Here is a 113,820-nt window from a genome sequence, read left to right as displayed (position 1 = left end):
TCACCATCGAGCCCGCTCCCGACGGGTGTTCGAGGCGCTCGAGGCTCGAAAACAGGCGACGCCGTGGGACATCGCTTGCGATCTGTTCGGCGACCTCGAGGGGATCCACGTCAAGTTCGGCGCTGGCGAAGCAGCAGCACACCTGCAGGCACTCGAGCGCGAAGGGAGAGTCGAGCGGGCTACAAACGATCCGGTTCGGTACGGACTCACCGTCACGCGCTCGTAAACCGTGAGACTGCACCGGAACTATAAGGTCTGATTACCTCCGAAAACGGATTTTGACGGACTATCAGATCGCGTGATTCTCTTGGTAATCGAATAATAACGAATTGTGATATTCGCAACTGAACGGCTATGAGGGGTCAGGAGAGAAAAACCGATACCGCGCGAACGACGATACTGAACGCGCTCGAGACGGTGTTTTGTCGCCGCAGCGACGGAACGGTCATCGAAGAGTGTCGACGGTGTGGGATGACACTCGAGTCGACGCAGTCGGCGTGTCCTGCATGTGGCGCACGTGACATCGCGAAATATCGTATCAAGTAAACGCCCCGTCAGTCAGCAAAGCGGTGACGAGAACGACAATTCACTCGCGGTAACCCAATGGGATTTATCCTCGACGATTCGGTTGGGATTTACTCGCGACTCGATCGGGGTTTGTTCACGAGTCGGTGGGATTCGCTCACGACTCGATCGGGATTCCATCGGTCACGATCCCGTCTCGTCGTCCGTCTAGTATCGAAAAGTGATCCATCCGCCGCGTTTCGAGCCAGTAGAGGAGTCGTTCAGCCCACTCGAGCTTGCGAGCCTTCGTCCGGTCTACCGTGGGGTCGTCGAAATCCCAGCCGACGAAAACGAGTTCGGCGGCGCCGAAGTGGTCCGCGAGAAACGCCGCTCGATCACCGTCGGTGAAGCCGCCAAAGTTTCGGACGATCCCGCGAGGTTCGGTCTGAGTCGTCGGCAGAACGTACTCGTGACGGCAGTTCGGGACGACGTTCCGAATCGCGTCGAGGTTGTCACCATGGCCGTGGACCGCGACCGGAACGCCCGCGTCGGTGAGTCGTTCGACGGTTTCCGGGTTCTTGTCGAGGTCCGTCACCATGCACTCGACGTCGATATCCTCGGATACGAGGACGTCCACGGCGGTCGACGCCGCGAGGACGACGTCGGCATCGCGTACACGGTCGAGGTTTCGGTCCGTCTCGAGCGACGGACCGGCTCCCGCTACGGCGACGGTTGCATCTCGAAGAATCGCCAGTTCGGCGGGATCGTAGGTTTCCTCGAGAAGCGATTCGAGACGCTCCCGTCCTCGTTCGTCGCCGGTTCGATCGTAGCCGAAATCGTCGAGAATTGCCTCGTAGACGGGTTCCCACTCGTCGAACTCCATGTGTATTGTCGATTATCGTCGCGCTATCGGTTTGTGTGTTCGGTGTCACGCGGTGGCACACCCAATCGGTTCCGATCACGACGACGAGGCTCGGTAGTCGTCACTGATCGACAGAGGTCCGCAATAATTCCGTGTTGTGGGCCGGGGGTCGCCTCCAAAGTACCCCTACCCGGGAGGCCGCCCGGCGTCCACTCCCTCTTTTCTAAGCATCCGGTATAAGCTTTCTCTTAACGCAGTACTTCTGATAGCTTCGCACCGAGCTTACCGAGAGTCCCCCTCTCAGCGGCGAACCGACCTGCGATATCGGAAACGGCTTTCGTCGAACCCACGAGTAAGAGCCGGTCATCACCCACACGACGGACGACCGTATCGTGTTCCGCGGCGACCGACCGCAATCGATCGCTCGCGTCCAAACCGAGACTGTCTATCTCTATCAATTGCGACTGCCGTTCGTCAGCGAAGGCGGGATCGATACCTCGCTCTCGAAGCTGAGACCTGAATTCGCGCGTCGATTGGACGTCAAGTTGCGAGAGCGTAATTCCGTCGGCGGATGCACTCGAGCGCGCAGTAAACGCTTCACCCACGAGAGCCGCATCTCGCGTTTCGGCCACGTCGTGGGTCCTGATCACGTGTGCGCCTCGCTCGATGGCCATCGAAGTCGCTGCGAGACTGACCGGCAACCGTTTATCCGTCTCGCGGTCCGCTATTTCGCCCAAGAAATTCTTTCGGTTGATCGAGACGAGCATCGGTTGGCCGAGCGCTCGGAATTCTCGAAGACGACGGAAGGTGTTCCGATCGTCCTCGAGCGTCTTCGCGTCGCTCCAGCTGCCGAAAGCGGGGTCGACGATCGTCTTGTCCGTTAGTCCGTTTTGTTTGAGCGCTTCGAAAACGGCGTCGACGTAGTCCGAACGTCTCGCCCACGTTGGCGACTTTCGAGATGACCAGTCGGTTTCCTCGACGGCACCCGGCCGTTCGAGGTCCGGCGGACTCGCCATCTTCGCGACGGCAACGTCGTACTCCTCGCAAACGGTCGGCATTGCGGGGTCAGCGAACCCGCAAATGTCGTTGACCATGTCGAACCCCTGCGAGAGCGCCTCGTCGGCCACCGCAGCGTAGCGCGTCTCGATCGAGAAGATCGCATCCCCCGACACGCTCTCGATCGTTTCGAGTGCAACGTGAAGTCGTTCGAGTTCTTCGTCGGCGGAAAGTACATCGAATCGCTTGTTGGCCGATTCGAGGCCGATATCGACGATGTCAGCGCCTTCGCCGATCAAGTCCTCGTCGACGTAGCGCGCCGCCTCGCCTGGATCGTCGTAGACGCTCGGATCGTAGGGGGACTCCTCGCTGACGTTCAACACGCCCATAATCCGGGGCGGGTAGTCGTCACCGATCCCCAGGCCGGCGGCATCGACGCTGTTCATACCTCGTCTGTGAAGGCGAAGCAAAAAGGCCCCGCGATTCCGGCGAACCAGTCTTACTCGTCCTCGAGGACGGCCAGCCGTGAATCACGAAGGAGGACCTTCTTGACGATCGACGGGTTCTCGAGCAAGCGGTGTTTCGCGTGTGCACCGCGTCCGCGACCGCGCCCCTCTCGCTCGGACTGGATCACGTTGAGGAAGTTTTGTTCCTGGAGGATTTCCTGGACGCGACGTTCCGAGAGGACGTCGAAGTCGAGCTGGCGAGCGACCTCCTTGTACTGGTTGTAGATGATCTTCGTCGGAAACTCCTTCTCGGAGCTGTTTTCGGTAAGCAGAGTCAACGAATAGAGTATCGCTTTCGCTTGCTGCGGTGACCCTTCGATCAACTCGTTGAAACGGTCGGCTTCGGTCTTTTCCTTTGCATCTCGGACGTGATCTGCGGTCACACGGGTGTCGTTTCGTTTCTTTGCGATCCGACCTGCGTTACGAAGAATGTCGATCGCTTTGCGTGCGTCACCGTGTTCCTGGGCCGCTAGAGCGGCCGTCAGTGGAATGACGTCGTCGGATAACACCCCGTCGTGAAAGGCGTCGCGACGTTTCTCGAGGATTTCGACGAGCTGGTTGGCGTCGTACGGCGAAAAGACGAGCTCATCCCGCGAGAGGCTCGATTTCACGCGCTCCGAAAGGTGATCCGGAAAATCGATCTTGTTCGAGATACCGATGATACCGATGCTCGAGTCGGAGATACGCCGGTTTTCGCCGGCCCGAGAGAGCTTTCGGAGGACCTCGTCGTCCTCGAGCATATCGATTTCGTCGAGGATAACGATGGTGACGTCAGTGCAGTGGTCGATGGCCTGCCAAAGGCGCTTGTAATAATCGCCAGTTCCGAGGCCGCGGTCGGGGACCGTAACCCCGCTCGTCTCCGAGACGTTGACGATCTGAGCGATCGTCTTGACTATCGACGCCTCCGTATTCTGTTCGCCGCAATCGATGAAAGCGTACTTCACGGTGACGTCGTCGTGCTGGGCTTCGGTTATCACCCGCTGGGTAACCGACCGCGAGATAAGCGATTTACCGGTGCCGGTCTTGCCGAATATAAACAAGTGGTTGGGCTCGCTCCCGAAAATTGCCGGATTCAGGGCGTCCGCAACCCGTTGCATTTGCTCGTCACGACCGACGATCCGGTCTGGACCTGGAAGGTGCGTGATCTCGAGCAGGCGCTCGTCGGCGAAGACGGGATCGTCGTACCGAAAGAGCGGGTCTCGATCGTCGTTGGCGGACATTGCAGTATCCCGCCCTACCAACCGGATTGGAATAAAGGTGTGGAGATCGATCGCGGATGTAAATTCACCGTCAGAGCGACTCGAGTCGGGAACCGCGGGCGCGTGGCTGTGAGAGTAACGGTTCGCTGCCCTCGCGCTTCTAACGCCGAGGAATGGAGAGAAGCGGGACGGACACCCCCGTCGCGGATGTAAAGCCGGATCGTCTCAATCTAGAAATCGCCACACTTCAGCCGGTTCCACGGTCTGCGTTCCGCTCCGGTTACGTGGACAGTCTCTCTCGAAGGCGTCGAAATACCGATTGTAGAACGAACGTCGACGTACCGCGTTCACGACAAACCGGTTATGATTACGGGACACACACCCCCGTCGCGTTTGTAACGGTGAACAGGGGGTGGTGGCAGAAGTTATTCGTCCGTAGTGTGACGTGTACCCCCATCACAGACGACTTTTTTCACCCGCGATACAGGTGTGTTCCACATCACCACCTCCGTCCATGAGAAGCCTTACAAACGCGAGGGGGGTGTGTCCGTGTCCCACCCGTTTCGATCCGATCGACGGGCACCGGTATTCACAGCAAATGTGTCGAACAGCTATTCACAGCAAATGTGTCGGACGGCATTTCTATTGCGGCAGTTAGTTGTATCCATCAAATATCTCTCAGCATCGCTTCATCAGTATCTCTCTTCACATCCGAAGATCATATCCACCACACGCCCTCACACAACACAACTAACGAGACAGTGCGATCGACAATCCGTCTCAATTAACGTGTATGATAATCACACGCATCTAACATGCTCAAATCGCATTACTGTAGTATAGTATAACTAGTATACATTCAACTACTAGTTTCAACTAGGATACTAACTAGTAACTAGAACTGTTCGCAAGTGCAGCTACTAACTGGAACTGTTCGCAAAGTGTTGCAGCGATCATCGAAATGATTCAACTTGCGCAGAGAGAGAAATAAGAATTCGAGGGACATCGGGTCGGAAATCAGGAGCCGTCGAGATACGCTAGGTCGCGAACGCGCTCTTTTTTGCGCTCCCGTTTTGAGTATCAGTCAGAGTATGTTCGCACGTATCGCCACGACGTCTTTCTCAGCGTTCGCAGCAGCCATCGTATCAGCACTGGAACCAATAGTCGGACACTCGTATCCGCTCCAGCCGTCGGATCGACGACCGAGTACCAATGACTGAGGAACCGTCCACCGCCCTCAACATCACGGATCGAACGTCGCCTGCCGTTGCAGTCGTCGACGCCCAGTCGCCCGGAAACGTCGGGACAATCGCTCGCGCCATGAAGAATTTCGGCTTCGAGGAACTGTTGCTGGTCGATCCCCCCGAACTCGACCCCGACGGCGAAGCCTACGGCTTCGCAGGCCACGCTCGAGAGGACGTGCTCCCCGGTGCCGACGAGATCAGTTTCGAGTCCCTCGTCGAGAACTACCATACGGTCGGCTGTACGGCAGTGACGAACGAGGACGACAGCAGCCACGTTCGGTTTCCGTACACGACCCCGGCCGACCTGGCCGACCGATTGCCATCTGTCGAGGCATCGACTGCGCTCGTGTTCGGTCGCGAGCGCGTCGGATTGACGAACGAGGAACTCGCCCGAATCGACGAAATTTGCTCGATTCCCGCGAATGCCGACTACCCCGTTTTGAATCTCGGACAGGCCGCTACGATTACCTTGTACGAACTTCGCACGCTCACGCTCGGAGACGAGACGCAGTTGCCTGACATAGAGCGCGTCCGCGCACCCGAACCGACTCTCGAACGGTTCTACGACCAGTGGGCTGCGCTGCTCGAGGAAATCAATCACCCGAAAGAAAAACGCGAGAAGACGATGCGGATGGTACGTCGCGTGTTCGGTCGGGCCGATCTGACCGAACGCGAGGCGAACACGCTGCTCGGGCTCCTCCGACGAGCAACCGAACGGCCGGCGGACGAGTGACTACGGGCGGACGATTAGTCAATCGCAGCGACAAAAGTACGACTGGACGCAACTGGACGAACACCCATTCGAATGCGACTGATGGTTCCCGTGAGTCACTTTCGCAGAAGGCAACTCGAAGCAGAATGTCGCAGAAGGCAACTCGAAGCAGAATGTCGCAGAAGGCAACTCGAAGCAGAATGTCGGATTCGGGGATTCGAGTCGGTCGAGTAGACAAACAACGATCGACTGGATGGTCGTCCACTCTCGAGTCAGTAGCCGTTCCGGTCCGCTACCGTGATTCGACGGGCGTTGCCTCGCGATTTCGTGCCGGTCGTTCCGAATCGGATTCGCACCGTCCGGTCACGCTCACCGTTCCGATCCACCCACAATCACTGCACGCGAACAAGCCCTGACCGTCGATCAGAAAGCCGCCGCAGTCCGGGCAGGTAGGCGGTGTGGCTAACTCACCAGCCGCATCCGTTTCGACCGTCGTAAGCGGCGTCGGCATTTCCCCAGTTCGAATGGTTGCGATCGCCTCATCGGTCGTATACGTCTCGTCCGTTTCCTCGGTCGAGTGGGGAAACACGCCGATCAACTCGTCGTCGGCGTATAACTCGAGACACAAAAGCGGGGTGACGAGCCGTTCACGCGTGGTCCCGGTCACCTGCGAGGTCGTCGAGCGCTCTCGAAACGGCGGGCGGATGTTCACACCGTGGTCATCGGCCCACTGAGAGAATCGGTTGTAATTTTCGAGGACCTCCTGATAGGGGCTTTCATCGGTGAGTGTGACTTCCTTGGGCCAACTCCGAAGGAGCAAGTCGTCGACTTTCCCCTCGGACTCGCAGGCCTGAAGCGTCTCAATCTGCTCGTCGACCGGTTCGAGCAAAAGCGGTGCGCGTACGTGGCAGACCGCTGTAAGCGCCGCTGTTTCGGTATCTATCGTCTCAGTCATTGGTCACGTAATCGGCCAACGTGTGTGTTGATAAAGGTTATCGACGGTGCAGTTATTCATCTCCGTCCGGTCAGAGTGACTATCCACAACGGCTTCAGGAACGCACAGGCGTAATTTCGTGAAAACTCGATCAGTCAGGGAACCGTTCGAGTGACGTCTTCGGAGGGTACTCTCCGTGATAGCAGGTATTACGCTCGCTTCTGAATCTCTTCGCGCAGGAGTTCGCTCACCAGGTCGCCGTCGGCTTTCCCGCGGAGTGCTCCCATACACTCACCCATCAATCCGGAAAAGGCCTGCATGCCCTCCGCTTCGACCTGGTCTTCGTTTCGTTCGACGACTTCGACGACCGCCTCCCGAACTTCCTCCTCGCCTGCCGATCCGAGTCCGGCAGCTTCGGCGGCCGCCTCGGCAGACTGGTCGGGATCATCCGCCAGTGCGCGCAACAGGTCTGGAACACCCTCTCGCGCGAGGTCGCCGCCGTCGGCCATCGCGAACACTTCCTCGAGGTGTTCACGGGAGATGTTTGCGACCGCGACGCCGTCGCGCCGAAGTTCGGTCATCGTCGATTCGAGGGTCGTCGCGGCTAGGGTCGGATCGATTCCATCGTCGACGACGTCCTCGAACAACGGCATGTATTCGCCGTACGCGACCTGTTCGGCCAGCCCCTCACCGAGGCCGTATTCGTCCTGATAGCGCTCGACCTTCTCGGTCAGCAACTCGGGTTCGGACACCTCGCTCGGATCGGGTTCGACGGGCGGGACGTCGGTCTCCGGATACATTCGCGCTGCACCGGGAAGCGGCCGCAGGTAGCGAGTCGTTCCGTCGTCGTTCGCACCACGGGTCTCTTCGGGGACACCCTCGAGTGCAGTCGCTGCGCGCGCCGCGACGGCATCGATTGCCGTTTCGGCGGTGTCTGTTTCTGCGGCGACGATAGCGACGGCGTCCTCCGGGCTGACGCCCACCGCGTCTCGTAGCGCGGTAACCTCGTCTTCGGTGACCCCGTATGCGGGGAGCTCGTCCGTGTGGAAGATTCCGCCAGCCCCGTGGCGTTTCGCGTGGTCCGAGAACTCGGTTCCAAGACGTCGGTCAGGGGCGATTTCGCGGCCGACGAGACCGTCGAAGCCGAACAGCGGAACCGCCATCACGGAGCCGCCCGATTCGAGTGCCCCGCCGATAACGCTGCTTTCGGTGTCCTCGAAGACGTCGGTTACGTCCCGGACGTTGCCGATGGATGCGTCGCGGTCCGCGAGTTCATCCCGGATGTCGACGAGTTCCACCTGGCGCGCGACCTCGTTCCGAACGATGTCGTCGATATCGTCGAGGCTCTGGACGCCTTTAATCTCGACGCGGGCTCCCTCCGCAATGGAGACGTTCACGTCCTGACGAATCGTCCCCAGACCGCGTTTGACTTTGCCCGTCGACCGGAGCAGCATGCCGATCCGTTCGGCCGCCTCGAGTGCCTGTTCCGGCGTGGAAATGTCTGGGCTCGTGCCGATCTCGACCAGCGGAATGCCGAGTCGGTCGAGGCTGTAGCGGACGCCGGCTTCCGTCTCTGCAACGCGCTGTGCGCTTTCTTCCTCGAGCAGCAGATCTTCGATCCCGACGGCGCCGTCGCTGGTCTCGATTTCGCCGTCGGTTGCGATCAGCGTCGACCGCTGGAATCCCGTGGTGTTTGAGCCGTCGACGACGATCTTGCGCATGACGTGGGCCTGATCGACCGGGCTCATGTTCATGAGTTGCGCAACTTCGAGCGTCGTCTCGAGGGCTTCGGCATCGAGTTCGTGGGGGGGTTCGTCGTCCTCCTCGACGAGACATGTCGTGTCGTAGGCGAGATACTCGAATTCGCGCTCGACCATGCTCTCCTCGACGGCGGCGTCGTCGAGTTCGCCCAGTTCACTTCGAGTGGGATGGAGGTATCGCGAAAACGAACGCGTCGACTCCTCGGGTTCGCGGAGGGTCGTCGGACACTGGCAGAACAGTTTCGTCGCCGTATCGAGTTGCTGGTGGATTTCCAGCCCGGCGACGAGTCCGAGGGCCTCGTAATCGTACTCCGTCATTGCCGAGCACTCGGTGACGGAGGGGTAAAAAACCGTCCAGTCCGACTCACGTCCGAGAGCAGGTCCGTCCGACCCCGCGCGGGTGTCTGAAGTCAGTATCCAGCATCGGACCCTGTCGTCTCGTGATCCACTTGCCCATCGGTCGCGTTCGACCCACCGGTCTCATTGCCGTGGTGGTCGTGACCGTGGGCCGCGTGATCAACGCCACCGTCGAATTCGACGTCGCCCCGCATGGCCTCGGGATGGTATTCGCAGAAATACTCGGCTATCTCTTCGGTCGCCTCGAACGTCATCGTCACCGTCTCACCCGCCGTTGCCGACGAATCCGAGCGCTCGAGCTCGTCGCCATCGTCGCTTTCGAGGAGCAGTTCGTGTTCTTCGCCGTCGGCATTGATCCAGACGAGATCGTACTCCCGATCGGCCTCGAGGGTCAACTGCGGATTCTCTCTTCCTTCGATCTCCGCTGGGGCGACGCCGTACCAGTACTCGGCTCGACCTGCGAGAATGATCGGTTGTCGGTCGGTGCCACCGCCGTCGCGGTCGTCGTCTTCGTCCTCGTCGTCCCCGGTTTCGTTCTCCTGGGCGGTCACCGGGAGGGTCAATCCGGCGGCTCCGACTGTCGCACCGGCGAGCCTGAGCGCCGTCCGTCGCGTCAGTTCGAACGTCGTCATACACCCTGTTCGACGCTCAAAATGGAGAAAAAACCACGCTCCGGTTCCCCGAGGCAGTGTGCTGTTAGCCGGGCGTAACAGCCGTCGAGGCCTATGGCATCCGCCGTACTCACAGCAGGAGTCGCGTAATCGGAAATTTCGGCGAGCGATGTCGCGGTAATAGATTGCGGAACGCGCCTCGGGCCGCCCGCGTAAACCCGTCTTGGACGGCTGACGGCCGTTACTCGGTCGGCGGATCGGCCGATTCCGCCGATTGCGACCGCTGCTGGCGAGCGGATGCCTCCCTGATCGCTGCAAGAATCGACTGGGGCGACGTTTCCACCGCCCGTTCCCGACACGCGCTGTATCGCTTCCGAGCGGCCGTCCCCGCAAAGTTGCGGTCGGCGAGCGGTCGGGTTTCGACGACAGCCAGCGCATCGGATTCTTCGAGTGCATCTAGTATCGTCTGATTGCCCGCGCCGAGGACGTGATCCGCCAGCACGGTAACGTCGGCCTCGCGAACTCGCCGTTCGGCGGTCGTCCGGACATCGGTCGACAGTCGGGCAAACGGCTCCACTTCGATCGCCTCGACGCCGAGCGATCGGGCAGTTTCTGCCGCCCCGTCGCCGCTCGAGACCGGACCGAGGGTTACCTCGATTCCAGCAGCGTCGAGACGTGCAACGACGCCGGCCGCAGCGGCTCCCGTCCCCAGAACGTGAACTCTCTTCGGGAGCGAATCGGTGTCTCGTGCGTCCGCCAACGCGGTCACCGTTTCGGAACCGGTCACCGGGTTCGGTGCGACGACGGCGTTCGCGTCGAACGAATCGGCGAGCGTCTCGCTGGTCAAGACGGTCGACGGCACTCCGTCTCGGCGGATTTCTCCGTCGGCGAGCAATACGAGTCGATCGCAGTACCGCGCGGCTAGATCCAGGTCGTGAATCGCCGCGACGACCGTTCGACCGTCGTCGACCAGTTCGCGGACCAGTTCGAGCGTCTCCACCTGATGGGCGATGTCGAGACTGGCCGTCGGCTCGTCGAGTAACAATGCGGGCGTCTCCTGTGCGATCGCACGCGCGATAATTACCCGTTGACGCTGTCCCCCGCTGACCTCGTCGATCGGTCGATTTGCGAACTTGGCCGTCCGGGTCCGCTCGAGGGCGTGCTCGACTGCTTTGCGGTCGTCTACAGTCGGCGGCGAAAACCGTGAGCGGTGGGGATGGCGCCCCATCTCGACGACGTCGCGGACGGGGAACGAAAACGACAACGCCGTATCCTGAGGAACGACTGACACAAGTTGGCTCGAGCGGCGAGAGGAAACGTCGTGGACGTCTACACCATCGACCATCACCGTCCCAGAGGCGGGCTCGAGCACGCCGCTGATCGTCCGCAGCAGCGTCGTCTTCCCGGCTCCGTTGGGGCCGACGAGGCCGACGAATTCCCCCGGCTCGATCGAAAGAGAAACGTCCTCGAGGACGGGGAGGTCGCCGAACGAAAGCGAACAGCGTTCGATTGCGATCGTCGCCGGGTCGGGCACACCGCGACCGGCGTCGGAATCGGGATCCTTTCGTGACGTGTCCGGGTTGTCGGCTCGTTCAGTTCGGGTCATACCGAGTGCACCTCCCGACGGGTAAGCAAGAACAGGAAGAACGGGGCGCCCAGTGCCGCGGTGACTATGCCGACGGGGACTTCGGTCGGCCCGGCTGGCCATCGTGCGAGCGTATCGGTGACGACCAGAAACGACGCGCCGGCGAGGGCGCTGGTCGGAAACAGGATGCGGTGGTCCGGCCCGACCAGCAGGCGCATGACGTGGGGAACGACGAGTCCGACGAAGCCGATAACGCCGGTGACGGCGACGCCGGCGGCTGTGACCACGCTCGCCAGCGCGAGCAACAGCAGCTTGGTCCGTTCGACTTCGACGCCGAGGTGATGGGCATCCTCCTCACCGAGGAGAAGCACGTTGAGTTCTCGAGCGTACGCACCCAGTACGACAACGCCGAGGAGAATAAACGGGAGTGCAAACGCGACATCGCTCCAGCCGCGGTCTCGCAGGCTGCCCATCAGCCAGACCACGGCTTCCCTGAGCCCGTCGCCGCTGTGAATGAGCATGTACGAAATGACGGCCCCGAGAAACGCTTGCACGGCGACCCCCGCGAGCAACAGCGTCGCAACTGGCGTACGGCCGCCGTCGGTCGCGATCGCGTAAACGAGAAATGCGGTCACGAGCGCGCCGCCGAACGCCGCGAGGTGGAGGCTGCCGAACGGAACGAGCGTGGGAAACGCGATGGAAGCGACCGCACCGGCCGCGGCACCGGAGGAGACGCCGATAATCGACGGATCGGCGAGCGGGTTCCGAAAGAATCCCTGCATCACCGTCCCCGCCGCAGCGAGCGCGAATCCGACCGTCGCAGCCAGCGCGATGCGGGGCAATCGAATCTGGGTGATGATGAACTGGTGCGTTTTCGGCACGTCGTACGAGAACGCGGACGCGAACTCGAGGCCCGGCACTGGAACGGGCCAGCCGAGCAGCGGCAGGGTTTCGGTACCGATCTCGAGCCCTGCCGGGACGGCGATGGCGTTCATGATGGCCATGGCGACCGTCACCGGATCGATAGGAACCGGTCCGAGCGCTGCGCTTCCCACCACGACGACAACGAGTAGCGCTCCAAGCCCCGTCGACCACACCGCCGTACGGACCGGACGCTCCATGTACCACAACCTCGATTGCAGTAGACAAATATTTGTTGGAGTACGCGCACCTCGAAGACGATGCGACATCGAGTAACCGCTTTGATGGCGGTTTTATTGGTCAGCAGTGTTGTCGGACCCGCCGTGGTCACCACGAGTGGCGCGACGGGGCCGGCTGTACAGGAGACGAACGCACTACAGGAATCGAACGGTCAGTGTGAATACCCGCTGACGATGACCGACGCGAGGGGGATGGAGGTCACGCTCGAGAGCGAACCGGAGTCCATCGTGACGCTCTATCCAGGTGACGCACAACTCGCTTACTCGATCGGTGCGGAGGGGAAAGTCGTCGGGATGCCCGTCAGTAAGTATACCGAGTCGCTCGACGCCGGCGATCGAACCGACATCACCAAAGACGACGGCGTCACTCCGGTCGCCGAAAAGATCGTGCGGCTCGACCCGGACGTCGTCCTCGCCGCGAACGTCGCGACGTACAACCAGGGCCTCCTCGACACACTCGAGAACGCCGGCATCACCGTCGTCGTCCTCGACACGGCGAACTCGATGGACGGCGTTCGCACGAACGTCCGCGTAACAGGCAACGTGACCGGCCACTGCGCGGGAGCTCAAGAGACGATTCAGTGGATGAACGAACGGCTGGAGATCTACGACAGCGCGCTCGAAGGTGAAGAGAAGCCGCTCGCGTACTATGCGAGTGGCGAAGATGGCGCGACGTTCGGGTCTGAGACGTTCCAGCACGACGTGTTGACCACTGCGGGACTCACGAACCTGGCCGCCGAAGCGGGCGAGACGGGCTGGGTGCAGATCAACTCGGAAGTCGTCGTCGATCGAGACCCGAAATGGATTGTCTACCCCGACAGGGCCGATTCGCCACCGATGCCGGGCGGGCTCGATGAGACGACCGCCGTTCAGGAGAACAACGTCGTGGCCGTCGATAACAACGCGATGAGTCAACCCGGCCCGAACGTCGTCTATGCGATCGAATCGATCGTCGAACAGGTCCACCCCGACGTGTACGCCGAGATAGAAGGCGACCTCGAGGCAGTCGACGAAAAATACAGCGACGAGGGGAACACCTCGGACAGCGAATCGCCAAACGACGGGGACAACGAAAGCGCCATCCCCGGGTTCGGCGTTCCCGCCGCCCTCGTAGCCCTGCTGGCCGCAGTGAGTGCCGTCGCTGGGCGTCGGTAACAAGACACCTCCGTTTCGTATTCTCGTTTCTCCGTTCGAAGGGCCGTCTCGCTTTGAAAAGCGTTTACTCGCCTGACCACTCAGCAAAGTGCATGGTCGAAAACGTCATCTGGCCCGCCTATCTCGATGTCACCCTTTCACGGGCCGAGGGACGACGTGTGTCGGAGGAACTGGCAGTCGATGAGCCGACGGTCGAGGAAATCGCGAAAGCCGTCCAGCAGATCGGGTACGATGCCACCATCGAACGGGACAAGGCGTACTCGCGGGAGCCGTGGGCTGACCGCGGTCGTGTCGTCGTCCGCGGTGCTGACGACTCGTCGAAAAACGACCTCGTCCAGGCCGTCGCGGCGTACGTCGCCGCGATGCGCGAATAACGTGCGCCGAGTCGGCGCGGTCGTTCGCACTGCACAGGGGCTCGCCGTCCTGCGGGCTGCGGAGGCAGCCGATGAAGAGGGAGACGAGTACCGCGACGAGATCGGAACGACAGTCCTCGACGATTCCCTCGAGGAAGTCGGTCGGGTCGTCGACGTTTTCGGTCCCGTGTCGCATCCGTATCTGGCTGTTACGCCGAACGACGGGGTCCACCTGCCGTCGCTGGTCGGATCGACGCTGTACGCGCGCTAGCACCGACTCGAGTTCCTGGCACGTCTCGAGGAACACGAGGGGGTCGATCCGTCGCAGAATTGTCGCGGAATCGGAGTGGAAAAACCAATAGGAGCTGGGTACGAACGCCGCGTCATGAACGATCGGACGCGGGTTGTCGCTGCTGTGGGCCTGACGATACTGTTGTTCCTGGGGGTCCAACTCGGTGCACTGGCGCTGATCGAGCCGTTCACCGAATCTGATCGACAGGCCGTCGAAAATCCCCAGAATCCGACCAACAGCATTCTCTACTTCGCGGTCATGCTCGCGGCGACCGGCCTCATGCTCGCGGCGTTCAGATACGATCTCGAGTGGCTCATCAAGCTCTTGCTCGTCGGGGTCAGCGTAATGATCTCGTGGTACGTCTTCGCAGAACTCGTGCCACCCGTAGCGGGCCCATTTGTCTCGGACGGAATCGCAGACGGCCTTGCGATCGTCGCCTCGCTCGCCGTCGGAGTCGCCCTCCTGTGGTACCCAGAGTGGTACGTGATCGACAGCGCAGGAATCGTGATGGGGGCGGGCGCTGCGGCCCTGTTCGGAATCAGCTTCGGCATTCTTCCGTCTCTCCTGTTGCTTACGGTATTGGCCGTTTACGACGCCATCAGCGTCTACGGAACCGAACACATGCTTGACCTCGCCGAAGGCGTCATGGACCTCAAGATCCCAGTCGTCCTCGTCGTCCCGACGACGCTCTCGTACTCCTATCTCGCCGCGGGCAGTACCGACGACGTCCTCGAGAACGGGGGCGAAGAAACGACCGTCGAGGACGAACCAGTCAGCGAAGCTAACGCTGCGGACGATGCTGCACTCGACGACACAGATGCAGCCACGACCGCTACCGGTACCGATTCGGTCGATGACACAGATGCAGCCGGGACCGCTACCGGTACCGATTCGGCCGACGACGACAGCGAGTCGACCGCCCTCGAGCGAGATGCCCTGTTCATCGGTCTGGGGGATGCGGTTATTCCGACGGTTCTCGTCGCCAGTGCGGCCTCATTTCTCGATCTTCCGACAGCCGCAGTCCCGGGAATCACGGTGAATCTGCCGGCGCTCGGGGCACTGATCGGAACCCTCGTCGGATTGCTCGTTCTCATGCACATGGTGCTCAAGGGACGACCCCACGCAGGATTACCCTTACTCAATGGCGGTGCCATCGGCGGCTATCTGCTCGGTGCGCTCGCGAGCGGGCTCTCACTCACCGCTGCGCTCGGATTCTAATTTCACATCGATCCCCTCGTACTGTTCGAGTCCCCGCGTGAGGGTATCGATTCTACCCTGTTCTGACCCCTCCGAGAGTATACTGTCGGTCGGATAGACGGCAGCAACGACCACGTGGTCGTCCTCGTGATCGCGCTGGGCGACATCGAGATGAACGCTGACGTCGTACTCCGCTTGCAGCGTCGCGATTCCCTCGTACGACTGGAAGGAAAATCGTTGGCCAAGCGCCTGGAGCGCACGGCCGCCGACGGCTCGATCGACTTCGATCCCCGAGTAGTGGCTCTGTACCCGTTCGGCGAGCTCTCTGTTCGAGAGGTCGCCGACGGGATCGAAATCTTCACCGTCGACGGATACCTGCGGGGTCGCGATCACGCCGAACACGCTCGCTTTCAGTGCGTCCCCTCCGAACCGCTCGCCGGTCAGGTCGATAGCCCGATCGTAGACGCTGATGTAGCTCGTCACCTCGACGTCCTGGCCCCCCACCACCTCTGAATCGATTCGCTCTCTCGTCCCCTGATACTTGTAGTCGGCCTCCGCAGCCGCATCCTCGGAGACGCGCGCCGGCGTTGCCGAAAACGTTGCTACGTCGTCGGCGAGACCGCTGACACAACCGGCAACTGTGCCGAGAGCCCCCGCGCCGAGCGTACCGATGAACAGCCGTCGATTCATATCACCAATTCCGACCAGACTAGAGAAAATAAGCGACGCGGTGGTCTTCACTCCGTGATGACCGTTACGGTATGGTCAATCTTCACGCCTACAACTGATACACTGTAACGTCCCGAACCTCGAACCGAGCGCCGCCGTCGGAACCTGCCACGACGGAAATCGACCACCCGTGAGCGTCGACGACGTGTTGAACGATCGCGAGGCCCAGCCCGGACCCGCCGTCTGAATCGTTCTCCGCTGTGGATCGGCTCTCATCGTTTGGCGCATCGATCCCGAACGAATAGCCGGATTCGAATACCCGCTCCCGCTCGGCTGCCGGAATCCCGGGCCCGTCATCCTCGACGTAGAATCCGTTTCCGTCGCCGGTTTCCCGCTCTTTATCGGTGGACGCCCGGTCGGGAGGTTCCGCTTCCGTCGATCGATCGACCGCCGAATCGCTCTCGGTCGCCCGCTCGAGCACTCCGATCTCGAGATGTACGTCTTCGCCTGCGTGTTCGACCGCGTTCCGAAACAGGTTCTCGAAGAGGTGGCTCACGAGCGTCGAATCGGCACGGATCGCGACGTCGTCCACCACTGACACCATTGCCGATTCCGTACGGACGTGGCCCCACGCGGTTTCGACGACGGTAGCAAGCGGATGTAGGTCGGGCTCTTCGACGGCATCAGCCGTAACGAGTACCAGCGCATCGTCGATGATCGTCTCCATTCGCTCGAGCGAGGCGCGCAACGAGCTTCGGCCCCCGTTCGAGCTATCGAGATCGATGTCGTCGTCCAGTTCGAGCATCTCCGCCTGCGCGAGCGCAACGGACAGCGGGTTTCGCAAGTCGTGCGAGAGCAATTTTGCGAATCCTTCCATTTGGTCCGCCTGTTCCTGCGTTCGTTGCTCGAGCAACCGTCGCTCGGTGATGTCGACGTGCATGGCGAGGACGAACCGCTCACCGCCGTGTTCGTACGGTGACGCCTGCATCATGAACCATCGGTCGCGTTCCGGCGTGTGGCACGGATACTCGAGCGAGAACTCGTCTCGATCACCCGCTGTGACCGCGCGAATACCCCGGGCCGTTTCGGATGCACCCTCGTCGTCGGTTGCATCACAGACCGCGAGATAGTTGCTCCCAACTCCACCGGCGTCGTCGGGCATCCCCTGTGCATTCCCGAACGAGTCCCACGAGCGGTTCGTATAGACGATCGTCCCGGTACCGTCGAGGATCGCAACCTGTGCGGGCAAGGCATCGAACCCGGCGGTAACGAACGATCCGAACGTATCCATTGGCGGATAGAAGATTCCTTCCTACTTGAGAGGGTCGGCCAACGTGGCCCTCGCGACCGGCGAACCGACGGCTACTATTCGCCCGAGGGCAGCCGGTAAGTCGGTCCGTCGTCCGTATCCTGCACCTCGATACCCAGCGCCTCGAGTTCGTCGCGCAATTCGTCGGCGCGCTCGTAGTTGCCAGCCTCACGTTCCCGGGTCCGTATCTCGAGGACCAGATCGACGACGTCGCCGGCGAGGTCTGCGGTACCGGTCGTGTCGCCGGTAAAAGAGAGGCCGAGGATACCGCCCAGTTCTTCGAAGGTCTCGATAGCCCGCCGGAGACTGCGGTAGTCGTAGCCGGCAGCGGCGTCTTCGTCGCCGACACCAGTTGCCTCGAGGTGTCGATTGACCGCCGTGACGAGCGAAAGCAGCGCGGACTGTGCCTCACGGGTGTTGAAATCGTCGTTCATCGCGGTGGCAAATGCCTCGCGTGCGCTCGCGATCTCATCGCGGAAGGCGTCGTCGACGGCCTTCGAACTCGAGTCTGGAGAGTCGAGCGCCTCGACGGCCGCCTCGTAGCCACGCTCGAGTCGATCCCAGCGCTCTTCGGCTTCGGCAATCGTCTCGTCCGAATAGAGTTGTTTGCTGTTGTACGAACCGGCCGTCAAGAAGGTTCGCACCACGTTCGTTCCCCACCGTTCGATGGCCTCGTCGACCGTAACGAAGTTGCCCAGACTCGAGGACATTTTCTCGTCGTCCATCTGGAAGAGCTCGCAGTGGAGCCAGTACCTCGCGAACTCCTTGCCGGTGGCCGCCTCGGATTGGGCGATTTCGTTTTCGTGGTGGGGAAAGACCAGGTCTCGGCCGCCGACGTGAACGTCGAGCGTCTCGTCGAGGTGGGTCATGCTCATCGCCGAACACTCGATGTGCCAGCCCGGTCTGCCCTCGCCCCACGGGGAGTCCCACGTCAGCCCTTCGGGTGGCCTGTCTCCGTGGTCGACGCCTTCGTGGCGGTGTTCCTCGACGGCATCCAGATCGACGCCGCCGGCTTTCCAGAGCGCGAAGTCCGCCGGATTGCGTTTCTCGGAGCGCTCGTCAGGGTTGCCCTGGGACTCGATTTCGGCGAGTTCCTGGTTCGAAAGTTTGCCGTACTCGTCGAAGCGAGCGACGTCGAAGTAAACCGAGCCGTTGGATTCGTAAGCGTAGTCCTTCTCGATCAAGGTCTCCACGAGGTCGATGATTTCGGGGACGTGTTCCGAAACGCGGGGGTAGACTTCCGTTCGGAGGAGGTTCAGCGAGCGCATGTCGTCGATCGTCCGCTGGATGTATGTCTTCGCGACGGCGGATTCGCTCTCGCCGAGATCGTCCTCGCCGATACGGGCGACGATCTTCTCGTTGACGTCCGTGAAATTCTCGACGTGACGGACGTCGTAACCGAGGTGCTCGAGCCAGCGGTGCATGACGTCGACGTGGACCCACGACCGTGCGTGGCCCAGATGGGGCGGGTCGGAGACCGTCAGGCCACAGTAGTAGAGGAGAACGTTCTCGGGATCCCGTGGCTCGAACGGTTCTTTTTCGCCCGTCAACGTGTTCGTCACGTGTAGGGTCATTACCCGTATTTCCTCCGGACGACAGTTAAAGCGTGTGATGCCGCCCGAACGCGTCTTTTCCAGTTCGGCGAGCGCGCGATTTGAAGTCATCGTTCGTTCACTGGACGGGCATGCGAGGAGTCGCCGATCGCGCATCGGTATCGTGGACGGTCGGCACCCGTGACGAATCGGACGTCGCTTCCCGGCTGATAGAACGTGCAAGTCAAACTCCAAGACTGTCCAGATTGAGGCCAATATCTTTAACCAGCAATAAATCGTTTCTGAAACCACTTCCTATAAATGAAATCTCCCCGTCCGCCGTCGGGTGGTCATCGGGCCCTGATCGAACGCTTCCCGAATGGCGTCTTGGTTTTGTTCGACGCTGATCTCTACTACCGTATTGTTGGCCCCGATTCGCTCCCGTTTTCGGGGAGGAACGCGAGCGAGATGGCCGGCGCCCATCTCTCCGAACTCTTCCCCGAGGAAACCGTAACCGAACTCGAACCGAAGCTTCGAGCGACGATCGAAGGAACGCCCCAATCGTTCGATTCGGAATACGGAGATCGAATTCACCACATCGAGACGAGACCAGTTCATATCGACGGTGAACCGTATGGCGTTCTGGTCACGCAAGAAGTAACGGACGCTCGCCAAACGGCAACAGACCTCGAGGAACAGAACGAGCGCTTAGACCAGTTTGCAAGCATGTTGTCCCACGACCTTCGGAACCCGTTGTCGATCGCAGTGGGCGAACTCGAACGATATCGCGAAACGGGTGACGACGCCTATCTGGACGGCGTCGAGGACGCGTTGGGGCGAATAGATGAAATCATCGTGGATCTCACAACGCTTGCACGTTCAAACACTCCGTCCGAGGAACACGAGTCCGTCTCGTTGACCGAGATCTCTCGGGACGCGTGGGAGCTGATCGACACGCAGTCCGCGTCCCTAGAAACGCAAGATTGCACGATCGAAGCCGACAGGAGCCAACTGCAGGCACTTTTCGAAAACCTATTTCGGAACGCGGTGGGCCACGGCGGGATGGACGTGACGGTCCGAGTCGGCCCACTTGAAGGCGGATTTTTCGTCGAGGATACCGGGGATGGGATTCCACCGGAAACGAAAGAGCAGGTGTTCGAGTACGGGTTTACGACGGGATATGGCGGGAGTGGGGTCGGACTGACGATCGTCCGCCGAATCGCAGCGGACCACGACCTCGACGTGTCGCTCGCCGAATCACCGGAGGGCGGTGCTCGGTTCGAATTTTACTGAGCAATTCGTGTGCCAACACGTTCGAGCGCGGCCTCGACTGCCCGGAGTGCGTTCGCACCGTCGCGTCGTTTGACAACGACGACCATCGTCTCGCTGGAAACGGCGGCCGCATCCGACGAGATGTCTTCGACCGACAGTCGGGTGAGCGTCGCAGCGAGCGCCGTGGTATCGACGTCGCCGGTCGCTACGATTGCGGTTCTGTCGCCGCCGGCCCCGAAGGCCGTGTCGCCGACAGTAACGAGTGCAGCGTCGCCCTCGCTTTCCGTCTCGACACCGTCCTGGTCGTCTTCGAGCGGCCCGATCCCGCTTTCCATCCGGACGCGAACGTCACGCGACTCGGTCTCGTAGGCCGGTAGTTCGTCGGCGTACCGCCGCAACGCCGTTGCGATCGCATCGGTCTCACCGTCGATCTCGAGGTAGCGGGCAGCAGCGGTGTAGTTGAGGACGCCGGCCCGCATCGCCGTCAGTAGAAACGGGTGGCGGTCGATCTCCCTGCGGGTCTCGGCTGCCAGTGACATATCGTGGACGGTGTCTCGAATCGGCATAAAGCCGCCGTCATCGGCCCCGCCCGGGCGCTAGATTCGTCCGATAATATATACCGCTCTGGCCCTTCGAAACATCCATGAGCGAGTCCGATCAGGAGCAGTCCGCGGAAGATTCCGTCCGCGAAGACGTCTCGTTGTTTCTCCGACGGAACTTTCCCCAGATAGAGATGCACGGCGGTGACTCCTCGATCACCGAGATCGATCTCGACGAACGCCGCGTTTCGATCAACTTAAGCGGCGCGTGCAGCGGCTGCGGGATCAGTCCAATGACGACTCAGGCGATTCGACAACGACTTCCGGCGGAGATCGATGCTATCGATCACGTTTCCGTCAGCACCGGGCTCGACGGACTGGCCGAACAGGGGTCCTCAGGCCCCGACGTCCCGCCCGACACCCCGTTCTGAGCGGATGTCTCCGTTCGAGTCGGCCACGATACCGTGAAGTGCTCTGCTGGCGAGACCGCTGCGTTTTTGCCGCGAGCCCCGCATCTTCTTTCCATGAAACCAGTCGCTGTCGAGGAGATCATCGAATCGAATCTCGAGGATGCAGAGGCCACGGTTACGCACGCACGCGACAAGCACGACGAGGACCACCTCGCCGCGACGGTCGTCTCTCCGGTTTTCGACGGACTACCGCTGGTTCAGCAACATCAGAAAGTGTACGACAGCCTCGGCGATCACATGACGACCGACATCCATGCCCTCGAACTCTCGACGTACACGCCCGCGGAGTACGACGACCTCGAGACCGACGGGTGACCAGATCCGCTGATTCGTCGCGTTCGGCGGCAGACGGGAGCTGTTACGATTCGGGCCACTCCTCGGCCGAGAGGGGCGTCCCGTCGAGGAAGGCCTCGATCCCGGCGTTTGCATCGTCCGTGGTACAGAGCGCGGCGAACTGCTCGTTCGAGTAGTCGAGGGCCTCGTCGTAGTCCAGTTCGACCATCTCGTAGAACGCTTGCTTTCCCATCTGCACCGCCATCGGGCTCTTCGCTGCCATCGTTTCGGCCAGTCCCATCGCTGCCTCCAGGTGATCGCCCTCGGGAACAACGCGGTTGATCAGTCCCCACTCGAGAGCCGTTTCCGCGTCGATCAACTCGCCGGTCAAAATGAGTTCGAGGCATCGTTTTCTGGTGAGTGCCTTCATCAGTGGTACGGCAGGGCCCATGCAGAACAGTCCGACTTTCGGCGCCGTCGCCCCGAACTGCGTGTTTTCAGCGGCGACGGCCAGGTCGCAGGCCGCGACCAGCCCGATCCCGTTGGCGGCTGCGTGACCGTGGGCCGCGGCAACGACGGGCGTCCGCATCTCGGTCACCGTGTGGAAGGGTTCTTCCATCCGTGTCACCCACTCCTCGTACTCGTTCGTCCCCTCATGGTCGTCGTGTTCCGACAGATCGATTCCGGCCGAGAACGTTTCGCCCGACCCGTCGACCACGATCGCCCGCACGTCGGATTCCTCGTCGAGGGTATGAAGCGCAGCGTCGAGGTCCCGTGCGAGTCCGGTACTGAAGGTATTCATCGCCTCGGGTCGAGACAGCGTAATTCTGCCGACGTGCCCGTCGCGTCCGATTTCGACGTTTTCCCAGCGTTCGGTGTCTGATGGATCAGAAGCCATGTGTGGTTGGTAGCCGGTACTGCTATTAAATGCCCCTGCAAAGTGTTTCGAGACCGATTCGGGAGGAGGGGTCCGACCTCCGCGATCACGAGGGTCGAACACAGTTGACCGTCCCCGCAGCAGCCGCCGTGGACAGGTACGGGGCGATTGACCGCCCTGTGATCGCCGGTCCTCGTCGGAACCGCCGGTCTGGCACGAGCGATCGAGCAGTCTCACCGCTCGTTCGGCGGAATACGATACCGTCACCCTCGGATACCCATCGTGCGTGTGACCGACTGCGTCACCCAATTGCGCTCGCACAGAACCGTAAATTTATCCATCAGTGCTGACACATCACGGGTATGGAATCCCTCCATCCCCGCATCAGGTTGCTCTGGATTGCCCGGGGTGCACTCGTCGCGATCCTCCTCGGGGTTGCTCTCGTCGCGGTCGATCAATTGCTACTGGCCGTACCGACGCCGATCGTCGTCGCGGTCGTCCTGGTAGGACTCGGTTTCGGGGCAGTCTACGCCGTTCGACTGTACCAGATCTGGCGATTCGAACTGCAGGACGACGCCCTCTACCTCGAGCGGGGCGTCGTCACCTTCGTCGAAACCGCCGTCCCGTTCGTCCGCGTCCAGCACGTCGATACGCAGTTCGGCCCGGTCGAGCGGGTGCTCGGCCTCTCGAGCGTCGTCGTGTATACGGCCGGCTCCCGAAACGCGGACGTTCGAATACCGGGATTGACACCGTCTCGAGCCCGCGATCTGCAGGACACGCTCCGCGAACTGGCGGTCGAAAGCGATGCGGAGGACGCGGTCTGAAATGAACCGGCTGCATCCGTTGAGTGCGGTGACGCTGGCCCTCCAGCGAGGGGTTACCGGGTTCTCGATCCCGTTTTTTCTCGTGGGTATCGGGTCGAGTATTTTCGACCTCGATATCGGCCTATTGTTCGTGCTGTCCCCGGTCGGACTCGTCGCCGGTATCGGGTACGGCATCGCGTACTACTATCGGTTTTCGTACGAAGTCACCCCGAGCACGTTCGACGTCTCCTCGGGTGTCCTCTCGCGGCGTTCCCGTGAGATCCCGTACCGCCGCATTCAGAACGTCGACGTCTCCCAGGGGGTCCTCCAGCGGGTTCTTGGGCTCGCCGTCGTCTCCATAGAGACCGCAGGAGGCGGCGAGACGGAGGCCACTCTGAACTTCGTAAGCGAGGACGAAGCCGAGCGGCTTCGAACCGAGATCCGCCACCGAACTGCCGCTGCCGACGGTCGGACGGCTGATGCCAGCGGGCGGACGACGGATGACCGACGGACCGCTACCGCCGAGGCAATTGACGCAGTCGATGCTGACGGCATCAGCAACCCCGACCAGGCCGAGCGAACTCGAGACCAGGGCGGACCGGTCCTCCTCTTCGAACTCGAGATGAAAGAACTCCTGCTGTACGCTCTCACCTCGTTCCGGTGGGGTGCAGCGATTTTCCCGATCGCAATACTGTTCTTCGTTTCGGGTGTCGATTTCGAATCGGGACGGATTCCTCAGTTCGTCTTGGCGGTTGCTCAGCCGCTTGGCGGGGCGGAGACGGTCGACGGTGCAGCCGTCGGGCCGCTCCTCATCCTGATCGCGACTGCAGCGATCCAGTGGACGGTCGCAACGTACGTTGCGAGCGCGATCTACACGGTCGCAAACTACTACGGCTTTCAGCTCGGGCGGGCGGGAGACGATTTCGTCTACGAACGCGGGCTGATTCAGCGCTACAGCGGATCGATCCCCGCCGAGAAGGTCCAGTCGGTCACCGTCACGGAGAACCCGCTCCAGCGTCTGGTCGGTTACGCGGGTCTCTGGGTCGAAACCGCCGGCTACGGTCCCGATATGGGTAACGCCAGCCAGTCGGCCGTCCCGCTTGCCGGTGCCGATCGGATCTACCGATTCGCAGAGAACCTCACCGGGGTCGAGACGCCACGCTTTCGGAACCCGCCGTCGATGGCCCGTCGGCGATATTTCGCCCGTTACTCGCTGATCGCGGGTTGCCTCGTCGTCGCCGCACTGGTACTCTCACGCGTATCGGCCTTCGACCGCTGGTCTCTCTCCATCGTCGCCTTCCTCGTAGTCCCACCCGCAGCACACCTGAAGTACGAAAACCTCGGATACTTCATCGGCGAGGATCACCTCGTAATCCGACGCGGATTCTGGAAGCGCCGAACGACCGTCATCCCGTACTATCGAGTGCAGACGGTTTCGACGCGGCGATCGATCTTCCAGCGCCGTCTCGGGCTGGCGTCGCTCGCCGTCGACACCGCCAGCTCGCGGACGTTCGCCTGGGGGTCGCCGACGATTTACGACATCGACCTCGAGACGGCCCGCAACGCTCACGCGACGGGTCGAGATCGACTGCAGTCTGCGCTGCGTGAGCGCGCCCGTGCGGACGACATCGGGCTTTCGGTGGATTTTACCTGACCGACGCCAACGCTGCGCGTATGGCAGACGGAGACGACTACCGAATCGAGGAGGACAGCCTCGGCGAGATGCAGGTACCCGCGGACGCCTACTGGGGTGCCCAGACCCAGCGCGCGATCCAGAATTTCCCCATTTCCGGAATCACGTTCAGTCGGCGGTTTATCCGCGCGCTCGGGGTCGTCAAGAAGGCTGCTGCCCAGGCCAACCGCGATCTCGACCTGGTCGAGGATGACGTCGCCGAAGCGATCATCGAAGCCGCCGACGAGGTCATCGCCGGCGAACACGACGATCAGTTCCCGGTTGACATCTTCCAGACCGGTTCCGGGACGTCCTCGAACATGAACGCGAACGAGGTCATCGCCAATCGCGCCGCCGAGATCATGGGCGCTGACATTGGCGACCGCGTCGTCCACCCCAACGATCACGTCAACTACGGCCAGTCGTCAAACGACGTCATCCCGACCGCGATGCACGTCGCTTCCCTCGAGGCCGTCGAAAAGGACGTCATTCCCGCACTGGACACCCTCCGTGAGGCGCTCGAGGCGAAAGAGGAGGAGTTCGACGACGTCGTCAAGACCGGCCGGACGCACCTGCAAGACGCGACGCCAGTCACGCTCGGCCAGGAATTCGGCGGCTATCGCACGCAAGTCGAGAAGGGCCTGGCTCGCGTCGACGCGGTCAGGAACCATCTCGGCGAACTCGCGCTCGGTGGCACTGCAACGGGGACTGGGCTAAACACCCACGAAGAGTTCCCCGGGCGTGCAGCAGAATACATCACGAAGGTGACCGGCGTTCAGTTCCGCGAAGCGGACGATCACTTCGAGGCTCAGGCCGCCCACGACGCGATGAGCGAGGCTCACGGCGCGCTACGAACCGTCGCGGGTTCGCTGAACAAGATCGCCAACGACCTCCGTTTGCTCGCGTCCGGTCCCCGAAACGGACTCGGCGAGATCGAACAGCCCGAGAATCAGCCCGGGTCCTCGATCATGCCCGGTAAGATCAATCCGGTCGTCGCCGAGGCAGTCAACCAGGTCCACAAGCAGGTCGTCGGTAACGACGCCGCCGTCTCCGCAGGCGCGGCGGAAGGCCAGATCGACCTCAACCTCTACAAGCCCGTTCTCGCTCACAACTTCCTCGAGTCCGCGGAACTCATTTCGAACGCGAGTCAGGTCTTCGGCGAGCGCTTCATCCGGAAACTCGAGGCCAACGAAGAGTACTGCGAGGAGCGCGTCGAGCAATCGATGGCGATGGCCACCTCGCTCAACGTCCACATCGGGTACGACAAGGCCAGCGAGGTCGCGAAGACGGCGCTCAAGGAAGGGAAGACGGTGCGCGAGGTCGTCCTCGAGAAAGGCTATCTCGACGAGGACGAAGCCGACGAAGTCCTCGATCCTCGAAAGATGACCGAGCGCGGCATTCTCGGTCAAGACGACTGAGGTACCGCCGTACGAAACGCTATCGGTATCAGACGATCGGTGAAAGCGAACTCGACCACGGACTGCTGAGATGCCGTCCGACGGATACTATACATTATTGTAATTCGGTCGTAGTTTACACCCGCTCCATCGGCCTCGTTCGTGGCGCTATCGAGTGTCGATTCTGCCTCCTCCTCCTCGAGCGTCTCCGTCAGTTGTGGAGCGATAGAACCCGACGGCCCGGCGGACATCTCCGCACCGGCGTTTACGACGTAAAGGAAGTCAGCCGTGGTTGCATTCCGATCCGCTATTTCGAGTGCTTCGCCGACGGCAGCCTCGCTCGAGTCGCTTCCGTCAGTCGGCACCAGAATGTCACCGTACGTAGGGGATGATTTCGCACTGACGAACAAAAACTAGACGCGTGAAACAGCGGGGCTTGACCGCAACCGGTCCTCGAGGAGCGTTCGACGGGTTCCGATCACCGATCGGCTATTTCGATCTGTTCCTGATCGAGCGGATCCTCGATGTCGCCCATTACCGCCTCGAGCAGATCTGTCACGGTGACGAGGCCGACGACCTGACCGTCTTCGATCACGAGGGCAAGTTCTTGGTTTTCCGCCTGGAACTGGTCGACCGCGTCGCTTACGTCCACGTCCGGTGAGAGCGTCATCGGTGGCGCCGCCAGATCGGTGAAATCGATGTCGCCATCGGCCAATTCATCGCGGTGCCTGAGGAGGACCGGCGTGTAGACGATTCCACGGAAGTCCGTCAGCTCAGAACCCACAAGCGGATATCGCGTTTGGGGTCGTTCGGCCATCTTTCGGAGGTTCTCTTCGGCATCGTCTTCGGTCGACAGCGCGACGATCTGCTCGGGCTCGACCATCACTCCTCTAATCGCTTGCTCACCGATCTGGAAGGCGTTCATTACCTCTTGGCGGCGCTCGTCGGGGAGATTGCCCTCCTCGAGGATCGAGCCCAGTCGGTTCCGGAGGTCCGCGCGGGATTCGATGACGTCCTCTTCGGTTTCTAGCCAGGCGCCGGTCATCTCAATCCCAAAGAGCTTGAGGGTCCACTTCGCGACGCTGTCCCCGATCCAGATGATCGGCGAGATTAGCCAGTGGAACCAGTACAGCGGCGTCGCCCCGTATCGACAGACCATTCGCGACCGTTCGACGCCGAGATACGTCGGCGTCTGCTCCCCGTGAGTCAGATGGACGAGATTGATGATGAGAAAGGCGAGGATCGCCCCGCTCCCGATCGTCGCCAGCGCGGTGTTTGCAAAGAGCGGTTCGAAAATAGCCGCCAGCGCCGGCTCAGCGACGATCCCAACCGCGATACTCGAAGCGGTGATTCCTACCTGGCACGTCGTCAGGTATATCTCCAGATTGTCGGTCATCTCCCACGCTCGCTCGAGATTGGGATTCCCGGCGACGAACTCCTCCTCAGTGAACTGTCGAGCGCGAGTCAATGCGAACTCGATTGCGACGAAAAAGGCGTTCGCCAGGATGAGCAACACCCCTGCGATCAGTCGACCACCGATGACGAGTGGTTCCATCATGTAGTTCGTTGTGCCGAGGGACACATATTAATAGGGAAACTCGAGGCTGCAGTGTCTCAAGCCAACTGCCTCGTACTGATCTCATCATTCGTTTCTGATACGCAGTCAGAACGACCAGCGTTCGTCGAACCCACCACAAATATGATATTTTCTCGATGACCGATCGCTGATTTCTTCGTTCTTTATTCCCGATTAGTGTTCCGTAAATCGTGGGAGTGAGCCCGAATCGGATCAGGTTCCGTCGGAATAAAAGAACCCAAGCAGTTTTGATGGAGGCTCGCGTCAGACGAAATATGCACACCTGTCGCAACTGCAACCAGTCGTTCCAGACCGAGTTAGCTCTCGAGTTACACCGTGATACGTGCAAAAAGGGACAACTCTTCTGCCAGGTATGCGGGGAACGGTTCCGGGAGGGCGATGCGACCCAGGACGGGTGGCACTACGAATGTCCGAACGAGGACTGTGAGGGAGACGGACTGCAGGAGGATCTGTATCGAGTCGAAGACGTCAGAACCGCGACCCACTGACGCCCCCCGAAGCCCTTTTGCGAACAGACGAACCGACAACGGTTCGTCCGTCTGAACTTCATCGGTTGGTTTGACGGACTCTCTCTGTACAAGCTGGCTTTCTGAGACGATTGAGGCGAAAGGGACAATTGTATCACCGACCGCTCAACTTCTCACGTCCTGAGAACTGCCACCGCTTTCCCACCCTTTAATCCCGTTAGTTCCGTGACGACAGGTATGGAACGGCTCACTCCGCGAGTTCGAGTCGTCTGGCTGGTACTCGCGATTGCTCGAGCCGCGCTCGTCGGCGGACTCATCGTGGGCGCAGCGGTCGCACTCTCTCGCACCGAACTATGGAATCCCGCGCCGAAAGCGCTCGTCCCCGCAGCATTCGCGATTGCCCTCACACTCGCCGCCCTCCGCATCTTCGTCGCCTGGCGACGGTACGGCGTCTGGCGGTTCGATCTCCGCAACGACGATCTCTACATCGAACGTGGGGTCTTCACCCGGATTCGGACCATCGTCCCGTACGTTCGAGTCCAGCACGTCGACTCCCGTCGATCGCCCCTCGAGCGAACCGTCGGCCTCGCGACGGTCGTGATCTATACGGCCGGTTCGCGGAGCTCCGACGTCGCGATCCCAGGCCTGACACCGGCCCGCGCCGAGGATCTACAGGAGTCGCTGCGCCGACTCGCGATAGAGAGCGCGGGTGAAGACGCAGTATGAGGAAACTCCATCCGGCATCGATTGCCGTTCGATCGCTCTCGAGGAGTCTGAACACCGGATTCGTGTTCTTCATCGTCGGGGTCGTCGTTTCGCCCGGCGGCAACGGGATGAATCTCCTGTCGGTGTTCGCCTTGGTCGCGTTCGGTATCGTCACCGGAATTGTCTACGAATTCGCCTATTACCAGCGGTTCCGGTACGAACTCACGGCGGACACACTCGACGTCTCTTCCGGGGTGATCTCGCGCCGAGACCGCGAACTTCCCCTGGGCCGTATTCAAAACGTCGACATCAGACAGAACGTCGTCGAACGTCTTCTCGGAATCTCCGCGGTCCACATCGAAACCGCCGGCGGCGGAGAGACCGAAGTCAGCCTTCGATACGTGGACGAAGACGAGGCTCACCGGCTCAGACGGCAACTGAGACGCGGTGGTAGCGCAGAGTCGAATCGCGCCGATGCGTTCGAAGACGAGGAGCAAGGTCCCGAATCAGCGACGATGGGCGCCGAAGACGACGACGGAGAACTTCTGTTCGAAATCACGCCACGCGAACTGGCTATCCTGAGCATCTTCACGATCGATCCGGGGGCCAGCGTGTTGGGCGGTATCGCACTCTCGTTCGCAAGCGGGTTCGATCCCGCGACATTGATCCCGGCGGATCGCATCGCGGAACTGCCGGGACCGGCATCAGGTCTGCTCGCGCTCGCGTGGGGAATCTTGCTGTTCGGGCTCGCTGCGTGGATCATTAGTGCAGCGCTTACGTTCACCCGCTACTACGCGTTTCGTCTCACACGGGTCGATGACGAACTGTACTACGAACGCGGTCTCCTCCAGCGATACAGCGGGACGATCCCCTTAGAGAAGGTACAAACGCTGACGATCTCCGAGTCGATTCCGTTTCGGTGGTTCGGCTATGCCGCGTTGAGCGTCGAGACTGCGGGGTATGCGCCCGGACAGGAGTCCCGCGGCGCGGAATCTGCGATTCCGCTCGCTACTACCGACCGTGTCTACGCGCTCGCACGCGCGATCGAACCGTTCGGATCGGTCGAACTCGAATCCCCACCGCGGCGAGCACGGGAACGGTATGCGGTCCGGTATCTGCTCGTCGTCGCAGTATTCCTCGCGGCCGGATATTTGGCGACGCGGTATACGCCAGTCGTTCGACGGTGGTACGTCCTCAGCGGTGTCGCAGTGCTCGTCCCGATCGCCGCACATCTCAAATGGCGAAACCGCGGGTTCCGCGTCAGCGATCGGTATTTTTTCACGCGGACGGGGTTCTGGCGGCGAACGACGAAAGTCGTACCGCTGTACCGGGTACAGTCCATCCTCCACGAGGCGACTCTATTCCAGCGGCGGCGTAGAATCGCCAACGTGACGGCTGATACCGCGAGCTCCGCCTCCTTCTTCGGTCGTGTGGCGACGGCCTATGACGTCGACGCAACTCGTGGTCTCGATATACAAAACGAAATCGAAGCAAGACTGCAGGAACGACTTCGGGCACGAAATCGCCAGCAGTCGAGTAGGCGTTGGACTGCTAACTCGAGCGAAATAATTGACGGGGAGGAGTCTGACGATCGAGATGCCTGACTCGAACGACCGGCTCGACGATACTCTACCCGCAACTCAATAGTGAACCCACCTGGAACTCTGTATAGCGATATGAGGTATATGGGTCCGGCACACGACACCATGCAATGTATTACGGGAACCAATTGTTCTTGGCGATACCTTATGGGAATTCTTATTGCCCGACTATCTTGGCCGATTAGTCCACGGTCCGCGAGGCGTCTCCCGCAGGGCCGGTTGCTCCAGTCGCCAATCCGCTACAGTAGCCAAGCACACAGAGGAGTCAACGCTACCGAACAGTCTATTCGAGTGAGAGCGCAGAAAGAAGGCACAGTACCTTCCCCACCGGTCGGCTGATGGCGTTGTAGGGGCGTCCAAGCCCCCTTCCATCGTTGTCGTCTATTCGGTCCCGTGACGAACTGCGACGCCGCACTCATCCGAATGGCGACGTGTAGCGGCCATTGTTCGTCCATATCTGGCGCCGAGCGGTCTCCCTCGAGAGGGAGATCCGTCTTCGCTCTCGGCCCGGGTGCAACGATACCTTGAAACGAACGACAGTATTGACCACCTCTACGTCCTGAAGGGCGTCGAATCCGACCAGCGAATTTCTACTGGGTGTAGCGTTCGAGTTTCCGACCCGCACTCACGGGGACCCGCCAGCATACCGGAGTAACTCTCGTCACCTTTCCTATATAGGGCTGTGGCCTGTTCAATGGGGCCGTTCGTGAGGCGAAGCCCCTCGGGATCACGAAAATCAAAAATTTTCGAACGACCCAATCAAGTACCATGTCATCACCGTGTGACAAACAGACGACGTTCGTCACCACCCCCTCGTCTAGTGGGGAACGGCCTTTCGCGGTATTCGTAGCATCTCGTATTGCGTTAAGGGACGAAAAACAATCGCGAAAGAAACCCCAGTCCAACCGGTGTGTTCGGGTACGACGATGGGCCTTCCGCTCGACCCGCGCCTGAAAACGGGGTTTACGTTACCAATTTGTACCACGTCAGGCAGCCCCCTCCGCAGTGGAACTATCGCCACAGTTCCCGGTAGAATAGCTGTCGTGGGTCGCCTCCTCCGACACGCTGTCACGGGAACGATGTCCCGTTCCAGCGACACTGGTCTGTTCGAATTCGTCGAAGCCGGGTCCGATTACGGTGCTCGAACGAACAGCACCCCATACGCTTCGTACCTGAGCGACGCTCCCGTGATGAGACGGGGCCGCCCGTACCGCTGTGCCACGGCTATCGACTCGCAGATCGGCTACTGCGGTCGGTTTCGTCGAACCACACCGGCTACGAGTCGGTCGAATTCGATGTATGCGGGGTAGATTTTGTGCTCGATACCCGCCGGAAATCGAGTTCCGGATCCCGTGATCCCCCTGTAGTAGCCGATACTCTGGTAGCCATTGACCGTATCGGCGTTTTCCGTATCACTCCCTCTCACTACGAAAATACGGGAAGATGGAGAGAGAAATGCTCGATGGCGAACCCATCAGCGGTGCCGATAGCTCGAGCGAGTACTACCGATCGAGAGAATCGACATGCGAGCTACGGAAAACAGGGAGAGACACCACGCTGTGAATCGATCCATGGAAGATACCGACGTCGCGTCTATTGGCCAGCGCCGATTGCGCGTCGATCGGAACCGGATCTCAGTTTGCGAACATCGCCACCTGCCGCCAGTACGAAACTGGAGAAACTGATCACCAGTAAGTTCTCCACCGGCCAGTCGCTCTGGGTGATTCGTGTCCCGTTCACAGTGGTCCGAACTGAATTTGTATCTCGAACTGTGGGACCTACCACCTGAATCAGGTATACGATATTGTAGCCCTTTCCATTCTAATATCTCATATAGTGTACCCATTATTGCCGTCAATAGCGTCATACTGTATGAGATAAAGGCCCTTAGCTCGAATAATGGGTAAATTGAAGGAGGCTGCGTTTGATGGACGGAGTATGAGCGGTTCAGCGGACAGGTCTCGAAAAGCTGTCAAAACGTACGTGCCGGCCTACCAAAAATCCGAGTGGCAATCCCACGCGGACGACCTCGAGATGAGCCAAAGCGAGTTCGTTCGAACGATGGTTCAGGCTGGTCGAAAAGGGTTCGAATCCGCCACGACGGAACCCGCTTCTTCGGACTCAGACCCTGGGGGTGACGCCCTCGAAAAGCAAGTCATCGAATTGCTATCCGCCGACACGTACTCGTGGGACGAACTCCTCGAGGCAGTCTCGGACGACATCGAGTCGCGACTGGACGACACGCTCGAGGAATTGCAGACGAACAACCGAATCCGGTACAGTGGTCGCCACGGAGGGTACACCACGGTCGATGGTGATGTCGATGGCGACTGAACCAGGCTCCGTCACTCCGGAGGAAGTAGACGACCCTATCGCGTACTTTCTCGACGACCAGCGATATCACGGCAAGAGCGAACGGACGCTCGAGGCATACGAACGCGTGCTTCGGCGGTTCGAATCGTTCGTCGACGAACGATTCGGGGTCGATTCGGTCGACGGGCCCGAGCGCCGAGAATGTATGGCCTGGATCCACTCGCTACGTGGCGAATTCGAACCCAGCACCATCGCAACCTACGCGTCGTACCTCAACCGGTTTTACGACTATATGACTCGCGTCGGCGTCTTCGAAGACAATCCGATGGGGCTCGTGATGGAGGAATTACCCGAATCGATCGATACGAATCCCACGAGACGGGATTTGTCGGTGCCGGAAATGCGCTCGTTCGTCGCCGACATCGGTCATCCGCTCGAGCGGGCAGTCATCGTCACCCTCCTGAAGACGGGGATGCGCGTGGGGGAACTCTGTAACCTCGATATGCAGGATCTAAACCTCGATACGCCGGAAATCGACCTCGAGTGGATGCCCCGAGTGGGTCTTGAGCGCCGGTCCGCATCGTTGTTCGTCTCGGCCGAACCGGCTCGCGGGTCGGACGTCAACGGTGAACAGCGAACTGCCTCGAACAAACGAAAGCGAGATACGATCGTTCCCGTCGATGCCGAGCTCCGCCGCGTGTTGATCGATTGGCTTGCGATCCGGCCGGACGCGGTGTCGCCGGCACAGCCGCTCTTTCTCGATACTGGAGATTCGTGGGGAGAGCGGCTCACCCCCTCGGACATTCGATATATCGTTGAAAAACACGCCCGAAAACGTGGCTGGTACCGGACGGGCGGCGGAACGCAAGAGAACGTCACTCCCCACTACTTCCGGCACTTCTTCACAACCCATCTGCGCGACCGAACCGGTGACCGCGGGATAGTCCAGTATCTTCGTGGCGATGTCGCCGGCGACGTCATCGACACGTACACCCACAACTGGGGTGATCGCGTCCGAGAAACCTACCTCCAGCATATCTACACCGTGACAGCGTAACCGAATTCCTGTCGGCACTCGACGATCGTGGTGTCCGATTCCCCACTGATCCAGTTCTACAATGTCATCAGCAGCCACTTCGTCCAGGATATTTAACAATACCAGTACTCAATCGATGTGTTCGAAACCAGTCTTGTAAATCGTATAGCGCTATATGAATGCACACCCCGGACAGTAAAGCTGAGTGTCCGGTCTAGACGCGTTCTACGATACCAAGCGGTCGGTCGAAGTATCGATATCGGGACCAGATGCGCCATTCACTGCTACCTGTAATACTGCATTCGATCCGTTGATCGATTCTCGAACGGTGACGGGCTACCCCGTCGGCTCCCATCGTTGGGCCCTCTTTGCGATCCTCGAGTGGACGTTCTGCTTACTCCACCGGACGCAGTAAAGACCACAAGGCGACGGACCGGGCCACGAGTCGGGACCGACTGCCCGACTGGATTGGGTGCGGGTGGTAAATTCGCTCTAGATCCGGTCTTCGAGCGGTACTGGGGCGTCGGTCCGGAATCGATTGAGTGCTTCGAAGAGCACGGTTCCATCGCGAGAGGCGGAATCGAATGCCTGGCTCGCAGATGCAGGTGGGTCGGTGCACCGATTATACGATAGATAACGAGACTGACGGTGTCGATATCGACCCTCGAACATTTGAGACTCGGTACCGAAGGGAGTTCCTGTAGCCACGTCCGCCGTATCGTAGAGCGATCACCACTGCGGAAACACACGAAAACCATGGATATTGCTGACATCGTATCGGAGGAGTACATCGAATTCACACCGGACACGACCGTCTCGAAACTCGTCGGTACGTTCGCGGATTCCGACGTCAAAGGCGTCGTAATACGTAGCGACGAGTTCGAAGGCGTCGTAACGCGAAAGCAGCTTGCAAGCTCGCATCGCCAGCCCAACGAAAAGCTCGGATCGCTGGTCTGGCACGTTCCCAGACTCGCACCCGACGAGGATATCCGAAAGGTGGCACAGCTCATGATCGACAGCGACTCACACGTCCTCCCGGTCTTCGAGGGCAACGAGTTGATCGGCGTCGTTACTGCCGATGGGATCCTCGAGAAGGTCGAGCCGTATCTCGACGCGGCGACCGTCTCCGAGGCATATACCGCAGACCTCGTCTCGCTAGGTCCGGCGTCGACGCTCGGCGAAGCGCTCAACGACTTCCGGGAACATCGCATCACGCACATTCCGGTCGTCGAAGAGAACACGGCGGTCGGCATCCTCAGCCTCTACGACGTGACGGACTTTACGATCCGATCCGAGGTACAGAGCCAGGGTGGCGACGCTGGGGGAACCGATCCGTTCGGTGGAGAGATATCTTCTAGTTCCGCCCGCGCGCGTGGCGGAGGATTCGGTGCCCGGGATGGGGAGTCCTCGCGAATGCTGGACCTGCCGGTTCGAGACGTCATGGCCTCACCGGTCCAAACGATTCGGCCCGACGAGACGCTCGATGTGGCAGTCGAGGAGATGTTCGAGTACGACGGGTCGTCGCTGGTCGTCATGGAGAACGGAGACCCCCACGGTATCCTTACGAAAACGGACATTCTCGATTCGCTCACCTGGGAGGCCGGCGGGAGCCGGGGTGTCCAGATCTACGGAACTGATCTGATAGACGACGTGACCTACGACGAGATCGTGGCGATGGTCGAAAAGTTCGACGACAGGGATCACGACATGAACGTTCTGGAGGCGAAAGTCCACCTCCACGAGCACGACGAGACACGACGTGGACGACCACTCCTGCTTGCTCGAGTTCGGCTCCACACAGATCGGGGATTGTACATCGCCTCCGGTGAAGGGTACGGTGCGAGCCAGGCAATCAACGAAGCGCGGGATATCCTGGAACGCCAGATTCGAGACAGGAAGACCACCGGGCGGAGCAAAAAGCCCCGCGGTGAGGAATGGGAGAAGCGCTTCGGCTGGATGCTCGAGGACTGATCGCCACCGCATCCGATACCGAGTAGGCGAGCAGTTAACGTCAGCGCACGACTGTCACTGGAACTGTCGCTCGTTCGACGAGTGACTTCGCGACGCTACCGACCATCAGCCCTGCACGCTCCGATCGACCACGGTGGCCGACGAAGATCGCGTCGAATCCCTCGGTCTCGGCGTAGTTGGCGATCTCCGTGATCGGATTTCCATAGAGAAGTTCGATCTCGACGTCGTGACCGAGTTCGTCGGCGAACGCGGCCGCGTCGTGGGTAAGGTCCAGGCCCCGCTGTTCGGCTTCTTCGACGCTCTCGAGGACCAGGCGCTGGTCTTCATCCCAGAGTGACACGGTCGGTTCGCTTCCGCCCTCGTCGTGAGCGGTGGGATCGACCGCGTGGACCACCGTGATCGATCCGTCCATCGCTTCGACGATGTCGGCGGCGTAGGCGAGGGCATTCTCAGATTCTTCGGAGCCGTCGACTGCTACGAGGGACTTCATAATCGTGCATTCGGTCCCGAGTCATGTGAAGTGCGAGGGCGAGTTCGCCACAACACAGGGGGAAATAGCGGTCTTCGACTGCAGGTCTCGAAAAACGGCCCTCGATCGGGATGGCGATTGTGACGCTTCTCACGGGACGGGTTTGCAGGTACAGCGAGAACGGACGGATGGACTCGACGTCGGTCGGACTCGTAATGCTCTCTGTCGGGGCGAAAATAGGGTTGCAAGCGACTCGTGCAGTGAGGGCCGGCGACATAGTCTCGCCTTGCCGACCCACGCGATGAAACCAGCTATGGTTCGACGGCGAGTTCAGTCTCGAGGTCCGGCCCGTTTAGGAACGACCGAACGACGCCGATCGTGTCGGTGGATTCCACGGTGTTTTCGAGGAGGACGGTTTCGCTCGGGAACAGTTGTTCGCCGAGCAGGAGGCCGTGATCGCGAGCAGTCGAACCAGTGACGGTCAAATAGACGCCCAGTCCCGCATCTGCGATGGCCGCCTCCTCTTCACGACCCTCCTCGGGATAACGAAACTCGACGCCGTCGAGTGTTCGCGTGCCGAGAACCGCCTGAACGAGCCGTTCGTACCGAGGCTCGATACAGAGTGGCCCCTCGTAGGTCTCGAGGAAGTCCCGGTCGAGAGAGTCGACTGCGGGTGCGACCTCTGGCGTGGCCAACAGCGTGTGATAGACGGTGTCACCGAGTCCGGTAACGACCCGAACGTCGGTATCCGAAGGGTCGATCCGGGCGTTTACGTCGGCAATCCGGTCGAGCGGCTCCGGTCGCAATTCGACGACCTCTTCGAGAACGAGATCAGCGCTGTCGAAACCGAGGGCGAACTCGTGAGTTCGAAGGGAGCGAAACGGCTCCTCTCGACCCACGAGCTGAATTTCAGCGTCGTCTGGTGCACCCTCGACGTCGGCGAGCGGAATCGTGACGCTATCGAAGACGATACGGCGGGGTTTTCCGGCGCGATCGTCCCGGAGCAGGGTATACTCGGGCTTTGTCGGGTCATCGACAGTACTGTACTCTGCGAGGCGATGATAGACGTCATTTTCGTCGGCATCGATCGTCCCCTTCGTGAGTGCCTTTTCGTGGCGAAGCGTCGACGCGACGTCATCGGCAAGTCCCGTAATGTCGAGTCGAGCGGCGAGCCGATCGAGTACAGATTCGAGTGGCCGGCCTTTTCGCGGAACAGCGATCGGTATCGTCTCGCCCATCGACCGGTTCTCAATCGGCGATGGATAAACGAGTTGTGTTTTCAAAACCGCAGTGAGTGTAAATCTATTAGAGGAGTAGATGAGACCTGCTGACGTTGTTACTCGGAGAACATCGAACCGAGTTGGTCGCGCCACTCCATGATATCCGTCACGTCGGATTGGACATCTTCGAGGTCGTTTTCGACGGACTCGAGGTCGTTTTCGACCGTCCCGATATCGTGTGCCAGTTCGTCGACGGTCCCCTCGACCGCGTCGACATCGTCCGTAACTTCCCCCAGATCGGCTTCGAGGTCGGTATTCCAGTCGCTGAGGTCGACGACCTCGCCCTCGATATCGTCGACACGAGACTCTGTCTCTTCGAGTCTGGTATCCATCGACGAGAGATCGGCGTCGAGCGATTCGAGATCAGACTGGACCTCTTCGATGAGCTGTTCGCCGGTACCGTTGTCCTCGAGGAACGTCTGAAGCGCATCCGTATAGGCAGCTACCTCCTCGACGCGTGACTGAAGATGGTCGATTTTCGCGATATCTGCCCCCGTCGGTTCGATGTCGAGTTCGGCCTGAATGACCTCGAGATCGTCGTCGTCGACCGTTCCCTCGCGAATTTCGGTTGCGAGGCGAGCTGCGATCGATCCGTCCAATTCGGTCTCGAGACCCGGCGGCGATTCGGCTGACGTGGTCGGTTCGGCTGACGTGGTCGGTTCGGCTGACGTGGTCGGTTCGGCCGACGTGGTCGGTTCGTCTCCGACGTCGATCTCGACCTCCTCGTCCGGTTCTGACTCGGCAGATGGGGCCACGGCCGAATCATCGTCCGGGCCACCGGTGGTCGTCTCACCGAGATCGATATCGATATCGGGTCCGGTATCCGTTCGTGTCTCGGATGGAGCTTCGGGGCGCCCCTCGGTAGTGGATGCACTCGTGTCGGTACCGACATCGAGATCGATGTCGGGCCTATCGCCTTCGTCGTCGGTCGACCCAACGGCGGTCTCGTCGGTATCCGGCTCCGGAATCTCTTCTTCTTCAAATCCGAGATCGATGTTCGGTGTATCGTCCGCCTCGTCTTCGGTATCGTCCGTGTTGACGTCGATCGGGTCCGGATCGATGTCGCTGAGATCGAGGTCCAGCCCGACTGAGTCCTCCGATGCGGCGTCGTCCGTCTCGGCCTCCGGACCGGTATCGATCGTTATCTCGTCGTTGTCGAGACCCGGCATGGATTCCGAGTCTCCACTAATCATATCTTTTACAGCTTGATCGCGGTCATCGGAGACGATACTCCCGATCAGTTCGTCGTCTAGTTCCTCCGCATCCGTCGTGCTGACGTCTTCGTCTTCACTGCGTTCGACGACGGTCGGCTCGGAGAGGAATTCCCCGGCTCGACTTTCGTCGTCGAGTTGAATCCCGTAAACCGTGACGAGGCGCTCGTTCGGCTCGAGCGTCGCCGTAAACTCGACGTGATTGTCCTGGAATGCCGTCCAGTTGTCGCTGTGATAATCCGGGTGGAAACCGACCCTGTCCATCGGAAACGATGACGGAACGTCTTCCGAGAGTTGAAACGTAACCGACTCATCACGGTTCGATTCGATCTCGAACCTGATCGCAGGGACGGGAAACTCGTCCGCTGTAAACGATTTTTGGACGGCAATCCCGTCGGTACTGATCTCGATCACGTCGTCTGTGTCGGCGGTGCTACTCATATGAGACCAACGTTACCATACCATTACTATAAATTGTGCGGACGAACTCACCGAATGAGTGGCGGGAGATCGCTACAGATCGACGCGGTCCCCGATCTCGACGATCTCGAGTCGGTCTGGATGTGCAAAACTTCGTGCGTGGTGGTGTAGCACCGTCGGATCGGCGGTGAGTCCCTTCCACATGTCCCAGTGGCTCGGCAACAGCCGATCACACTGGAGGGCGTCGGCACACTCGATGATCTGGTTTTCGTCGTTGTACCAGCGCGTTCGTTTCGGTTCGCGTGTCTCTTTATCCGGAATCTGACCGACGGTTCCGAACGCAAGTGCGGCGAGGTCGATGTCGTACTCCGTTCCGATCCGCTCGAATTCGTCGGTCGGCTTCGTATCTCCGCCGTGGAAGAACGTACCGGCTTCGTGTTCGATCACGTAGCTCACCGGATGCGTCGCGTCGGGATCGTATGCCTCCTCGACCCGGATCGTGAATCCACCGACCTCGAGGGTGTCTCCCTCGGTGACTTCGCTCAGTTGGTCGTCCGTCACGTCCCACTCGCTCGTCCAGTTTTCGTTTTCGCGAGCGACTGCGATGCTATCGTCAGGAGCGAAGAGAGTCGCGCCCGTATTTTCGAGGATCGGTGCCTGACTCGGTCCGTGAACGTGGTCGGTGTGTTCGTGCGTCGCGAGCACGGCATCGGCTTCGTCGACGTCCGCCGGATCGAACGGCACTGGAATCATGCGGATCGTTCGCGGTGGGTCCCCCAGACCGAGGTACGGATCGATGTAAATCGTCGACCCGTCGCTTCCTTTGCAGATGAAGCCGTTGCAGCCGAGATACCAAATCGCCACGCCGTCCGGGGACGCATTCGAAACGTCACGGACGAGCCAGTCGCTCCAATCGCTTTCGATCATGTCCGAAGATGCGGAGACCAACTGGGTAAGTGTTATTGTATTCACCGGAAAACGAAGCAGATCCACACTCATTCAGCGAACCGGTAGCTCCCAGCCGAAATCCGACTGGCGACGCTCCCGGGGTACCGATAGCGACGACCGCAGAGACAGACTGACCGCGAGTATAGCGTTCGGTGACCGAGGTAAACAGCCACGACGTCACAACGGGAACTGCAAGCGATAGTCGTCGGACTGGGCGTCGATACGCTCGAGTCGCGACGCGAGCATCTGGCGCATCATGACGACGAGACCGTTGTGCGGGCCGTCGCCCAGAATGGCCGCTTCGGCAGTCCTGTCGTCCTGTGCCGATCGTTGAAGGGTCCCGATCATGACCGCCTCCCTGTCGGCAAACACCAATCGGACGACGGACTCACCCTCCGGTGCGAGAGTGAGCAAGTCGAACTGTGGTTCCCAGAGAACGACTTCAGGAATCCGTTCGCGAACGAGGTCGCGGATCCGTGGGTCGCGCGAACCGAGATACACGTCGACGCCGCGGTCGACCGCGTCCTCGATCCGGCGATAACAGCCTTCCTCGAGCAACTCGCTTTTCGCAAACAGAAGGAACAATTCGTCTTCGGCCACCTCGCAGAGAGACTGGCCAGTGGTGATGATCGACTTCCGGTCCTCGAGCGTGCGAATGTTCGCCAGATCCGTATCCGACGTCGCGACACCGGAGTCGCTTCCCGTCGATCGATAGGCGGACCGAAGCCATTCGGCGCGAACTGCGGGGTGGCCTTCGTAGGAGACCCGATCGTCTACGCTATCGTAGCTTATGAGCGTGGCTTCGTTCAACAGCGGAAGGTGGACGTGAACGAGCGACGTGAAGACGTCCTCGACGCGCCGTTCCGAGATCTCTCGCTCGGTCGAGTCGGCTTCGCGGGCTGCGACGTCGCGCGCGAGGGTTTCAGTCGCGACCGGGTGGTACTGATTGCTGAGCACCGACAGTATCGTCCGCCGGCGTTTGTCGGCGAGCGCTTCGAATATCGTATCACGAACGTCTGGATCATCCTCATCACTGATCGGAAGGAGATCTTCGAATCCCCGACCGTCGAATGCCCAGTGGTCTGTTACCTCGATCGAGCCGTCGTTCGTTTCCTCGAGTAAACCGACGTCCGTCAACTGTGGTAAGAGTCGATGATGGAGGGATGCGAGGGCTCGTTTGTGGTCGACGTCGGAAACGTCGGCGAGACGGATATCTGCGATTACTGCTGCAAGCCGGAACGCAATGTCGCTTTTCTCGATTCGGTTCGGCGATCGTTCGGAGACGATGCGGACGACGGCTCGCCCACCGACGCTCGAGAGGGCACTGAACAGTTCGTCTCGTTGATCGGCCGTGGGTTCGCTCATAGCTGAGTTACTCATTGACTACTACTCGGTGACTAGCCTGCAAAAGAACTACTCCAAACTACTTTGGAATCAGTAACCCATTACCGGCAATAGACCAAAAAACCAGAAGTACTGTGTGGCATTTAGGTATAATGCAGTAACTTATTTCGGCCAGTTTTGAAATATATAAGAAGAAGATTTCGTCTCTGACGGGTGACAGTCACCGCAACGGATCACAGGTTCACGTCACGGACGTGAGAATAGGCGCTCCGGAAGACGTTCGGACTCGCTACCAGGTGCCGTGGAACGTATCGAACGAGAGACTCTCGAGGGGGTCGTCACCGACCGCGATCCGATACTCGCCGGGTGTGAGCATCGGCTTGTGGAACTGGGGCCCGTCGTCGGTCGTGATCCGTGGACAACCGGTGTTGACGAACGCGTCCATATCGAAGTTCCGGAGACGGTCGGGCGTCACCTCGTCCATCGTGATGAGATAGGCGTTCTCGTTATTTTCCAGGATCTCTTCGGCTGTTTCCCATCGGCCCTGACCGATCTTGGTACAGAAGATGACGCCCCACTTTTCGGCATCCATCGCGCGGTGGATCGCGCCGTACCGCTGTTTCATAAATTTCTCCGTGTCTGCGACGGTAACGACGTTATTGACCGGATCGGCGATGACGACGTGTTTGTCGGGGTGTTCCATCGCCAGACCGAGGGGGTGGAACTTCCCGCCGCCAACGTAGAGCACTTGCTCTGCGGGCACGTCCGCGCTTGCATAGTTACACCCCAGTACCTGTCCCTCATGGGTCAGCCGCTCGTCCCCGCGACGACTGTGGACGTCGTACCCGCGATCCTCGAGGAACTCGGTCATTTCGTCGTAGCGGTTCATGTGCTGGGCGGTCGTAACGAGGCCGACGCCGTCAGTTTCTTCCGGCGGCTCGAGCGTGTCGAGGGCCTCTTCCATAATCGGCGTTATCTCGACGTTCGAGAACAGCGGAACGTAAATCACCTTGTCCGTGTCCTTCATCGGTGAATGGCCGAAGTGGACGAACACGTCGGTGCGTTTCATGAGATAGGTGTCGAGATCACAGGCGCCATAACAGGGTTGGCCCGACAGCATGAACGTTACGTCGTCATCGGTCAGCTCTCGGAGGTCGTCTGCGACGGCCGGCCCCCGTCGTTTTAACCCCTCGGGAAACTGTAACCCGACTTTCGTCGCGTCTCGCTGCTCGATCGCGTCCACGATCTCTTCGAGTTCGTAATCCCACTCACGATCGTGTTTGAGACGCATACCAGTATTCCTGAGGTCGCCCTCACTGTACTCCGAATCCTGACTCATTGACGTCTCTTACGGCCACGAACGTATAACGGCGGCGCTTCTTGAATCGGCCTTACGAGAGCCGCTCGGCGTGTTGAGACTGAGCGTTCCCGATGAAATCACACGTCGCAAATGCAGCTCGAAAATCGTTTCCGTCGAAGGTATGAATCAGGTCGTCGAGTTCGACTAATAGGTTGGCGAGTCGCTGCTGGAGGGTTACGTATTCCTCGTCGTCTCCGGCGTAACAATCGACGTTCACCTGTGTCTCCAGTGCACCGCATTTGACCGCCAGCGATGCACATTCGGCCATCAGTTCGTCGTACCGAGTGCGCCGCACCAGTCGATCGACCGTCTCGAGGAGCGGTTCCTTTGCGACGGGTTTGGCGAGAGAATCGGGGGTGGACGTACAGCTATCGGTTCCAGGTCCGGTGGAGCGAAGGACCGCCATCGAAAGAGCCGCGTGGCGTTCGACTTCCATCGCGACGGCAGTTCCGGAAGACGTGTGGAGATTCCGCCCGACGAGAACTGCATCGACGCTTTCGAGAAGCGAAAGTGCTTCGTCGCCATCCGTCGCCGTCTCAACCACGTAGTCGTCGGCGAGCCACGATTGAATTCGGGTTACGACTTCGGAATCGTCGTCAGCGACGAGAACGGCATGCGCATCACCAGACATAATTTGCGATGGTTGTATCTGTGAACCCGATCGATATCAAAGTATGGTATAATTTATGACCGATTGTCCGGGAGGAAACCACCGCCGGGAAGCAGCGGCGATCGGAGGCGCGTTTATCTTTGGAAGCGGAGACGGACACGTTTCGTGGTGACCGCGAGGGCTGGCGATGGGGACACACGTCCGGTTCGTTTCTCGTCCCAACAGTCATAGTACTGGAGTATAAACAGGCTTCTAATGGCAGCGGAACAGGCCTCAGACGGCTATCTCTTCGACCTCTACCGTCGATACATCGGAGAACCGGAAGATCGGACCGACGTCTACGTCGGATTCGGTCTCTTTCTGGGCGGAATCGGTCTGGCGGTCGTCGGACTCTTGCTCTTCCTCTGGGGGAACACGTTCGAGGCGAGAACTGTCGGATACTTCGCGTGGGTCGGTCCTGCATACGCGCTCGCGATGATAGCACTCCCGGTCACGATGCTCGGGATCGTTACGCTACTTCCTTCCGAGCGGCGGGTGTTGTACACGTCCATCGGGGGCGTGGTAATCACCGCGGCTGCGGTCGTTGGCTTTCTCATCGCGTATCCCCACGACTGGAACGGGTACGGAAACGATCACACCGTCGTGGTTATCGCTCCCTATGCGGTCGGCCTTGCCGGCATCACGGCCTCGACTGGTGCGTCGTTAATAGCTCATTATCTGACGATGGCCCAACAGGCAGAGGTCGTAACGACCGAGGACACCGGAGACGACGACCCCGAAATAACTGACGCACAGGTCCGGCGTGACATCGACGACGCGATGGAGGACGTCGATCTCTCCTGGGGCGGCGTCGAAAAAACTGAGCACAAACGGCTCCAGTTCTCGAACGACGATTTCGACGACGTCAGCGTCGACACCGACGCTGGCACGACGACCACCCGATCTACGGGCGTCGACGCTCAAGTCGCCGGCCTGAAGGGATTGAAAGGCGGCGAAACCAAGACGACGACCTCGAGTGCGACGGTCGACGATCAGACGGCAAAACTGAAAGAACTCCGCGAACAAAAGCGAGCGGAGGAACTGGCGACGGCGGACGACGACGGTCCTGTCGCGACGATGACGAAGGCGGTTAGGAACGTGCTCGAGCGGTTCCGTAACCTCGTAAATAGGAATTAAAAGGGGTCGCCTGAAAGTAATAGCACCTTGGGCCGTAGTATCAGTTCCGAAAGTGGCGCACATAGATTTATGGTCCGTCGGTTGCCTTGCCCACACATGGCCAAAGGCCTAGACGTTGGAACGATGAACATCCTGTCAGCACAGCAGGATGGGAACGATACGGTTTTCGTGCAACAGCGTAACTCCTTCGTAGAGATCGAGTACTCGGATATGGCCGAGCAGATGCTCTCGCGAAGCGAAGTACTTCACATTCGAAAGGACGACAAGGTCTACGTCGTCGGCGACGACGCGCTCAATTTCGCGAACATTTTCAACAAGGAGACGCGCCGCCCGATGAAACACGGAATCCTTTCGAACGACGAACAGAGCGCGATTCCGATGATGAAGCTCATCATCGAACAGGTCGTCGGCGAACCGTCATATCCCGACGAGAAGCTCTACTTCTCGACGCCCGCGGATCCGATCGATTCCGATCTTTCGACGCTGTATCACCAGAAGACGATCGAATCCTTCCTCGACGACATGGGATACGACGCAGAGCCCATCAACGAAGGGATGTCGGTCATTTACTCCGAACTCGCGGACAACAACTTCACCGGCCTCGGAATCTCGTTCGGTGCCGGCATGACGAACGTTTGTCTGGCGTACTACGCCGTCCCGGTGATGAAATTCTCCGTCGCTCGCGGTGGCGACTGGGTCGACGAGCAAGCAGCACGCGCAACCGGGACGCCCGTCGACAAGGTTACGTCCATCAAGGAGGACGACTTCGAACTCGACTTCACGACGGACGTCGGCGGCGTCGAAGGTGCGCTGTCGATCTACTACGAAAATTTACTCGATTACGTCATCGAAAACATCGTCACGGAAGTCGACGAGGAGGACGTCGAAGAGGGCCTCGACGTCCCCGTCGTCGTTACCGGCGGTACCTCGAGTCCCAGCGGCTTCGAAGCACTGTTCCGCGACCATCTCGAGGAAGCGAACATTCCGTTCTCGATCAGCGGCGTTACGCACGCGAACGAACCGCTGTATAGCGTGGCACGCGGTGGCCTCGTCGCCGCCCGTTCCGACGAAGACGTCGATCACGAACCGGAAGACGACGAGGCGGAAGCCGCGCCAGCAAACGAATAACACTCGCTTTTCACTGTTTCTTTCTTCGGGCGTCCACTCGAGATCGAATCGTCCCGGTGACGGCGATGGACGCCACTCGAGACCTATCGCTCGTAGAATCGGTTGAACGCGTCCCGCCAGGATTCGATCTCCTCGCGCCTCGGTTGATGTTCGACGGGCACATCGGCAAACCCGCACTGCGGGCAGGTAACGGTCGACACCTCCCCAAGTGCGAACTCCTCGATCGCCCCCCCACAACGCGGACACTCGTCCATACGTGTAACTTTCACGGGATGTCCTTAACTTTATTCGAAACTGTCATATTTTAGCAATATCGGCACTCCTCTACACAGACCACGTACGTCGCCACGCGGTTCGTTCGGGTCGTAGACCGGTCGATCGGCCGTTGGATCACTCGCATATGGTGGTCGAACTAATCGATCGGTTCGTACTATTCGGTCCAGTTAGTACGCGTGGGTGCGGCGTGTGTCGATCGTCGGCCACGTCGATCGATCGCTATCAGCCCGCGGGGCATTGCCGGCCCGTTCGGACCGACGGCAGCCGAGACGACGAACCGACGCGTCGTCGTTTTCGAACTGAGCTGACCGCGACGATACCCGCGGTGGAACTCGAGAGATCCTTAACGGTCGAGAACCGTCACGTACGTATGTCCGGCCCCTCCCGGCGCACGCTCGCTCGCCGACTCGAGATCCTCGAGGATTTTTCGGAGCCGGCTGCGAATCGTGAGCAGTATCTGACACCGCCAGAACTCGCCGCACACGTCTGTCATCTGGCGCGCATACAGGGGGATCTCGAGGGACACGTCGTCGATCTCGGCACTGGAACGGGAATGCTCGCAATCGGTGCAGCACTGGCCGGTGCCGATCGCGTTACCGGAATCGACATCGACGACGGCCCGCTCGACGTCGCTCGACGGAACGAACGAACTGTTTCGGCGGGAGACGGCGACGAGTCCGACAGCGGCGATGGGCTCGCAATCGAGTGGGTTCGTGGAGACGTCACCAGCCATCCGTTCTTGGTTACCGAGGCGACCGTCCTCTCGAACCCACCCTTCGGAGCGCAACGGGGAAACCGACACGCAGATCGTCGATTTCTCGAGACGGCAGCCGAAATCGGAACCGTTTCCTTTACGATTCACAACGAGGGCAGTCGGAACTTCGTCGAATCGTTCGCCGACGACGAAGGCGGGTCCGTGACCCACGCGTTTCGCGCCGAGTTTCCGATTCTGAAGCGCTTCGAGTTTCATACAGCCGCCGAAGAAACGCTCGAGGCCGAGGTCTTCCGTATCGAGTGGGCCACTCGAGAGTAGTGGACGATGCGCCCGTGATCGGCATTCGGCAGGTGCGTGATCGAACGGCAGGAGGGAGTGCGATTGGAACCGTCCGAGTGAACCGTGACTTACTGCACTCGACTACCGTCACCGCCTGGACGTGGTGGTACCGACCGGGGGTCGTCGCGATATCAGTACCCGTCGTACGTCTCCTCCCTCGCGACCGCAACCCGCGTCCCGTCGGCGGCCGCGTACACCGTCTCGTTTCGGCGCTCGAAGCTGACTCCGTCGATCGTCGTTGACGAGTTTTCAGCCGGCAACGGCGCTGACGAAGCATCGCCGATCCCGCCCGAGTCGACGGTGATGACGAATTCGCCGCCGCTGGAGTCGATCGTCACGTTCCGACCGGCGATGCGAGCCTCCGCCCGCGAATCGTTGGACTCGTGGGCGAGCTGGCGCTCAGCGCCGTCCTCCCACAGCCAGACCTGATAGACGGTGTCGTTGCCGACGGGCACCCAGCCCGTGCGCTCGACGTGTACTGCCTCCCGCCAGCCTGGGCCGCCGACGTAGACCGTTTCCTCGCCGGTAAAGGCGAGCCGCTGTGCACTGACCGCCTCGAACCATACCTCACGTTTGTCGCTCTCGACTATCACTCCGCTGGACTCGAGCCCATCGTCTGTCTCGAGAAATTCGAGACCGAAACCGGTGACGAGACCGTTCGGGACTCCCTCTACGTATTCGACCGTGTAATCCTCTATCTGGACGGCTGCGTCCGAGGAAGCGGTCGCGTCCTCGACGACGAACACGTTAAATGGGACGGCGATCCCGGCGACGATCGCAAGAACGCACACGACCGCCAGAAACGCCGCACTCCGACGGCTCACACTCAAACCCAACGGCGATTCGCTGGCCTGTCGTCGGGGCCCTGCGGCTAGTTCGCGGATACGGTCGATCCTGGCCCCGGCGGTATCGGCGTCGTTCCCGCTTCCGGCCAATTCGAGTACCCGATCGACGGAGGATCGCGCGGCGCCTGATCGGGCGCGCACCCGCTGGAAGCCCGGAATGAGGCGCTTCAGTCGCGCCGGCACGATGGGCTCTTCGGGGAGAGATACCGACAGCGTCACGAGAAGCGCGAGAATCGAGACGATGGCGACGCCGGGACCCTGCAGGAGGATGAACGAATTCTCGGCCCCGTACCAGTAGATCGCCCACAGTCCCTCGGTGAACCCGAAGAGAAGGACGGCGAGCCAGATCCGAAACGGATCGGGACGGGTGTTCCGGCGCTCGAGGAGGACGATACCGAGAACGAAGCCGAGAAAGAGCCCGAGCGCATGGCCCTGAATGGCGATACCGGCCCACCAGGGAGCCGACGGGGGACTCGGCTGGACGGTATAGACGCGGATCGGTTCCTGCAGTGCGGAATAGAGCCGAACAATGACGCTCTGGACGCCGAGTGTTCCGATTATCGTCACGATCGGATAGTGAACGATCGCGAACCCGGCGAAGGCGAAGACGACGCCGGAGAAGCCGATCACCGGACCGAGCGCGAACAGGCTAGTCATCAGCCCGACCACGATGACTGCCAGCGGGAAAATCACGACCGCCCGCACTCGAGGATCGGTCCGCCACGAGTCCGCTCGGTTCGTGTCACCATCGTCGAGGTAGTGTCCCCAGGCGTACTCCGCGATCGGTGCGGCGACGACAGTCCCCGTCAGGTTTCCGATGAGGTGACCAGGGCCAGCGTGAGAAAACGCGGCCGTTGCCATTCCGAGCGGATAGAAATACGACCACGTGCGAAAGGGAATGGTTACGGGGTTGTCGAAGTCCGTGAAGCCACTTTGGACGAATAGATAGACACAGAGTACGAACGCGATCACCACGATCGTGCCCCACGGCACACCGTAGAGGAGCCGTTGTTGCGCTATATCGCGCCAGCGTGGTTCCGGCCGATGGATACGTCTGACGACCGCGATCGACCCCACCAACGTGGCCGCGACGGTCACAGCCAACAGGATCGCGAGTAAACGCATGGTCCGTGGTTCGAACGGGTCCGTATAGTGATTTGCCTTCGTCGGACGTCGATCGAACCACGACGGTGCAGGCAGACTCGTATTGACGGCTGACGAACAGCCGCTTCGAAAGGTACAAGCAGCCGACGAACGGACTGGCTGACATGGAACTGCGGGTCACCGAGAGTACCGAGGACGAACTCTCCATCGAGATTGCCGGCGAGGATCACACGTTCATGAACGTTCTCAAGGGTGCACTACTCGAGCACGAGGACGTCAGTGCAGCAACCTACGACGTCAACCCCGAACAGTCGGGCGGTCAGACCGAGCCCATTCTGACGCTCAAAACCGAGGGCGGCGCAGATCCGCTCGAATGCCTCGAGGAGGCAGCCGTGACTGTCCGCGAGAAGGCGACGTCGTTTCGCGACGCGTTCGAAGCCGCCGCGTAACAGCCGTCGACCCTCGGCCCCTTCGCTGACCGCCCCGTTTCGTTTTCCAGTGTCGGTTCCGGTCCGAGCCGAAGACACAGCGCAGATCAACAGGTCGCGTAGAATACGTAGACAGAGCCGTCGACGACGTGAATGTCGATTCCCTCGACGTCGTATCCCGAACCGGTGACGACATCGCCGGACTGCAGCCGTTCGACGACGCCGTCGGCGAGTGTTGCTTCGTCGTCGTAGTCTGCGATCGAGAAGGTGTACGGCAGTTGGCCCTCGTCGAGCGTCCCATGACAATCGATTCCGAAGTCGTCCAGTGATACTTTCTCGACCCTCGCGTCTTCGTACTCGATCGCCACGTACGCGCGGTTGTAATATTCCGCGTACGCTGCAAGGCCATCGTCGTAGCGCCTCGAACCGCTGCGCTCGGCCTCGAGGCGTTCGTGGATCACCTCCTCTGTCGTTTCGAGGTCGATCCCTGAAGCTTCGGTCCCCTCGCCCGGCGCGTCGGGCGGTGCGGGCGGCCCCGAACCCGGCAGGTCAGGCAGCGAGACGAGCCCTGTCGCGAACACGGCGGCAACGAGGGCGAACCCGATTACCACCGGCACGTACGGTTTCATGACCTCGAGCCAGCCCGGTGCGGACAGGTCGCGTTCTAATCCGTCGTACGTCTGTTCGGTCTGTACGAGCTGTGGATTCCCGCAGCGAGAGCACGGCGGCGAGTTTCGGACGTGTTCCCGACCGCATTCTGTACAGGTCCAGACGAAGCTCCGACCGGTGTCAACGGATTCCGACACCGCTGGCTCGTCCTCGGTTCGGTCCCCGTTTTCGTCTACTCGAACGATTGCCTTTTCGAACGTATTGTGCCCGCAGGCATCACACGGCGGGTCGTTTTCTTCGTGTGGCTTCCCACACCACGTACACCTCCATCTCACTGAACGAACGGCTTGTTGCCACACAAATAAACGTATCGGCGATCGAAGAAAAGACGGTGACCCAACGGTATAGACCCGAAGCCGTACCGCGTTTCCCCGGGGAAAGCAGCCTGCAATCCGTACGACGTGAGAACGGACGCCCTCATCTCGACGCAGTCGATTCTCGCTCGAGACGGTCGCCTGGTTACTCGACGCGCTTGAGGCTGGCACCCGTTGTAGGGGGAACAACGTTTGTCGACTGCGCGCGGGGGTGGGATACCAGGGACATTCTCGGAATTCGTCGAGAACCGTCGCGGCCCCGATTGCAAAAGCGGACTGGATACTAACCGAAGTGCGCCATCGGATCGAGAAAGGCCGACTGCGTATTCAGAGCCGAACCGGAACGCCGTGGTCGTCGAGATAGGCTTTCGTCTCCTCGATCGAGAACTCGTCGAAGTGGAAAATCGAGGCTGCGAGCCCGGCGTCGGCACCGGCCTCGGTGAAGACGTCGTACATGTCCTCGGGCCCCCCACAGCCCGAGGAGGCGATGACAGGCGTGTCGACGGCCTCGCAGACGGCCGAGGTCAACGGCAGGTCGTAGCCGTTTTTCGTCCCATCCTTGTCGATCGAGTTGACGAACAACTCTCCTGCGCCTCGAGATTCGGCCTCCACAGCCCACTCGAGGACGTCGATTCCGGTTCCCTCGCGGCCGCCCTTCTTCGTACATTCGAACCAGCAGGATTCGCCGTCGATCTCGACGTAGTGTTCGCCCGCCTCGTCGAACCGACGTCTGGCGTCGACGCTGATGACGATACACTGACTGCCGAACGCCCGTGCACCTTCATTGACGAGTTCCGGCCGCTCGAGTGCGCCGGTCGTGATCGAGACCTTGTCGGCACCGGCCCGCAGCGTTTCTTTGATGTCGTCGGTCGTCCGTATTCCACCCCCGACGGTCAGGGGGATAAAAACTTCGTCGGCGACGCGCTCGACGACGTCGAGCATCGTCTCGCGACCCTCCGCGGAGGCGGTGATGTCGAGAAAGACGAACTCGTCGGCACCCGCCCGGTTGTACGCACGCGCCATCTCGACCGGATCGCCTGTGTATTTGAGATCCTCGAAGTTGACGCCCGTGTAGACCGCCGGATTCCCGTTTTCGTCCAGATCCACGTCGATACACGGGATGACTCGCTTGGTGAGTACCATGTGGTTCCTATCGAGATGATTCGGCCCGAGGATAGTAAAGCGGTCTGGATCGGTCGTGACGTCGCACGACTGTTTCGCTACGACCGCCGACGGTTGAGACAACCGAACCCTGGCGACTATCAGGACCAGGGTTCGGCCACGTTCCAAATCGGACCACCACGTAGGTGCGCTTAAGTGATCGAGTCGTGAACGAGCGAGTATGACGGACGAAACCGAGACCCCAGACGGAGCGGACACGGGGGCCGACGTCGGGCACGATCTCACTGCAGAGCGTACGACAGCCCCGATGAGTGCGTATTCCTCGCGTGACGTACTGGTGGGTGGCGCAGTCGCCGTCGTGGGGGCAGCGATTGCATTTGGAATTCCGCTTTTAACCGTCGGCGTGTGATAGTCGCCCCGACGGCGACCGTCGGGAGCACGTCGGAAGCGTTACACGGCCAGTGACGCCTGCCATCGCTAAGCGAGGGATACTGGTCACCTGGTTTTGCACACCGCTTTGTCACTTTACGGGTCCATACTGAAAGAGCGAGTCCCAATGCTGTCCAGACGAGAGAGGCGAAGGACCGCTCGAGTCCGCACACTCAGGAGCGGACCGATTTCGTTCTCCTCTTCGAGGCCCGTATCACTGCCCTGAAGCGTGAGTTTTCGGTTCTACTCTGCCCAGAGACGCTAGAAGACGTACTCGTCGTCGTGGCCCATCATCCCGTCGTCTTCGAGGCCAGTCCCGCCGGTACCTGTTTCGTCTTCGTCCATTGGTCCGCTAGTTTTGTACGCTTTAATTCCCGTCGAAAGGAGGTCCTCGATTGCCTCCTCGCGGTTGACGAATTCGCCGCGTTCGACCATCTGGGCGATCTGCATCTCGAGGTGTTCCGGTATGGTGATCTCTACTTTCGGCATCTGATTCGGCTTTCGGCGAGGGGGTATTTAGGTTTGACGGGGATTCGACAGCAGTTGGAACTGGACTGCAATCGTCGCAGTTGGTCACGGATCGGCTCTTCCCTCACCGCTCTGGTTGGGCCTCGTCGACGACAGTTCTCGGAGAAAAGATAGTCACCCCTCAAACGAGAGTCACTCTCTAAATGAGAGGAAGTTACTGACCGAGACATCGCGCTCGCTGGGAAACGCGGGTCAGGGAGATCGCCCGAGAAGCAACTCGCCCTAGCGGTTCCCCATCATCGAATCGAACGCATTCTTCAGGGTCGTTCCAGGTTGAGTCAACGTATTAAGCTGTTTTTGCATCTGCCGTTGATTGAAGTAGCTCGCAAACGCGAGTATCGTCGGCGGCCAGAGACCGATGAACGCGCCGAGTTGGCGTTCTCCGCGGAAGAAAAAGTAATACAACGAAAGGCCGACCGACGCGGCTGACGCGAGGACCGCTGGGCCCATCGCCTGTTCGCCGACCTCTTTTGGTTCCTGTTCTGTCACTTCCTGTTCCGTAAGCTGTTGTCTGCTCGCCATGCAACGATAGCTCTCGGGGAGACTGTACTAAGAGATGACGAGGGTTTCAATGGAAACTATCCAATGTGTAAGCGTTCCTGCCGTTTCAATCCCGCTACAGTCCTGCCAATTTTCCCTTTCCCGTTCGGAAGTGTATTGGCTAACCGATCGTCGTGGCTGGACCGTCCGACGCCCCGAGACCAGTACGTACGCCGTCGTGTGTTGGTTTCGACCGCGATCCATTCGAGTCATCGCTCGGTGAAACGCCACGGCGTTCCTGCGGGCCGTCCAAGACGCAAGCATCGGCGACATCACCGGCACGTCTGTCGTCACATCTACGTCCGTCGGTACGTACACACGCGTATGGACGATACCGACGTGACGAACCTGTATCGAGAGTTCGGCGACGAGCGACTGCCGCCGGGACAGCGCGAGACGACACAGTTTCCGGTTCTCTCGAAAAGCGGGACGCCCGATTGGGATCCCGAAACGTGGGAGTTTACCGTCACCGGTGCGGTCGATGAGGAACTGACGTTCTCCTGGGACGAATTTCGGTCCCTGCCGAACGTGACTCAAACGCAGGACTTTCACTGCGTTACCGGCTGGAGCAAATTCGATTGCGAGTTCACCGGGGTTCGGTTTCCCGAACTCGCAGAGCGAGCGGGCGTCCACGACGATGCCGTCCACGTCCTCTTCTCGGCGATGGACGACTACACTACGGACCTCCCGCTCGAGGACTGCATGCGCGAGGAGGTGCTATTCGCCTGGGGATTCGACGGAAGCCCTCTCCCGGCGGATCACGGCGGTCCGCTTCGGGTGGTTACTCCCCACAAATACGCCTACAAGGGCGCAAAGTGGGTCGACGGTATCGAATTCTGTACCGAACCGACCCGGGGGTACTGGGAGCGACGCGGGTACTCACTAACGGCGAACCCGTGGCAGGAGGAACGATATAGCTAACGCTCCTCGAGATAGCGGTCAGCAAATAGTTAGGCTGAAGGCGAGGCGGTCCTCACGTGCGGTCGATGGACCGATCGTCGGGTGGAGGGCGGCTGGCCGAAGAAACGGAGTCGACGGACCGTACTGTCGAACTGGTCAGCCGCAGTCGTGAACTCGAGACAGTCTCCTACGCGGAGATTCTCGACGATGACGCCGAGCCGCGGGTACAGTGGGCCACACCCGATGGACTCGAAATCATCGGCCGAGGCGTCGCCGCCCGTTTTACAGCCAGCGGCCCCGGCAGATTCGATCAAATCCGAGCGCAGGCGGACCGAGTGTTCGGTGCGCTCGCACACGACGGACCAGATCACGCCCGACCGCGGGCGTTTGGCGGTTTTTCGTTCTACGACGGCCACGAGCCGAGACCTCCCTGGGGCGGCTTCGATGCCGCCTCGTTCGTCGTCCCACAGGTGCTCGTCAGCAAAACCGACGACGAAACGTGGTTGACGGCCGTCGCGGAAGAAACCGACGAGGCCAGGGATCGCCTCGAGAGCTGGCACGAACGGGTCGCAACGCCGATGACGAATCCCTCGTCCGGCACCCCACCGGGCGTCGCCCGAACGGAGCGAACCACCTCACGCGACGCGTGGGTCCGACAGGTCGAAACCGCTCTCGAGCGGATCGCCGGCGGGAGGTTGACGAAAGTCGTCCTCGCACAGGCGCTTTCGGTCGACCTCGAGGAGTCGGTCGACGCCCCCGCGACGCTAGAGCGACTGCGCAAACAGTACCCGAACTGTTATCGGTTCCTCGTTGGCTACGGGGTCGGTGGCACGTTCTTCGGCGCACCACCCGAACAGCTCGTCTCGAAACGAGGCGACAGTGTCGAGACCGAAGCGCTCGCCGGTTCGGTCCCTCGGGGGGAGACGCGAGCCGAAGACGAAGCGCACGTCGACCGAATGCGAGACGACGCGAAGTTCCAGCACGAACACGAACTCGTCGTCGACGCGATCCGAAACCAGCTCGCTCCACTCGCGCGGGAACTCGTCGTAAGCGAGCAGACGATACGCCGGTTAGCGACGATTCAGCACTTGCGAACGCCGATCGAAGCGACGCTCGAGGAGGATCATCACGTCCTCGAGATCGTCGAAGCGCTGCATCCGACGCCCGCCGTCGGTGGCGTCCCACCCGACGCGGCGTGGGAGACGATTCGCGACACGGAGACGTTTGACCGTGGCTGGTACGCCGCGCCCGTGGGCTGGTTCGACGGCGACGGCAACGGCGAGTTCGCAGTCGCCCTTCGCTCCGGTGTCGCGAGCGACGGAACGGTGACGCTCTTTGCCGGAAACGGGATCGTCGCCGACAGCGACCCGGCCGAAGAGTGGGACGAGGTACAGCTAAAATTCCGCCCGATTCTCGACGAACTGCGGTCACACCAACAACGATGAGCGCGCCGAACCGTGCAACTCTGTGGGGTCGAATTCTCGCCGACGAACTCGCACAGGGTGGTCTCGAGGCCGTCTGTGTTGCACCGGGGAGCCGTTCCACACCGTTGACGGTCGCGTTCGCAGATCATCCGGACGTCGACGTCTACTCGCACATAGACGAGCGCTCGGCGGCGTATTTTGCGCTCGGCCGTGCGCGCCGCAATGGCGAGCCGACGGCGCTGGTCTGTACCTCCGGGACGGCTGTGGCGAACTTCCATCCCGCCGTGATGGAGGCTGATCGAGGCCGCGTGCCGCTGTTGTTGCTTACGGCCGATCGCCCGCCCGAACTCCGCGACAGCGGTGCGAACCAGACCGTCGATCAGGTCAAACTCTACGGCGACGCGGTGCGGTGGGACGCTGAACTGCCCGAACCCGAACCCGACGAGCGGAAGGTACGGAGCCTCAGGACGACCGCCGCACGCGCGCTCTCGGAAACGGTCGGCGTTTCACCCGGGCCCGTACACCTCAACTGTCCGTTTCGGAAGCCTCTCGAACCGATCGATCTCCCCGACGACGTCCCAGACTCGTTCGCCGAAACGGCGGCTGCGCGGGGCCGATCGGGTGCGTTCGTGGAAACGAGTCCCGGAACGCGACGGCTCGCGGATGACGAGGACCGGCCGCTCCGACAGGCACTCGAATCTGCAGCGAGACCGCTAATCGTCGCGGGACCCGCCGACCCCACGGATCTTCGCTCGCTCGACCCGGGAGCGGTCACCGAACTCGCAGATCAGCTCGGCGCACCGATCCTCGCGGACCCGCTCTCAGGGCTTCGATTCGGCTCGCACGTCGACGAAAGATGCGAAGGTAGCGAGGAATCCGACGGCGTGCGGTCGATCTACGGGGGCTACGATGCATACATCTCCCAACTACCGGACCCGGACGTCGTCCTCAGGTTTGGCGCATCTCCCACGTCGAAGTCGCTTCGACACTGGCTTCGCGATGCCGATGCACGACAGTTCCTCGTCGATCCTGCGGGCGCGTGGCGCGAAGCTACGTTCACCGCAACCGACTTGCTGAGCACTGAACCGAAATCCGTCGTCGACGGATTGCTCGAGGCGCTCACCAGTGCTGACAGCGAGGGCCGGACTGGTGGTGCGAATTCGGTAGCGGTAAACGGCGACTGGCGAAGCCTGTTCGACGCGGCCGAACGTGTGCAGTGGGAAACCTGCGACGAGGCGCTTGCTGCGAATGCGCTCGAGTCCGCACCGTTCGAAGGAGCCATTCTCGCATCGGTCGTCTCGGACGCACCGGATCCGGCGACGCTTTTCGTCTCGAATAGCATGCCGATCCGAGATGTAGATCGATTCGGTCGGCCCCGCGACGCTGCCCTGACGGTTCTCGGAAACCGCGGCGCAAGCGGGATCGACGGGATCACGAGTTCGGCTCTCGGCGCCGGCAGTGCAACCGACGACCCGCTGGTCCTGGTGACCGGCGATCTGGCGTTCCTCCACGACTCGAACGGGTTGCTCGCAGTGGACCGCTGTAACGTCGACGCAACGATCGTTCTGCTAGACAACGACGGCGGCGGTATCTTCCACAAGCTCCCGATCGAGAACTTCGACCCGCCGTTTACGGATCAGTTCAAAACGCCCCACGGCCTCGAGTTCGACGAACTCGCCTCGTTCTACGACCTCGAGTTCGAGTCCGTTTCGCCGGTGGACTTCATTTCCGCGTATCGTCGGTCGCTCGAGCGGACCGGAACGCAAGTGCTCGCCGTCGAATTCGACTCCGAGACGAGCCACCGGCAGCGTGACCGACTGGAAGAGCGCGTCAGGAATTCGATCGCGGTCGAATTCGACGATGAATCGGCGTGAGAGCGCGGTCAGCGGCCCGACACGGTCGTCTCTGGGCGAGCGCCTCACATCGCCGAGTCCACCTGTGGGAACTCGACACGATGTCGTCGGTCGGCGGCCTCGAACCGACGCAGGGCCGACCGTTCGATCCGTGTGACGGTAGTTGTCAAATGCCTATCTGACGATGCCGACTGAAACCGGATTGAACTAGGTCAATTTTCCGTCCCTTCGTAATCGTAAACTGAGCGTGGTGCTACGGTGGGTCGTGAAATTCGTCGGTTCCACTCGCGTTCTATTCGTCAGTCTTCGAATTCTGCGTCCTCCCGCTCGAAACGGAGACGCGGCCGTCACCTCGAACGACGACATCGTAGCCGAGGTAGTCGAACCTGACTCGACCGGATTCGCGAGTGCCATTGCGCTTGGTTGGAGAAAAGAGATCGTTCACCGCTTCCGGGTCGATTACGTCGTGAAGGGGGGGCTGAAGTTCCGTCGGGTCGACGTCTTCGAGGGCTGCAATTTGTTCTACAATTTCGATACAGGGTGTATCTATTGCAGCAGTCCTCGCGGTCGGAGCGCGTTCCATCAGTTCTGTAGAGCCGCTGAGAACGTATAAGCCCTCGGGCAAAAGTCAGGGTATACTGGATAGAATAGCAACATTCTGCTGTTTCCGTAGAAAATCTAGTATATATTTGGTAGCTACCTCTGAATTTTTCATTCGTTGGGTGGAGATGCTTCTTTGCCGAAGTGATTAAACGGTTGAATATACTCTTCGTCCAGCACCTCCGACCGCACGATTTCCAGACCACAATCACGGATCGCATTCGCAATACTCGAGACGTCGTTCGTGTCCGTCCCGACGGCTCCGATGTGATAATTTTCCTCGCCGGCGAGCAACTTTCGAACGGTGATGACGCCATGGAGGTCGAGAATGCCTTCGGCTAGGGTCTCGGATGGATTTCTCGCCGTGCAAGTGAACAGAATGGACAACTGATAGCCGGCCATTTCGTAATCGATATCAGGAAGATACCCCCGAAGAACCCCGTCTTCCTCGAGTTTTTCGATACGGTTCCGGACAGTTCCTGCGGAAACGCCCACAGCTTCGCCGATCTCTCTGGCCGTGTTGTTCCGTGCATCTTTCTGAAGCATATGGATGATTCCTCGGTCGACATCGTCGAGTTCGTGCTGACGTCCGTTCATATCCGTTATTCCCGGTATCTGTGGATGTACTTTTGGCGTGCAACCGAATGGCCTCGTTTGGCGGCCGGCGTCTGGCATCCGAACGGCCAGGATGGAAGTCACGCCATTACGGTCGAAGCGTCCACCACAGTGCGACGGCGTACCCGAGGGGGACCCAGGCGAACGCGAGCACGAACAAGCCCCTCGATGAGGCCAGGTCGACGAGCGAAAAACCGACCATTCCGGTCGGAAAGAGGACACTCCAGGTTCCGAAGACGACCATCGCGATTCGGGGCATCGTAAGCACGTACCCTATCAGGGCAAGCGTACAGGCGGCGACGATCGCGTTGACCGGAACCGAAAACAACGGTGTGAGACTCGCGGCGACGAACACCGGATACAGGAGGGCGACGGAACCGACCGTAATCGCCGTGGATTGGTCGATCGGCGGCCCATCCCACTCGAGGGAGATTTCGTCGTCCCAGCCGTGGACGGAGTACTGGAACCCATCGCTACCCTGTGGGCCGACCGTATGTCCGTCCGTCGCAGTCGTTCTCGAAGACGTGTGTTTCCGAGTCCGCTCTCGGGTATCACCGAACGGCCACTCGCCTGTCGATCGGCGTCGTTCCGTCCGGGTTCGCTGTCGGGATCGGTGGCGCGCGTGGTGGCTCCGCTTTCGGCCAGTGTCGTCGGCCACCGAGTCTGTGCTGGTGTTCGCCCTGTGAGTCGACGTGCTAGTCCATCGATTGCGCTCGTTCGCCCGTCCACTGTCGGCCGCCTCGCTGTCGCTATCAGTTGCTCTGTCGGTATCGTCCGTCGTTTTCGCCCGTCCCGTCTCAGTCGAATGGTTCGGTGTGGAGGGTGATCGATCGGACTGGGCGGTTTCGGCGGTCGAATCACCGCCGAACGGCGCCCCCTGGGCGAGCTCGACGTACGCTTCGTGGCCGAGTCTATCGTAACGGGCACGTTCCGCGCCATCGATGAGGATAGACTTCGCCTTCGTGACGCGCTGGAACCGTTCGGCAGCGTCGGGGACGTCGGAGTGATCGGGATGGGTTTCGAGGACGCGCTCGCGGTAGGCAGACTCGATATCGTCTCGAGTCGCGTCAGGGTCGACCCCGAGGACCTCGTAGTACGTCTCGCCCATTTCGTAGCCGGTTGGGACTGCCGAGTAAAAATCACTTGGGCTAGACGTCTGGCCCCGCGTGCTCGTCGCTGACGGGCGATTTCACCAAGGCTGTCGGCAGGTTAGTGAGACGGATACACGACAAATAAATCGAATAACGCTATATCAAATTCGATTCCGGTAACTGCGACGAATATCGTCATTGGAGAGCTGTACTGGTCGATAGTAGAGAACACGCTGATAGCAGTCCGCTGGCGCTTCGGGTGCCTCTTATCGGCCGATCGCACCCGCCGACTGATTCCAGTCAACCGCCTCGGTGTCAAGCCCCGTAGCACCCGCCTCGTACTGCCTGTGAAGTTGGCGGAACGACCAGCCGCGTATACCACCGTGGAACGGTGGAATTTCGATCGTTACGGATTCCGTTCTCGCCCGGATTCGATGCCGGACTGCATGAACTGTGTCAAAATGCGACCGATACGACTGCCGGCCGTCCACATCGCCTCCTCGTCGACGGTGTCGTCGTCCGTTGCGACCGACAACAGAACCGTCCTGTCGTCGATCATGAGTGCCCGACCCGCAAAATCGGCCGGGTTGTCTTCTCCCATCACGATCACAGTAATCGAACTCTCGCTGAACCGGGGGCGCTCCGATTCCTCGGCCGTCACGACGGTCACGAACATCCCGCGAGCAGCCTGCTCGCGGAGTTTCGTCTCGATCTGTTCGGACAGCGAACTGGCTTCAGGCGCGACGAAGACGACCCTCGAGTCGGCCGACTCGACCAATTTCGCGATCCGGTCGTCGATCGGCTGGCGGCCGCGGAGCGTCGAGACGGACTGGTCGTCGCCACGCGCCGACGGTGCCGTTCGTAGTTGAGCCAGGTTGTCGAAAGCGCGCTCGCGTTCTCGCTCGAGCCTATTTGTCAACTGCTCACGCGCCGTGGCGAGGCTCACCGGGCGATATTCCTTCGGCGAAGATTCGGTCACCTCGACAAGTCCGCGTTCGGCGAGATCGTCGGCGGCACCGTAGACCTGCGAACGAGGGACGTCGGAGACGTCGCTGATCTCCTGGGCGGTACCGGTTCCCAATTGCTGGAGGGCGACGAAGGTACGCGCCTGATAATTCGGTAATCCGAGTCGTTTCAACGCTGTGACTGCATCTCGTGTACTCATAGATGGCGTCCAGTATTCGTGGCCCTCGTTCCGTCTGGACCACCCTTTGCACGGCGGGCCTATGAGTGGCAGGGATACTCGCTCGAACATATTTAGTAGAAATATACAATATTTATAGGCACCGAGCCGAACGGGTCGGTAATGAACCCAGCCGCGCGGTACGCGAGGTTCGTGACCGATCACAGCAAGCTCATCATAGCGGTCCTGTTGGTAGCGACGCTGGTCGTCGGGAGCGCGGCGGGGAACGTCGATTCGGAACTTTCTATCGCGAGTTTCAGCAGCGACTCGACGGAGGCGGAAACGTACGAGACGCTCCAGCAGAACTTCACGACAGAAGGCGAGAACACGACCGTCGTTCAGGTCGTTACTCGAGGCGAAAACGTACTCTCGAAGGAGTCGCTCCTCGAGACCTTACGATTTCAGCGAGCCGTGGCCGACGATCCGGAGGTGACGACCACGTTGCGCACGAACCGCTCGATGATCGGGCTGTCGAATGTCGTCGCCACGACGGCCATCCGCCAGTCAGAGCGCGAATCGGGGCCCGGAAACGGAACCGACGAGCAACCCGAACGCAGCGGTTCCCGGTCGGAGACACCGTCGATCGACGCGCAGATTTCACACCTCGAGTCGATGCCGGAACGCAAGGTCGAAGCGACCGTCGAACGCGTTTTGGATCCCGACTCGGAGAACAGGGGTCCCGTCGAGCCGTACTCGCTTTTGACGACCGATTACGAGCCGGGATCGACGACTGCGACGGGTCGTGTCCTGTACGTGTTCCAGGATACGAGCAACGCCGCTGGCGACGACCTTCCACAGGAAGTCGTCGATGCCCAACTCGAGCTGAAAGACCTCTCTGCGCGTATCATCACATCGGAGAGTTTCGTTTTCGGGGCCGGGATCGTCGACGAGGAAAGTACCCAGGCGACCGGTGAGAGCTTCGCGATCATCTCTCCGGTCGCGCTCCTGTTGATTCTTGCCGTTCTCGGCATCGCCTATCGGGACGTCTTCGACGTCGCTCTCGGACTCCTCGGCGTGGCGCTCGTTCTCGCGTGGATGGCCGGGTTCATGGGCTGGGCCGGAATCGGCGTAACGCAGATCCTGATCGCCGTCCCGTTCTTGCTGATCGGGTTGAGCATCGACTACGCGTTACACGTCGTGATGCGGTACCGAGAAGCCCATTTCGACGATCCCGATGCGACGCCTCGGGAAGCGATGCGTCGCGGCCTCGCCGGAGTCGTCGTTGCCATCGGTGCAGCCACCTTCACGACCTCGGTCGGATTCCTCTCGAACGCGGTCAGCCCGCTCGAATCGATCCGGGAGTTCGGCATCGTCAGCGCCGTCGGAATCGTCGCGGCGTTTCTCGTCTTCGGTCTACTGCTGCCCGCACTGAAAATCGAACTCGATGGGCTACTCGGCCGGATCGGATACACGCACCGTGCCTCCGCGTTCGGTCGCGCAGGCGCGGCAGGTAACGCATTGAGCGTTGGCACAGACGTCGCCCGACGAGCGCCATACGTCGTCATCGCCATCGCGGTGGTCCTGAGCGTCGCCGGCGGAGCTGCCGCGACGGATATCGAGACGTCGGTCGATCAGACGGATTTCCTCCCGCGGGACTCGCCGGCCTGGATGGATTCGCTCCCGAAATCGTTCCAGCCGAGCGAGTACGAACTCCGGGAGAACGCCGAGTACATAAACGCGAAGTTCGCCCAGCCCAGCGACCGATCCCGAGCCGAATTCTTGATAGAAGGCCCGGTTACCGAATCGGACGCGCTCGAGCGGATCGCCGCCGGCAAGGGCCACCTGGCGAATACATCGTCCGCAGTAACACTGGCTGACGGGAGTCTGGAGGTGACGGGACCACTGGAAACGATCAATTCGGTTGCCGCCACCAACGAAACGGTCGCTGCGATGGTTACCGAGGCCGACACGGACGACGATGGGGTCCCGGACGAAAATCTGACTGCGATCTACGATGCCGTTTACGGCGCAGCCCCGGAGAAGGCCGCTGCCACGATCCACCGTCAAGACGGGGCGTATCGATCGCTTCGGCTCTCGGTGGGACTCTCCGGCGGGGCAGACACCGGGACCGTAACCGAAGAGATGAGAGATGTCGCGACGACGATCGAAGGGGAGACCGAGTTGACAGTGACTGCGACCGGACGACCGATCATCGAAGAAATCGTTCAGCAAGGCCTGCTTACGACGCTCGTCGACGGTTTCCTCATCACGTTCGGGGTGATCACCGCGTTCCTGACGCTGATCTTCTGGCTCCGATATCGGACGCTTTCGTTGGGAGCGGTCGTACTGACCCCCGTTCTGTTCGCCCAGGCGTGGTTGTTCGGAACGATGTATCTCGCGGGAATCGCATTCACTCCCGAGACAGCGATCATCGCGGCGATCGGAATCGGGATCGGCGTCGATTACGCCATCCACATCGGCGAGCGGTTCCTCGAGGAATACACCGACAAACCGGACACCATCTCCGCACTTCGGCGGACTGTCCGCGGGACGGGAGGAGCGTTGCTCGCCAGTGCTGTGACGACCGCCGCGGGCTTCGGGGTCCTCGTCCTCGCCCTCGTGCCGTCGTTACAGCGGTTCGGATTCGTCACGAGCGTCGCGATCGGCTACGCGTTCCTCGCGAGTATCCTCGTCTTGCCGAGTTTGCTTGTAGTCTGGATTAGAATAACTGGCTCCGATGACGGCTCGATCGCGCTTTCCTGATCCGGGCTCTCGAGACGCGAATCTATTTCAGCCATCGACGACGACACGTAGGCAATGGTTTCGGAACTGTTCGACGAGGAGCAGTGGGAATCCGTCGAGAGCGTCGACCGCGACTTTCGAGACATCACGTACCATCGCGCGGTCGATTCAGGGACGGTCCGGATCGCGTTCGACCGCCCCGAGGTTCGAAACGCCTTCCGACCGGGGACGGTGGACGAACTGTACGACGCACTCGATCACGCCAAGCGGCAGACAGACGTCGGCTGCATCTTGCTGACCGGAAACGGCCCCTCGCCGAAAGACGGCGGCTGGGCGTTCTGTTCCGGCGGCGACCAGACGATTCGAGGTGAGGACGGCTATCAGTACGACGGTGACGAGGAACGGGCGTCCGAACAGGGTCGGCTCCACATTCTCGAGGTGCAGCGTCTGATCCGCCACATTCCGAAGATCGTCGTCTGTGTAGTGCCGGGCTGGGCCGTCGGCGGCGGCCACTCGCTGCACGTCGTCTGCGATCTGACGCTTGCGAGCGACGAACACGCGAAGTTCCTCCAGACCGACCCCGACGTGGCCAGCTACGACGCGGGCTTCGGATCGGCGTACCTCGCCAAGCAGATCGGACAAAAGAAGGCTCGCGAAGTGTTCTTCCTCGGGAAGACCTATTCGGCCGAAGAGGCCGCGGAGATGGGGATGGTCAACGAAGCCGTTCCCCACGAAGAACTCGAGGAGACCGCCCTCGAGTGGGGCCGGCGGATCAATTCGAAGAGCCCGACGGCGATGCGGATGCTCAAGTACGCGTTCAACATGACCGACGACGGAATGGTCGGCCAACAGGTCTTCGCCGGGGAAGCCACGCGCCTCGGATACATGACCGACGAGGGCAAAGAAGGCCGGGACGCGTTCGTCGAGGGACGCGAACCCGATTTCGACGACTTTCCGTGGCAGTACTGAGTACGCGGTACAACGCCGGAACGCAGTTCGGAACGATCGGTGAGACGTCGATCGGTGAAACATCGATCAGTGAGACGTCGATCGGTGAAACATCGATCAGTGAGACGTCGATCGGTGAGACGTCGATCGGTGAGACGACATGAATCGGCGAACGTTCCTCCAACGGACGAGTCTGCTCCCAGTCGCAGTGGGAGTCGCAGGCTGTGAGGCTCCGGATAACGGAGGAAACGACCGAAACGAAAGTCGCAGCGATGACGAACCCGGAGCAACCGATGACGACGAACCCGCTGGGACGCCGGTTATCCCGCGAATCGACGATCCGCCGGATGCAGTCTATCTCCCCGGTCATCGGAAATCGATGCGCGTCCTCGAGCCGATCGAAACCGGTGACTACGCGGTTGCGCCGATGCTTACGTATCCGCATCCGTTCTGGGTCGTCACCGGAACGGACACCCAGCTCGTCGAGCCCGAAGCTGGCCGCGGCGTCCACCTGATGGTCACCGTCTGGGACCCGAAGACGAAGACGGTCATCCCCGTCGATATTGGACCTCGAGCAACGATCGAACGGGACGGCGATCGGATCGCGTCACGCTCGCTGTGGCCAATGCTCTCCCAGGAGATGGGGGTTCACTTCGGTGATAACGTCGTGCTACCCGCAGACGGTAGGTACACGGTGACGCTCACGGTAGGACCGATTCCGACGAGACGAACCGGCACCCTCAAGGACCGGTTGACCGACCGCGCGACTGCGACCTTCGAATTCACGTACGATGAACAGTTTCGCCAGAACGTCGTCGACGGTATCGAATTACTCGAGCGAGAGCGCTGGGGAGAACGGGGGGCACTCGAGCCGATGCTCGGACACAGCGGGGAGTCTCACAACGACAGCGGCGATTCGACCGCGGGCATTCCCTACTCCGCACTGCCGTCTGCGGAGGGGTACCCTGGAACCCACCTGATCGACCCGAACGCGGAATCCGACATCTCGTCCGGAGAGGTACGTCCGAGCAGCGGTGACGCGACGGTCGTCGCCACGCTGCTCGAGGCCGGATCGCGGCTTTCCGGCGACGACGAGCGGTACCTGCTCGTTTCGCCGCGGACGCCGTACAATCGGGTTCCGCTGGCGAACATGACGCTTCGCGCGACCGTGGACCGAACCGGCACGAGCATCCTCGATCGGACGCTCGAACCGACGCTCGACGACGAGTTTGGTTTCCACTACGGACGGTCCGTTGCTGCCGTCCAGCCGGGTGATTCGGTGACGATAATCGTCGAATCCCCCCCGCAAACAGCCCGTCACCAGGGGTACGAAACGGCCTTTTTCGACGCGAATTCGATCGAGCTAGTCGTTTCGGGAGCGTGAGTGACCATCAAAAATGTCGACTCGCAATGCCAACGTTGACACTCTCTCGAGTGGGACACTCGAGCCATGAGTTCGGCCGAGGTCGAAATCTCACGGACGAAGGCGTGGCTGATGGCAGCCCGCCCACAGACCTTGCCCGCGGCTGCAGCCCCGATACTCGTGGGGACGGGACTCGCAGCCTCAGAGGGGGTTCTCGCGCCAGTACCGGCGGTGATGGCGTTTGTGGGTGCGGCACTGATACAGATCGGAACGAACTTCGCGAACGACTACTACGACGCGATCAACGGAGCCGACACCGAAGACCGCGAGGGGTTTACCCGCGTCACTCAGTCGGGGCTCATTTCGCCCGAACAGGTCAAGCTCGCGACCGTCGTGACGTTCGCCCTGGCGATCCTTTCCGGAACCTACCTCGTATACGTCGGGGGGATCCCTATCCTCATCGTTGGATTAGTGAGCGTCTTCTGCGGGTGGGCCTACACGGGCGGCCCGTACCCGCTGGGCTATCACGGGCTGGGCGACCTCTTCGTGTTCGTCTTTTTCGGTCTCGTCGCCGTGACGGGGACCTATTACGTTCAGGCAGCAGCCGTTCTCGCAGAGCCACTCGCGGTAACGATCCCCGAGGGAACGATTACGCTCGAGGCGATCGCCGCGAGTCTGCCCGTCGCCGGGCTCTCGACGGCCATCCTCGTCGTTAACAACGTTCGTGACAGGGAAACCGACGCCGAAACCGGAAAACGAACGCTCGCCGTTCGGCTCGGTTACCGGGCGAGTCGCATCGAGTACGGAGCCCTACTGGCACTCGCCTACGTCGTCCCCGTCTGGTTCTGGCTCGCGACGGGATTCGGTCCCGGCGTCTTGCTCCCGCTGGTCACGCTGCCCTACGCCGCGATGATCGCGCGGACCGTGTGGACCCGAACCGACGGCGAGGCGCTCAATCCGGCGCTCGAGCAAACCGGCAAGCTGCTCGCCACGTACGCCGTCTGTTTCGCCGGGGGGGTGGTACTGCTATGAGTCCCACTGGCGACCTCTCCCTCGAGTATCGATCCTTTTCGCTCGACCTCGCCGAGCCGCTCGAGACGGCGGACGGAACGATCGACTCCCGCGACGGCTTTCTCGTTCGGCTCGTCGACGACGGGTCGGCCGACGGCGGGAAGCCGGTCGATTCGGGGGACAGTCCCGCCGTGGGGTACGGCGAGGCAACGCCGCTTCCGGGATGGACGGAGTCGAGCGAAGACTGTGAAGAAGCCCTTGAGCGTGCTCGAGACGCGATCCAGACCGCCGGGCCGAGCGAAGCCCTCGAGACGGTCGATCGCCAGGTTGCGGCCCGACACGGGCTGGCGCTGGCACTCGCCGATCTCCAGGCAACGCGAGATGCGACGCCGCTGTACCGCTACCTCGGCAACGGACCGATGGTCGGTCGGGTTCCGGTCAACGCGACGATCGGCGACGGCTCGCCGTCGGAGACGGTACGGGAGGCGCTGTCGGCCGTCGACCGCGGATTCCGCTGTTGCAAGCTGAAAGTCGGACTCCGCAGCGTCGAAGAGGACATAGAACGGGTCCAGCGCGTGCGCGAAGCCGTCGGTTCGGACGTCGAACTGCGAGCGGACGCCAACGAAGCGTGGACCTACGAGGAAGCCGAATCGGCACTCGAGCGCTTTGCCGATCTCGGCGTCTCGATCCTCGAACAGCCACTCCCCGGCGGGGCACTCGAAGGCCACGCCGACCTTCGAGCACAGACCAGCGACGTCTCGATCGCGCTCGACGAAGGACTGCTCGAGCACGGCGTTGACGCGATTTGCGACGCCGGCGCGGCGGACGTCGTCGTCCTGAAACCGATGGCCTTGGGAGGTATCGACATCGCCCGGAAAGTGGCGGCCTGGTTGGCCGAACTCGAGATAACGCCGCTAGTGACGACTACCATCGACGGCGTCGTCGCGCGGACGGGCGCGGTCCACGTCGCGGCGGCGATCCCGGACGTCCCGGCGTGCGGGCTCGCGACCGGCGACCTCCTCTCGACGGATCTGGGCCACGACCCCGTGTTGCTCGAAAAGGGCTCGGCGGTCGTTCCGCAGGCGAAAGGACTGGGCGTTTCGGACGTGTGGGACGAGCGATGAACGGGGCCGGCGAGTGGCCGACGCGTGACCTCCTCTCTCACCGCGCATCGACGACGCCGAATGCCACGGCCGTCATCGACGCTGACACGGACGAGGAATGGACGTTCGGGGAGTTCGACCGCAAGGTCGACGCGGTCACGGAGCGACTCGAGAACGTCGTGTACGGCCCTGACGATCGTCTCGGCGTACTCATGGAAACGCGAGTCGCGTTCGCAACGGTGTATTTCGCCGCAATGCGTCGGGGCGTCACGGTCGTCCCGTTGAACGTTCGCGAAACGGCCGCCGAACTCGAATCGAAGGCGAGTCGAACCGCTATCGACGCGATCGTCTGCGAATCGGAGACGGAAGCCCTCGCGCTCGAGATAGCTACTCGTCCCGTGGTCTCGGTCGACGATCCCGAGCACGACGACGTGACCTCGATCCGGCCGGTCGCCGAGGCGGACGCGATCCCGACACCGCTCGAACGAGACCGAACGCACCTCCTCATGTTCACCTCGGGCACGTCCGGCGAGCCGAAAGTCGTTCGACTGACGGTAGGCAACCTCGTGGCCAGCGCTGCCGCCTCAGCGTACCGACTCGGCGTCGATCCCGACGATCGGTGGTTGTGCTGTCTTCCGATGTACCACATGGGTGGGCTGGCTCCGGTCGTCCGGTCAACGCTCTACGGAACGACCGCCGTAATCCAACGTCGCTTCGACCCACGAGAAACCGCCCGCGTGATCGAGACGGACGACATCACCGGTGTGTCGCTCGTTCCGACGATGTGCAAGCGTCTGCTCGACGCCGGCTGGACCCCCCCAGACGCGCTTCGGTTCGTCCTGCTGGGCGGAGCCCCTGCTTCGCAAGAACTGATCGAGCGGTGTCGGGAACGGGGGGTTCCCGTCCATCCGACGTACGGCATGACCGAAACGGCATCACAGATCGCGACGGCCAGGCCGGCTGATGCGTTCTCCCATCCCGGGACGGTCGGGCAACCGCTCGGGTGTACCGACGTCTCGATCGTCGACGAAGACGGCACGACCGTCGACGCGGGAGAGACGGGCGAGTTCGTCATCTCCGGGCCGACTGTGACACCGGGCTATCTCGACGACGAGGAGACAGAGGCGTCGTTCGGTGACCGAGGACTGCACACCGGCGATATCGGCTATCGCGACTCGGCGGGCCGGCTGTGGATCCTCAACCGCCGCAGCGATCGTATCGTCACCGGAGGTGAGAACGTCGACCCCGGGGAGGTGATCGAAGCGCTCCGATCGCACCCCCGCGTCGAGAATGCCGCGGTCGTCGGCCTCGCCGACGAAGAATGGGGCGAACGCGTCGCGGCGCTGGTCGTTCCCGTTTCCGAGACTTGTTCGGATGCGGATCTCGATGCCGGGCTGTTGCTCGCCCACTGTGACGACCGACTCGCCGGCTTCAAGCAGCCGAAGACGATCGGATTCGCCGACGAACTCCCTCGGACCGCGTCGGGAACCGTCGACCGCGAGGCGGTCCGGGAGCGGCTGCGTCGGAGCGGGACCGACGTAACCGAGTCGACGTGATCCCGGTCACCGGCCCGGGCTCGGGCCGACACTCGCCGCCGCTCAATCGTCGTCGGCTACGCTGTGGGTAGCTGGCTGCGGACGGGGCGTCCGAGGATCCGACCGAGGCATCTCGTCGTCACGGACGTAGTTCCGGGCGACGACGTAACTCCCGTACAGGACGAGCAGCAGGAACAGCGAGAACGGGAGCGCCATCGTCACCGAAAGCGGCGGAGCAGTCCATAAAGCGGCGGAGCAGTTCACGATGGGGAGGACCCGAAACGGATTGCCGCCGGAACTGAAGTTAAGCCGCTGGCGTACCTACCCCGAGCCGTGTGTACGCTCACCCTCGCCTGGCAGGTGTTCGAGGACGCGCCGGTTGTGGTCGCCGCCAACCGTGACGAGGCGCTTGGGCGGGATTCGACGCCGCCCGAAATCTTCGAGGAGGACCCGTTGATCGTTGCGCCCCGCGATGCCGAGGCCGGCGGCACGTGGATCGGGTACAACGAACGCGGAGTGTTCGTCGGAATCACGAACAAGTGGACCGACAGCGACCTCGCCGGGGAGCGCTCCAGAGGGTTACTCGTCGCCGACGCCCTCGAGGCGCGATCCGCCGCCGAGGCGACGTCGATCGTCGAGGAGGCGACCGAGGCAGACGAATACAGCGGTTTCTATCTCGTCATCGCCGACGCGGCGAATGCGTTCTGTTACGAGTGGGACGGCGCGTTATCTCTGACCGAGTTCGATCCCGGTGTCCACGTCGTCGTGAACGTCGCAGTCGACGACGACGTCGACGTGCCGTCGATTCGGTCGGCTGCAGGCCGAGAGCAAGCGTCGAACGGCCGAGCAGTCCGTGACGCGCTCGCGGTCGAGCCAGACGAGACGGCGACGGACTGGCTCGAGCGGGCGGGCGACGTTCTCGGCGATCACGAGTACGGCGTTTGTATTCACCGGGACGGCTATGGAACCCGCTCGTCGTCGCTGATCGCCCTCGGCCCCGACACGACGACGTACGCCTTCGCACCGGGACCACCCTGTCGAACGCCCTACGAGACGGTCGGATCACCCGACGGTGTGATTTTCGAGACCGGTCTCGAGGGCTGTGGCGAAGGAATCGCGGAGTAAGCGACGCTCGCGTCGGGTATAGCGTTCGCGAAAGGGACCGGGAAGGGAACGCAGGTATTCGACAGTTGGTTGGGAAGGGCACATTTAAGCGGCTCGCTCTACCTCGTATGGACATGGACGCATTCCTGCCTCTAGCGACGCGCTCAGCGAGGTGGTCGCCGTGAGCGTGACCGCGGCCGAAGCCGAACTCTCCGACGACGAACGGGCCGGTCTCGAGCTCGTCCGCGAGTCCGGCGGCATTCACCAGAGCGACTTCTGGAAGGAGCTAGATGTCTCCTCGCGCAAGGGCAGTCGGATCGTCGAGTCACTCGTCGAAAAGGAACTGGTCGATCGGGAGGAGACCGTTTACGACGGTCACAACACCTATTTCATCACGCCGACCGCCCGCGACCTCGATTTCACGCTCCTGATGGCCGGTGACATGCTCTCGCCGTTCATCGGCGAGGAAGAGGTCGATCCCAACAGCGACGCCTTCTCGCAGTGGATCATGAACCTCGCCTACGAGGAGTGATCGACTCGTCAGCGTACCCGATCACGGACCGTCAGATCCGTTCGATTTTCGTGCCCCCCTGACCTGGGCGACGTGGGTGAACGTGACCAGACCGATTCCCCCGACGAAATTGCCCGCAGTCGCGACTGCGATTGTCTCAGCAAGCACGCTATAGTCGATTTTCGGGTCGAATAGTAATCCAAAAAAGACGTGGATTGCGGTGACGACGACGTGATCGAAGGGGCCGAGGGCCAGCAGAAAACCGACGACGTACGCCAACGTAATTCGACTTCTGACGCTGTTGACGGCCTCTAGAAGGAACGATAGGAGGCTCACCAGCGCACCACCGATGATTGCGCTCGCGAACATCGCTACCGTCGGTCGGTGGATGATCTCTTCCGCTGTCCGGCCCAGTGCACCCGTCGTTCCCGAAGGGAGGACACCGTTTACGGCGAAGACGAGCGCAAAAAGGAATCCGCCGACGAGGTTGAAGACGAGGGTAACGATCCAGAGCCGACAGAGCGGCAATATCAGCCAGGATCCGTCCACTTCGACCGCTTTCGCGGCCGGATCGAAGAAGTTCTCGTTGAACAACTCCGTTCGACCGACGACCAGGAAGACGACACCGATGGCGAAGGTGAGCGCACCCGCAATATGGGACACGTCACCGAACTGCGGCTTGACGAGCGCGTCAACGACTCCGAGCGTTGCGATGCCGAAGACGATCGTGAACCCGGCGATGAAACTCGTCGACACCAACTCGAGGAACGATTGGTCGAGACGTCGTTCACCTTCATCGACCGCCCGGTCGAAGATTTCGGCGGGGTCAGGGGCGACGGGCACGTGACAGGTGATCCCGCTTGGTGCCGGAAAAGGGTCGGGGATGAATACGCCACGGCTTTCGTGAAGCCGTCGAGGGCGAGAACTGATGCGAACTACTCGTACAGATCGAAGCGCTCGATGAGGACAAAGGGGTCGCGTTCGCGATTATAGTAGGGGACGTCGCCGTCTATGGCCTCGATAAGTCGGCGGTGGACTTCGCGTGCCGCACGGCCTTCGTCGGGCTCCAGATGGTGGCGTCCGCGCATGTCGGTCCAGAACCCGCCGTCTAGCCAGAGCAGGGTTTCGTCGTTCGACTGGTAGACGACGTCGCCCTGTTCGGTGAGGCTGTCGATGGCCAGTTGGCGGCCGGAGAGTTGTGCGCGGGCGAGGACGGCAACGAGCTGTCGCCGCGAGACGGGTGCGTGCAACGCAACGTTGTCGATACCGTCCCCGAAGTAGTCCTCGACGAGGTCGCACGCCCGTGAAAACTCGTCAAACTCTACTTCCTGTTCAATTTTCATAAGTGTCCACCCGAGTGATCAGTTGGGTACGTGTATGGTTAACAGAGTTGTATAAAAATGTATCTGTTGGACGCAGGGGGTAAACCGGTCGACCGTCAGGCGAGCGCGCTCGCGGCCTCGATCAGAAGCGGTTCGCCGAAGGCTGGACCGACCAGTTGGAGTCCAACCGGTAGCCCGTCGGTCTCACCGGCCGGAACCGAAATCGCCGGCAGATCCGCGAGGTTGATCGGAACCGTATTCGCGTCGGCGAGATACAACTGGAGTGGATCGTCGAGACTTTCGCCGAGTTCGAACGGCGGAACCGGCATCGTCGGCGAAGCGAGCACGTCGGCTTCCGACAGGGCCTGATCGAAATCCTGCTTGACCCACGCGCGAGCGTCCTGTGCCTTCTTGTAGTACTTGTCGTGGTACCCGGCCGAAAGAGCGTACGTTCCGAGCAGGATTCGGCGTTTGACCTCGTCGCCGAACCCTTCTTCGCGGGCCCGGGCAAAGGTGTCGTTCCAATTCCCGCTGGCATCGCTCGCGTGTCCGTAGCGAACGCCGTCGAACCGAGCGAGATTGGACGAGGCTTCCGACATGGCGATCACGTAGTAGGCCTCGACCGCGTGTTCGACCGACGGAAGACTGACCTCGTGGTACTCCGCGCCGCGCCCTTCGAGATCGGTCATCGCGTCCCAGAACGTTTCGACGACGCCCTCGTCGGCTCCCTCGAGCAGTTCCGTAGGAACGCCGATCTGAAGCCCGTCGACGTCGCCCGACGCCGCATCGGCGTAGTTCGAATCGTCTCCCTCGGTCCGGGTCGTCGCATCGTGCTCGTCGCTTCCAGCGATCACGTCGAGCAATCGGGCGGCGTCCTCGACGGTTTCGCCGAAGGGACCGATCTGCTCCAAGCTGTTCCCGTACGCGACGAGCCCGTATCGCGACACCAAGCCATACGTGGGTTTGATTCCGACGACGCCGCAGAACGCGGCCGGACAGCGGACGGAGCCGCCAGTATCGGAGCCGAGGGCAAGGTCGGCCTCGCCCGCCGCGACTGCGGCCGCAGAACCACCGGATGAGCCGCCGGGAACGTGGCCCGGTGCGGTGGGGTTGTCCGTCTCGCCGAAATACGACGTTTCGGTCGTCGTCCCCATTCCGAACTCGTCCATGTTAGCTTTGCCAACGATAGTCGCTCCCGCGTCTTTGAGCCGGGAGACCACCGTCGCATCGTAGGGCGGGACGTAGTCCTCGAGCATTCGCGAGCCGCAGGTCGTCCGAACGCCTTCCGTCGAGATGTTGTCCTTCACGGCGACCGTCGTTCCGGCCAGCGGTCCGTCGTCGGCGCCCTCGATCCGCTCTTCGGTAATGAAAATATTTTCGGACATGATCAGGAGACGTTCGGTCCTTTGAAGTAGCCGTCCTCGGTTTCCGGCGCGTTTCGGAGCGCTTCCGCGCTGTCGAGCGAGGGCCGTTCCTCGTCCGGCCGCATCACGTTCGCGAGGTCGGCGTCGCGGTCGACTTCCGGCACCTCGTCTAACGTCTCGAAGTATTCGAGGATGTCCGCGAACTGCCCGGTGAACCGGCCGACCTCGTCGTCGTCGAGATCGATTCGAGCCAGCTCCGCGACGTGGCGGACCTCCTCGGGATTGACGGCGTCGTCGCTCATACGTGTTCGCACCGGCCTTCGGAGAGTAAGGGTTTCGATACTGGCACGGGCGAAGAGAGCGGCCGGAAGCTATCGTCTCGAGGCATCGGTGCGACCGTAGGGACCCGTCTGTGTCCATAGTCGGCGGTTCGACCGAGGGCCGACGGTTCGACCGGAGCAAATTCGTCGGCCCTGCGGATCGACCTCGAGTCCGCGGGTGTCGACCGCTCCTCGCCCGGGAGTTCCGCTTTGCCTTCTGGGAGGCACGTCAGAAGCGAGTGGCTCGCAGATGTGGCCGAGAAATTCGAGTCGAGGAACGCCGAATGCGGCGATCGAAGCCGTTTCCTCCGATACTGCCAGGCGTGGCAATCGAACGCGATTCCAGCCGCCGGCCCCCTTCGAACTCGAGACGGTCGAATCGCGAATGACTCGACGCAGAAACGGTCGGAAGCAGTCCTCCGATGGCCGTCTCAGCAAGATGGATCGCTTTCAGAAGAGTCCGCTCGCCCGTTCGAGGCCGTAATCGGGATCGCAGGCGGCGGTCGAAATATCGTATTATGCGGTTCCAACACCGTATTAACCACGGGGCCAACGACCTAATCAGTTCATACTCAAGGACGACTGCCGTGACGATCCAGTATGGACTGTGATAACTGTGACGCTGACGAGGTCGCGTACACCCTAACGACCTACGTCGAAACCGGTGGCCGAGAGAGCGTCGACCTCCACTTCTGCTCGACCGACTGCCTTCGCGTCTGGACGTGAGGTGATAGATCCCATACGTCGAGACGTGCGAACGTTTACCTACCAACCGATATCCTTTCTCGGCTGAACCCGGGAATATGGGTCCGAATGACCGGTCGCCGTCTGCCGTCGGGGTCGATGAGTGCGCTATCCTCTCGACGATCGATGCGAGTTCGACGGTGCGGACGGCCAACGGCGTTCGGTTACACGTCGCCCTGGTCGAATCCGACGGCCGCAACACCGCACACGTCGTCGGCCACGACTGGGGCGGCATGGTCGCCTGGGATCTCGCGCTCCAGTTTCTCGGGGTAGTAAAACGGCTCTCGAGCGTCAATGCGCCGAATCCGACCGCCTATCAACGATACCTGTTCGCGGATCCCGACCAGTTACGCCGCAGCTGGTACGCCATCCTGTTTCGACTGCCATGGCTTCCGGAATGGCGCTGCGGCATGACGACTACCGCTTTCTCGAGCGAGCTCCGAGCTCCGTCCGCGCCGGGAACGCTCTCCGATGACGAACTGGGCCGCTGTCGGCGGCATGGACCAGGAGGGATGCGTTCACCGAAATGCTCAACTGGTGCCGGCCGACAGCGCGGTGACCATCGAATTCGCCAACCGACCGCGTTACCGCGCCGATGCTGATCGTCTGGGGCGAAGCCGACGAGGCGCTCGTTTCACCGCTGGCAGCCGATAACGCGGTTTTCTGCCCGGACTGTCGACTGGAATTACTGTCGTGAACGAGCCACAGGGTTCCCCACGAGGAGCCGACGCGACTGACGGATTTCTTCTCGACCTCCTCGACGAGCCGTAGCACGTCTCCGCCAATTTACGCACCGTTTGGGTCGCGTCCCAGTAGGGCGCTGCGGGTGAACTTCGGTCGGGGGTGCTCGGTGCGCGACCCGGTCGAGGGTGATAGCACAGAACACGTTCGGGAAAGGAGTCGCATACGTGGTCCACGTCGGTTCGCTCGAACGCTACCGCGACCGGTCGGGGCGGATGGTCGTGACACCGATCAGCCGTCCCGACGGCACGCGGTGGCTCCAGTTCGAGAGCTATGATCGAATCCCGCACGCAACCCCGCCCGGTCGGACGGGTCGCTTCCGAAGCGTTCGTCGTCGCCCTCGCCGTCGGCGACGCGGTCGTCGTCACAGCTTTTCTGGGCTTTGGCCTGTTTACCCACGGCCTCGAGCCGTGGGTGTATCCGGTGTATACCATCCGCACGGCGGTTCCGTTCGTGATCGCCTGGGGGATCGTCGCTCCGGTCGTCGGCGCGTATCGCCGCCGGACGCTCGAGTCGTTCCGACGAACGGTAGCGGTGGTCGCCGTCGCGTGGATCGTCGCCACCGGTATCGGCGGTGGAATCCGTGCGTCGTCGGTCTTCCCCGGCGGCGCGCCCGCGGAGTTCCTGCTCGTCAACGCCGCTTTCGGACTCGCGTTCGTGCTCCCCTGGCGGATCGCGGTGGCGGCGACCTGTCGCGGATAACGGACGGGTCCCGCCGATAGACTCGACTGCCAGTACGGTTCGGGCCACCGATCGCCGCGACTGCTCGATCCGGTGGCCGCCGGCCGACGTGAACGTGTTCGGGGTCACGGCTACCGGCCGCGTCCGTGAATGCGAGCGTGAGATGAGTACCTGTTCGCTCTGCGGTCTCCCGACGCCCGAGCAGCCGCTGACTGCGGACGGCATCGAGGGGCGGTTTTGCTGTCGCGGCTGTCTCGAAGTGAGCGCGACGCTCGACGACGTCGACGGCGTCGACCGCTCGAGTGTCGTCGACCGGGCGACCGAGTCCGTCGAGCGCAAGATTCCCGATGATGCAGCCGAAATCTTCCTCGCGATCGAGGGGATGCACTGTTCGACCTGCGAAGGGTTCGTCTCCCTGCTGGGCGAACGTGCGGCGGGAATCCTGGCCGTCGAAGCCAGTTACGCAACCGATACCGTTCGAGTCGTCTACGATCCGGACCGACTGGACAGAGCCGACGTCCCGGAGGCGCTTTCGGGCTACGGCTACGAGGCGGGATTCCGCGACGGTGAGGCGGCGGAAGGGAACCCGGGAGCCGACGAGGAACTGGTCCAGCGGTTGTTGGTCGGCGGGTTTCTGGCGATGTTGGTCATGCCGTGGTACCTCTTCTATCTCTACCCGAGCTACGTCGGGATCGAGACGGGGATTCTCACTGTCGACGCAACCTCGTCCGTCGGGATGTATCTCCCGCTCGCGATGATTGGGGTGTTGACGGGCGGCGTGTTGTTTTATACGGGGTATCCAATCCTCCGCGGTGCGTACGTCAGCCTGCTGGTCAGGCAGCCGAACATGGATCTCCTGATCGCCATCGCGGCGGTCGCCGCCTACGCCTACAGTACGGTCGCACTGGCGATGGGGAGTACGCACCTCTACTACGACGTGACAGTCGCAGTGATCATGGTCGTCAGCCTCGGAACGTACTACGAGCGCCGGATCAAGCGCCGAGCGACCGATCTGCTCACGGACGTGACCGCCGCGCAGGTCCGGAACGCGACCCGCCGAACCGAAAAGGGGACCGAGACGATGCCGGTGGATCGACTCGAGGCGGGTGACGAAGTCGTCGTCAGACCGGGCGAGCGAATCCCCGTCGACGGCACGGTCGTAGAAGGGACGGCCGCTGTCGACGAGTCCGTCCTCACCGGGGAATCCCTGCCGGTGACGAAAGGCTCGGGTGAAACGGTCGTCGGCGGAGCGATCGTGACGGATAGCGCGCTCGTCCTCGAGGTGGGCGAAGACGCGGCGAGTACGCTCGATCGAATCGCCGCGGTCATGTGGGAGATCCAGAGCTCGACGCCGGGAGTGCAGCGTCTCGCCGACCGCCTCGCGACCATCTTCGTCCCGCTCGTCTTGACGCTCGCGGTCGTCGTGACGGGATGGCGGTTCGCAACGGGGACGCCGGCCGGCGATGCCGTCCTCACTGGATTGACGGTACTCGTCGTCTCCTGTCCCTGCGCGATGGGGCTGGCGACGCCGCTTGCGGTCACGTCCGGGCTGCGCGACGCTTTAGAGCGCGGCATCACCGTCGCAAACGAGACGCTGTTCGAATCGGCGCTGGCTGTCGAGACGATCGTCTTCGACAAAACCGGGACGCTGACGGCCGGCGAAATGACCGTAGTAGAGATCCACGGCGAGTCCAGCGCGCTCCAGCCTGCGGCAGCCGTCGAACGTCGCTCGGAGCATCCGGTCGCCGACGCCATCGTTGCCTGCGCGGAAACCGACCTCGAAACGTCACCGGACTGTGGTGACGATTTCACCCCCGACGGCGGCTGGCGTGATCCGGACGCGGACGGCAATATCTCGCAATCGTCACTCGAGACGACGAACTTCGAGCGACACCCCGGCGAGGGTGTGAGCGCGACCGTCGACGGCGAACGCGTCGTCGTCGGGACGCCGGCGCTCGTCGAGCGACTCGTCGGTCCGATCCCCGGCGACCTCGCGACGGCGATCGACGAGGCCCGCGCGGAGTGCCGACTCCCGGCCGTGGTCGGATACGGCGGCCGAGCGAGAGCGATCATCGTCGTCGGCGATCGGATGCGGGCCGAGTGGCGCGACGCACTCGATGCGTTCGCCGACTGCGAAGTCGTCGTACTGACGGGTGACGACGCGACTGCGACCGCGACCGTTACCCGGAGCCCTGCGGTCGATCGGGTCTTCGCCGGCGTTCCGCCGGATGGAAAAGTCGAGACCGTCCGACGCCTCGCACGCGAGGGCGTGACCGCAATGGTCGGCGACGGAACGAACGACGCGCCCGCCCTGGCCGAGGCTGACGTCGGGATCGCGCTCGGCCACGGAACGGCCCGCGCGACCGATGCCGCCGACGCAGTGGTCGCCTCGAGCGACCTCCGTGCCGTCCATTCCGTGTTCGATCTCGCAGACGGGACGCGGCGACGAATCCGCGAAAACGTTGCCTGGGCGCTGGTATACAACGCCGTCGCGATCCCCCTGGCGGCGCTCGGGCTCCTTAATCCGCTGTTCGCAGCGGTCGCGATGGCCGCAAGTAGTACTATCGTCGTGCTCAACTCCACACGGTCGGTGCTCGTCGACGAACGGTGACTCGCGCCGAATCTGTCCGAGAGTGGTTTGGCCCCAATTACCACGGACGAGCGGTGATCCAAACGCCATTTTCTGCCCACGACCGATAACGCATAATACGTGTATAGTTTGAGTAACAGATTCCGAGATAGGGCAATAATTAATGAAAGTTGACTTCATTAATAATATATACGAGGGGCCATAATCTTAGGGTGGCTATGGCAAACAAGGGGGGGAAAGTGACAGCACAGCGGATTCAGAACCACCGGTGGTACGATCCGACGACGGCATTTCTATTGGGCGTTTTGTTCGTGTTCTTTCTGGCCTTACTCGGTGGTGCTATCGGTCAGTCTGCCGAACTGGTGGACGTCTCCGGGACGATCGTTCTTTCCATCAAGATGTCCGCAATCGGACTCGGGACGGGCTATTATCTCGGCTCCTCGATAAAGGATCTCACGTCCGATACGAGCTGGTTCCTGTTTGGGGCCTTTTCTACGTATACCGTCATATCTGTTAGATCGACTGAAATGGTTCTGTTCGATCAATACCCTGCATATATCTTACTCGTCTGCGGGGTGTTCCTGACGACGCTAGCGCACTTGACACCGCTCGTCACCGAAAACGAAGAGTACATGACAATCCTGACGTCATTCTGTGGGCAGGTTTCGGTGGGCGTCGTGGCGTTCATCGCAGTCGCGAGATATCTACTTACCGCCGTTTTCGTCGGTTGGCATTGGTATCTGGGACAATCGCAGATGGGAAAGGGCTTCATTCTCGTGCTTTTGGTCGGAGTCAGCGCATCCTGCTACGGTCTGATCGTCTCTCTTCGGGAACAACGGCGCGAACGGGAAGTCGAAAAAAAAGCGAAAGAACTCATCACGGAGTGGGCGATCGAGGAAGAGCGAAAAGAGATGAACGGCGAGAACAAGAAACGCCGTAAAAAGGCGCTACAGAAGGCGGCACGGCGGTACGAGTTCGAAAACGACCAGGGATATTAATCTCGCTTTGACGAGACTGGACCACTGCTTCTCGAGCGTCCAATTCGATGACGAACCGGGCGTCGCGTAGTCGAACCGTTGACGCGAAACGATTCCTCTAGAACAGAGAGCCGTCGCGAAACAGGGAGTCGGATTCAGAGGCAGCGGTTCGAATGCAGTGACGAACGAAATCGGTCGCTGTCGGACGAACTCGCCACTGAACGAGTTACCGTTCGATTTGTGGCGTCTCCAATTTCGACGGCGGGTGTTTGAGCCTCAATGGGGAAGGGGGCTTCCCCCTCAATTATAGCTAACTGACAGCGCTCATATAGAACCGAACAACGAATTCTTTCATACCGATACGAAATGGCCAGCAGTTTGATAACACTCCTGTGTGAAACGCCTGCCAGGCGAGGGAAGGAGCTGATCATTGCACCACCATTCCCGGTAATCAATCCGATCTGGGCTTCGTCACAATACGTCCCCTCGCCTCCGGGATCGTTTCTCCGGCCGGCCGTCTCGTCGGCCCTACTCGAGAGAACATCCGCGAGTCGAATCGACGATGGTGGGAGCGACGGCCTCATAGAAGACGCTGAAACGATTTACCCACCGTTCGTACTGCTGCGGCCAGCGAGTGCCCGCTGGCTGCGAATTCGCGAGCGGGGTGTACAATGACATTCAACGACTACTACGTTTCGGCGACGACCCTGACCGCGACCTGATCGACCGAGCGAACAGCACTCGAAGCGGTTTGACCGAGCGAATTCGATTGCCGACCTCACGTCGATCCCGGCAACCGAAGCTAGCGTTCGGGGACGGACGAGACGTACCGGCGGTATCGCCGCAAGGTGCGTGCGTCCGCGTCGCGGAGTTCCACGACGAATTCCTTCTGTCCGACCACCTCTTCCAGGTCGTCCTCGCGGATCGTGAATTCGAACGGAGGACCCTCGAGACGCTCGATTTCGCGACCGCCACTGGTCACTACGACGGCGTCTATTCCGTCGGAGTCGGAAAGCTGGCAGGTGATCTCACCGTCGGATTTACTACACACCAGGTCAGGGTTGACGTCCGACCCGGAGCCGTTCTGTAACGACGACTGGAAGTCCAGGAGCATGGGCGAGACGGGTGCAGTCCCGAGTATCAAAACGAGGGTCAGGAAGACCGAGAGGTTGATTTTCGAGCCATGGCGAGCGACCGACCGAAAGATCGGACGATCGGCGGTTCGCCGGAGTCGAATCACGAACGGAACGACCACGGCGTGGGTCAACGGACCCCAGAGGATGAGGACGAAGCCGTAGGCGCGCGTGTACGTGAGCACTGTCCAGTCGACGCCGTAGGAGAGCAGCAGGCTGCTCGCTGACCAGCAGAAGAACCCGAAGAAGAGGAGCCCGACGCTCTTGAGGAGCCGCCAGATCGGCGTGTTAGTGTAGTAGATGCTCAGGAGGTCTCGCCAGGCCTGGCCGAGGGTTCGCCGGACGAGCTCGAGGGGCGATGCGGTCGCGTTGGCGTCGGTGGATGTCATGGGTAAATTGTTCGAGGGAACCGGTTCGGCAGGTCGGTCAGGCGCCGATCGACCAGAGCTGGGTTAGCAGGTACCAGTTCAACAGGTAGGTGATCACGAACGCGGCGAGAAAGACCAGACAGATGACGAACGTGCCGCGCATCTCGTAGGCGTGGACGGGATCGTCGGGATCCGTGGCCATCGCCAGACTGTCTCGCGGCTCAGACGCGCTACTTGTGGAACTGCGTTCCGAGCCCCCTCCGTCAGCGACGAGATCGGCGTTGTTGTCGCTGCTCTCGATGCGATCGCCGAAGAGCAGCGAGCCGACCGCAAGGAGGATGAAGAGAATGCCACCCGCGATGGCGAGCAGGGCGAAGATCCCGAAGATGGCGAACAGCGGCGACGCGGCCGAGAGGCTGAATTCGGTGCCGGGAATGGTCTCGACGACTTCGGCCGTCCGGCGGGGCACACCGTAGAGGATACCGACGTACATCATCATCAGAACGGCGACGCCCATCGCAGCCGAGTAGAAGAACGGCTGGAGCGTCGCGAGTCGCTCGGAGATATACTGGCGCATGAACATTGTCCGGATCACGAAGAAGACCAGGCCCATGAACGCGACCGTGGTCCCGAGGACGACCGTCGCGTGGAAGTGTCCCACCGTCGCGAACGTGTTGTGCCAGGTCATGTTGAGTTGCAGTTGGCCCATCATGACGCCGGTCGTTCCACCGAGGAAGCCAAAGAGGATGATCGAGAAGATCGTCGACGAGAACACCGGGTTTGACCACGGAGCCGACGTGAGCCAGCCGAACAGGCCGCCGCCCTTGCCGCGTTTGCGGCGGCCGGCCTCGATCCCCGCCGGAATGGCGAACGCGTGGATGAGGCTCGCGAACGTCGCGCCATAGAACGCGTAGGACGTATTCCAGATTCGCCACCCGGTCGAGACCGCAGGATCGGAGAGCAGGTGGTGGGCAGCCCCGAGATTGATGAAGAACAGATAGAGGATGAACGCCGTCCGTGAGACCTTCTCGCTGACGACTTCCGCACCCGCGACGACGTGGGTCAGGAAGTACCAGACCGCGATCATCGCGACGAGGTTGATCTGCTGGGTGCCGTGGCCGATGATCCAGTACATCTGGCGGTACCACGCCGCGTCCCACCACTCGATGATCTCGAGCCGCCACAGCAAAGCCGGCGTGAACGCCACGAGGCCGCCGACCAGTGCTTCGACGGCGATGATCGCCGTGACGAACGCAGCGAAGCTGACCAGCGGGAGCGTCTGCTCCGGCTGATCCTGCTTTTCCTGCCACATCGTCACGAAGAACGGCAGCGCCGCGACGACGGTTCCGAGGATGAATACGATCGCGCCCGCGTAAAACAGCGGATCGATGGGCAGGGGGACGTAGGCAGTCAGCAGCGGCGCCACGTTCGGCGGTTCGGTGGTCCAGATGGAGTAGTTGACGAGCACCGCGCCGACGGCCATGACGAGCCAGCCGGTCTTCGCGATAGCCGTAAACGGTAAGCGGCGGCCGAGCACCATCGGTCCGCCCACGTAGAGAATTGCGATCTCCATGAATACCATCCAGAATATCAACAGGTTCCAGGCGTGCAGGCTGAGGTGCTTGTAGAACGCCTCGGGCCCGAGCAGTCCGACCACCTCCCAGCGGGTCATCGCGACGGTAATGGCGAGGATGCCACCGTACAGCAGGGCAACGACCGCCGTGAGCCCGAACAGCTTGACGTGGTTTTCGGCGGACCGGTGGACCTCGAGCCCCGTCACGGAGCAGGTCCGGAACCCGTCGTCGCGATACTCGTTGTCGAATAGACCGAGAACGTCTAATCTGTGTGCCATATATCTCACTCCTCCACGATGATCGTCCCGTGCATGGTCCGGTGACCCTGCCCGCAGAACTCGTTACAGATGATGTGGTAGGTCCCGGGCTCGTCGAACGACATCGGGACGACCCACTCGTAGCCCGGCAGTACCTGTAGATTGATCTGTTTGCTGAGCGCGTCCTCCGGCCGCAGCGAGAAGCCGTGTTGGACGTCGAGGGAACTGAGATGGATGTCGTACTCCGTTCCGGTCTCGAGGACGACCGGCGCGCCGTCCCACATAAAGCGCATCGCGTTGAGGTAGACGTCCGTTCCCGGTGGAACGAGTCCGTCTTCGGTCTCGGTCGCCGCCTCCTTGTACTCGCTCATCTTCTGCTGGTACTCGTCGGAGTCGACGCGAAGCGTCTCCCCGATCGGGTTCTGATCCCCGATGCGCGTCCAGGTGCTCATCCAACCGAACAGAACGAGCGACCAGGCGGCACCCAGGCCGAGCCAGATCGATTCGCGCCTGTTGACGGGCTGATTCCACCAGTTTCCGTCGGGGGGTTTGATCGGTGACGTCATCGAATCACCCCAGTGGAACGGAAAATACGTCTATCCAGCCCCAGACGACGTACGAGAGCGCGAAGAACGCGAGCGCCGCCGCCGCCAGTAACCAGATACGGTCGTACAGTCGTTGCATCGTCGGTGTCGGTTCGCTCGAGTGAGACCCGGTCATCTCTGTTCGGACGGATTTCGATCTGAAAGCCGCATAGCCGTTCTCCCGCACATATTCCCCTGAGTGAGTCCGGGACGCCGTGCGATGACGGCGGCTCGGCTCACCGATGGGAGAACCGAAAAAAGACCCGTCATCGGTCGGGTCAGCCGAGGGCGACGTCGAGTTGCCCGACGCCCGTGATCACGAGGGCCAACCGGACCGCACTGGCAGACGAGGGAATGACGTTTCGGCGGGTTGGAGGAATTGTTGCAGTGGTAGTGGTGTGTGGTCCGACGGCAGTTCTTCAGTTACGAACGCGAGTGACGGTGCGAGCCGTCACCGCTCACGGATCGGGGTCGAAGACTTCGGGGTTAGGTTCGCCCTGCACGTCGACGACGCCGAGTGCCCCGCGGTGGACGACCCGCGAGAGCGCGTGGTCGACGATTTTGACCGGGCCGGGGACGGGGAGTTCCATCACGCCGGCGGTGGTGGTCCCGGGCGCGACGGGCGTCGTTTCGACGTTGTTCGCGGGGTCGGACAGCAGGTCACCGTCGCGGTAGAGGTCGCTCCAGACGTTGCCGATGGGGTGGAGCGAACTCAGCAGGTTCGGGCCGCCGTTGGCGAAGTAGACCCGGGCAGTTTCGCCCGTGTTGGCCTGCATGGGTCCGGCCGCGTCTTCCGTAAAGCCGTAGGCCTGGCCGTTGAAGACGACGTAGGTCGGCTGTTCGCGTTTCATCGCCTCGTAGTCGAAGCCGTGGTGGCCGTCTTCGCCGACCTCGCCGGTGGTGTAGATTTCGTGCTGGCCGAGGTAGAACTCGTTGTCGACCTCGGGGAGGCCGTCTTCGGGCTCGACCAGGATCGAGCCGAACATCCCGCTACTGATGTGCATGTCCATGTTCGGGATCGCACAGTGGTAGATGAACACGCCGGGGTACTCCGCGCGGAACTGGATCTGGGTCGGATCGTCGTCGGGGGCGATCGTCGTCGCGTCGGCACCGCCACCCGGCCCGTAGACCGCGTGGAAGTCCATGTTGTGCATCGCCGCGTTCAACTCCTCGGGGACGTCGAAGGTGAGGTTGACCGTGTCACCCCGACGGACCCGGAGCATCGGCCCCGGAACCTGCCCCTCGAAGGTCATGTAGTCGAAGGTGACGCCGGGTTCGATCTCGGCGGTCACCTTCTCGGTCCGAATCGTAACGTCGTGCGTGCGGGGCTGGGTCCAGTCGACCGGTGCCGGGATGTCGGTCGGATCGCGTGCGATCTGGTCGACGTCGACCGACTTCGCCGCAGCCAGCCCATCTTCTTCACCGCCACCGTCGTTCTGATCACCATTTGCCTCGGTGCCCGATTCGTCACCGCCGAGACAGCCGGCCACCGCGACCGCACCGGCTGCACCCATCGCCTGCAAAAACCGCCGTCGGTGAGTCGTATTCTGAGTCATCGTCTTACACTCGGGAAGAGGGAAGACATACGTTCAATAGTAGCGACGGTTCCCGAAAAATGGCAATCGAATTGGCAATTCCCGCTATATCGTGGGCAGTTATATACCGTATCGATACTCGAGGTTACGCTACGAAAAATCGGCACCTGTGGTCGCTATCCGGCGACGACGAGCGTCTCGAGGATGATCGCGACCAGTATCGCGCCGAGGTAGTAATTCGACACGTAAAACGACCGCAGGGCGACGTCGTCGGTCGGTCGGCGGTACTGACGGATCACCGATCGGAGGAAGACGGCGCCGAGCGTGATCGAGGTGACCGCATAGACCCATCCGAGACCGGCCAGCCAGCCGAGGACGCTCGCGGACAGCAGCGTCGCCCCCAGATAGAACGCGACGTGTCGACGGGCAGCAAGGACGCCTTCGACGACAGGAAACATCGGGAATCCACCACGCGCGTAGTCCTCCCGGTACGCGATCGCGAGGCTGTAGAAGTGCGCCGGCGTCCACAGGAAAATCACTGCGGCGAGACCGATGGCGGGTGCCCCGACGCTTCCGGTAACGGCCACCCACCCGATAACTGCGGGTAGCGCTCCCGCACCCCCACCGAGAACCGTATTCCAGGTCGTGTTGGGTTTCAACACGATCGTATAGAGGGCGGCGTAGTAGGCGATCGCGACGAGCGTAAGCGCCGCTGCAAGACCGTTTACCCACGTAACGAGGACTGCCCCGGACGCGACGGTGAGTCCGACGCCGAACGCAAGCGCGTTCCGAGCCGGCACGAGGTCATGGACCAGCGGCCTGTCCGCCGTCCGATTCATTCGCCGGTCGCGATCCCGCTCGTACACGTGATTGAACGTTCCGCTCGCGCCGATTGCGAGGACGCCCCCGACGAGCGTCGCGACCGCAGTCGACGGCTCGAGTGAGGCTCCGGTGAGCGTTGCCAATCCCATCCCCGCGACCGCGACGAGACAGAGCAGCCACATCAGTCTCGGTTTGGTAAGCGTCAGGTACGCGCCGGCCGTCTGCCGGACACGAGCGACCAGGCCGCGTGGGCGTTGCGGTTCGACCACGGATCTCTCACTGCCCGTCTCGACGGGTTCGACCGCTTCCGAAACGGGACTCGCCGGTTCGATGGAATCGACCTGTCTCGAATCGTCCCGAGCGCCGTCTTCGAGCGTCAGAACGAGCGCGACGAGGAGGCAGGCGAAGATGACCATCGCGAGGACGAGGTGGAGTCCAGTAACGGTCGAGGAGCCGCCAACGACGAGCGCGGCGCCGAGAGCGACCTGGACCGGAAAGAGAACGACTGCGCAGCCGATGAGGACACCGACGCGGCGATCGAGGTCGATCTGCCAGCCGGCGAGCGCGGCGGCGGTAACGAGGAGGCCGGTGACGAGTGCCGCAACGCGGTGGCCCCAGAAGAGGAGAAGTTCGCCGGAAAACGGGCCGATCGTCGAATCGGTCCCACAGCCGGGCCAGGTCGTACAGGACGCAGCGCTGCCGGTCGTCGAGACGGCGGTTCCGAGCGCGACGAGTACGTAGGCCGCGATCGTCGTCGCGGCGAGCAAATCCGAAAATCGCCGTCGGGTGAGTTCGGTATTCATCGAGTGGTCGGGTGTGTTCGTCGATCAGCGAGCATCCAAATCGCGGTCGGTAGTCGGTGATCGAATTCACGGAACGGTCGTCCACGAAGTGGTGATTCGTCGCGTCTCCTGAGTCCGGTCCCCCTGTGGTTGCGATCCGTTCTCTGCTCGTATTCGGATCGGCCCAATCGAGTACTTATCCACGCCAAATGACCGTCACGACCTCTTCGTCGCGCTCGACGGTCTCGTAAGCGTAGCCACGATCGTCCAGTTTGGGAAACAGAAACTGGGGGACGCGATCGTTTCGCTGGACCAGTACCGTCTCCGCCGGAAGTTCGGCGAGCGTTTCGAGCGTTCGTGCGAGCGGCTGTGGCGGACCGAGCGAACGAACGTCGATCGTTTCCCGGGGCTGATCGGACGGGGCGCTCGTGTGGTCGACGATGGAAGCTGTCGAGGACATGATCGGTGGTGGGCAGGGTTTCGCAACCGAAGCCGACGGTCAGGCCTCCCGTTTCGGGAATCGAGCGACGAACTCGTCGGGGGCGATCTGCTCGACCTCGTAGCCGTCGGCGTCGAACCGCTCGACTTCGGCCTGAAATTCGTAGAACAGGGGCTTTGGCTCGTGATCGTTGACGATCGTCAGCGTCTCGCCCGGCTCGAGGGCGTCGAACTCGTCGTGAATGGTCGGGTGTCGGTTCACCGGCGGAATGTCTCTGACGTCGAGTCGCGTCATGTACTTCGGAGTCGGAACGGCTGCAGCAAGGCAGTTCGTACGAACACGTTCGGCTGCCCGTCGGTCGTTCGAGGGACTCATATGCGAACGGTCGTTCGAGGTGGCTACTCATGTTCGATACGAACGTGCCAGACGCCGCCCTCGCCGTGCTCGCTCTCGTACGCGAATCCACGGTCGGCGAGCTCCTCGTAGAGCGGTTTCGGTTCGAAGGGGGCTATCAACCGCAGTCGCTGGCCCCTCTCGAGTGCTCCGAGTGCGGTCACGATATCGTCGAACGGTGGACCGTCTATGTCGCGGACGTCGAGCGTTCGTTCTGGTGATCTGGATTCCATCGCTCTGTCGTTTGATCCAGAGGGGATTGGGAGTTCGTCCGAACGTGTTCGCGGTCGACCGTCTTCCCACAGCGTTGGAATTTGCCGAACATATTCGTAGTCACCAGCATATAGGTCTATTCGGAACACGTTCGTATGGCTCAAGCGACCCTCACTCTCACGATGCCCGAGGCGGTCTGGATTCAGCAGATATCGACGGACTATCCAGAATCGACGTTTCGGGTTCTGGCGGCCGTTCCCGGGTCCGACACAGGATTCGCCCTCGTCCGAATCGCCGGGCCGACGGTTCCCAACGTAGTCGAGGACATGGACGATCACCCGCAGATCACCGAACTCTCACTCGCCCAGTGGAGCGATAACGAGGCCACGGTTCACTTCGAAACCACCGCTCCGCTCTTGATGTTCTCCTCTCGAGAGTCAGGAATGCCGATCGAACTGCCTGTAGAAATTCAAGACGGCGAGGCGACGATAGAGGTCACCGGCTCCAGAAAGCGGCTCTCCGAACTCGCCGATCAACTCGAACAGTTCGGTCTCACGTATCAGATCGATCACGTTCGCGAGCGCCTCCACGAGAGCCAGTTACTCTCCGAGCGTCAACTCGAGGTGATCGCCGCTGCCGTCGACGCAGGTTACTACGATACGCCGCGGTGCTGTTCGCTAACGGAACTGGCCGGCAACCTCGACATCGCCAAATCGACCTGTAGCGAGACGCTCCATCGTGCCGAAGAAGCGGTGATCAAGCGGTACGTCGAGGAGCTGCCGAACGTCGGCGGCGAAGAACCACTTGGGAAGCAAATCGCAAGTTCGTGACGCCAGTCCCTTCGTTCTAACCCGACTGTACGTGTCGCCGTTTCTCTGCGAGAGGTCTCGACGGGCGTATGAGAGATCTCAATTGGCGTATTATTCAGACGAATATTGTCGTAATATTAATGTGCGAAACGACCGCGAGGGGTATCGACGGCCGGTGCCAACTTAAATGACCGAACATGATCGCGTCCATTCTCAGGTGCTGGAAATCGGCTCTATACTTCATCCGAGCTCGGTTGTGAGACGGGGAATGAGGATCAACAAATGAACGATTTCAAGTGCATGCCGTCGAGTACCTCCGGCATGACACCAGAGTCATATACAGAGGTGTTCTGATCTAATGAGCACGGACGACGAATCATTCCATCCGCTCGGCAACGAGTGGGAAGACGAACTCGAGTCGATGCTCGACGATACCGAGTACGACAGCAAGCTCGGTATGGAGATGGCCGAAGACGCGATGCGGGTCACCAAAGGCGAACTCTCCGAGGCCGAATTCCACGAACGGTATCACGAGGACGTGATGGACGAGTTCGGCGAGGACCAGCGCCCGACCGCGGAGGCGTACGAAGCCGCCCAGGAGGAGGCGAAGGGCACGTTCTCGAAGATGCTCGACGCGTTCGACGGTGACGGCGACGAGACCCGCCGCGAGACGATGAAGAAGATGGGAGTCGGCGCAGCGGCCGTCGGTATGGGTGCGTTCGGTGGCAAAGCTGGCGACCTCAAAGAAAGCGTCGCCGGCGAAGGCGGCCACGGCGGGACGGAGACCAAAGAGAAAAGCGACACGCAGTGGGGAATGACGATCGACCTCGAGCGCTGTGACGGTTGTCTCTCCTGTATGACGGCCTGTACGGAGGAGAACGCACTCGATATGGGTGTCAACTGGATGTACGTCATGGCGTGGGAAGACGAAAACAATCACTCTCCAGAAGGCGGGGAAGGTCTTGGAAAATCCGGCTCGTACTCCGACTTCAACATGGGAAGCGAGTTCAACATGCTCGTCCGACCGTGCCAGCACTGCACGGACGCCCCCTGTGAAAAAGTGTGCCCGACGACGGCCCGTCACACCCGCGACAAGGACGGCCTGGTGCTAACCGACTACGACGTCTGTATCGGCTGTCGGTACTGTCAGGTCGCCTGTCCGTACGGCGTCAACTACTTCCAGTGGGACGAGCCCGACACGGACTACAGCGAAATCGAGGGCGGGGAAGACATGACCCTGGCCGAATACGACCACGGCCAAAATGAGCGGTGGGTCGACGCTCGAGCCCCCCGCGGCGCGATGAGCAAGTGCGTCATGTGCCCGTCCCGACAGGACGGAGCCATGGGCGAGGAGAAAATCGGAACGACCGCGTGCGAGGACGCATGTCCGCCGGACGCTATCCAGTTCGGCAACGTCAAAGACGAGAAAAGCGATCCGTACCAGCACCGCGAGCACCCGAGCAAGAGTCGCGTGGTCGTTCACCTGACGAACAATACGAGCACGCTCGAAAGCGGTCGATCCGCCCCGTCGGCCGACCAGATCAACGAGACGCTCAGCCAGGGCGATGACCTCGAGACCGCGATCCAGAAGATCGACGATCTCAACGAGAACTCGACGTTCGACGAAAACGTGCTTGCGGTCATGAAAGCGGTCGAAATCGTCAGCGAGGGCAAAAAGCCGGGCGACGAGGAGAACAACAGCATTCTGGCTGCCGAACAAGACGTGATCGCCTCCGTCGAGGCGTTCCAGCAGTACGTCGATCTCGATAGCGAGGAGGCCCGCGACGAACTGCAACTCGGCGACGGAAGCAAAGAACAGGCGCAGTTCCGACTGAAACAGTACGCGGGCGATCCGAGTTCGTTCCAGTTGCTCGAGGACGTTGGGACGAACCCGAACGTCACGTACCTCGGCCAACAGCCCGGACCGGAAGCAAAACAGGTCTCCGGTCCGACGAAGTACGAGGATGTCGGTCTCCTCGACAAGCGACAGGAGTACCTCGACGACGAAACCGTCGGCAAGGTTGACGGGGTGTCGCTATGAGCACGAAGACGCCGTCCGAGGAGGACATCCTGCGTCCCATCGGCACGTTCTCGAAAAAATTCATAGCGGTGTACGGCATCGCGGCCCTGGGTCTCGTGGCCTTTCTCGTCGCGTGGGCCTACCAGCTCCAGAAGGGGCTGATCGTCACCGGGCTCGGTGACTGGGGCTCCGGTGGCGGCTCTACGTGGGGTCTGTACATCGGCGCGTTCATCTGGTGGGTCGGCGTTGCTCACGGCGGCATCATCCTTTCAGCCGCAGTCCGACTACTGGGCATGGACCGGTATATGCCAGTCGCTCGGCTCGCGGAGATGACGACGATCGGCGGCCTCTCAGCCGCCGGTTTCTACATTCTGGTCCACATGGGTCGGCCGGACCGGATGGTGACGAGCGTCATCGGCCACTACCACATTACGGTCAACAACTCGCCGCTCGTGTGGGACGTGACCGTCATCACGGCCTACTTCGTGCTGTCGGCGACGTACCTCGGCCTGACTCTTCGCTACGACGTCAATCGGTTGCGAGACGATCTTCCGGACAAGTTCGAACCGATCTACAAGATACTGACCATCGGTTACACGGAGAAAGAAGACGCGGTCATCGATCGGATGGTCTGGTGGCTCGCCGCCGCAGTCATTATCATGGCCCCGCTCTTGCTCCACGGCGGTGTGATCCCGTGGCTGTTTGCACTCCTTCCGGCGATGCCCGGTTGGACCGGCGCGATCCAGGGACCGACGTTCCTCAGTATCGCACTGATGTCGGCGATCAGTGGCATAACGATCATCGCCTACGCGTTCCGCCGAGCCTACGACTGGGACCACATCATCACCGACGACATCTTCCGAGGACTGCTCCTGTGGCTCGGGTTCTTCACCCTCTTGTTCCTCTGGTTCCAGCTTCAGCAGGTTATCAACGGCGTCTTCCTCGGTCCGACCAACCAATCGGTCGCGGTCGAGGCGAAGATCGCCCATCCGGTCTACCGAGTCGCGATGGCGATGATCTTCGGCACGCTCGTCTACATCTTCTTGCAGGGAATCCGACCGGCCCTGTTCAGTAAAAAGCGAGCGCTCATCGCGAGCGCTATTATTCTCTGTGGGACGCTCACCGAGAAAATTCTCTTCGTCGTCGAGGGGTTCTTGCACCCCACGTTCGACATCTACGCGGCGACGCCCGGGACCTACTTCCCGAGCGCGATCGAGTGGCTCTCCCTCGTCGGGACGACAGCGCTGGTGGCACTTTTATTCCTCAACCTCGCGAAGCTAGTTCCCGTGGTCGAACTCCACGCCATCGAACACCTGCGTGGTGACCACGAACACGGCACCGAACCGACCGAACCCGAGGTGGAAGCATGAGCACAACGCAAACGATCCTGTCCACACTCCTGTACCACGGCTACGACGGCACGAAAGGCTTCACCGGCTTCGCCAACGAAGGGACCTACATCATCTTCGCGGTGATCCTGGTCCCGGTCTACATCATGCTCGCGGCCTGGTTCCTCGGTGAACCCCGCGACACGAAGTCCGGGCTCCTCGGCGTGAGCTATCTCGTCGGACTGACGACGTCGATGTGGGTCGGAATGTTTATTCTGACCGTTCTCATCGGTATCGTCTTCTACGGCGGCGCGCCGGAACCGTTCACCAACGTCGGCCCACCGTAACTGCACCGTTTCGCTTCCGACAACCACCCCGATGTCGACGTTCTTTTGCGCGCTCGCCGATCCGTGAGCCGCGTCGTTCGAGTTCCGAACCATCACACGTATCCCGTTCCACGCTCTTCGTACGGCTAGCATACAGCCACCATGAGTATCACAGAACACGAACTCGAAATTAAACTCGAGGAGGTCGTAGATCCGGATATCGGCGAGGATATCGTCTCGCTCGGGCTAGTCAACGACGTCACGATAGACGACGAAACGGCCCGGATTTCGCTCGCCTTCAACGCTCCCTACGCGCCCTCCGAACTCGAACTGGGCAACCGCATCCGGGACGTGATCGAAGACGCCGGCCTCGAGGCGGACCTGCGGGCTCACGTCGGGGAGGAACACGGGTTCGACGACGAGGTACTCCCGCGCGTTCGAAACGTCATCGCCGTCGCCTCTGGCAAAGGAGGAGTCGGCAAAACGACTGTCGCGGCGAATCTCGCATCCGGGCTCGAGAAACGAGGTGCGATGGTCGGCCTGCTCGACGCCGACATCCACGGGCCGAATGTTCCGCAGATCCTCCCCCCCGAAAGCGATCCCGGTGTCACGCCCAACGAGGAGATCGTCCCGCCCCGTTCGGACGGCGTCCGCATCATCAGCATGGGCATGATGATGGAAGACGAAGACGACCCCGCCATTCTGCGCGGGCCGATGGTCAACAAGTTCATGATGAAATTCCTCGAGGGCGTCGAGTGGGGTCGGCTGGACTATCTCATCATCGACCTGCCGCCGGGGACCGGGGACGCGACGCTAAATCTCTTGCAGTCGATGCCCGTGACCGGGTCGGTCGTCGTCACGACGCCCCAGGAGATGGCGCTGGACGACACCCGAAAAGGAATCCAGATGTTCAACAAGCACGACACGCCGGTACTCGGCGTCGTCGAGAACATGAGTTCCTTTATCTGTCCGTCCTGTGGCGACCAACACGGCCTGTTCGGAACCGGCGGTGCGGACACGATCGTCGACAAATACGACGTGCCGCTGCTGGGTCGGATTCCGATCCACCCCGACTTCGGTGCCGACGGCAGCGAAGGCGCACTCATCAAGGACGACGACAGCGAGGTTCAGGGCTCCCTCGAGGACGTCGTCGGAGAAATCGCCGATCGGATCGGCGAAACCAACCGCCGAACGGTTGCCGACAACGTCGAACACGAACCGGCGAACAAGCTTCCAACCGAGACGAAAGACTGATCGATCGGCTGTGGGAATCTGTCCCCAGTTGCGGCCGTCGCTATCGACACCCGACACCGCCATCTCAGACGTGTTCTGGTCCGGTGAAATCCGAATCACCGACTATGCTTCGGCTGGGACCGAATGCAATCCCACTGCCAAAAATTGGGGGTACCCTCCATGCGTGCCTCACATGGATCGTCGTCACGCCGCCCCGTCCATCAGAAGATTCTTCTCGTTGGATTGATAGTTGGTACACATGACAGGCGGTCCCTCCAGACGCACGATTCTCGGGATGATCGCGGCCAGCGGAATCGGCGGGCTTGCTGGGTGTAGTTACGCAAGTGCAACAGGGAAACCCGCACACACGGTGAGTGTCTACCTCGGCAACCGAGACGCAGTCCGCGATGTGACGGTTACAGTCGAAGCGAAAGACGGAACGGTCGTCTTCGAACGCAGTTATGCCCTTTCCGACGACAACGAAGCCCACGAGGACGCGACGTTTCCCGAATCAGCTACCCCACGTGACGTCGTCGTCGCTGTCGATGGGTACCAGTTCCAGCGTTCGTGGCCAGAATTCACCGGTTCGAATAACCAGTGTTCCGACGGGAACTGGGAAGGGATCGAGGTCTGGATCGAAGGCGGGCCGGACGAGCCGCCGACCGTTCGTCTGGAAGGCAACTGTCAGCACGTCACACTCGACTAACGAGCACTGTCCGAAGGACGACCGCCGGTCGGAGGACTCGCCCGAGAGTGAACATACGATAGCACGTTTCCCGTTCCCCTGCCGTTTTTGTGACTGCGGTCGAACTGAGCCACATGCTCGACAGATACGCCGATGCAATCGACGAACTCGAGCCGGGCGACGACGAAATCGAGACCACGGAACTCGTGGTTACCGACGACGTCCTCGTGAAAGCCTTCGCCCTGGGACCGGGTGCGGAACTCGAGCCCCACGAACATGCGGACAGCACGAACGTCTTTCACGTCCTCGAGGGGTCGATAACCGTAATTCGGGACGACGAACGCGAGCGGATCGACGCACCCGGCGTCGTCCCCCACGAGCGAGGAATCGACCACGGCGCGCACAACGAGACCGACGAAACGGTCATCTTCACCGCGAGCCTCTGTCCGCTGCCTGGCTGAACGGAACTGCGAGATCTCAGGGGGAGCGACGGGTCGAATCCTCGAGTAGCGATTCGACGTACTTCGTGACGTGATCGTCAATCCGGCGCTTGTAGCCGGCCTGACGAGCGAGTCGATCGAGTTCGCGAGCGACGAGACTGCCGTACTGGGCCGCCTTCTTGTCCCGCCGAGCGACATCGTCCGGGAGATGGCGGGCCGCAATTCGTCTGAGGCCTCGTTTTCGCTCGTCGTCGTCCGCCAGCAGGGAGTCCGGCAGACACAGGGCTGTCTCGACGACAGCGTCGTGAAGGAGCGGCGCAACCGGCTCGAGGCCCGTCGCTTCGACCGCAAGAACGTCTCGCGGAAGTTGATCGGGCAGACTCCGGATCTGTTCGCGGACCGCTCCCCGGACCGTCTCGGCGTCGACCCGGTGGTCGAGTCGGACGACCTTCTCGTAGCCGCCGAACAGTTCGTCTGCACCCTGCCCAACGGCGAGTGCGTCGAATCCGTCACCGGCGACCCGTTCGCCGACGAGATACAGCGGAAGTGCGATCTGGAGGTCCATCGCGTTCGTGCGGCCGATTGCCCGCGCAACCTCGGGCACAGCGCGCTCTAGATCGGCCGGCTCGAGGTCGACGACCGTCAGGTCGCGGTCCATCGCGTTGGCGGCCGTGCGTGCGGCCGCTACGTCGTGACTGTCGGGAAAGCCGACGACGTACAGCGGCGCGTCCAGGAGTTCGGCGATCAGCGCCGAATCGACGCCGCCGGAGAATGCGACGGCGACCGACCGATCGTCGCGTCGGATGGCTTCGACAGCGGTCAGAATTGCGTCCTCGAGCGCCTCGAGAGCGACGTCCTGGTCCGACTCGGGTTCCGGGTCGGGGATGGTCCAGCGGAGTTGCTGTCCGGTACTGGGTTCGTCGACCGGCGCGACCGCGCCGGGAGGGAAGAGCCGCGGTTTTTCGAGGGCAGTCGGCTCGAACGCCCACGTCGGGTGGGGGGCGTTCGTATCGACGCGTTCGTCGACGAACAGTGGCACGCGTCCGAGTACGTCCCGAACGAGGTGGTCGTCGAGTTCACCGCCAAATCCGAACGTCCCCGGCAGCGGGTCGTCGTGCTCGAGCGCGTCACGAATGGTCGTCGGCTCGGCACCCCGAAGCATCGACTCGGTCATCGTAGTCGAATTCCCATCATCTGAACAATTTGAGCACGTGAGTCAGTCGTCGCGTGACGCCGCCGGCGAACTGCCGTACGCTGATCCGCCACGGGGTTCGTTTCCCTTCGACGGTCGTCCGTCCGTCCGCGATTGCCTCGAGAATCGCGTCGGCCGTACGCTCGTCGGCGTCGACGCGCGTGATCGCCTGGCCGACCATTTCGCTTATGTGTGCGTCGCTGCCGGCGGTCATCGGCAGGTTTCGTGATTTGGCGTAGCGCTCGGCCTGCCGATTCGCGCGGCCCGTAAACAGACGCGAGTTGTAGACTTCAATCGCGTCACCGGCCGCGAGTTCGTCCCGCGAGATGCGAGCCATGACGCCGTGGCGCGCTTCCTGAAACGGGTGCGGGATCACCGCCAGTCCGTCCTGCTCGCGGATCGCCTCGAGCGTCGATTCGAACGAGAGCCCGGGTTGGACGGCCTGTTCGAGGCCCAAACCAAGCACGTGGCCCGCCTTGCTCGAGATCTCCATTCCCGGAATGCCGATCAACCCGTAGTCGGGAGCGCGCTCGACGGCCTCGAGACTCGCATCGATTTCGTCGTGGTCCGTAATTGCGATCGCGTCGAGACCGACGGCTTCGGCCTGCTCGAGAATGAGTTCGACCGGATCGCGGCCGTCGTAGGACAGCGACGAGTGCGTGTGAAGTTCGACCGACAGCACGTGCGTACGTTTAGACGGCCTGATGAAAAACGGCTCGATCCTCGCGTCCGAGTCGCGGTCGCGCTGCTCCGCCGATTCGGCCTTCGATCGCTCATCAGTGGACCGGACCCGGTAAACGACAGTTCGTCGGTCAATGCACGAACGTGAACATGGAAACCCCTTTATCGGCCGGCTTTCATCATTTAGATGAATGAGTCTTGCCGATTCGGACCGCGAACTCGTCGTTTCCGAGCTGGGGCGGGAGCCGACGCAGGCGGAGGCGGCACTATTCGAGAATCTCTGGAGCGAACATTGTGCATACCGCTCCTCTCGTCCGCTGCTTTCGGCGTTCGACAGCGAGGGCGAGCAGGTCGTCGTCGGACCTGGTGACGACGCCGCGGTCGTCGCACTGCCTGGAGCCGACGACGGTGACGGGAAGCGCCAGTACATCACGATGGGGATCGAAAGCCACAATCACCCCTCGTACGTGGACCCGTTCGACGGCGCGGCGACCGGCGTCGGCGGCATCGTTCGGGACACGCTCTCGATGGGCGCCTACCCCATCGCGCTCGCTGACTCGCTGTACTTCGGCGAGTTCGACCGCGAGCACTCGAAGTACCTCTTCGAGGGCGTCGTAGAGGGAATCAGCCACTACGGCAACTGCATCGGCGTCCCGACGGTCGCCGGTAGCGTCGACTTCCACCCCGATTACGAAGGGAATCCGCTGGTCAACGTCGCCTGCGTCGGCCTCACGAACGAGGAACGACTCGTCACCGCCGAGGCCCAGGAGCCCGGCAACAAACTCGTTCTCGTCGGCAACGCAACCGGCCGAGACGGACTCGGTGGCGCGAGTTTTGCCAGCGAGGACCTCGCAGAGGATGCCGAAACCGAAGACAGACCCGCCGTCCAGGTCGGAGATCCCTACGCCGAAAAGCTGCTGATCGAAGCCAACGAAGCGCTCGTCGACGGGGGCCTGGTCGAGTCCGCTCGAGACCTCGGTGCCGCTGGCCTCGGGGGTGCCTCGAGCGAGATGGTCGCCAAGGCAGATCTCGGCGCGCGTATCGAACTCGAGCGCGTCCACCAGCGCGAGCCGAACATGTCGGCGCTCGAAATTCTGCTGGCCGAATCCCAGGAGCGGATGTGTTACGAAGTCAAGCCGGAGAACGTCGACTGCGTGCGCGAGATCGCAGACCGGTTCGACCTCGGCTGTTCGGTCATCGGCGAGGTCACCGACGGCAACTACGTCTGTACCTTCGAGGGAGAGACGGTCGTCGACGTCGACGCGTACTTCCTGGGAGAGGGCGCACCGATGAACGATCTCCCGACCGAAAGCTCCGAACCGCCAGCGACCGACCTGCCCGACGTCGACCTCGAGGACGCTTTCGAGGCCGTCGTTTCGAGTCCGAACACCGCCTCGAAGCGGTGGGTCTACCGCCAGTACGACCACGAGGTCGGCGTCCGAACGAGCGTGGGGCCGGGCGACGACGCGGCGATCGTTGCGATCCGAGAAGCAAGCGCGGGGCTACGGTCCGCGGAAGCAAGCGCGGAGCTACGGTCCGCGGAAGCAAGCGCGGAGCCACGGTGCGCGGAAACGTCGACCGAGGACGACCGCAAGATCGGAACGGGACTCGCGATATCTTCCGGCGCTGCGCCGAACTGGACCGACGCCGCTCCCCGCGATGGCGCCCGCGCAATCGCACTCGAAAACGCGACGAACATCGCGGCCAAGGGCGCGACGCCGCTGGCTGCGGTCGACTGTCTCAACGGTGGGAACCCGGAGAAACCAGACGTATACGACGGATTTACCGGGATCGTCCAGGGTCTCGCGGAGATGTGCGAGACGCTTTCGACGCCGGTCGTCGGCGGGAACGTCTCACTATACAACGACTCCGTCGCAGGACCGATACCGCCGACGCCGACGCTGGCCATGGTCGGTTCCAAGTCAGGGTACGACGCACCGCCGCTGTCGGCCGCCTCGGAGGGCGATCTGGTGCTCGTCGGTGACGTGGGCCTCGAAACCGGTTCCCCTCGGCTCGGTGGCGCCGAGTATCTGGCCCAGTTCGACGGGAGCGATCGGTTCCCGCGACTTCCGACAGACCCCGCCACCGTGATCCAGACGCTTGCAGCGGTTGCGGACGACGATACGACGCTGGCCGTCCACGACGTCAGCCACGGCGGACTGGCCGTCTCACTTGCCGAAATGATCACGGCCGAGGCTGGTCTCGAGGTGACGATTCCGGGCGACGACCCGACAGGGGCGCTATTTCACGAACAACCGGGTCGCGCGCTGATCCAGACCAGGTCGGTCGAAGCCGTGCGCGAAGCGTTCGACGGGGTCGCACCGGTCGTCGAACTCGGTACGGGAACCGACGACGGGATGCTTACGATCGACATCGGGGATCGGATGCTCGCGACCGATGCGAGCGAAATACGCGAGTTGCGTGCGACGATCGAACGCGGGCTCGAGTGACTCGAAACTGACGGATCGGAATGGTGGTGGTCCAAACGAATACCGGGATATCGACGACTGTGGCGGAATCGATTGCAGATGATCGCCGCGAACCAGTTTCTTCGACAGAGTGTGCGGAATATTGATATACATCGGGAACTATTCGTCCAACGAACCGGTATACCAAGAGGGAGTTCGATGACCACCGACACCCCGTCCGTTCTGATCGTCGAAGACGAGCCCGACCTCGCGAACCTCTATGCAGCCTGGCTCAAAGGCGAGTGTGCCGTCGAGACGGTCTACGACGGAAACGAAGCGCTCGACGCCATCGGGGAAGAGATCGACGTCGTCTTGCTGGACCGGCGGATGCCGGGTCTCTCAGGGGATACGGTCCTCGACACGATTCGGAAACGGTCGCTCGACTGTCGAGTTGCGATGGTGACGGCAGTCGAACCCGACTTCGACATCATCCAGATGGGGTTCGACGATTATCTCGTCAAACCCGTCTCGAAGACCGAATTGATCACCATAATCGAACAGTTGACGCTCCGCTCGACGTACGACGAGCAACTTCAGGAATTCTTTGCGCTCGCCTCGAAGAAAGCGTTACTCGACGATCAGAAGACGGAAGCCGAACGACAATCCAGTCAAGAGTACGCCGAACTCAAGGATCGAATGGCCGTTCTCCGCGTCCAGGTCAACGATACGATGCAAGAACTACTGGAACAAGAGGGATACCGACAACTCTGCCAAGATATAGCACGTGAATCCGTGCTCAACGAGTGGTAGCACGCCACCCCGTCGCGATGTACGACCGGCGTCTATTCTGTTCTACTCGAGGCGTCGCTCGAGCGTCGTTATATTCCGAATCTCGATCCGCGTTCCGCCGTTCGTCCCGTTGGTGACGGTACACTCCCAATCGTGGGCTTCGGCGATCGCTCGGACGATCGCGAGTCCGAGACCATCGATAGCCGTGTTGTCATCGGCGGTCGGATCGAGCACCTGATCGTGTGCGTTTGGCGGTATTTCTTCCGCGTCGTCGAGAACGAAAATACCACGACCGACGCCGTTTTCGAATCCGACCAGACCGATCTGGATCGTAACCTCGTCGGTTGCGCGTGCGACGGCGCTGTCGAAGGCCGTCTCGAGGAGGTGGATAAACCGATCGGGATCTGCTCGGAGCGTCGCTGACGCGTCGACGACGATCGCGTCCTCGGTGAGACGTGATTCGTGGACGGCATCTTCGATAGCCGACTCGAGACGGAGTCGGCTGCGAGTACCGACGGCCGTCGCGTTCCGGGCGAACTCTCGGATGTCGTCGACGAGTTGTTCGGCCCGATCGAGAGTCGTCTCGACGGTATCCTCCGCGAGTGGGAATTCCCACTCGCCGACTTGTTCGTTCTCGAGTGCGTTTGCAACGGCCGAGAGCTGGCGTTGGAGGTCGGACGAAAGGACTTCCGCGACGGCTTCGAGCCGCTCGGTCTGGCGCTCGAGTTCGGCTGTTCGATCTCGAAGCACCCTCTCGTTGTCGGCACGTTCGAGCGCAGCGCGGGTGTTCTCGACTAGAGTCGAGATGAGGTCGACGTCCGTCTCGTCGAAACTGTGTGGCTCGAGTGCCCCGGTCATGAGGACGCCGTGGGTGCCGATCGGCGCGATGATCTCCGACCGAAGCGGCGTGTCCGGGTTGTACAGCCCATCGACGGACTGAAGATCGTCGAACAGTTCGACGGTACCGGCTTCGAAGACGTCCCAGACGAGGCCTTCGCGGGGATTAAATCGAGGGAGTCCACCGAACCGGTCGTGTGCACCAGCGGTACCGGCGACCGGTTCGAGATAGCCGTGTTCCTCCTCGAGCAGCCAGACGCCGCTGATCGGTAGATCGAGTAGATCGCTGCCGGCGTGGACGGCGATCGCACAGATCTCTTCGGGATCGTCGGATTCGAGGAGCCATCGGGTAACCTCGTGGAGCGACGTGACGACGCGGTCGTATTCGTGCTGGTCAGTAACGTCCCGGATGACGGCGGCGACCGTCGCGACGGTGTCCTCGATCGGAACGAATCGAAACTCGCCCATACGGTCGGTGCCGTCCGGCCCGGTGTAGGGCAACTCGAGTTGCCGGCGGTCGGCGTTGCCGACGTCGACGTCGGTGATCGCTCGTCCGATCTCGACGGCGTGTTCGTCGGCGATGCCTGCTTGCTCGGTCAGCGTCTCGATATGTTCGCCAACGAGTGTCGACTGCGTCCCGCCGATAATCGACTCGGTTGCTCCATTGATGGAGACGATTTCGCGGTTGCGATCGAGTGTGATGACGGCGTCGCGAATCGCCTCGACGACCGCGGCGTGCTGGGCGAGCGTCGTCTCCTGGGCTCGCCGCTCGGAAACGTCGCGCATGTACACCGAAAGGCCGGTACTGGAGGGGTATGCTTTCGCCTCGAACCACGTTTCTAGAGAGGTGTGATAGATCTCGAACGAGACCGGAACCTGCGAGTCCATCGCGCGGTGGAATCCGTCGGGAAACTGGGTCTCGACGGTCTGTGGGAATTCGTCCCACATAACGCGACCGATCAGCTCACCGCGATCGCGTTTGAGCAGCGTTTCGGCGCGTTCGTTGAGGTACGTGAACCGAAAGCTCGTATCCAGTGCGAAGAAGGCGTCGGTCACGCGGTCGACGATGGGAAGCGAGCGCGTCATCACTACGTAGTACCCCTGACCGAACGTGGGCCCAGTCCCCCCCTGTGTTCGAGCCGATCACTGCCCGGAGCCGGTGTCATCATCGACAGCCACTCGAGCGATAGTTTGTGAAAGCCCTATTTCAGTGTCGTGGCCGAAAAGCAACTGTTTGTGAGTGAACAACCGCCGTTTCGGCTCAAATCAGGAGTGGATTCGAGAGATGAAGGTCCGATCGATTCGAGGAGGCGACAGCGGTTCGCGAACGCTCATTCGTCGCTCTCGAGTTCGACGAGTTCGAGGGACCGGTCGAGATGGCAGATTTCGTGTGGCGGGTCGCCGACGATGTCCGTGATGCGATATTCCTCGCCGAACTCGACGCCGTCGGGCTCGCAGTACTCGTGGCTCGGACACTCGATGTACGGGCAGGGACCGGGGAGACTCGTTTTGCTCCCGGCGTAGGCACCCTTCGACGAGATGTTCGCACGCACGGACGCGGGTTCGACCTCGACGGCTCGGACGCCCCGGTCGTGCATAGCACACTCGAGCGTCTGGGCGTTTTCTCGGACGGACGTAACGCGGTATTTCGTCCCGGTCGACAAATTGAGACACTGGCTGCGGTAGGGGCAGCCGGTACAGCCGTCTGCTTCGCCCTCGTAGACGAATTCGGTTCCCGGTTCGGCAAGCCGAGAGCCGATGAGCGTAACGGTCGACATAGCTACAGTAGTCGCCACCGGCGGTTAAACGTCACGTCTCGAGTGGCTTTCGGGACCCGTAACGGATCGGCCACGAAACCGAGTTAGCACTCGGTTGTGTCAGCACCGGTCAACTCGTCGAGGCGCTCGAGATACGCATCTCGTGGTACCTGGTACAGCGCGCGGCAGTCGATTTCGCCGGCGTCGAACCGTCGAGCGAGTTCGATCGTCTGCTCGAACGCGGCCGCTCGAGTCGGGAATCGACGCGTTTCGTTCAGCGACACGTCAGGTTCGAGATAGAGCGTAACGAACCAATCCGACGAATCGGCGGTGTCGGCCGGATTGATCCCAGGACGCCGGGTCCGTTTGCCGTGTGTGAGATACAGGGTCGGTAAACAGGGTGCGGGAAACGCCTCGGCGTTGAACACGTCCGGCCGGTACGCGAGAACGAGGCGTCCGTCCTCACCACGACTCCAGATGTCCCACCCGTCCGGCACACTCGAGTCATCTTCGCGTTCTTCGGTATCCGAGTCCGACATAGCTGCCGGTACGACCGGCGGGCCTATAGCATCGTCGTCGTAGCCGTTCGAGGAGATTGGGTGTCGAGCTGACCGATCGGCACGGAGCACGAATCGCCTCACCTCGCCTCCGTCGCGCGAGCGATTGAACAGCGCGCGCGAGCCGACGTAGGCATTGCAGGCCGTCGACTTAAGCCGCCTTCCTCCGAATGTGTGATGTGATACCTACAACCACAATATTATTCTAACAAGTACGGCATGAAATGAAATTCTGATAAATACCTTTTGGGGCTAAGGTTAAGTGGCTGGATTACTCACTCATTAAATACTATCGGTATCCGTTTGCCGGACCGATCCACTCCGCGCTCGTCCCCGGCGCACCGTTGTATAAGACACCAAACGGTTGTCGCACAACGGACAGTGGTGATAGATGACACATGACACAGCAGATAGACGCCGCCCACAACAGGGTCATGCTCCCCGGGTGCCCGCTCGCGGAGCCGGACGACCACGACGCGTTTCCAACGGGTGACGCGAGGCGACGGATTCCGACGGTTCGGCCACGAGACGGCTCGGTCGGTCGAACGACGTCCGCTTCCGCGTTCCGTATGATCACGGACGACCGTAGACGGGGGAACCCGAAACTGGCAGTGATACCATGACCGGTGACATCGAGACACTCGAGCAGCTCAGTACGGATTACAAGGAATCGATGCCCGCAGACTTGCGGGAAACAAAGTCCTTCGACTGGTACTTAGAAGAAGTGTACGAGGATCCGAAGGTGGCTCGCAACGCCCACCAGCGCGTCGCGGACATGTTCGATTACTACGGCACCACCTACGACGAGACCGAAGGGATGGTCGAGTACCAACTCGCAAGCGAGGATCCGCTCGGTGACGGCGAAAACACTTTCTACGGGAAGGTGATCCATCAGTCGATCCACGAATTCGTCAACAAGGTAAAATCGGGAGCAAGGCGGCTGGGGCCCGAACGGCGGATCAAACTCCTGCTCGGCCCGGTCGGCTCCGGCAAGTCCCACTTCGACAAGCAAGTCCGCAGATACTTCGAGGATTACACGCTGCGAGACGAGGGTCGAATGTACACGTTCGAGTGGATCAACCTCTGTGACGTCATCCAGGACCAGGACCCGGCCGACGACACCGTCCGCTCTCCGATGAACCAGGATCCGCTCGTGCTCCTCCCACTGGAGCAGCGCCAGCGGGTGATCGACGATCTCAACGAGAACTTAGACGCGCCGTATACGATCCAGAACGAACAGTCGCTGGATCCTGAAAGCGAATTCTACATGGACAGGCTACTTGCGTACTACGACGACGATCTCCAGCAAGTCCTCGAAAACCACGTCGAGATCGTCCGATTCGTCGCCGACGAGAACAAGCGCCAGGGACTGGAAACCTTCGAACCCAAGGACAAGAAAAACCAGGACGAAACCGAACTCACCGGCGACGTCAACTACTCGAAGATCGCCATCTACGGCGAAAGCGATCCGCGCGCGTTCGACTACTCGGGGGCGTTCTGTAACGCAAACCGCGGCATCTTCTCCGGCGAGGAACTCCTCAAACTCCAGCGTGAGTTCCTCTATGACTTCCTCCACGCGACCCAGGAACAGACGATCAAACCGAAGAACAACCCGCGGATCGACATCGACCAGGTGATCGTTGGCCGCACCAACATGCCCGAGTACAAGGACAAGAAGGGCGACGAAAAGATGGAGGCGTTCAACGATCGCACCAAACGGATCGACTTCCCCTACGTCCTCTCCTACGAGGACGAGGCCCAGATCTACAACAAGATGCTCTCCAACGCCGATGTCCCCGACATCAACGTCGAACCTCACACCCTCGAGATGGCGGGGCTCTTCGGCGTCCTCACTCGTATCGAGGAACCCGACACCGAGACCGTGGGGTTGCTCTCGAAGGCCAAAGCCTACAACGGCGAGATCGACGAGGGCGACGATATCGACGTCAAGAAGCTTCGCGACGAAGCCGCCGCGAAAGCCGAAATCGGGGAAGGCATGGTCGGCGTTTCACCGCGGTTCATCGGCGACGAGATCGCAGAGGCGATCATGGACTCGAAACACCGACAGCGCGGATTCCTCTCTCCGCTGACGGTGTTTAACTTCTTCGAGGAAAACCTCGAGCACCACGGTTCGATCCCCGAGGAGAACTTCGAGCAGTACTACCGCTACCTCGAAACGGTCCGCGAGGAGTACAAAGAACGCGCCATCGAGGACGTCCGTCACGCGCTGGCGTACGACATCGACGAGATTCAGCGCCAGGGCGAGAAGTACATGGACCACGTGATGGCCTACATCGACGACGACACCATCGAGGACCAGCTTACCGGTCGCGAGCAAGAACCCGACGAGACCTTCCTCCGATCGGTCGAGGAGAAACTCGACATCCCGGAGGATCGCAAGGAGGACTTCCGACAGGAGGTCTCGAACTGGGTCTCCCGGCGCGCTCGCGAAGGGGAAGCATTCAACCCGCAGGACAACGAGCGCCTGCGTCGCGCCTTAGAGCGCAAACTCTGGGAGGACAAGAAACACAACATCAACTTCTCCGCGCTGGTGTCGGCAAACGAGTTCGACGACGACGAACGCTCGGCGTGGATCGACGCGCTGATCGAACAGGGTTACTCCGAGGAAGGCGCAAAGGAGGTGCTCGAATTCGCCGGCGCTGAGGTCGCCAAGGCCGAAATGGAAGACTAACATGACCGGACACGACTACGTCACCGAGGCGGACCGCGCGCTCGAGGAGACCTACGAGGAACCGATGAGCCTCGCGGCGTACGTCGATCGGATCTTCGCGAACCCGTCGATCGCCTCCCACGCCTCGAAGTACCTGCTCGAGGCAATCGAGGCCGCCGGCACCCGAACCGTGGTCGAGGAGGGCGAAGAGAAAGAGCGGTACCGGTTCTTCGACGATCCACACAACGACGGCGAGCACGCGATCCTCGGCAACACCGAGGTGCTAAACGGGTTCGTCGACGACCTGCGATCGATCGCCGCGGGGCGGGCGAAAGACGAGAAGATAATCTGGTTCGAGGGTCCGACAGCGACCGGTAAATCCGAGCTCAAGCGCTGTCTGGTCAACGGGCTGCGCGAGTACTCAAAAACAGCGGACGGGCGCCGGTACACCGTCGAGTGGAACGTCACGACCGCGGAAGCCAGCGAGCGGGGGCTAAGCTACGGCGGGGATGCGACGGCGGCCGACGACCAGAATTGGTACGAGAGCCCGGTTCAGGCCCATCCCCTGTCGGTGTTCCCTCAGGAGGTTCGCGAGGACTTGCTCGCCCAGTTAAACGACGGTCTCGACGACCACGTTCCCGTTCAGGTCGACGCACAACTCGATCCGTTCTCCCGGGAAGCATACGACTTCCTCGAGGAGCGCTACCGCCGAGAAGGCGAGGAGGCGCTGTTCTCGGCGATTACCGACGAAAACCACCTCCGCGTGAAGAATTACGTCGTTGACGTCGGTCAGGGCGTCGGCGTCCTCCACTCTGAGGACGACGGACGACCCAAGGAACGACTCGTCGGCTCCTGGATGCACGGCATGCTCCAGGAACTCGACTCGCGCGGGCGAAAGAACCCGCAGGCGTTTAGCTACGACGGCGTCCTCTCGCAGGGCAACGGCGTCCTCACTATCGTCGAGGACGCCGCTCAGCACGCCGACCTCCTCCAGAAGCTGCTGAACGTCCCCGACGAACAGTCGGTGAAGCTGGACAAGGGCATCGGGATGGACGTCGACACGCAGATGCTGATCATCTCGAATCCCGACCTCGAGGCCCAGCTTAACCAGCACGCCGACCGGAACGGAATGGACCCGCTGAAGGCGCTCAAGCGCCGGCTGGACAAACACCGGTTCGGATACCTGACGAACCTCTCGCTCGAGACGGAGCTGATCCGACGCGAACTGACGAACGAGACGGAGGTCTGGGAGGCCGGAAGCTACGACGAACTCGCCGAGCGAATTCGCGAGCCGGTGACGGTTACAGTCAAGGATCGCGACGGCGAAACGCGGGTTCAAGAGTTCGCCCCGCACGCGATCGAATCGGCGGCGCTGTACGCGGTCGTCACGCGACTGGACGAAGAGGACCTACCGAACGGGCTCGACCTCGTCGACAAGGCCCTCATCTACGACCAGGGCTACCTCCAGGAGGGCGATACTCGACGAGAGAAAGACGAATTCGACTTCGATGACGACGGAAATGACGGCGATCACGGCGTTCCGGTAACGTACACCCGAGACACCCTGGCGGAACTGCTTCAGTCCGATCGGGACCGCCATCACACGGATCTGTCGGTCGAAGACGTCGTCATGCCCCGAGACGTACTCAATGCGATGGTCGAGGGGCTCGCCGACGCGCCGGTCTTCTCGACGAACGAACGCTCCGAGTTCGAGAATCGCGTCGTTCCGGTGAAGAACTACATCTACGATCAGCAAGAGAGCGACGTCATCGAGGCGATCATGCACGATAAACGCGTCGACGAGGAGACCGTCGCCGAGTACGTCGAACACGTCTACGCCTGGGAAACCGACGAACCGCTGCACAACGACCGCGGCGAGCGCGTCGAGCCCGATCCGCTGAAGATGAAGCTGTTCGAAATCGAGCACCTCGGACGGTTCTCCGAGGACGAATACGAGGGGAACCTCCCCCGCGAAAGCGTCCGGAACTTCCGGCGTGAGAAGGTCATCACGTCGCTGAACCGCCACGCGTGGGAACACCGCAACGAGGACTTCTCGGTCGAGGACGTCGACCTCACCGCCATCCCGGTGATCAAGACGGTACTCGAGAGCCACGACTGGGACGACGTCGAACGGACGTTCGAGGACTTCGACCCGCGTCAGTGGGACGATCCGCCGAGCGGGACCGAAACGGCGGCGGTCAAAGAAGACACGATCGAAACGATGGTCTCCCTGTTCGGTTACACGGAGGCCTCGGCCGAACTGACCAGCAGACACGTCATGGGACAGGTGAGCTACAGATGGGACTGAGAGACGACCTCGATCGATTCCGCGAAGTCGGTGAAGAGCGCCGCGAGGATCTGGCCGACTTCATCCAGTACGGCGACCTCGGGCAGAGCCGACCGGGGGAAATCAAGATTCCGGTGAAGATCGTCTCGCTGCCGGAGTTCGAGTACGACCAGCGCGATAAGGGCGGGGTCGGACAGGGCGAAGACGGAACGCCCGATACCGGACAGCCGGTCGGCCAGCCCCAGCCGCAGCCGGGCGAGGACGGCGAGGAGGGTGAGCCCGGCGAGGAAGGCGGCGATCACGAATATTACGAGATGGACCCCGAGGAGTTCGCCGAAGAACTCGACGAGGAACTCGGGCTCGACCTCGACCCGAAGGGAAAGAAAGTCGTCGAGGAGAAGGAGGGGCCGTTCACGGACCTCACTCGAACCGGCCCCAACAGCACGCTCGACTTCGAGCGCATGTTCAAAGAGGGGCTCAAGCGCAAGCTCGCGATGGACTTCGACGAGGAGTTCCTGCGGGAACTGTGCAAGGTCGAGGGGATCGAACCGCGGGACGTCTTCGAGTGGGCACGCGGTGAGAACCTCCCGGTATCGATGGCCTGGATCGAAGAAGCGTACAAAGCCGTTCCCGACGAGGAGCGCGGCACGTGGACCTCGATCGAGGAGGTCGAGGAGAACGTCGAGCGCGAGGATGTCCAGCAGAAGATCCGCCGGGAAGGGATCGACCACGTCCCCTTCCGCCGCGAGGACGAACGCTACCGCCACCCCGAGATCATCGAGGAAAAAGAAAAGAACGTCGTCGTCGTCAATATCCGCGACGTCTCCGGCTCGATGCGGGAGAAAAAGCGCGAACTCGTCGAGCGCACGTTCACGCCGCTCGACTGGTACCTCCAGGGCAAGTACGACAACGCCGAGTTCATCTACATCGCCCACGACGCGGACGCCTGGGAGGTCGAACGCGACGAGTTCTTCGGCATCCGGAGCGGCGGCGGCACCAAGATATCGAGCGCCTACGAACTCGCCGCCCAATTGCTCGAAGAATACCCCTGGAGCGACTGGAATCGCTACGTCTTTGCCGCGGGCGACTCCGAGAACTCCTCGAACGACACCGGCGAGCGAGTGATCCCGCTGATGGAGGAGATTCCAGCCAACCTCCACGCTTACGTGGAGACCCAGCCCAGCGGCAACGCGATCAACGCGACCCACGCCGAGGAACTCGAGCGCCATTTCGGACCCGACGACGACGACGTCGCGGTGGCGTACGTAAACGGCGAGTCGGACGTGACCGACGCGATATACGACATTCTCTCGACGGAGAGTGATGACAGTGAGTAATTCCGATAGATTCCGCAAACAGGCGATCGCGGCAGACCTCGAGGAACCGGTCGCGGAGGCCCGAAACCTCGCGACGAAGCTCGGCCTCGAACCGTACCCGGTGAAGTACTGGATCATCGACTACGACGAGATGAACGAACTCATCGCGTACGGCGGGTTCCAGTCGCGATATCCCCACTGGAGATGGGGGATGCAGTACGACCGTCAGCAAAAACAGGGCCAGTACAGCGGCGGGAAGGCCTTCGAAATCGTCAACAACGACAATCCAGCGCACGCGTTCCTTCAGGAGTCGAACACGGTCGCCGACCAGAAGGCGGTCATCACCCACGTCGAGGCTCACTCGGATTTCTTCGCGAACAACGACTGGTTCGGCATGTTCACGAGCGGCCGCGCCGACGAAGATCAGGTCAACGCAGCCGCCATGCTCGAGCGCCACGCCCGAGCCATCGACGAGTACATGTCCGATCCCGACATCGAGCGCGCCGAGGTCGAAAAGTGGATCGACCATTGCCTCTCGCTCGAGGACAACATCGACCAGCACCAGGTGTTCAGCCGGCGTCTCGACATCGACGGGCCCGCCGGCGAGAAGATAGACGAAGACCTTGCGGAGAAACTCGACGAACTCGACCTCTCCGACGAGATCAAAGGCGAAGTCTTCACCGAGGAGTGGGTCGAGAAACTCGAGGGCGAAGAGGGTGCGGTGAGTTTCCCCGAAGCGCCACAGAAGGACGTGCTGTCGTTCGTCCGCGAGCACGGCAAGCAGTACGACGACGAGGCCGGGCGAGGCGTCGAAATGGAGGAGTGGCAGCGGGATATCCTCGACATGATGCGCGCCGAGGCCTACTACTTCGCCGCCCAGAAGATGACGAAGGTGATGAACGAAGGCTGGGCCGCCTACTGGGAGTCAGCGATGATGACCGACGAAGTCTTCGCCGGCGACGACGAGTTTCTGAACTACGCCGACCACATGGCGAAGGTCCTCGCCTCCGGGGGACTCAACCCCTATAGCCTGGGGATGGAACTCTGGGAGTACGTCGAGAACACGACGAATCGCCAGGAGGTCATCGAGCACCTGCTGCGCGTCGAGGGCATCTCCTGGCGGAACCTCACCGAAGTCGTCGACTTCGACGACGTCCTCGAGACGCTCCAGCCGCCGTCGGCGATCGAGACCATCACCCCGGAAACGCTCGATTCGCTCGCGGAGGTGCCCGACGAATGGGTCGATCGCGAGGCGCTCGAACGAGCGAGAACCGGCGAGATCGACGTCGAAACGTACCCCTGGAAAGTGCTGACGTACGAGGGGCTGGCTCGGCGCCACTATTCGCTGGTCAAACGACAGAACCGCGGCTTCCTCGGCCGGGTTTCCCAGAACGAACTCGAGCGAATCGGTCGATACCTCTTCGACGACGCCCGATATTCGTCGGTCGAGGAAGCGCTCGAGGACGTCGACTTCGCGGCCGGCTGGGATCGGATGTTCGACGTTCGGGAGAGCCACAACGACGTCACGTTCTTGGACGAGTTCCTGACGCAGGAGTTCATTACGGAGAACAACTACTTCACGTACGAACACTCACAGGCGACGGGCCAGTTCCACGTCGCGAGCGACGCGGCCGAGGACGTCAAGAAGAAACTCCTCCTGCAATTTACGAACTTCGGCAAGCCGACGATCGCGGTCTACGACGGCAATTACAACAACGCGAACGAATTGCTGCTTGGCCACCAGTACAACGGCGTCATGCTCGATCTCGGTCAGGCGAAAGAGACGCTCAAACGTATCTTCGAGCTCTGGGGTCGGCCGGTGAACCTGCTGACGATCGTCAAGGAGATCGACGAACACGACATCGAGGTCGCAAAGCGCCGCAACCGCGAACCCGAACCGGAAGAGCGAGGGAAACTGATCCGGTACGACGGCGACACGGTCACGACCGAGGATATCCCGTGGGAAGAGGTCGAACACCTCGCTGCCGACGACGTCGACTACGACACCAAACCCGACGAGTGGCTCGCATAGCCTGACTCGATTCACCATTCTACTCGCAAATTGCCCGCGTGACCGGTTCCGCGGCATCGATCGGCCAGAATGCTTTTACCGCCTATCCCTAATGCAGGGACAACATGATTGGGGAAGGGGGCGAGGCAGTCGAATACCGGGGCCGGGGGGCCGCCGAGTTCGACCTGCCATCAGTCCTTGCGCAACTCGACGGTCAAGACCCTTCGGAACAACTCGCTGCGGTCCGCCGAATACGATCGGTAATCGAAGAGCACGAACGGCCGGCCGCGTGCGTTCCAACTGTACCCAAGCTTCGTTCGCTGCTCGAGCGAACGGACGTCGACTTTCACGAAGAGATTGCTACCTGTCTCGCCGAACTTGCGGTCGAAGCGCCCTCCGACGTCGCCCCGTCGACCGGGACGATAGCGGCCGTGGCGGTCGAGCGTGCCGACCAACCGGTTGCGAGGGAACTCCTTCGCTGTCTCGCCGCCGTCGCAGCGGAACGTCCCGCGGTCGTCGGCGATCACACGGCGGCCATCGTTAGCGTGCTCGAGCAACGCCGCGGATACGACCGACACGGACTCCGGATACTGGCGCACGTCTCGAGGCGCCGTCCGGAAGAGATCGTTCAGGCGGTATCCGTCCTCACAGAAGCGCTGAAGACGAACCCAACCGAAAACGGCCGGCCGGTACTGCGAGCTTTCAGCCGACTGGCACGATCGGGCACAACGGTCCCGTCCCTCGAGTTCGTCGAACACGCCGTCGACCTCGTCGATCACGACGAAACGCCGCTGCGGTACGATGCGATCGGCTGTCTCGGCGACGTCGCCGCGCAAGATCCGGCCGCTGTCGAATCAGTCTGTGACGATCTAGCGGTGGCACTCTCGTGTGCGGACCCGGACACGCGAGCCACCGCCGCGGTCACGCTCGCCCGCGTAGCCGCCGAGAGACAGACCGCAATTAACCCCGTTCGATCGCAGTTGCTCGGTTTGCTAACGGACGATCACGCACACGTCCGGGCGAACGCCTGCGCCGCGCTCGGCCACGGTCGCGTCGACGCGGCCGCCACTCGCCTCGCGTCTCTCGAACGCGAGGATCCGTCCGCCATCGTACGCGACCGCGCTGGCTGGGCTCTCGAACAGCTTTCCTAACGGTTCCACCCGTAGTCAGGCGGTTCTCGACGACTCCGCCCGCCGACGGATTCGGGCGAAATATCGCTCACCTGCCGCTCGTCGACGCCACCTCAGCGGTTGAACTGATCTCGCTCTCAGTTACGGGCGTCGTATATCGACCGATACCGAGGACCCGCTCTCGTCAGGTATTGTGTTAGTTGTTAACAAATACCAACCTTTACCCGGTTGGTCCGAGTTATTCCACGAGGACGAGGACCAATGAAGACGAACGATCGCGAGCGCTCGGAGCGCGAAGCTACCACGAATCGCGCAACCGACGACGTACCGGACCGTCACACGATCTGTGAAGTATCCGACGACGTGTCGGACCGTCACACGATCTGTGAAGTATCCGACGACGGGAGGTCGCTTGGTGACTGTGAGATCGCCTACTGTCCGGAGGATGCGACTCATCTCGTCGTTCTCGATACGGGACGGTCGGAACGCCGAGGAGAACGATACTGTCCCTCCCACGTCGGATCGGCCGCCGACGATGCTCGAGCCGATCCCGGCAGAGATCTGGTGTACGGGCCGGTGACGTTCGAGTAGCATGCATCTCATTGCCGCCCGAGAACGCGAACTGAACGAGGGCGTTGCTCGACAGCGTCTAGTATCTGGTGTGCTTGAAGTTGCCGATAACTGAGACAGGATTCGTCGGCGTTCCGACGGACGTAGGCAACGAACGATTCGTATCGATCTGTCTACGAGCGGATCGTGCTCCTGCAACGATCGACAGGAGATCGATACCGGACGACAGACCGGAGCAACTGGGACGAGTCGAGCACGCTACAGTGGAGTTCTACGACGATTGCCTCCGGCAGCGTGAGATCGAGATGGCGACTGGGAGCTTACCGGATGAGGTGTGAGTCACGGTCAAAACGACCGTTCGCCCGCTCCATTTCGAGCGCTCCTGGCCATCCACCGACTGCCGTCGGCTCCATGTGCCAGTTTGTCGCCACACCCCGTTCGATCTCGAGTTACCGGCCGAGTTCCAAATCACTTAGTACACATCGTTAAAAGACCACCATGAATAGATGCGATCGAGTGCTGAATCAACTGACCCCCCCACGACCTTCTCAACTATGATCTCTCCATGAGCGACGGACGCGACGACCCGATCGACGTTCTCTTGATCGAAGACGATTCGGAAGATGCACGCCGCATTCGCGATTCGTTCGCCGACCTCGAGCTCGAGATTTCGGTCCACGTCGTCGCAGACGGATCAAAAGCCGTGTCACTACTTACGGACCGCGTCGACGATCCGACGGCGATGCCCGACCTCATCGTGCTAAATCTGAATCTGGCGCGGATGAGCGGCCTCGAATTCCTCGATACGATCGAAGACGAACCGGTG

108 protein-coding genes (2 of these 108 running past the window's edge) are annotated in these 113,820 nt (G+C 61.3%); 57 read left to right on the top strand and 51 right to left on the bottom strand.

Going from position 1 to position 113,820, the window contains the following annotated elements; translation table 11 throughout:
• Positions 1-226, top strand: the end of a protein-coding gene (locus HYG82_RS22950; RefSeq protein ID WP_179259470.1) for an MBL fold metallo-hydrolase. Its footprint begins 761 nt before the window's first position; 226 of the gene's 987 nt are visible here — the last part of the coding sequence; its start codon lies beyond the left edge, outside the window; the stop codon is at positions 224-226.
• A gap of 456 nt (positions 227-682) precedes the next feature.
• Here HYG82_RS22950 and HYG82_RS22945 read toward each other — a convergent pair whose 3' ends face one another.
• From HYG82_RS22945 to HYG82_RS22935, 3 genes are all read right to left on the bottom strand, one after another.
• Positions 683-1,387, bottom strand: a complete 705-nt coding sequence (locus tag HYG82_RS22945) for a 6-hydroxymethylpterin diphosphokinase MptE-like protein (RefSeq protein WP_179259469.1) — start codon at positions 1,385-1,387, stop codon at positions 683-685.
• A gap of 227 nt (positions 1,388-1,614) precedes the next feature.
• Positions 1,615-2,808 carry a dihydropteroate synthase gene (gene folP / locus HYG82_RS22940; protein WP_179259468.1) on the bottom strand — a complete coding sequence of 398 codons (1,194 nt, stop codon included), beginning with the start codon at positions 2,806-2,808 and terminating at the stop codon, positions 1,615-1,617.
• Positions 2,809-2,861: 53 nt separating this feature from the next.
• Positions 2,862-4,088 (bottom strand): Cdc6/Cdc18 family protein, encoded by a 1,227-nt coding sequence (locus tag HYG82_RS22935; RefSeq protein ID WP_179259467.1) that lies wholly within the window; start codon positions 4,086-4,088, stop codon positions 2,862-2,864.
• A 1,191-nt stretch (positions 4,089-5,279) separates the two neighbouring features.
• On the opposite strand from HYG82_RS22935, the gene HYG82_RS22930 reads away from it, so the two are divergent.
• A complete protein-coding gene (locus HYG82_RS22930) occupies positions 5,280-6,044 on the top strand; it encodes an RNA methyltransferase (protein WP_179259466.1) in 765 nt (254 codons plus the stop codon).
• A 271-nt stretch (positions 6,045-6,315) separates the two neighbouring features.
• On the opposite strand, the gene HYG82_RS22925 is transcribed toward HYG82_RS22930, so the two are convergent.
• The 5 genes from HYG82_RS22925 to btuC all read right to left on the bottom strand — a co-directional run bounded on the left by HYG82_RS22925 (position 6,316) and on the right by btuC (position 12,391).
• The gene (locus HYG82_RS22925; RefSeq protein WP_179259465.1) at positions 6,316-6,978 is read right to left on the bottom strand and encodes an HTH domain-containing protein; all 663 of its coding nucleotides are present in this window, start codon (positions 6,976-6,978) and stop codon (positions 6,316-6,318) included.
• 188 nt (positions 6,979-7,166) lie between these two features.
• Positions 7,167-9,035 (bottom strand): Glu-tRNA(Gln) amidotransferase subunit GatE, encoded by a 1,869-nt coding sequence (gene gatE / locus HYG82_RS22920; RefSeq protein WP_179259464.1) that lies wholly within the window; start codon positions 9,033-9,035, stop codon positions 7,167-7,169.
• 92 nt (positions 9,036-9,127) lie between these two features.
• On the bottom strand, positions 9,128-9,706 hold the full coding sequence (locus HYG82_RS22915) for a cupredoxin domain-containing protein (RefSeq protein WP_179259463.1): 579 nt from the start codon (positions 9,704-9,706) through the stop codon (positions 9,128-9,130).
• 220 nt (positions 9,707-9,926) lie between these two features.
• Positions 9,927-11,291, bottom strand: coding sequence for an ATP-binding cassette domain-containing protein (locus tag HYG82_RS22910; protein WP_179259462.1), 1,365 nt, complete (start codon positions 11,289-11,291; stop codon positions 9,927-9,929).
• Positions 11,288-12,391 carry a vitamin B12 ABC transporter permease BtuC gene (gene btuC / locus HYG82_RS22905; protein ID WP_179259461.1) on the bottom strand — a complete coding sequence of 368 codons (1,104 nt, stop codon included), beginning with the start codon at positions 12,389-12,391 and terminating at the stop codon, positions 11,288-11,290. Before btuC ends, HYG82_RS22910 begins: the two co-directional genes overlap by 4 nt.
• A gap of 60 nt (positions 12,392-12,451) precedes the next feature.
• Between btuC and HYG82_RS22900 the strand changes: the two genes are divergently transcribed.
• The 4 genes from HYG82_RS22900 to HYG82_RS22885 all read left to right on the top strand — a co-directional run bounded on the left by HYG82_RS22900 (position 12,452) and on the right by HYG82_RS22885 (position 15,448).
• Positions 12,452-13,585, top strand: coding sequence for a PGF-CTERM-anchored ABC transporter substrate-binding protein (locus HYG82_RS22900; RefSeq protein ID WP_179259460.1), 1,134 nt, complete (start codon positions 12,452-12,454; stop codon positions 13,583-13,585).
• Positions 13,586-13,677: 92 nt separating this feature from the next.
• Complete coding sequence (gene srp19, locus HYG82_RS22895; protein ID WP_179259459.1) at positions 13,678-13,959, top strand: signal recognition particle subunit SRP19; 282 nt, start codon at positions 13,678-13,680, stop codon at positions 13,957-13,959.
• A 1-nt stretch (position 13,960) separates the two neighbouring features.
• Entirely contained in the window at positions 13,961-14,209 is a 249-nt protein-coding gene (locus HYG82_RS22890) for an H/ACA ribonucleoprotein complex subunit GAR1 (protein ID WP_179259458.1), read from the top strand.
• 114 nt (positions 14,210-14,323) lie between these two features.
• Entirely contained in the window at positions 14,324-15,448 is a 1,125-nt protein-coding gene (locus HYG82_RS22885; RefSeq protein ID WP_179259457.1) for a presenilin family intramembrane aspartyl protease PSH, read from the top strand.
• Here HYG82_RS22885 and HYG82_RS22880 read toward each other — a convergent pair.
• From HYG82_RS22880 to cysS, 3 genes are all read right to left on the bottom strand, one after another.
• Positions 15,422-16,117, bottom strand: a complete 696-nt coding sequence (locus HYG82_RS22880; RefSeq protein ID WP_179259456.1) for a DUF6517 family protein — start codon at positions 16,115-16,117, stop codon at positions 15,422-15,424. The two genes, HYG82_RS22885 and HYG82_RS22880, sit on opposite strands and share 27 nt — an antisense overlap.
• Positions 16,118-16,205: 88 nt before the next feature.
• Positions 16,206-17,387, bottom strand: a complete 1,182-nt coding sequence (locus tag HYG82_RS22875) for a sensor histidine kinase (RefSeq protein WP_179259455.1) — start codon at positions 17,385-17,387, stop codon at positions 16,206-16,208.
• Positions 17,388-17,461: 74 nt separating this feature from the next.
• Positions 17,462-18,979, bottom strand: a complete 1,518-nt coding sequence (cysS, locus tag HYG82_RS22870; protein ID WP_179259454.1) for a cysteine--tRNA ligase — start codon at positions 18,977-18,979, stop codon at positions 17,462-17,464.
• 279 nt (positions 18,980-19,258) lie between these two features.
• Here cysS and HYG82_RS22865 point away from each other — a divergent pair, with 279 nt between their 5' ends.
• Complete coding sequence (locus HYG82_RS22865) at positions 19,259-20,230, top strand: sensor histidine kinase (protein WP_179259453.1); 972 nt, start codon at positions 19,259-19,261, stop codon at positions 20,228-20,230.
• Here HYG82_RS22865 and HYG82_RS22860 read toward each other — a convergent pair.
• Entirely contained in the window at positions 20,224-20,748 is a 525-nt protein-coding gene (locus HYG82_RS22860) for a DUF7523 family protein (RefSeq protein WP_235217798.1), read from the bottom strand. The genes HYG82_RS22865 and HYG82_RS22860 overlap by 7 nt on opposite strands.
• Before the next feature lie 104 nt (positions 20,749-20,852).
• Between HYG82_RS22860 and HYG82_RS22855 the strand changes: the two genes are divergently transcribed.
• Both HYG82_RS22855 and HYG82_RS22850 read left to right on the top strand, forming a co-directional pair.
• Entirely contained in the window at positions 20,853-21,179 is a 327-nt protein-coding gene (locus tag HYG82_RS22855) for a NifU family protein (protein ID WP_179259451.1), read from the top strand.
• Between the two features lie 93 nt (positions 21,180-21,272).
• A complete protein-coding gene (locus tag HYG82_RS22850) occupies positions 21,273-21,533 on the top strand; it encodes a BolA family protein (protein ID WP_179259450.1) in 261 nt (86 codons plus the stop codon).
• Between the two features lie 43 nt (positions 21,534-21,576).
• On the opposite strand, the gene HYG82_RS22845 is transcribed toward HYG82_RS22850, so the two are convergent.
• Positions 21,577-22,389, bottom strand: a complete 813-nt coding sequence (locus HYG82_RS22845) for an enoyl-CoA hydratase/isomerase family protein (protein ID WP_179259449.1) — start codon at positions 22,387-22,389, stop codon at positions 21,577-21,579.
• 341 nt (positions 22,390-22,730) lie between these two features.
• Between HYG82_RS22845 and HYG82_RS22840 the strand changes: the two genes are divergently transcribed.
• From HYG82_RS22840 to HYG82_RS22830, 3 genes are read left to right on the top strand one after another with little or no spacing between them, the layout of a single operon-like run.
• Positions 22,731-23,192 (top strand): PH domain-containing protein, encoded by a 462-nt coding sequence (locus HYG82_RS22840; protein WP_179259448.1) that lies wholly within the window; start codon positions 22,731-22,733, stop codon positions 23,190-23,192.
• A 1-nt stretch (position 23,193) separates the two neighbouring features.
• Positions 23,194-24,825, top strand: a complete 1,632-nt coding sequence (locus HYG82_RS22835; RefSeq protein ID WP_179259447.1) for a PH domain-containing protein — start codon at positions 23,194-23,196, stop codon at positions 24,823-24,825.
• A gap of 20 nt (positions 24,826-24,845) precedes the next feature.
• Entirely contained in the window at positions 24,846-26,261 is a 1,416-nt protein-coding gene (locus HYG82_RS22830) for a class II fumarate hydratase (protein WP_179259446.1), read from the top strand.
• On the opposite strand, the gene HYG82_RS22825 is transcribed toward HYG82_RS22830, so the two are convergent.
• Positions 26,249-26,650, bottom strand: a complete 402-nt coding sequence (locus HYG82_RS22825; RefSeq protein ID WP_179259445.1) for a universal stress protein — start codon at positions 26,648-26,650, stop codon at positions 26,249-26,251. The two genes, HYG82_RS22830 and HYG82_RS22825, sit on opposite strands and share 13 nt — an antisense overlap.
• Before the next feature lie 68 nt (positions 26,651-26,718).
• Positions 26,719-27,795, bottom strand: coding sequence for a hemolysin family protein (locus HYG82_RS22820; protein ID WP_179264317.1), 1,077 nt, complete (start codon positions 27,793-27,795; stop codon positions 26,719-26,721).
• A 296-nt stretch (positions 27,796-28,091) separates the two neighbouring features.
• On the opposite strand from HYG82_RS22820, the gene HYG82_RS22815 reads away from it, so the two are divergent.
• The 6 genes from HYG82_RS22815 (at position 28,092) to HYG82_RS22790 (ending at position 35,930) form a co-directional block, all read left to right on the top strand.
• Positions 28,092-28,325 (top strand): HVO_2901 family zinc finger protein, encoded by a 234-nt coding sequence (locus HYG82_RS22815; protein WP_179259444.1) that lies wholly within the window; start codon positions 28,092-28,094, stop codon positions 28,323-28,325.
• A gap of 216 nt (positions 28,326-28,541) precedes the next feature.
• On the top strand, positions 28,542-29,030 hold the full coding sequence (locus HYG82_RS22810; RefSeq protein ID WP_179259443.1) for a PH domain-containing protein: 489 nt from the start codon (positions 28,542-28,544) through the stop codon (positions 29,028-29,030).
• Complete coding sequence (locus tag HYG82_RS22805; RefSeq protein WP_179259442.1) at positions 29,027-30,613, top strand: PH domain-containing protein; 1,587 nt, start codon at positions 29,027-29,029, stop codon at positions 30,611-30,613. The genes HYG82_RS22810 and HYG82_RS22805 overlap by 4 nt, the downstream gene beginning before the upstream one ends.
• Before the next feature lie 1,935 nt (positions 30,614-32,548).
• The gene (locus tag HYG82_RS22800) at positions 32,549-32,944 is read left to right on the top strand and encodes a DUF5805 domain-containing protein (protein WP_179259441.1); all 396 of its coding nucleotides are present in this window, start codon (positions 32,549-32,551) and stop codon (positions 32,942-32,944) included.
• Positions 32,934-33,980, top strand: a complete 1,047-nt coding sequence (locus tag HYG82_RS22795) for a tyrosine-type recombinase/integrase (protein WP_179259440.1) — start codon at positions 32,934-32,936, stop codon at positions 33,978-33,980. Before HYG82_RS22800 ends, HYG82_RS22795 begins: the two co-directional genes overlap by 11 nt.
• Before the next feature lie 735 nt (positions 33,981-34,715).
• Positions 34,716-35,930, top strand: a complete 1,215-nt coding sequence (locus tag HYG82_RS22790) for a CBS domain-containing protein (protein WP_179259439.1) — start codon at positions 34,716-34,718, stop codon at positions 35,928-35,930.
• A gap of 40 nt (positions 35,931-35,970) precedes the next feature.
• Here HYG82_RS22790 and HYG82_RS22785 read toward each other — a convergent pair whose 3' ends face one another.
• The 7 genes from HYG82_RS22785 to HYG82_RS22755 all read right to left on the bottom strand — a co-directional run bounded on the left by HYG82_RS22785 (position 35,971) and on the right by HYG82_RS22755 (position 43,593).
• On the bottom strand, positions 35,971-36,420 hold the full coding sequence (locus tag HYG82_RS22785; RefSeq protein ID WP_179259438.1) for a universal stress protein: 450 nt from the start codon (positions 36,418-36,420) through the stop codon (positions 35,971-35,973).
• Positions 36,421-36,710: 290 nt separating this feature from the next.
• Positions 36,711-37,637: a phosphoribosyltransferase HisG-related protein gene (locus tag HYG82_RS22780; protein WP_179259437.1), complete on the bottom strand. Its 927-nt coding sequence runs from the start codon at positions 37,635-37,637 to the stop codon at positions 36,711-36,713.
• Positions 37,638-37,735: 98 nt separating this feature from the next.
• Positions 37,736-39,331: an AAA family ATPase gene (locus HYG82_RS22775; protein ID WP_179259436.1), complete on the bottom strand. Its 1,596-nt coding sequence runs from the start codon at positions 39,329-39,331 to the stop codon at positions 37,736-37,738.
• A 72-nt stretch (positions 39,332-39,403) separates the two neighbouring features.
• On the bottom strand, positions 39,404-40,237 hold the full coding sequence (locus HYG82_RS22770; protein WP_179259435.1) for an MBL fold metallo-hydrolase: 834 nt from the start codon (positions 40,235-40,237) through the stop codon (positions 39,404-39,406).
• 198 nt (positions 40,238-40,435) lie between these two features.
• Positions 40,436-41,638 (bottom strand): DUF7344 domain-containing protein, encoded by a 1,203-nt coding sequence (locus HYG82_RS22765; RefSeq protein ID WP_179259434.1) that lies wholly within the window; start codon positions 41,636-41,638, stop codon positions 40,436-40,438.
• 253 nt (positions 41,639-41,891) lie between these two features.
• Positions 41,892-42,941: a diphthamide biosynthesis enzyme Dph2 gene (gene dph2 / locus HYG82_RS22760; RefSeq protein ID WP_179259433.1), complete on the bottom strand. Its 1,050-nt coding sequence runs from the start codon at positions 42,939-42,941 to the stop codon at positions 41,892-41,894.
• A gap of 52 nt (positions 42,942-42,993) precedes the next feature.
• Positions 42,994-43,593 carry a HalX domain-containing protein gene (locus tag HYG82_RS22755; protein ID WP_179259432.1) on the bottom strand — a complete coding sequence of 200 codons (600 nt, stop codon included), beginning with the start codon at positions 43,591-43,593 and terminating at the stop codon, positions 42,994-42,996.
• 234 nt (positions 43,594-43,827) lie between these two features.
• On the opposite strand from HYG82_RS22755, the gene HYG82_RS22750 reads away from it, so the two are divergent.
• Both HYG82_RS22750 and HYG82_RS22745 read left to right on the top strand, forming a co-directional pair.
• Positions 43,828-44,748: a cell division protein CdpA domain-containing protein gene (locus HYG82_RS22750; RefSeq protein ID WP_179259431.1), complete on the top strand. Its 921-nt coding sequence runs from the start codon at positions 43,828-43,830 to the stop codon at positions 44,746-44,748.
• Between the two features lie 96 nt (positions 44,749-44,844).
• Positions 44,845-45,876 carry a disk-shape morphogenesis protein volactin gene (locus HYG82_RS22745; protein ID WP_179259430.1) on the top strand — a complete coding sequence of 344 codons (1,032 nt, stop codon included), beginning with the start codon at positions 44,845-44,847 and terminating at the stop codon, positions 45,874-45,876.
• 83 nt (positions 45,877-45,959) lie between these two features.
• On the opposite strand, the gene HYG82_RS22740 is transcribed toward HYG82_RS22745, so the two are convergent.
• Complete coding sequence (locus tag HYG82_RS22740) at positions 45,960-46,130, bottom strand: zf-TFIIB domain-containing protein (protein WP_179259429.1); 171 nt, start codon at positions 46,128-46,130, stop codon at positions 45,960-45,962.
• 392 nt (positions 46,131-46,522) lie between these two features.
• Here HYG82_RS22740 and HYG82_RS22735 point away from each other — a divergent pair, with 392 nt between their 5' ends.
• Positions 46,523-47,185 (top strand): METTL5 family protein, encoded by a 663-nt coding sequence (locus HYG82_RS22735; protein WP_179259428.1) that lies wholly within the window; start codon positions 46,523-46,525, stop codon positions 47,183-47,185.
• 152 nt (positions 47,186-47,337) lie between these two features.
• Here HYG82_RS22735 and HYG82_RS22730 read toward each other — a convergent pair whose 3' ends face one another.
• The gene (locus tag HYG82_RS22730) at positions 47,338-49,176 is read right to left on the bottom strand and encodes a rhomboid family intramembrane serine protease (protein ID WP_179259427.1); all 1,839 of its coding nucleotides are present in this window, start codon (positions 49,174-49,176) and stop codon (positions 47,338-47,340) included.
• 143 nt (positions 49,177-49,319) lie between these two features.
• Between HYG82_RS22730 and HYG82_RS22725 the strand changes: the two genes are divergently transcribed.
• A complete protein-coding gene (locus HYG82_RS22725; RefSeq protein WP_179259426.1) occupies positions 49,320-49,604 on the top strand; it encodes a DNA-directed RNA polymerase subunit L in 285 nt (94 codons plus the stop codon).
• A gap of 86 nt (positions 49,605-49,690) precedes the next feature.
• Here the strand turns inward: HYG82_RS22725 and HYG82_RS22720 are convergent, their stop codons facing one another.
• Complete coding sequence (locus tag HYG82_RS22720; protein ID WP_179259425.1) at positions 49,691-50,527, bottom strand: hypothetical protein; 837 nt, start codon at positions 50,525-50,527, stop codon at positions 49,691-49,693.
• 366 nt (positions 50,528-50,893) lie between these two features.
• Positions 50,894-51,709: an imidazole glycerol phosphate synthase subunit HisF gene (gene hisF / locus HYG82_RS22715; protein WP_179259424.1), complete on the bottom strand. Its 816-nt coding sequence runs from the start codon at positions 51,707-51,709 to the stop codon at positions 50,894-50,896.
• A 199-nt stretch (positions 51,710-51,908) separates the two neighbouring features.
• Here hisF and HYG82_RS22710 point away from each other — a divergent pair, with 199 nt between their 5' ends.
• The gene (locus HYG82_RS22710) at positions 51,909-52,097 is read left to right on the top strand and encodes a DUF7550 family protein (protein WP_179259423.1); all 189 of its coding nucleotides are present in this window, start codon (positions 51,909-51,911) and stop codon (positions 52,095-52,097) included.
• 281 nt (positions 52,098-52,378) lie between these two features.
• Here the strand turns inward: HYG82_RS22710 and HYG82_RS22705 are convergent, their stop codons facing one another.
• Positions 52,379-52,606 (bottom strand): ribbon-helix-helix domain-containing protein, encoded by a 228-nt coding sequence (locus HYG82_RS22705; protein ID WP_179259422.1) that lies wholly within the window; start codon positions 52,604-52,606, stop codon positions 52,379-52,381.
• A gap of 261 nt (positions 52,607-52,867) precedes the next feature.
• A complete protein-coding gene (locus HYG82_RS22700) occupies positions 52,868-53,167 on the bottom strand; it encodes a hypothetical protein (protein ID WP_179259421.1) in 300 nt (99 codons plus the stop codon).
• Between the two features lie 342 nt (positions 53,168-53,509).
• Between HYG82_RS22700 and HYG82_RS22695 the strand changes: the two genes are divergently transcribed.
• From HYG82_RS22695 to menD, 3 genes are all read left to right on the top strand, one after another.
• A complete protein-coding gene (locus tag HYG82_RS22695) occupies positions 53,510-54,106 on the top strand; it encodes a sulfite oxidase-like oxidoreductase (RefSeq protein ID WP_179259420.1) in 597 nt (198 codons plus the stop codon).
• 65 nt (positions 54,107-54,171) lie between these two features.
• Positions 54,172-55,530 (top strand): isochorismate synthase, encoded by a 1,359-nt coding sequence (locus HYG82_RS22690; protein WP_179259419.1) that lies wholly within the window; start codon positions 54,172-54,174, stop codon positions 55,528-55,530.
• Positions 55,527-57,383 (top strand): 2-succinyl-5-enolpyruvyl-6-hydroxy-3-cyclohexene-1-carboxylic-acid synthase, encoded by a 1,857-nt coding sequence (gene menD / locus HYG82_RS22685; protein WP_179259418.1) that lies wholly within the window; start codon positions 55,527-55,529, stop codon positions 57,381-57,383. Before HYG82_RS22690 ends, menD begins: the two co-directional genes overlap by 4 nt.
• A 271-nt stretch (positions 57,384-57,654) precedes the next feature.
• Here menD and ddfA read toward each other — a convergent pair whose 3' ends face one another.
• The 4 genes from ddfA to HYG82_RS22665 form a co-directional block, all read right to left on the bottom strand.
• Complete coding sequence (gene ddfA, locus HYG82_RS22680; protein WP_179259417.1) at positions 57,655-57,945, bottom strand: DdfA family disk-determining factor; 291 nt, start codon at positions 57,943-57,945, stop codon at positions 57,655-57,657.
• Positions 57,946-58,073: 128 nt separating this feature from the next.
• Positions 58,074-58,559, bottom strand: coding sequence for an Lrp/AsnC family transcriptional regulator (locus HYG82_RS22675; protein ID WP_179259416.1), 486 nt, complete (start codon positions 58,557-58,559; stop codon positions 58,074-58,076).
• A 106-nt stretch (positions 58,560-58,665) separates the two neighbouring features.
• A complete protein-coding gene (locus tag HYG82_RS22670) occupies positions 58,666-59,685 on the bottom strand; it encodes a J domain-containing protein (RefSeq protein WP_179259415.1) in 1,020 nt (339 codons plus the stop codon).
• A gap of 389 nt (positions 59,686-60,074) precedes the next feature.
• Positions 60,075-60,833, bottom strand: coding sequence for a TrmB family transcriptional regulator (locus tag HYG82_RS22665; protein ID WP_179259414.1), 759 nt, complete (start codon positions 60,831-60,833; stop codon positions 60,075-60,077).
• Between the two features lie 141 nt (positions 60,834-60,974).
• Here HYG82_RS22665 and HYG82_RS22660 point away from each other — a divergent pair, with 141 nt between their 5' ends.
• The 7 genes from HYG82_RS22660 to menE all read left to right on the top strand — a co-directional run bounded on the left by HYG82_RS22660 (position 60,975) and on the right by menE (position 69,514).
• A complete protein-coding gene (locus HYG82_RS22660) occupies positions 60,975-63,554 on the top strand; it encodes an efflux RND transporter permease subunit (protein WP_179259413.1) in 2,580 nt (859 codons plus the stop codon).
• A gap of 54 nt (positions 63,555-63,608) precedes the next feature.
• Positions 63,609-64,502, top strand: coding sequence for a 1,4-dihydroxy-2-naphthoyl-CoA synthase (locus HYG82_RS22655; RefSeq protein WP_179259412.1), 894 nt, complete (start codon positions 63,609-63,611; stop codon positions 64,500-64,502).
• On the top strand, positions 64,490-64,645 hold the full coding sequence (locus tag HYG82_RS22650) for a hypothetical protein (RefSeq protein ID WP_179259411.1): 156 nt from the start codon (positions 64,490-64,492) through the stop codon (positions 64,643-64,645). Before HYG82_RS22655 ends, HYG82_RS22650 begins: the two co-directional genes overlap by 13 nt.
• Complete coding sequence (locus HYG82_RS22645; protein WP_179259410.1) at positions 64,642-65,865, top strand: iron transporter; 1,224 nt, start codon at positions 64,642-64,644, stop codon at positions 65,863-65,865. The genes HYG82_RS22650 and HYG82_RS22645 overlap by 4 nt, the downstream gene beginning before the upstream one ends.
• A 66-nt stretch (positions 65,866-65,931) precedes the next feature.
• Positions 65,932-66,876 carry a 1,4-dihydroxy-2-naphthoate polyprenyltransferase gene (locus HYG82_RS22640; RefSeq protein ID WP_179259409.1) on the top strand — a complete coding sequence of 315 codons (945 nt, stop codon included), beginning with the start codon at positions 65,932-65,934 and terminating at the stop codon, positions 66,874-66,876.
• Positions 66,873-67,979 carry a mandelate racemase/muconate lactonizing enzyme family protein gene (locus HYG82_RS22635; RefSeq protein ID WP_179259408.1) on the top strand — a complete coding sequence of 369 codons (1,107 nt, stop codon included), beginning with the start codon at positions 66,873-66,875 and terminating at the stop codon, positions 67,977-67,979. The genes HYG82_RS22640 and HYG82_RS22635 overlap by 4 nt, the downstream gene beginning before the upstream one ends.
• Entirely contained in the window at positions 67,976-69,514 is a 1,539-nt protein-coding gene (gene menE, locus HYG82_RS22630; RefSeq protein WP_179259407.1) for an o-succinylbenzoate--CoA ligase, read from the top strand. Before HYG82_RS22635 ends, menE begins: the two co-directional genes overlap by 4 nt.
• A 42-nt stretch (positions 69,515-69,556) precedes the next feature.
• On the opposite strand, the gene HYG82_RS22625 is transcribed toward menE, so the two are convergent.
• Complete coding sequence (locus tag HYG82_RS22625; protein WP_235217796.1) at positions 69,557-69,709, bottom strand: hypothetical protein; 153 nt, start codon at positions 69,707-69,709, stop codon at positions 69,557-69,559.
• Between the two features lie 117 nt (positions 69,710-69,826).
• Between HYG82_RS22625 and HYG82_RS22620 the strand changes: the two genes are divergently transcribed.
• Positions 69,827-70,618 (top strand): NRDE family protein, encoded by a 792-nt coding sequence (locus HYG82_RS22620; RefSeq protein ID WP_179259406.1) that lies wholly within the window; start codon positions 69,827-69,829, stop codon positions 70,616-70,618.
• Between the two features lie 160 nt (positions 70,619-70,778).
• On the top strand, positions 70,779-71,129 hold the full coding sequence (locus HYG82_RS22615; protein ID WP_179259405.1) for a helix-turn-helix transcriptional regulator: 351 nt from the start codon (positions 70,779-70,781) through the stop codon (positions 71,127-71,129).
• A gap of 21 nt (positions 71,130-71,150) precedes the next feature.
• Here HYG82_RS22615 and HYG82_RS22610 read toward each other — a convergent pair whose 3' ends face one another.
• From HYG82_RS22610 to gatC, 4 genes are all read right to left on the bottom strand, one after another.
• A complete protein-coding gene (locus HYG82_RS22610) occupies positions 71,151-71,951 on the bottom strand; it encodes a formate/nitrite transporter family protein (RefSeq protein ID WP_179259404.1) in 801 nt (266 codons plus the stop codon).
• A gap of 92 nt (positions 71,952-72,043) precedes the next feature.
• Positions 72,044-72,451 (bottom strand): DUF8048 family protein, encoded by a 408-nt coding sequence (locus HYG82_RS22605; protein WP_179259403.1) that lies wholly within the window; start codon positions 72,449-72,451, stop codon positions 72,044-72,046.
• A 95-nt stretch (positions 72,452-72,546) separates the two neighbouring features.
• Positions 72,547-73,815 (bottom strand): Asp-tRNA(Asn)/Glu-tRNA(Gln) amidotransferase subunit GatA, encoded by a 1,269-nt coding sequence (gene gatA / locus HYG82_RS22600; protein WP_179259402.1) that lies wholly within the window; start codon positions 73,813-73,815, stop codon positions 72,547-72,549.
• A 2-nt stretch (positions 73,816-73,817) separates the two neighbouring features.
• Positions 73,818-74,096 carry an Asp-tRNA(Asn)/Glu-tRNA(Gln) amidotransferase subunit GatC gene (gene gatC, locus HYG82_RS22595; RefSeq protein WP_179259401.1) on the bottom strand — a complete coding sequence of 93 codons (279 nt, stop codon included), beginning with the start codon at positions 74,094-74,096 and terminating at the stop codon, positions 73,818-73,820.
• A 618-nt stretch (positions 74,097-74,714) separates the two neighbouring features.
• Between gatC and HYG82_RS44240 the strand changes: the two genes are divergently transcribed.
• The 5 genes from HYG82_RS44240 (at position 74,715) to HYG82_RS22575 (ending at position 79,868) form a co-directional block, all read left to right on the top strand.
• The gene (locus HYG82_RS44240; RefSeq protein ID WP_284145021.1) at positions 74,715-74,840 is read left to right on the top strand and encodes a hypothetical protein; all 126 of its coding nucleotides are present in this window, start codon (positions 74,715-74,717) and stop codon (positions 74,838-74,840) included.
• Positions 74,841-74,917: 77 nt separating this feature from the next.
• On the top strand, positions 74,918-75,460 hold the full coding sequence (locus HYG82_RS22590) for an alpha/beta fold hydrolase (protein ID WP_235217795.1): 543 nt from the start codon (positions 74,918-74,920) through the stop codon (positions 75,458-75,460).
• A 412-nt stretch (positions 75,461-75,872) separates the two neighbouring features.
• A complete protein-coding gene (locus tag HYG82_RS22585; protein ID WP_179259400.1) occupies positions 75,873-76,301 on the top strand; it encodes a DUF3054 domain-containing protein in 429 nt (142 codons plus the stop codon).
• A 142-nt stretch (positions 76,302-76,443) separates the two neighbouring features.
• Positions 76,444-78,891 (top strand): heavy metal translocating P-type ATPase, encoded by a 2,448-nt coding sequence (locus HYG82_RS22580; RefSeq protein WP_179259399.1) that lies wholly within the window; start codon positions 76,444-76,446, stop codon positions 78,889-78,891.
• Between the two features lie 197 nt (positions 78,892-79,088).
• The gene (locus tag HYG82_RS22575; RefSeq protein WP_179259398.1) at positions 79,089-79,868 is read left to right on the top strand and encodes a hypothetical protein; all 780 of its coding nucleotides are present in this window, start codon (positions 79,089-79,091) and stop codon (positions 79,866-79,868) included.
• Between the two features lie 781 nt (positions 79,869-80,649).
• Here HYG82_RS22575 and HYG82_RS22570 read toward each other — a convergent pair.
• The 9 genes from HYG82_RS22570 to HYG82_RS22530 form a co-directional block, all read right to left on the bottom strand.
• A complete protein-coding gene (locus HYG82_RS22570) occupies positions 80,650-81,369 on the bottom strand; it encodes a hypothetical protein (protein WP_179259397.1) in 720 nt (239 codons plus the stop codon).
• Between the two features lie 37 nt (positions 81,370-81,406).
• The gene (locus tag HYG82_RS22565) at positions 81,407-83,200 is read right to left on the bottom strand and encodes a cytochrome c oxidase subunit I (RefSeq protein WP_179259396.1); all 1,794 of its coding nucleotides are present in this window, start codon (positions 83,198-83,200) and stop codon (positions 81,407-81,409) included.
• Between the two features lie 5 nt (positions 83,201-83,205).
• Entirely contained in the window at positions 83,206-83,745 is a 540-nt protein-coding gene (locus HYG82_RS22560; protein ID WP_179259395.1) for a cupredoxin domain-containing protein, read from the bottom strand.
• 4 nt (positions 83,746-83,749) lie between these two features.
• The gene (locus HYG82_RS22555; RefSeq protein WP_179259070.1) at positions 83,750-83,899 is read right to left on the bottom strand and encodes a hypothetical protein; all 150 of its coding nucleotides are present in this window, start codon (positions 83,897-83,899) and stop codon (positions 83,750-83,752) included.
• A 322-nt stretch (positions 83,900-84,221) separates the two neighbouring features.
• Positions 84,222-85,319 (bottom strand): copper-containing nitrite reductase, encoded by a 1,098-nt coding sequence (nirK, locus tag HYG82_RS22550; RefSeq protein WP_179259394.1) that lies wholly within the window; start codon positions 85,317-85,319, stop codon positions 84,222-84,224.
• A gap of 155 nt (positions 85,320-85,474) precedes the next feature.
• Positions 85,475-86,923 (bottom strand): heme o synthase, encoded by a 1,449-nt coding sequence (gene cyoE, locus HYG82_RS22545; protein ID WP_179259393.1) that lies wholly within the window; start codon positions 86,921-86,923, stop codon positions 85,475-85,477.
• A 175-nt stretch (positions 86,924-87,098) separates the two neighbouring features.
• Positions 87,099-87,362 (bottom strand): DUF2249 domain-containing protein, encoded by a 264-nt coding sequence (locus HYG82_RS22540; protein ID WP_179259392.1) that lies wholly within the window; start codon positions 87,360-87,362, stop codon positions 87,099-87,101.
• Between the two features lie 39 nt (positions 87,363-87,401).
• Complete coding sequence (locus HYG82_RS22535; RefSeq protein ID WP_179259391.1) at positions 87,402-87,635, bottom strand: DUF2249 domain-containing protein; 234 nt, start codon at positions 87,633-87,635, stop codon at positions 87,402-87,404.
• Positions 87,636-87,739: 104 nt separating this feature from the next.
• Positions 87,740-87,967, bottom strand: a complete 228-nt coding sequence (locus HYG82_RS22530) for a DUF2249 domain-containing protein (protein ID WP_179259390.1) — start codon at positions 87,965-87,967, stop codon at positions 87,740-87,742.
• 135 nt (positions 87,968-88,102) lie between these two features.
• Between HYG82_RS22530 and HYG82_RS22525 the strand changes: the two genes are divergently transcribed.
• The 7 genes from HYG82_RS22525 (at position 88,103) to HYG82_RS22495 (ending at position 94,809) form a co-directional block, all read left to right on the top strand.
• Positions 88,103-88,777 (top strand): helix-turn-helix domain-containing protein, encoded by a 675-nt coding sequence (locus HYG82_RS22525; RefSeq protein WP_179259389.1) that lies wholly within the window; start codon positions 88,103-88,105, stop codon positions 88,775-88,777.
• 337 nt (positions 88,778-89,114) lie between these two features.
• A complete protein-coding gene (locus HYG82_RS22520; RefSeq protein ID WP_179259388.1) occupies positions 89,115-90,797 on the top strand; it encodes a 4Fe-4S ferredoxin N-terminal domain-containing protein in 1,683 nt (560 codons plus the stop codon).
• Positions 90,794-92,146 (top strand): NrfD/PsrC family molybdoenzyme membrane anchor subunit, encoded by a 1,353-nt coding sequence (nrfD, locus tag HYG82_RS22515; protein ID WP_179259387.1) that lies wholly within the window; start codon positions 90,794-90,796, stop codon positions 92,144-92,146. The genes HYG82_RS22520 and nrfD overlap by 4 nt, the downstream gene beginning before the upstream one ends.
• The gene (locus tag HYG82_RS22510; protein ID WP_179259386.1) at positions 92,143-92,451 is read left to right on the top strand and encodes a hypothetical protein; all 309 of its coding nucleotides are present in this window, start codon (positions 92,143-92,145) and stop codon (positions 92,449-92,451) included. The genes nrfD and HYG82_RS22510 overlap by 4 nt, the downstream gene beginning before the upstream one ends.
• 141 nt (positions 92,452-92,592) lie before the next feature.
• Positions 92,593-93,684: an Mrp/NBP35 family ATP-binding protein gene (locus HYG82_RS22505; protein ID WP_179259385.1), complete on the top strand. Its 1,092-nt coding sequence runs from the start codon at positions 92,593-92,595 to the stop codon at positions 93,682-93,684.
• A 238-nt stretch (positions 93,685-93,922) separates the two neighbouring features.
• Positions 93,923-94,369 (top strand): hypothetical protein, encoded by a 447-nt coding sequence (locus HYG82_RS22500; RefSeq protein WP_179259384.1) that lies wholly within the window; start codon positions 93,923-93,925, stop codon positions 94,367-94,369.
• 113 nt (positions 94,370-94,482) lie between these two features.
• Complete coding sequence (locus tag HYG82_RS22495; protein ID WP_179259383.1) at positions 94,483-94,809, top strand: cupin domain-containing protein; 327 nt, start codon at positions 94,483-94,485, stop codon at positions 94,807-94,809.
• Positions 94,810-94,825: 16 nt separating this feature from the next.
• Here the strand turns inward: HYG82_RS22495 and HYG82_RS22490 are convergent, their stop codons facing one another.
• Together HYG82_RS22490 and HYG82_RS22485 are read right to left on the bottom strand one after the other, a co-directional pair.
• On the bottom strand, positions 94,826-95,962 hold the full coding sequence (locus HYG82_RS22490) for an asparagine synthase C-terminal domain-containing protein (RefSeq protein WP_179259382.1): 1,137 nt from the start codon (positions 95,960-95,962) through the stop codon (positions 94,826-94,828).
• A gap of 16 nt (positions 95,963-95,978) precedes the next feature.
• Entirely contained in the window at positions 95,979-96,662 is a 684-nt protein-coding gene (locus HYG82_RS22485; protein WP_179259381.1) for a PHP domain-containing protein, read from the bottom strand.
• A gap of 190 nt (positions 96,663-96,852) precedes the next feature.
• Between HYG82_RS22485 and purL the strand changes: the two genes are divergently transcribed.
• A complete protein-coding gene (purL, locus tag HYG82_RS22480; RefSeq protein ID WP_179259380.1) occupies positions 96,853-99,111 on the top strand; it encodes a phosphoribosylformylglycinamidine synthase subunit PurL in 2,259 nt (752 codons plus the stop codon).
• A 177-nt stretch (positions 99,112-99,288) separates the two neighbouring features.
• Positions 99,289-99,879, top strand: coding sequence for a response regulator (locus tag HYG82_RS22475; RefSeq protein ID WP_179259379.1), 591 nt, complete (start codon positions 99,289-99,291; stop codon positions 99,877-99,879).
• 42 nt (positions 99,880-99,921) lie between these two features.
• Here the strand turns inward: HYG82_RS22475 and HYG82_RS22470 are convergent, their stop codons facing one another.
• From HYG82_RS22470 to HYG82_RS22460, 3 genes are all read right to left on the bottom strand, one after another.
• Positions 99,922-101,781 carry a sensor histidine kinase gene (locus HYG82_RS22470; protein WP_179259378.1) on the bottom strand — a complete coding sequence of 620 codons (1,860 nt, stop codon included), beginning with the start codon at positions 101,779-101,781 and terminating at the stop codon, positions 99,922-99,924.
• A 245-nt stretch (positions 101,782-102,026) separates the two neighbouring features.
• Positions 102,027-102,473: a UPF0179 family protein gene (locus HYG82_RS22465; protein ID WP_179259377.1), complete on the bottom strand. Its 447-nt coding sequence runs from the start codon at positions 102,471-102,473 to the stop codon at positions 102,027-102,029.
• Between the two features lie 83 nt (positions 102,474-102,556).
• The gene (locus HYG82_RS22460) at positions 102,557-102,991 is read right to left on the bottom strand and encodes a DUF5820 family protein (protein WP_179259376.1); all 435 of its coding nucleotides are present in this window, start codon (positions 102,989-102,991) and stop codon (positions 102,557-102,559) included.
• 416 nt (positions 102,992-103,407) lie between these two features.
• Between HYG82_RS22460 and HYG82_RS22455 the strand changes: the two genes are divergently transcribed.
• From HYG82_RS22455 to HYG82_RS22420, 8 genes are all read left to right on the top strand, one after another.
• Positions 103,408-103,632, top strand: coding sequence for a hypothetical protein (locus HYG82_RS22455; RefSeq protein WP_235217794.1), 225 nt, complete (start codon positions 103,408-103,410; stop codon positions 103,630-103,632).
• Entirely contained in the window at positions 103,629-105,701 is a 2,073-nt protein-coding gene (locus HYG82_RS22450) for a PrkA family serine protein kinase (RefSeq protein WP_179259375.1), read from the top strand. The genes HYG82_RS22455 and HYG82_RS22450 overlap by 4 nt, the downstream gene beginning before the upstream one ends.
• Position 105,702: 1 nt before the next feature.
• Positions 105,703-107,988: a PrkA family serine protein kinase gene (locus tag HYG82_RS22445; RefSeq protein ID WP_179259374.1), complete on the top strand. Its 2,286-nt coding sequence runs from the start codon at positions 105,703-105,705 to the stop codon at positions 107,986-107,988.
• Positions 107,979-109,304 carry a YeaH/YhbH family protein gene (locus tag HYG82_RS22440; protein ID WP_179259373.1) on the top strand — a complete coding sequence of 442 codons (1,326 nt, stop codon included), beginning with the start codon at positions 107,979-107,981 and terminating at the stop codon, positions 109,302-109,304. The genes HYG82_RS22445 and HYG82_RS22440 overlap by 10 nt, the downstream gene beginning before the upstream one ends.
• A complete protein-coding gene (locus HYG82_RS22435) occupies positions 109,291-111,315 on the top strand; it encodes a SpoVR family protein (protein WP_179259372.1) in 2,025 nt (674 codons plus the stop codon). Before HYG82_RS22440 ends, HYG82_RS22435 begins: the two co-directional genes overlap by 14 nt.
• 104 nt (positions 111,316-111,419) lie before the next feature.
• On the top strand, positions 111,420-112,445 hold the full coding sequence (locus HYG82_RS22430; protein ID WP_179259371.1) for a HEAT repeat domain-containing protein: 1,026 nt from the start codon (positions 111,420-111,422) through the stop codon (positions 112,443-112,445).
• A gap of 240 nt (positions 112,446-112,685) precedes the next feature.
• A complete protein-coding gene (locus HYG82_RS22425; protein ID WP_179259370.1) occupies positions 112,686-113,015 on the top strand; it encodes a hypothetical protein in 330 nt (109 codons plus the stop codon).
• A 544-nt stretch (positions 113,016-113,559) separates the two neighbouring features.
• Positions 113,560-113,820: the 5' portion of a response regulator gene (locus HYG82_RS22420; protein WP_179259369.1), read on the top strand. Its footprint extends 186 nt past the window's final position; 261 of the gene's 447 nt are visible here — the first part of the coding sequence; the start codon lies at positions 113,560-113,562; its stop codon lies off the right edge, out of view.

The organism is Natrinema halophilum (genome assembly GCF_013402815.2).
In the GTDB taxonomy this organism is placed as follows: Archaea; Halobacteriota; Halobacteria; order Halobacteriales; family Natrialbaceae; genus Natrinema; species Natrinema halophilum.
This window is presented reverse-complemented; position numbering and strand designations above follow the sequence as displayed.

Bases quoted from the DNA above. Each gene is read 5' to 3' on its own strand.
- HYG82_RS22655 (WP_179259412.1), top strand. From the start codon at position 63,609: ATGGTTTCGGAACTGTTCGACGAGGAGCAGTGGGAATCCGTCGAGAGC.
- HYG82_RS22805 (WP_179259442.1), top strand. From the start codon at position 29,027: ATGAGGAAACTCCATCCGGCATCGATTGCCGTTCGATCGCTCTCGAGG.
- HYG82_RS22475 (WP_179259379.1), top strand. From the start codon at position 99,289: ATGACCACCGACACCCCGTCCGTTCTGATCGTCGAAGACGAGCCCGAC.
- HYG82_RS22845 (WP_179259449.1), bottom strand. From the start codon at position 22,389: ATGGCTTCTGATCCATCAGACACCGAACGCTGGGAAAACGTCGAAATC.
- HYG82_RS44240 (WP_284145021.1), top strand. From the start codon at position 74,715: ATGGACTGTGATAACTGTGACGCTGACGAGGTCGCGTACACCCTAACG.
- HYG82_RS22585 (WP_179259400.1), top strand. From the start codon at position 75,873: ATGATCGAATCCCGCACGCAACCCCGCCCGGTCGGACGGGTCGCTTCC.
- btuC (WP_179259461.1), bottom strand. From the start codon at position 12,391: ATGGAGCGTCCGGTCCGTACGGCGGTGTGGTCGACGGGGCTTGGAGCG.
- HYG82_RS22530 (WP_179259390.1), bottom strand. From the start codon at position 87,967: ATGGAATCCAGATCACCAGAACGAACGCTCGACGTCCGCGACATAGAC.
- HYG82_RS22945 (WP_179259469.1), bottom strand. From the start codon at position 1,387: ATGGAGTTCGACGAGTGGGAACCCGTCTACGAGGCAATTCTCGACGAT.
- cysS (WP_179259454.1), bottom strand. From the start codon at position 18,979: ATGACCCTACACGTGACGAACACGTTGACGGGCGAAAAAGAACCGTTC.
- HYG82_RS22580 (WP_179259399.1), top strand. From the start codon at position 76,444: ATGAGTACCTGTTCGCTCTGCGGTCTCCCGACGCCCGAGCAGCCGCTG.
- HYG82_RS22860 (WP_235217798.1), bottom strand. From the start codon at position 20,748: ATGTCACTGGCAGCCGAGACCCGCAGGGAGATCGACCGCCACCCGTTT.
- HYG82_RS22815 (WP_179259444.1), top strand. From the start codon at position 28,092: ATGCACACCTGTCGCAACTGCAACCAGTCGTTCCAGACCGAGTTAGCT.
- HYG82_RS22445 (WP_179259374.1), top strand. From the start codon at position 105,703: ATGACCGGACACGACTACGTCACCGAGGCGGACCGCGCGCTCGAGGAG.
- HYG82_RS22470 (WP_179259378.1), bottom strand. From the start codon at position 101,781: ATGACGCGCTCGCTTCCCATCGTCGACCGCGTGACCGACGCCTTCTTC.
- HYG82_RS22725 (WP_179259426.1), top strand. From the start codon at position 49,320: ATGGAACTGCGGGTCACCGAGAGTACCGAGGACGAACTCTCCATCGAG.
- HYG82_RS22730 (WP_179259427.1), bottom strand. From the start codon at position 49,176: ATGCGTTTACTCGCGATCCTGTTGGCTGTGACCGTCGCGGCCACGTTG.
- HYG82_RS22745 (WP_179259430.1), top strand. From the start codon at position 44,845: ATGGCCAAAGGCCTAGACGTTGGAACGATGAACATCCTGTCAGCACAG.
- HYG82_RS22570 (WP_179259397.1), bottom strand. From the start codon at position 81,369: ATGACATCCACCGACGCCAACGCGACCGCATCGCCCCTCGAGCTCGTC.
- HYG82_RS22645 (WP_179259410.1), top strand. From the start codon at position 64,642: ATGAATCGGCGAACGTTCCTCCAACGGACGAGTCTGCTCCCAGTCGCA.
- HYG82_RS22455 (WP_235217794.1), top strand. From the start codon at position 103,408: ATGACACAGCAGATAGACGCCGCCCACAACAGGGTCATGCTCCCCGGG.
- HYG82_RS22785 (WP_179259438.1), bottom strand. From the start codon at position 36,420: ATGAAGTCCCTCGTAGCAGTCGACGGCTCCGAAGAATCTGAGAATGCC.
- HYG82_RS22535 (WP_179259391.1), bottom strand. From the start codon at position 87,635: ATGACGCGACTCGACGTCAGAGACATTCCGCCGGTGAACCGACACCCG.
- HYG82_RS22755 (WP_179259432.1), bottom strand. From the start codon at position 43,593: ATGTCTGGTGATGCGCATGCCGTTCTCGTCGCTGACGACGATTCCGAA.
- HYG82_RS22440 (WP_179259373.1), top strand. From the start codon at position 107,979: ATGGGACTGAGAGACGACCTCGATCGATTCCGCGAAGTCGGTGAAGAG.
- HYG82_RS22740 (WP_179259429.1), bottom strand. From the start codon at position 46,130: ATGGACGAGTGTCCGCGTTGTGGGGGGGCGATCGAGGAGTTCGCACTT.
- HYG82_RS22575 (WP_179259398.1), top strand. From the start codon at position 79,089: ATGGCAAACAAGGGGGGGAAAGTGACAGCACAGCGGATTCAGAACCAC.
- nrfD (WP_179259387.1), top strand. From the start codon at position 90,794: ATGAGCACGAAGACGCCGTCCGAGGAGGACATCCTGCGTCCCATCGGC.
- HYG82_RS22495 (WP_179259383.1), top strand. From the start codon at position 94,483: ATGCTCGACAGATACGCCGATGCAATCGACGAACTCGAGCCGGGCGAC.
- HYG82_RS22625 (WP_235217796.1), bottom strand. From the start codon at position 69,709: ATGGCGCTCCCGTTCTCGCTGTTCCTGCTGCTCGTCCTGTACGGGAGT.
- HYG82_RS22865 (WP_179259453.1), top strand. From the start codon at position 19,259: ATGAAATCTCCCCGTCCGCCGTCGGGTGGTCATCGGGCCCTGATCGAA.
- HYG82_RS22910 (WP_179259462.1), bottom strand. From the start codon at position 11,291: ATGACCCGAACTGAACGAGCCGACAACCCGGACACGTCACGAAAGGAT.
- HYG82_RS22790 (WP_179259439.1), top strand. From the start codon at position 34,716: ATGGATATTGCTGACATCGTATCGGAGGAGTACATCGAATTCACACCG.
- HYG82_RS22900 (WP_179259460.1), top strand. From the start codon at position 12,452: ATGCGACATCGAGTAACCGCTTTGATGGCGGTTTTATTGGTCAGCAGT.
- HYG82_RS22770 (WP_179259435.1), bottom strand. From the start codon at position 40,237: ATGATCGAAAGCGATTGGAGCGACTGGCTCGTCCGTGACGTTTCGAAT.
- HYG82_RS22830 (WP_179259446.1), top strand. From the start codon at position 24,846: ATGGCAGACGGAGACGACTACCGAATCGAGGAGGACAGCCTCGGCGAG.
- HYG82_RS22880 (WP_179259456.1), bottom strand. From the start codon at position 16,117: ATGAATCGACGGCTGTTCATCGGTACGCTCGGCGCGGGGGCTCTCGGC.
- HYG82_RS22540 (WP_179259392.1), bottom strand. From the start codon at position 87,362: ATGTCCTCGACAGCTTCCATCGTCGACCACACGAGCGCCCCGTCCGAT.
- ddfA (WP_179259417.1), bottom strand. From the start codon at position 57,945: ATGGAACGCGCTCCGACCGCGAGGACTGCTGCAATAGATACACCCTGT.
- menD (WP_179259418.1), top strand. From the start codon at position 55,527: ATGAGCGCGCCGAACCGTGCAACTCTGTGGGGTCGAATTCTCGCCGAC.
- HYG82_RS22700 (WP_179259421.1), bottom strand. From the start codon at position 53,167: ATGGCGAGCAGACAACAGCTTACGGAACAGGAAGTGACAGAACAGGAA.
- HYG82_RS22465 (WP_179259377.1), bottom strand. From the start codon at position 102,473: ATGTCGACCGTTACGCTCATCGGCTCTCGGCTTGCCGAACCGGGAACC.
- HYG82_RS22735 (WP_179259428.1), top strand. From the start codon at position 46,523: ATGTCCGGCCCCTCCCGGCGCACGCTCGCTCGCCGACTCGAGATCCTC.
- HYG82_RS22710 (WP_179259423.1), top strand. From the start codon at position 51,909: ATGACGGACGAAACCGAGACCCCAGACGGAGCGGACACGGGGGCCGAC.
- hisF (WP_179259424.1), bottom strand. From the start codon at position 51,709: ATGGTACTCACCAAGCGAGTCATCCCGTGTATCGACGTGGATCTGGAC.
- HYG82_RS22490 (WP_179259382.1), bottom strand. From the start codon at position 95,962: ATGACCGAGTCGATGCTTCGGGGTGCCGAGCCGACGACCATTCGTGAC.
- dph2 (WP_179259433.1), bottom strand. From the start codon at position 42,941: ATGAGTCAGGATTCGGAGTACAGTGAGGGCGACCTCAGGAATACTGGT.
- HYG82_RS22560 (WP_179259395.1), bottom strand. From the start codon at position 83,745: ATGACGTCACCGATCAAACCCCCCGACGGAAACTGGTGGAATCAGCCC.
- HYG82_RS22500 (WP_179259384.1), top strand. From the start codon at position 93,923: ATGACAGGCGGTCCCTCCAGACGCACGATTCTCGGGATGATCGCGGCC.
- HYG82_RS22450 (WP_179259375.1), top strand. From the start codon at position 103,629: ATGACCGGTGACATCGAGACACTCGAGCAGCTCAGTACGGATTACAAG.
- HYG82_RS22855 (WP_179259451.1), top strand. From the start codon at position 20,853: ATGAGCGAGTCCGATCAGGAGCAGTCCGCGGAAGATTCCGTCCGCGAA.
- HYG82_RS22850 (WP_179259450.1), top strand. From the start codon at position 21,273: ATGAAACCAGTCGCTGTCGAGGAGATCATCGAATCGAATCTCGAGGAT.
- HYG82_RS22430 (WP_179259371.1), top strand. From the start codon at position 111,420: ATGATTGGGGAAGGGGGCGAGGCAGTCGAATACCGGGGCCGGGGGGCC.
- purL (WP_179259380.1), top strand. From the start codon at position 96,853: ATGAGTCTTGCCGATTCGGACCGCGAACTCGTCGTTTCCGAGCTGGGG.
- HYG82_RS22775 (WP_179259436.1), bottom strand. From the start codon at position 39,331: ATGAGTAGCACCGCCGACACAGACGACGTGATCGAGATCAGTACCGAC.
- HYG82_RS22665 (WP_179259414.1), bottom strand. From the start codon at position 60,833: ATGAGTACACGAGATGCAGTCACAGCGTTGAAACGACTCGGATTACCG.
- folP (WP_179259468.1), bottom strand. From the start codon at position 2,808: ATGAACAGCGTCGATGCCGCCGGCCTGGGGATCGGTGACGACTACCCG.
- HYG82_RS22915 (WP_179259463.1), bottom strand. From the start codon at position 9,706: ATGACGACGTTCGAACTGACGCGACGGACGGCGCTCAGGCTCGCCGGT.
- HYG82_RS22660 (WP_179259413.1), top strand. From the start codon at position 60,975: ATGAACCCAGCCGCGCGGTACGCGAGGTTCGTGACCGATCACAGCAAG.
- HYG82_RS22460 (WP_179259376.1), bottom strand. From the start codon at position 102,991: ATGTCGGACTCGGATACCGAAGAACGCGAAGATGACTCGAGTGTGCCG.
- srp19 (WP_179259459.1), top strand. From the start codon at position 13,678: ATGGTCGAAAACGTCATCTGGCCCGCCTATCTCGATGTCACCCTTTCA.
- HYG82_RS22425 (WP_179259370.1), top strand. From the start codon at position 112,686: ATGAAGACGAACGATCGCGAGCGCTCGGAGCGCGAAGCTACCACGAAT.
- HYG82_RS22875 (WP_179259455.1), bottom strand. From the start codon at position 17,387: ATGGATACGTTCGGATCGTTCGTTACCGCCGGGTTCGATGCCTTGCCC.
- HYG82_RS22800 (WP_179259441.1), top strand. From the start codon at position 32,549: ATGAGCGGTTCAGCGGACAGGTCTCGAAAAGCTGTCAAAACGTACGTG.
- HYG82_RS22565 (WP_179259396.1), bottom strand. From the start codon at position 83,200: ATGGCACACAGATTAGACGTTCTCGGTCTATTCGACAACGAGTATCGC.
- HYG82_RS22510 (WP_179259386.1), top strand. From the start codon at position 92,143: ATGAGCACAACGCAAACGATCCTGTCCACACTCCTGTACCACGGCTAC.
- HYG82_RS22810 (WP_179259443.1), top strand. From the start codon at position 28,542: ATGGAACGGCTCACTCCGCGAGTTCGAGTCGTCTGGCTGGTACTCGCG.
- HYG82_RS22695 (WP_179259420.1), top strand. From the start codon at position 53,510: ATGGACGATACCGACGTGACGAACCTGTATCGAGAGTTCGGCGACGAG.
- HYG82_RS22705 (WP_179259422.1), bottom strand. From the start codon at position 52,606: ATGCCGAAAGTAGAGATCACCATACCGGAACACCTCGAGATGCAGATC.
- HYG82_RS22435 (WP_179259372.1), top strand. From the start codon at position 109,291: ATGACAGTGAGTAATTCCGATAGATTCCGCAAACAGGCGATCGCGGCA.
- HYG82_RS22670 (WP_179259415.1), bottom strand. From the start codon at position 59,685: ATGGGCGAGACGTACTACGAGGTCCTCGGGGTCGACCCTGACGCGACT.
- HYG82_RS22935 (WP_179259467.1), bottom strand. From the start codon at position 4,088: ATGTCCGCCAACGACGATCGAGACCCGCTCTTTCGGTACGACGATCCC.
- HYG82_RS22930 (WP_179259466.1), top strand. From the start codon at position 5,280: ATGACTGAGGAACCGTCCACCGCCCTCAACATCACGGATCGAACGTCG.
- gatE (WP_179259464.1), bottom strand. From the start codon at position 9,035: ATGACGGAGTACGATTACGAGGCCCTCGGACTCGTCGCCGGGCTGGAA.
- HYG82_RS22750 (WP_179259431.1), top strand. From the start codon at position 43,828: ATGGCAGCGGAACAGGCCTCAGACGGCTATCTCTTCGACCTCTACCGT.
- HYG82_RS22525 (WP_179259389.1), top strand. From the start codon at position 88,103: ATGGCTCAAGCGACCCTCACTCTCACGATGCCCGAGGCGGTCTGGATT.
- cyoE (WP_179259393.1), bottom strand. From the start codon at position 86,923: ATGAATACCGAACTCACCCGACGGCGATTTTCGGATTTGCTCGCCGCG.
- nirK (WP_179259394.1), bottom strand. From the start codon at position 85,319: ATGACTCAGAATACGACTCACCGACGGCGGTTTTTGCAGGCGATGGGT.
- HYG82_RS22605 (WP_179259403.1), bottom strand. From the start codon at position 72,451: ATGAAAATTGAACAGGAAGTAGAGTTTGACGAGTTTTCACGGGCGTGC.
- HYG82_RS22835 (WP_179259447.1), top strand. From the start codon at position 23,194: ATGAACCGGCTGCATCCGTTGAGTGCGGTGACGCTGGCCCTCCAGCGA.
- HYG82_RS22925 (WP_179259465.1), bottom strand. From the start codon at position 6,978: ATGACTGAGACGATAGATACCGAAACAGCGGCGCTTACAGCGGTCTGC.
- HYG82_RS22690 (WP_179259419.1), top strand. From the start codon at position 54,172: ATGGACCGATCGTCGGGTGGAGGGCGGCTGGCCGAAGAAACGGAGTCG.
- HYG82_RS22640 (WP_179259409.1), top strand. From the start codon at position 65,932: ATGAGTTCGGCCGAGGTCGAAATCTCACGGACGAAGGCGTGGCTGATG.
- menE (WP_179259407.1), top strand. From the start codon at position 67,976: ATGAACGGGGCCGGCGAGTGGCCGACGCGTGACCTCCTCTCTCACCGC.
- HYG82_RS22795 (WP_179259440.1), top strand. From the start codon at position 32,934: ATGGCGACTGAACCAGGCTCCGTCACTCCGGAGGAAGTAGACGACCCT.
- HYG82_RS22505 (WP_179259385.1), top strand. From the start codon at position 92,593: ATGAGTATCACAGAACACGAACTCGAAATTAAACTCGAGGAGGTCGTA.
- HYG82_RS22885 (WP_179259457.1), top strand. From the start codon at position 14,324: ATGAACGATCGGACGCGGGTTGTCGCTGCTGTGGGCCTGACGATACTG.
- HYG82_RS22590 (WP_235217795.1), top strand. From the start codon at position 74,918: ATGGGTCCGAATGACCGGTCGCCGTCTGCCGTCGGGGTCGATGAGTGC.
- HYG82_RS22635 (WP_179259408.1), top strand. From the start codon at position 66,873: ATGAGTCCCACTGGCGACCTCTCCCTCGAGTATCGATCCTTTTCGCTC.
- HYG82_RS22765 (WP_179259434.1), bottom strand. From the start codon at position 41,638: ATGAGTAACTCAGCTATGAGCGAACCCACGGCCGATCAACGAGACGAA.
- HYG82_RS22520 (WP_179259388.1), top strand. From the start codon at position 89,115: ATGAGCACGGACGACGAATCATTCCATCCGCTCGGCAACGAGTGGGAA.
- HYG82_RS22840 (WP_179259448.1), top strand. From the start codon at position 22,731: ATGGAATCCCTCCATCCCCGCATCAGGTTGCTCTGGATTGCCCGGGGT.
- gatC (WP_179259401.1), bottom strand. From the start codon at position 74,096: ATGAGCGACGACGCCGTCAATCCCGAGGAGGTCCGCCACGTCGCGGAG.
- HYG82_RS22780 (WP_179259437.1), bottom strand. From the start codon at position 37,637: ATGGGCGAGACGATACCGATCGCTGTTCCGCGAAAAGGCCGGCCACTC.
- HYG82_RS22820 (WP_179264317.1), bottom strand. From the start codon at position 27,795: ATGGAACCACTCGTCATCGGTGGTCGACTGATCGCAGGGGTGTTGCTC.
- HYG82_RS22675 (WP_179259416.1), bottom strand. From the start codon at position 58,559: ATGAACGGACGTCAGCACGAACTCGACGATGTCGACCGAGGAATCATC.
- HYG82_RS22555 (WP_179259070.1), bottom strand. From the start codon at position 83,899: ATGACCGGGTCTCACTCGAGCGAACCGACACCGACGATGCAACGACTG.
- gatA (WP_179259402.1), bottom strand. From the start codon at position 73,815: ATGTCCGAAAATATTTTCATTACCGAAGAGCGGATCGAGGGCGCCGAC.